We start from the raw sequence: 112,503 nt of genomic DNA, 5'->3' as shown, positions 1-112,503 counted from the left end.
CGCAGATCGACCCGTCCCTCTACCGTGCACGCGATGTCGTGCCCGTCCGCCGCGCGCTCGTCTCGGTGAGCGACAAGACCGGACTCCTCGAGCTCGGTCAGGCGCTCGCCGCCGCCGACGTCGAGATCGTCTCGACGGGCGGTTCGGCGGCGCTCCTGCGCGACGCCGGCATCGCGGTGAAGGACGTGTCCGAGGTCACGGGCTTCCCCGAGTCGCTCGGCGGCCGCGTGAAGACGCTCCACCCCGGCGTGCACGCAGGGCTCCTGGCCGACCTCCGCCTCGAGGACCACGAGACGCAGCTGGGCGAACTCGGCATCCTGCCGTTCGAACTCGTCGTCGTGAACCTGTACCCGTTCGTCGAGACGGCGGCATCCGGCGCCCAGGGCGACGCGGTCGTCGAGCAGATCGACATCGGCGGTCCCGCCATGGTCCGCGCCTCGGCGAAGAACTTCGCCAACGTCGCCATCGCCGTCTCGCCCGAGTCGTACCCGGCGATCGTCGACGCGCTCGGCCAGGGCGGCACGACCCTCGTCCAGCGCCGCGAGCTCGCCGCCCGCGCGTTCGCCCACACGGCTGCGTACGACCGTGCCGTCGCGGCCTGGTTCGCCGAGGAGACGCTCGAGGGCGACGGCGATCTGCCGCAGCACCTGACGATCAAGGCCGAGCGCCTCGCGACGCTCCGCTACGGCGAGAACTCGCACCAGCGCGCAGCGATCTACACGCGCGTCGGAGGTCACGGCATCGCGCAGGCGACGCAGCTGCAGGGCAAGGAGATGTCCTACAACAACTACGTCGACGCGGATGCCGCACTCCGGGCCGCGTTCGACCTCGTCAAGCCGGCTGTCGCCATCATCAAGCACGCCAACCCGTGCGGCATCGCGATCGGTGCGCCCCAGGCGCTCGACGCGATCGCGTCGGCACACCTGCGTGCGCACGAGTGCGACCCCGTGTCGGCCTTCGGCGGCGTCATCGCGGCCAACCGGACCGTGACGCTCAAGATGGCCGAGAACCTCCGCGACATCTTCACCGAGGTGATCGTCGCGCCCGACTTCGAGCCCGAGGCGCTCGAGGTGTTCCGACTCAAGAAGAACCTGCGCGTCCTGCAGCTCCCCGCCGACTGGCGCCAGGAGCCCATGGACGTGCGCCTGGTCTCGGGCGGACTGCTGCTGCAGGATGCCGACCGGTTCCCCAACGAGATCGAATCGCTCGTGGACTCGTGGCAGCTCGTCTCGGGCGAGCGCCCCGCCGACAGCGAGCTCGAGAACCTCTCGTTCGCGTGGAAGAGCTGCCGCGCGGTCAAGTCCAACGCGATCGTCCTCGCGAAGAACTCGGCGACAGTCGGGATCGGCATGGGTCAGGTCAACCGCGTCGACTCGTGCCGTCTCGCGGTCGAGCGCGCCGGTGACCGCGCCGCCGGCTCGGTCGCGGCATCCGATGCGTTCTTCCCGTTCGCCGACGGACCGCAGGTGCTGCTGGATGCCGGGATCACGACGATCATCCAGCCGGGCGGATCCGTGCGCGACCAGGAGGTCATCGACGCCGCGCAGGCCGCGGGTGTGACGATGTACTTCACGGGCGAGCGTCACTTCTTCCACTGAGCCGTCGCGGATCGATCGCATGAGCACCCCCGGCGTCACCGGAGCCGACTGGCTTGCCGGTGGCGCCGGCATCGGTCACGAGAGCATGCTCGCGATCGGCGCCCGGATCGTGACGGCGGCCGAGACGCTGCTGGTTCCTCCCGCAGCGCCGCCCGTAGGCGACGTGCTGTGCGACGGCGTTCCCGTCCTCTCCCGCGGTGAGGCGTGGGTCGTCCCGCTGGCGTGGCGGCGACCGACGCTCGGGCCGGCGGGGGACGAGCACCGCCGCCGTGCCGGCGAGCTGTGGCGCGGCATCCGTGTCGACTGCGAGTTCCGCCACGGCAACGGGCTGTCGGTCGATCTCGAGAGTGCATCGCCGAACGCGTACGTCGCCGCGCTGCTCGCCCAGGGCGCCCGCCGCGCCGACTGGTGGGGCTCGGACCGGAAGGCGCTGGTCCTGGTGACCCAGGGGGAGCCCGTGACGGCGTCGGCGCTGCACGTCGTCCCGCTCGGATGGGTGTCGCAGGTATCGCCGTCGCGGCGGATCCGCGCCGTCGACCTGTCCTGGGAGCCGGCGTCGGGATGACCCAGCAATGGCGGAGAAGACCCCCGCGGTCAAGGGGGAGTTCTCCCTTCAACGCGCATTCCTCCAACCGTTAGTCTCGATGCCGGGGATTCGAGGAGGTTCGATCAGGTGATCTGGGAGATCGAGGATGGTCCGCGCGCCATCGAGGGGCTCGACGAACGCGGTCGCCCGCGTCCCGAGTACGCCGCGGGGCTGGGGCTCGTGCCCGCACCGATCGGACGGCGCATCCTCGCGATGGTCATCGAGGCGATGTTCATCGGGCTGCTGCAGCTGCCAATGCTCCTCGTCGCGCTCCCCGCGATCATCGGCGCCGTGGGAACGACGGACCCCGCCGACGCCGTCTTCGGACGACCGGATGCCGTCTGGGTCGTCGTCTCCTTCGTCGTCCCCTACGCGCTGACGACCGTCTTCCTCCTCGTGCAGCTGATCCTCCTCGGCCGTCGCGGCGTCACCCTCGGCAAGGCCTTCACGGGCCTCCGGGCCGTCAACGTCAAGACGCTCGAACGTCCTCGGTTCTGGCGCGGTGCGGTGGTGCGCTATCTGGTCCAGGTCGCGAGCCTCCTCGTCCCGGTGCTCGGGGCACTGCTGGTCATCGCGCTGTCTCCGCTCTTCGACCCCGACCGACGGCGCCGCGGATGGCCCGACCTCGCGGCGCAGACCTACCTCGTCGACATCCGCAAAGGCCTGAACCCGTACGACGCGAAGCGGATGCGCATCGCTCGGAAGACCCTCGCCACCGACCTCCGGGACGAGAAGGCTTCGCTGCCCTCGCTCGCGACCCCCGTCAGCGGTCCGGCGACCGACGTCTACATCCCCGTCGCACGCAACCGCGGCGGCGTCCTCGGCGCGCCGAAGGAACGGGCTGGGGGCGGCGAGCGGCCCGCCGCCGAGGAGGGACCCTTCGCGCCCATCCAGGAGTCGCCGTTCGCCGTGGACTCCGCCCCCGCAGCGGCCCAGCCGACGCGGGAACCGGTCGCGCTCGCGCGGCAGGCAGCGGAGCCGCCCGCCGCGCCGGCTCCGGCCGCGGCACCGGAGCCCGCCTCGGCGCCGCAGCCCACCCCGCGACCCGAGCCGATCGAGGAATCCGCGACACCCTCGTCGTCGGTAGCTCCCGCAGAGACCCTGCTTCCCGGCGCGACCTCGTCGACGTGGTCCGCCCCGGACCTGATGCCCTCGGCTGATGCCGCACCGACGGCATCCCTCGTCCTCGATTCGGGTGAGCAGCTCGACGTTCCCGCCACAGGCGCGGTCCTCGGCCGCGCGCCGTCCGTCGCCGGAGCGGATGCCGGTGCGGCACCGCTCCCGGTGGCCGACTCGACCAAGTCCGTCTCGAAGACCCACGTCGCGCTCCGGTGGGTCGACGGCGCCCTCGTCGCCGTCGACCTCGGGTCGACGAACGGCAGCGGCGTCATCCGCGACGGAGCCGAGACCGAGCTCGACGCCGGCGTCCCCGCGACACTCCGCTCCGGCGACACCCTGCGATTCGGCGACCGGCACGCGTCGGTCCGCCTCACCTGATCTCCGGCCGATGAGGACCCCCTGATGAGACTGAAACTCACCCTGCAGCGTCGTGACTCCCGGACGATCGACGTCGTGGTCACGGCGGATACGACGGCGACCGTGCAGGACGTCGCTCGCCGGATCATCGAGACCGATCCGGCTCGGGAGAACATCGCCGGTCCCGACGACATCGTCACCCTGACCGTCGCGCCGCCGACGTCGAACGACCACGTCCTCCTCGACCCGGGCACCCTCATCAGCGATGCGGCAGTCGGGTCGGGCTTCATCGCCACCGTCGTCAACCTGGGGCCCGATCACGTCCCGAACCGCGGGGGCGGCGGTCCCGCCGCGGCCATCCTCCACATCGTCGGGGGCCCCCTCGCCGGGCGCGAGATCCCTCTGCCCAAGGGGCATTTCACGATCGGGCGCGCCGCGGGCGCCGACATCGTCCTCGACGAGCCGCTCGTCTCGAAGCGGCACGCCCGCATCGAGGTGGGCTCCGGCGGCGTCGAGCTCGTCGACCTCAACTCCGCCAACGGCATCGTGGTCGACGGCGGGCTCGTCCCGCGCCTGAACGTCATCCCCGGTCAGCGATTCACCCTCGGCGACTCGGACCTCGTCGTCCAGCTCGTGCCCGACTTCGCCCCGGTGGAGAAGGACCCCGTGCTCGAGCGCGGCGGCGCGCTGCTGTTCAACCGGAGCCCGCGCGTCGAGCCGCGCTACGTCGGTGAGGAGCTCCCCGAGCCGCGCATGCCGAAGGAGCCGATGTCGCGGCTGTTCCCCTGGCCCATGCTGGTGGCGCCGATCCTCCTCGGCGTCACGATGTACTTCGTCTTCAACCGTCCGCAGGCCCTGTTCATCGTCGCGATGACGCCGATGATGATGCTCGGCAACTTCATCTCGCAGCGCACGCAGATCGGTCAGCGCACCAAGAAGGAGGGGGAGGTCTTCGAGCGCGGGTTCGAGGAGCTCGAAGAGACCCTTTACCGCGAGCGGCCCCGTGAGCGCGAGGTGCGCAACGCCGAGGTCCCGCCCGTCGCGGTCGTGTTCGAAGAGGCCATGAAGCTCGGCGGGATGCTGTGGACCCGCCGACCCGAGCACTGGAACTTCCTCTCGGTCCGTCTCGGCAGCTGCGTGGCGCCGTCCCGCACCACGATCAAGCGCGCCGACGCACCCGAGGCCCTGCAGGAGTACGTCGAGCGCGTCGATCGCCTGCGCGATCGGTACCGCATGATCGACGACGTCCCCGTCCTCGAATCGCTGCAGAGCGTCGGCGTCATCGGTGTCGCCGGCGCCGATCGCGAAGCAGGAGACGCCCTGCGCGGCATCTGCACGCAGCTGTTCGGGCTGCATTCGCCGAACGAGCTCGTCGCCGTCGCGCTCACCGAGCCCGAGTGGGCGAAGCAGCTCGACTGGCTGACCTGGCTTCCTCACACCTCGAGTGAACGCAGCCCGTTCCGCGACATGCCGCTGTCCGATTCGGCGTCGACCGGCAACGCCCTGCTGTCGGGGCTGGAAGAACTCGTCATGCGTCGCTCCCGCGCCGCGAGCGCACCGCGGTTGCCGTACGACGACGACTGGGATCCGATGCGTTTCGGCACCGACGTCCGTCGTGCCGCCGAAGAGGCGACGTTCCCCGGCCAGACCGCTGTCCTCGTCATCGTCACGGCCGATGCTCCGGTCGACCGCGCGCGGCTCACCCAGGTGCTCGAGCGCGGCGCCGACGTCGGCGTCTACGGGCTCTTCGTCGCCCCGGTCGTCGAAGCACTGCCGGCCGTCTGCCGCAGCTTCGTCGACGTCTCCCGCGGGCTCGACGAGGCACACGTCGGTGTCGTCCGCAGCGGTGAGGACTACACCCCGGCCAAGGTCGAGGGGGTCTCCAACGACTTGATGCGCGTGCTCGCGAAACGTCTCGCACCCGTCGTGGACTCCAGCACCGTCATCGAGGACTCGTCGGACATCCCGAACTCGGTCATGTTCCTGTCCCTGGTCGGGAACGAGACCGCGGCCGACCCCGCGTTCGCGATCGAGCGGTGGCGCGAGAACAACACGATCATCGACCGATCCGGCGCGACGCTGCCCCGGCTGAAGAAGGCGGGCAACCTCCGCGCCATCGTCGGCCAGGGCGCCACGGACGCGATGACGCTCGACCTCCGCACGCAGGGCCCCCACGCCCTCGTGGGTGGGACGACCGGTGCCGGCAAGTCCGAGTTCCTGCAGGCGTGGGTCCTCGGTATGGCGGCGGCGCACAGCCCCGACCGGGTCACATTCCTCTTCGTCGACTACAAGGGCGGGTCGGCGTTCGCCGACTGCGTCGAGCTGCCGCACTGCGTCGGTCTCGTCACCGACCTCAGCCCCCACCTCGTCCGACGCGCGCTCACGAGCCTTCGGGCCGAGCTCCACTACCGCGAGCACCTCTTCAACCGGAAGAAGGCCAAGGACCTCCTCGAACTCGAGAAGCGTCGCGACCCCGACACCCCGCCTGCGCTCGTCCTCGTCATCGACGAGTTCGCCGCGCTCGCGGGCGAGGTTCCGGAGTTCGTCGACGGCGTGGTCGACATCGCCCAGCGCGGTCGCTCCCTCGGCATCCACCTCATCATGGCCACGCAGCGTCCTGCGGGTGTCATCAAAGACAACCTGCGCGCGAACACGAACCTCCGCGTGGCGCTCCGTATGGCCGACGAATCCGACTCGAAGGACGTCGTCGACGATCCGGTGGCGGCGAGCTTCCCGCCCTCGATCCCCGGTCGCGGTATCGCGAAGACGGGACCGGGACGCCTCATCCCGTTCCAGTCGGCGTACGCGGGCGGCTGGACGACCGATGAGGTCGTCGCCGCGGACGTGTCGGTCGCCGAGCTCCGGTTCGGTTCCATCCAGAAGTGGGAGTTGGAGGATGCCGGCGAGAGCGACTCCCACGACGTCGATCCCGGCCCCAACGACCAGAAGCGCATCGTCTCGACCCTCATCGCCGCCTCGAACCAGGCCGGTATCCCGGCGCCGCGCCGACCGTGGCTCGATGACCTGCCGACGAACGTCGACATCCGCGAGCTGGCGGGCGGCAGCCGCGGGGCGATCCTGCTCGGCAAGGCGGACATCCCGGAGCACCAGCTCCAGGAGGCGGTCTACTTCGAGCCCGACCGCGACGGCTCGCTGCTCGTCTACGGCACCAGCGGATCCGGCAAGTCGACCGTGCTCCGCACCATCGCGATCTCGGCGGCCATGGGACGCCGGACGGAGAACGTCGAGGTCTACGGCCTCGACTTCGGTTCCGGTTCGCTGAAGAGCCTGGAAGCCCTCCCGCACGTCGGGTCGATCATCCCGGGCGACGACAGCGAGCGCGTCCAGCGCATCATGCGCTCGCTCGGCGCGGTCCTCGACGATCGCGGCAAGCGGTTCAGCGCCGCCAACGCCTCGAGCATCGCGGAGTACCGCGAGATCACGGGGCGCGACGAGGCGCGCATCGTGCTGCTGCTGGACGGTCTGCCCCAGTTCCGGGCGGAGTGGGAGTCGACGACGGCGCGGATGCCGTTCTACCAGGCGTTCATGCGGATCCTCGGCGAGGGCCGCCCGCTGGGCGTCCACGTCGTGGCCACCGCGGACCGGTCGGGTTCGGTGCCGACAGCCGTCAGCTCGAACGTGTCGCGTCGCGTCATCCTCCGTCTGTCGGATGCCAACGCGTACGCGCTGCTGAACGCCCCCAAGGACGTCCTCGACGAGCGATCCGAACCGGGCCGGGCGATCGTCGACGGCATGGAGACCCAGATCGCCGTCCTCGGCGGGACGCCGAACGTCGCCGAGCAGACCAAGCTCCTCGACCAGCTCGCGCAGGAGCTGCGTGCGCGCGGTGCCCGCGAGGTTCCCGAGATCGGCGCCCTCCCGACGCGACTGGATGCCGCCGACCTCCCGGACCGCATCGGCGAGTTCCCTGCGCTCGGCGTCGCCGAGGACACCCTCGCGGCACGCGAGTTCGACCCGGTGGGCACCTTCATCGTCGCCGGGCCGCCGCAGGCGGGTAAGACGACGGCGCTGAAGTCGCTCATCCTCTCGATGACGCGGCTCGACCCCTCGATCAAGCTGTTCCACTTCGGCGGGCGGCGCGCGCAGCTCAAGGAGTTCTCCCCGTGGATGCGGACCGCGACGACTCCCGACGACGCGAAGGAGCTCGCGACGGAACTGGCGGAACTGGTCCTGGACGAGACGCTCGGCCAGCGGCTCATGATCGTCATCGAGGACGTCCCGCAGTTCGCGGACTCGCCGGCGGAACGCCCGCTGAAGGCGCTCTTCCAGGCGATCAACCGCAGCGACCATCTGCTCATCGGCGATGCCGACGTCAACCAGGTCACGAGCGGGTTCGGCCTCATCGGAGACTTCAAGGGCGGCCGGAAGGGCATCATCCTCAAGCCCGACGCCTTCGACGGCGACGCCGTCTTCAAGGTGCCGTTCCCGAAGATCAAGCGGGCCGACTTCCCGGCCGGGCGCGGCATGTTCGTGCAGGCGGGTCGCGCCGTCGTCGTGCAGATGCCGCTCGTGGAAGCGACGGCTCTTCCGGCGGTCGAACCGGTGAATTCGTGAGGCGGGCGGCGGCGGCCGTCGAGGTCGCCGCCGCCCGCTCCCACCTCAGCGTCGAAGGGCCTGACGCAGCGCTGACGGCTGAGGCGCCGCGAAGAAGGCGGCGGCGACGAACCCGTCGAACAGCGACAGCATGAGGTTCTCGATGTCTCCGAGCGGAGTGGCCAGGCGTACGACGAGAAGCTGCTTCGTCTCGGGCACGGGGATCCAGTAGTCCGCGCTCAGCCGGCGTGTCCCGTGCACGTCTTCGTCCGGCCCCGCGTCCTCGACGCGGTGCGTGCGCAGCGCCGGTATCCCTGGCCCGCTCACCTCGACCGACGAGGCGTGCGCCTCGGGATCGAGGCGGGCCAGCGCCTCTGTCAGGACACCGAGGACGGTCCGAGGTTCGGTGCCGACGGCCGGGCTCATCCGCAGATCGGAAGGCTCGAAGACCAGGAGGGTCACGGGCAGCGGTGTCCCCGGGGTGATCTCGTGAGCGAGCATCAGGGCGCGGATGTCTCCGGCCGCGCCTGCCGCAACGGCCTCGTGGAGCCGCCGGCGCACCATGGCTCGTTCGGTCGCGCGGTCGTCGGTCGGCCCGACGGCGTCGCGGGCGATCGCCGCGATCGACGCCGTCGTCGATGCTTCGGTCGAGAGATCGACCGAGAACCAGCGACCCGGCAGGCGGAAGCGCAGTTCGCTGCCGGTCATTCGGGAGCGGTCCACGCGCCGTACCGCGCCGACATGTCGAACAGGCTCACGCCGCCCTGGCCGGCATTCGTGAAGCCCATCGGTTCGAGGTCCGCCGCCGCGTCTCGCAGGTCCACAGGTTCCGGCTCGCCGTCGCCGGCGACGCCAGCGACGAGCGCGATCGCATTGGGCTCCCAGGGCAGAGCGCGCCAGATGGCCTGCGCTGCGGCATCCAATTCGTCAGCGGTGAACGGTTCCGCCGAGTCGACCATCAGCGTCGCACTGAAGCGTTGGCCGAGGCCATTGCGGGACTGGCTCAGGCCCTCCACGCCGACGATGCGGGGGACCGCCGCCGAGAGTGCGGGGGTCAGGTTTCCGTACTCCGCCACGGGAGCCTCCTCAGTGGTCGTCCCGGGTGCGGGTGGGGATGCCGTGATCGCGCATCCCGTCAGGCTGATGGCCAGAAGCGTCCCCAGCAGGGCCGCCGCTGCTGCGGGGGATCGGCGCCGCATCCGTCTCATCGGTCACTCGTTCCATCGGTAGTAGGACACATCGGTGTAGCCATCTTCGTTGAAGAAGCTTCCCAGCTCGGGGTGGGCGGCCTGGATGTCGGCGAGGTGATCCTGATACGTGGACGAATACTTCTCCGCGTTGTGGGCTCCGACGTCGACACCGAGGATCGGATCGGGATTCGGCGGGTCCACGCGGATGCTGGTCCAGTTCGGTCCGTGCTCGGTGCCGAGATCCCCGGTGACGATGTCGAGGTTCGGCACGGGATCCCCGTTGTGCTGCACCGAGACGACGTCCACCGAATCGGGGATCGGCATGTGATCGATGGGAGCGCCCGATGCAACCACGGCCTGCCAGTTGTAGTCGGTGTTGTAGGCGGCGAGGTGACCGGCCATGATGCCGCCCTGGCTGAAGCCGACGAGCATGACAGGATCGTCCGGGCCGATGCCCTCCTGCGCCATCGCCTCGAGGACCGCGCGCTCGTACTGCGTCTGCAGCGCAGGAGTCAGCATGAGGGCGAGGTTGCTGTCGAGGTCGTTCACGGCGCCCTGGTCGCCGAACCGGGACAGCCATTCCTGCGTGCTCGGGAGGGTCACGGTGTACTGCCAGCCGTCGGGACCCAGGACCTTCGTGATCCGGATGACCGATTCCTCCTCGCCGCCGAGCGTGTCGACCTCGGCCGTCCCGTCGAGGACGGTCTGCATCGTCGGGGGATCGGTCCGGTTCAGGGGGTCATCGGCATAGGGGTCCGTCGGCGTCACCGTCGGAGTGGGCTTGGTGACGTCCGAGAAGATGCTGACCAGCAGGAAGGCGGCCATGAGGCCGACGACCACGGCGGCGATGATGAGCCCGATCGTGCCGAAGATCGACCCGATCGCGAGGATGAGGAGGAAGACGAGCAGGACGCCGAGGATCGCGACGATCGTGGCGAGGATCCGCTTCAGGAGCGCGACGACGTCGGCCAGGAAATCGGTGATCCACTCGCCGATACCGGCGAGCCAATCCCCGATGTCCGCGAACACATCGCCGACCCGGTCCCAGAACCCCTCGTTGGTCGCGTCGATGGCGTCGTCGATGCGACGGATCGCCTCCTCGGCGGCATCCATCATGTCCTGTCGTGCCGCCTCGATCCGCGCTCGTGCACCGTCGACGGCGGACTGCGCCGTCTCCGCCGCTCGGCGAGCCCCGGGAAGCTGATCCGTCAGCGAGGGCGGCGGGTCATCGGCGGCATCGACGCGATCGGACAGGGACCTCACGGCGTTGTCCGCCCGTGTCTGCTCCTCGAGTGCGTCGTCGAGGTCGTCCTGAGCTCGTTCGGCCGCATCGTGAGCCGCCGTCAGGGCGACGGCGTACTCGGTGACCGCCGACGCCGTGCCGGAGTACCGGGGATGGATGCGCTCGAGGTCCGAGGCGATCTGTTCGTTCTGGTCGCGCAACGCCTGTACGGCCTGCCCCTGGTCGTCGTCGACGATGCCGCGCATCTCATGCACGACGGTGAGGATCACCTCGGCCGACGCCGTCAGACGGGCGGCGCGCGTCGTCAGCAGGTCGGGATCGCCGGGAAGCACCGTCACGGCTGACCTCCGTCCTCTGCCATCGTGCGGTCGAGGTCACGGAACGTGTCGACGATCGCCTGCATGAAGTCCGCCTGGGAACGAAGGCCTTCGCGGAGGTCCTCGCGGGCGATGTCCCATTTCCCGCCGAAGTCCTCGATCTTGTCGGCGAGTCCGCCGTGCCCGGTGAGCGAGCCCAAGTCATCCGCGAAGGACTCCGCGTCGTCGAACGTTGTGGCGAGCCCGCGTGCGCTCGCGGCGGCCGACTCGAGTCGGTCGAGGTCCATCCTGACGTCGGTCATGCGTGGCGTCTCCATCCCCTGTGTGAACGCCAGACTATGGGCGCGGTCATTCCCGGGTCCATGGGTCGTTCTCCCCATCGGTCGACATGCATGTGGTGTTTGTCAAGTGGGGACCTCTCCCCATTGGTCTATCGGTTGGTGTTTGGTTGACTCTTGGTGTCGGCCCGGGGTGGGTCGGTTTCTTCGATGTGTGGAGGTGTGGACGATGGCCGATTTCGGTGCGTCTTATGCAGAGATGGAGCAGGTGGCGTCGTCGCTGTCGCAGGCTCGTGATGACATTCAGGGTCAGTTGGACTCGCTGAAGTCGCAGGTCGACACTCTTCTGGGTGAGGACTTCAAGACGCAGCACGCGTCGGGCAAGTTCGGTGAGGGTTACGGGGAGCTGACAACGGGTCTGAAGACTGCGACCGATGGCATCAACGACATGTCCGAGGCTCTGCTGGGCATGATGCGTGCGATCCAGGACCTCGACCAGCAGCTCGCCGGCGGCTGAGTTCAGAGCATCTCGATGGGGCGGGCGCAGATGCTCGCCCCATCGTCTCGCCATCAGATCGACCCATGGAGGGAGCACCGTGAGCGTCAAAGTCAGTTATGCAGAGCTCGGTGAGTTGCAGACGCAGCTCACCAGCATCATCGGCGAGTTCGAGAATGCCGGCGCGCGGCGCCGTGATCTCGAAGGCGCGGTCGGTAGCCCGTATGGGAAGAACGATCTCAAAGATGTCGCCCACGACTTCGAGGGCCGCTGGGATGACCGGCGGAAGCGGCTCATGGAGAGCTGCAAAGCCGTCGCGGACCAGGTCACGGGTCTGGTCGAGGGCTTCCAGGAATTCGATGTCGAAGCCGGCAGCCGTACCGAGGAGCGATGATGAGTGTCCTTCCCTATATGCCCTCAGAGACCCCGAAGGGCAACAACCTGATCGGTGAGCTCGACGGCGACCCCACGGAGGTCAAGACGCGGGGCCAGCAGATCGTCGACCTCGGAAATCAGATGGCGAACGCCTGGGCGCTCATCGAACGTCTCGTCGCAGACGGAGCGGACATGGAGGGCAACGCCGTCGAGAAGCTGCGCGAGGTCAGCGGCGAGGTCAGCAGTGACCTCTCGCAAGCGGCGTCGCTCTACGCCGCCGTGGGACCGCACATTCAGACGTACGGAGGTGCGCTCGAGGACTCGAAGGCGACCATCGACCCCATCGTGAGCCGCCTGCGGAACCTGTGGGACGAGTACTACGAGCTGTCCCGTGACGCCGACACTGCGGCGGGGGCCGTACCTCGCAAGCCCGACGACGACGCGGACGCCGATGAGCAGTCGGCGTACAACGACGCGAACACGCACGCTCAGTCCGTGCAGGGGCAGGCCGACGCGAAGAAGGGCGAGTGGGATGCCGCCGCCGGTGAGTACGACGACGCGTGGGACACCTGGCACGATGCATTCACCACCGCGGCGGCGAACATTCGCGAGGGCGTCAGCGGGAAGATCGAGGATTCGACGTCCGATGACATCAGGGGCGCCCTCGAGTTCCTCTCGAACGTGCTCGCGGTGGCCGGAATCGTCCTCGCCGTCCTGGCGGTCGTCATCGGTGGCCCGATCATCGCAGCCCTCGCGGCCATCGTCGCGGTGGCGACGCTGGTCGTGGCGCTCACCCGGAAGCTGGCGTACAACGACGGAAGCTGGGTCGACGTCGCCTTCGGCGTCATCGGAGTCGTCCCTTTCCTGGGGCCCGCTGCCAAGGGCATCCGCGGCCTTACGCAGGCGGGAGGCGGCCAAGCACTCCTGACCTCGTTCGGCGACGATGCCGTGAGACTCTTCGGTGTCGGCCGGGGCGGTATGAGCAACTACCTCTCCGGTCTGAACGGCCTACGCGGTGCGACCTTCGTGGACCGCGCCGCCGACTTCTCGGCCGGGTTGCTGACAGGGCGGAACATCGCCGGGTGGGGGAGTATGGGCTCCGGTGCGGGTGCCGCCGTGGACACGATGGCGACCGTCTGGTCTGCTCAGCTCTCTCTGGTCGGTCAGATTCGCGATACCGCCAACGGAGCCTTCGCTGGCGCGTTCGACCCCGACCAGAATCCGTTCTCATGACGGAGGTTTCGTTTCATGCCCATGACAGACTGAGCCGATGAGCGATCTTCGCGCGGAATTGGTCGGTGCCGGAGGCGTGGCGATACCCCGTTATCGGATGCTGCTGCCCCCCGGCTGGCAGGGCTACGACGTTGACATGGAGACCGAACGCGAGTTGGTGGCGGCGGCGCGCGAACGGCTCGCAGGGGCGGGGAGACCCGACCTCGCCGGTCGTCTCGGGGCGCAGGTGGGCGACGCGCTTCGGTCGCTGCGGTCGCAGAACGCCTTCGCCTATGCCTTCGCAGGTGAGTCGTCACCGACGTGGGCCCTCGGCGCCGCGAGTCTGGTCGGCATCAAACGCGTCGCGAGCCCCGAGGTGCCCCTGGACGCCATCGTCGAGGATGCCATCCGCAACCGGGGCGCGGCCGCTCTCGGAGAAGACCACCGGATCGTCCGCTGGACGGAAAGTAGTCCCGTCGTCCTCGACGGCGTCCGCGCCGTCTCGTTCCTCGTGCACTATCTGATCGCCATACCCGGGTCGCGGCGCACGCAGGCCGTGCAGTGGACGGCGACCGTCGCCCACGCCGAAGACCTCGCCGAGGACGATCCCGTGCTCCAGGCGTGGACGGCACTGTTCGATCACCACATCGCCACGTTCACCTGGAGTGTGCGCTGACATGGACATCACACTCACGTATCGGGACACCGACTGCATCCCGGTGTCCGACGTCGGGCTGGATCCCGCTACCTGGGCGCGCGAGCGCGCGCGCCGGTTCCGCACCGTTGCCGAGCTGGACGCCGCCGCCGGGGCGCGCGTCGCGGGAGCGCTCGAAGACATCGCCGTTCTCGACAGCACGGACCACCGCGCGTTCCTGTTGGTGAGCCCCGGGGCGCGAGTTCTGGCACCGTTCGTGATCTTCGCGTCCGACGGGCCGTTGCAACGGGCGGAACAGGCGGAGTTCCTCTGGAACGGCCGGGCGCTGCTTCCGGCTACGTCGTCGCTGGTCGAGACGGCCGAACTGGGCGACGGCTTCTCGGTGACCACCGCGGAGCGCCATGAGAACGGGGACTTCGGATTCCGCCGATGGCTCTTCCTCGGGACCACGCGATCGGTAGGAATGGTGCTCGGCCCGGTCGCTCCGTACGGACTCGTGGCGGTGGAGAAGATCGCCGAGGAGATGGTGAGCTCCGTTCGGGTCGCGGGCTACACCTCGGCGGCTGACCGCGAGCGCCTCGACGAGCTCGACGGCGCAGTGAGCCGTCTTGCGGAGAGCTGGCCCGCATGACGCGGCCCTCGGTTCATCAGCTCGTCGACGAGGCCGCGGCATGGGCCCCCGAGGACTGGTGGCGTCTCGAACTGCGATCCTTCCGCGAAGCGGCGGCGACCCAACGCGAACTCGCGCTCCTCGCACCCCGTGAGGTGGCGACCTCCGAGTACCGCTCCATCACCGCGGCGAGCTGTCTCCAGGGGCTCGCCTACATCGTGTCGTTCGCTGCGCCGGTGACGGCCGCTGCGGCGATGATCAGGTGGTCCCTCTCCGGCACGGCCTACGACTTCCCGCTGGGATTCGCCGGCATCCTGACTCTCATCGCCCTTATCGTGACGGTCTGGAGCGAGATCCAGGAGCGACGGCACCCCCGAGCCGCGTCGCGGTCCGCGGTGCGCACCATCGCGTTCCTTCACATCGTCCCAGGGCTCGTGACGATCGCGATCGCACTCGGGGCGGGGGAGAGGCAGATCATCGACGCGGGGTGGTGGTGGCTCGCCGTCGTCGGCGTGGACGTGCTCGTCTACGTCGTCCTCACCTTCCTCGCCTTGCGTCGGACCCGTGGGCCGCAGAATCCGCACGAGAACGTCCAGCAGAGCATCCGGGAGATTCCCGACGCCGTCGTGCTCGACATCCTTTCGGCTCGTGACGCGGCGATCGCCCGGTTGCTGGATCGCTCTCTGATCGACGCGGCTACCGCAGCGCGGGCCACCGCGACACGTGCCGGCGAGCTCGGCCTCACGATGGCGCCGGAGGTCGGTTCGGACTACTACCGACCTGCTGACGAGGAGCGCCACTGAAGGTCGCCGTGCGGAGTCAGGGACGGGTCGATTCGGTGGAACCTGTATGCGCTCGGCCCCGGATCGCGCCGTCGGAGGTCGACTCATGATCGTCCGCGAGGTGCTCCTGGTCGGGGAACGGAGCAGATCACAGCGATTCTCGCGCTTGCGGTACGCCGAGTGCCCGATGTCGACCGCGCAGGGTGGTCGACTCAGGTCTGCGGTGTCGCGAACAAGAGATCCTCGCCCGCGATGCGGCATCCGTCAGCCACATCGTCCAAGCTCAGGCTGAACGTCTCGGCCCATTCGCCTACGTCGCCTGGGCAGCGTACTGCGGGCACGTGGACGCACCAGAGCTTGAGGAGATGATCCGGCGCGGATGACGCAGCGGCGGACTCTCCGAAGACCGCCGTATTTCGGTGCAGGGTGTTCTGGGTTCGAATGGTGTTTGTCAAGTGGGGACCTCTCCCCATTGGTCAATCGGTTGGTGTTTGGTTGACTCTTGGTGTCGGCCCGGGGTGGGTCGGTTTCTTCGATGTGTGGAGGTGTGGACGATGGCCGATTTCGGTGCGTCTTATGCAGAGATGGAGCAGGTGGCGTCGTCGCTGTCGCAGGCTCGTGATGACATTCAGGGTCAGTTGGACTCGCTGAAGTCGCAGGTCGACACTCTTCTGGGTGAGGACTTCAAAACGCAGCACGCGTCGGGCAAGTTCGGTGAGGGTTACGGGGAGCTGACGACGGGTCTGAAGACTGCGACCGATGGCATCAACGACATGTCCGAGGCTCTGCTGGGCATGATGCGCGCGATCCAGGACCTCGACCAGCAGCTCGCCGGCGGCTGAACCGTCTTCATCGCAACGAGTGGGCATCGCTTCGGTGCCCACTCGTTGTCGTTGTCATCGGGGATCGACCGGGGGCGTGACGAGTCGGATGGCTGAGTTTCGCGGTACGTCAGTGTTCGTCGCTCGCTCGCCGCCTTCGCCCCGCCTGGCGCCTGGAGGGACCTCTCGAAGGACGCGGCGCCGGCGTGGGGATGCCTCTAGACCTTGTCGCACATCGCCAGCTTCATCGTCCCGGTGATCGCCTACCTCATGGTCGTCGCGTGGGTCCTCGACCCGGACGGGACCGCTCACCTCGCTGTGCCCGGCATCCTGGCGGCCGTTGCGGCGCTCGTCGGTGGATACGGCCTCGTGACGGAGAACCGCGAATCGCTCGGAACCGACCCCGGCATCCACCGGCTTCTCGGTGTCCTGCACCTTCTTCCCTCCGCCGTCGCGACCTTCGTCGGCACTCTCGCCATCGCCGGGGGTGCCACTTCCGGGGCGTTCGGCCTCGCAGGTTTCATCGCGGACGTGATCGTCGGCATCCTCCATTTCGCTCTCTTCCGGGGCCCCGCGGACAGCGGCACCGATCGCCGGCGTCGCGATCTGGAGAGGTCGCAGAAGGCGGTGGCGGGGATGACGCCTGGTGAGCGGGCGCAGGTCTCCACCGACCTGCAGGCGGCGTCGGTCTGTTGGGCGCTTCGATGGCACCTCGAAACGGCGGATCAACACCGTAGTCCGGTCGTGTTTGTCAAGTGGGGACCTCTCCCCATTGGTCTATCGGTTGGTGTTTGGTTGACTCTTGGTGTCGGCCCGGGGTGGGTCGGTTTCTTCGATGTGTGGAGGTGTGGACGATGGCCGATTTCGGTGCGTCTTATGCAGAGATGGAGCAGGTGGCGTCGTCGCTGTCGCAGGCTCGTGATGACATTCAGGGTCAGTTGGACTCGCTGAAGTCGCAGGTCGACACTCTTCTGGGTGAGGACTTCAAAACGCAGCACGCGTCGGGCAAGTTCGGTGAGGGTTACGGGGAGCTGACGACGGGTCTGAAGACTGCGACCGATGGCATCAACGACATGTCCGAGGCTCTGCTGGGCATGATGCGCGCGATCCAGGACCTCGACCAGCAGCTCGCCGGCGGCTGAACCTGATCTTGTGCGGGGGGCAGCCTTCGGGTCGCCCCCGCACACGATTGCGACGGTTGGGATCTGGCAGTACCTCACGAGAAAGGCGTATCGGATGGACATCATGCTCGACCTTGAGCAACTCAGGCAGGCGAGGCAAGGTCTCTCAGCGTCCATCTCTGAGTTCGACGCGGCGGCCAACGCCAATGACGACCTCGAGGGAGCGATCCAGCGTCCCGACGGGCGCGGCGATCTGCTGAACCAGGTGATCGACTTCGAGGTCGCCTGGCGCGACAAGCGCGGCAAGCTCACGGAGAATCTCACCAACATCAAGGACCAGCTCACGTCGATCATCGACGGCTGGGAAGAGTGGGATACCAGTACCGCGAGCGAGCTCGAAGGGTCGACCACGACGCAGAACGTCAACGCGCCGGGAGCTGCACGATGAGATCCCCCAATACGGGCCACGAGCTCCGCCCGCTCGAGGGAACTCCTGTCGACATCTCCACCCGGGCGACTCATCTGAAGACCCTCGCGACCACCATGGAGACGACAGCCGATCAATTGAAGAACATCGGTGACTCCTCGGTGCATAAGAGCAAGGGCACCGACAAGCTCGCCGAGATGGCGAAGGAGACGCACGGCGATCTGGCGGATGCGGCGGTCCGGTACCGCGGTACCGGTTCGGCGTTGGCTACCTACGCCGATGCCCTGCAGACCGCTCAGTCGTGGTTGCGATCCAACCTCGACGATGTCGAGACCGCGGAACGCGAGTTCCAGTCGGCCGTCTCGGCCAAAGCCGAGGCTGATCAGGCGGAGATGCACGCGACGAACCTCGCATCGGGTTCCGATGACGATTCGCTCTCCCAGGCGCAGACGCAGGCGGAGTCGGAGGCCAACAGCGCCGCGTCGGCGCTGACCGCGGCCACAACGCGTCGCAACGAGATGTGGACGTCTTTCGACGACATGTTCGGAACCTGGTCGGATGCCTACGATGACGCTGTCGACGGCATTGAGAACGCGATCGACACCGCCGGGAACAACGACGGGTTCTGGGAGTTCGTCGACGATCTGCTGGACGTCATCGCCATCGTCCTCGTCGTCCTCAGCATCATTGCTCTCGTCATCGGCGCGCCCCTGACCGGACTCCTGGGCATGGTCATCTTCGCGCTTGCGGCGGCGTCTTTCCTCCTCACTGCTCTGCAGTTCGCCTTCGGGCGGGCAAGCCTCAGCGACCTCGCGTGGAGCGCGGTGGGGCTCCTGCCCTTCGGAGTGGGCAAGCTGCTGGCGCGGGGCGTCCCCACGCTCGGAACCGTCGTCCAGGGTGGGCGCGGAGCCGTGACGACGGCCATCCGCGCCGGTTTGCCCCGCTTCTCCTTGCTGCGTCCCACGACGTGGGCGACGCCCGCTCAGTCGCTCTTCGCTCCGGTGCGCTCGTGGCTGGCTCTGCCGTCGCCGAGCATGTTGACGAATCCGCTCACGGCCATTCGTCTGGGCAGTGCGGAGACCGCCCAGGTGTCGACGTTCCTGAACACGATGCGCAACAGTCCGTGGGCGACGAATCCGGGGGTGCAGCAGTTCATCTCCTCGACGGTCTCCTCCCTGCCCGGGGGGCTCCGTCAGGGCGCGAACATCATCTCCTTCGGAGGTTTCAGTACCGTCGACATCCTCGGACTCGCCGATGCGCAACCGGAGATCCCTGGTCTCCGAGACATCCGCGTAGGCTGACGCCGTGCCACAGCCGACCGCTTCCGCGCGCCACGCGCACTCCGTGACCCGAACGCTCTATGTGGTGATCACCGTGATCCCACCGATCGCGCTGGTGGTCTACCTCATAGGGTCGCTTCTGCTGTCGGGCGGTCAGGTGAGCGCATCGATGGACACCAAGTGGGACCCCGTCATCCCGTACCCGCTCTTCCCCATGCCGACGGCAATCCTGGTCGGCCTCGCCGCGATCTCCGCGGTGCTCGCCCTGATCGTCGCTGTCAGCGCGCGAGCCGGTGACGAGCTCGGGCAACGGGGTCTGCTCGGTCCGACGGCGGCGGCCATGGTCAGTGCCTTCGGTTTCTCACTCCTCGTCCCCGATGGGGGGACCCGGTCGGGTGACACCGTTTTCGGCCAGCAGTGGGTGGCAGCAGTCGTCTACACCGCCGCACTCGTCGTGCTGCTCGTCGGTGTGGCTGCGTCGACAGCGAAGAGTCGTCGTCGCCGAGGCGCAGACGCATGACCCAGTTGTCGGGGTTTCACATCATGCTCCCGCCCGGGTGGTCCCGCTACCGCGTGGATGATGAAGGACGAAAGCAGTTCACGTCGCGACTCGCCGCGCGCATGAAGGAGGTCGCCAACCCCGAGCTCGACGTCAGGATGAGGATGCTGGCCGCCGGACGGTGGAAGGAGCTCGAGCAGTCGGGGACCCACAGCATCTATCTCGCGGATCGGCAGGTCGATGGCCTTGCCCACTTGCCGATCTCGCTTGCCGTCCGTCAGCATGTCGCGCCGGCCGGGGTCATTTTCGCGGACGGCGTCCAGGCGCTGACGCGTGCGCCCGTCGATTCCATCGACTCCGCCATCGGCCCCATCCTTCGCTGGCAAGGCGAGAAGGGCGGCGAAGGGGACACCGCCGGGATCACCACGCGGACAATCGGCTACGGCTTCGCCGTGCCCGATGCGGATGGGCGACGAGGCCTCGTCTTCACCGCCGCCGTGCCCTATCCGGACGGCGCGGATCCCGCGCTCATCGACGGCGCGACCGAACTCGTGGACTCGATCATGGAGACGTTCAGGTGGCGGTGACCTCCGGATACGCGCTGTCGCTGCCGGCGACCTGGATTCCGATTCCGACGGGCTTCCCGTGGCAGTCGTTCGATGACCCGACTGCGTGGGCGACCGAAGTGGCCGACAGCCTTCTCAAAGGGCTCGACGCACCGCAGGAGGTGCGTTCGGGTGTGCGCGAGGCGGCGGAAGCCCTGCAGACCATGCCCTCCCCGCTGCCGGGGGCGCTCGAGAGGTTCTGGCGAGTCGAAGGGATAGGCGGGCCGACAGTCGTGGCCCACCTGTACGTCACGGAATCAGACGTCGACTCGGCCGAGGGCCTGATGGACATGGTGCGAGCGGGCATCGGGGGTCGTGTGCAGACCTGGCGAGTATGGACCGACACCGCCTTCGAACACGCCATCGAAGCAGTGATCGTCGCTGAGATCGACGGCGCCACCGTCGCTTCCGTGCGACAGATCGGCGTGCGGGCCGGGCTGGTCTACCTGCTCGACTTCCTGACGGAGGATCCCCTCCTCCTCGAGGCCGTGCAGTCGGAGCTGCAGGACATCTTCCGCTCGATTCATTTCGCCACCGGAGTCTGACGACGTCGTCTGCCATGTCCGATTCCCGCGAGATCATGTCGGGGGGACGTGCCAGGCTGAGGTCATGACGATCGCGATGACCTTCGACGAGCGGTACCGTGCGATCGACGCGCGCGACGCTCGCTTCGACGGCCAATTCGTCACTGCGGTGCACTCGACCGGCATCTACTGTCGACCGAGCTGCCCGGCGCGGACGCCGAAGGCAGCCAACGTCAGCTTCTTCCCGACGAGTGCCGCCGCGCACGAAGCGGGCTTCCGGGCATGCAAGCGGTGCCTCCCCGAAGCGACGCCCGGCTCTCCGCAGTGGAATCTGCGAGGCGACGTCGCGGGGCGAGCGATGCGCCTCATCGCGGACGGTGTGGTCGACCGCGACGGCGTCCCCGGGTTGGCCGAACGGCTCGGGTACTCGGACCGGCACCTCACCCGTCTGCTGACCGCGGAGCTCGGCGCTGGGCCCCTCGCCCTCGTGCGCGCCCACCGCGCGCACACGGCGCGCACTCTCCTCGTCGACACCGACCTGTCGATGCCCGATGTCGCCTTCGCGGCAGGGTTCGGCAGCATCCGTCAGTTCAACGACACGATGACGGAGGTCTTCACCCTGTCGCCGACCGAGCTGCGCGCGCGTCGCCGCGGCGGCACGTTGGCGACTCCGGGCCGCATCGACCTCGTCCTCCCGGTCCGAGAACCGTTCGACGCAGTGGGGCTCTTCGGGTGGATGCGGGCGCACGCGATCCCGGGCGTCGAGACCGGCGATGCGGCATCCTTCGCGCGCACGATCCGCCTGGACGGCGGTCCCGCCTGGTTCGAGGTGAGACAGGATGCCGCCGGCCGGCTCCGCCTGCGCGCCGAGCTGACCTCGCTCCGCGACCTCGCCCCGCTCATCTCCCGGGTGCGTCGCCTGTTCGATCTCGACGCGGATCCGGCGGCGATCGACGCGGGGCTGTCGCGGCATCCCGAACTGGGGCCCCTCGTCGCCCGCATCCCGGGTGTGAGGCTGCCTGCGGCCATGGACGCCGACGAGATGCTCATCCGGGCGATGATCGGGCAGCAGATCAGCGTCGCATCGGCGCGCACCGTCATGGGCCGGCTGGCCGCCGCGCTCGGGGACCCCGTCGACTCGCCTTCGGGGCCGTCGTTCCTGTTCCCGACGCCCACCGTCATCGCCGAACGCGGCGCCGAGGTGTTGCGCGGCCCCGGGGCTCGCATCCGCGCCATCGTCCACGCGGCGGGGGCGCTCGCCGAGGGGTCGCTCCGGCTGAGTCCGGGGGACGACACCCTCGAACAGCGCGAGCGGCTGCTGGCGCTTCCCGGTATCGGCCCCTGGACGGCCGACTACGTGCGGATGCGGGTCCTCGGCGACCCGGACGTCCTGCTTCCGGGCGACGTGGCCGCCCGGGCGGGAGCGGCGGCGGTCGGTATCCCGTCCGACGCCACCGGACTCACCGCGTGGTCGACCCGGGTCGCACCCTGGCGCAGCTATCTGATGGCGCACCTCTGGTATGCCGCGCCCGTCACGCAGGCATGGCGTGCGGGAACCCCTGAACCCTCACTCCGGAAGGACGACCGATGAGCGCGATCCTGCAGACCCTCGACACCCCCGACGGTGCCTTCACCCTCCTCGAAGAAGACGGTCGCGTCCTCGCCTCGGGGTGGACGGCGGATGCCGACGCGATCCTCGGACGCCTGCGGCCGGATCGCGTGCCCGCCGATGTGAGGACCGGTCGAGTCGGCTCCGCGGACGCCGTCGCCGCCTACTACGACGGCGACCTCGCGGCGATCGACGACGTGCCCGTCAGCCAACACGGCACGGCGATGCAACTCGCGGGATGGAGCGCGCTGCGCGGGATCCCGGCGGGCCGTCCCCTCACTTACGCCGAGTTCGCGGCCCATCTCGGGTCGCCGACCGCCGTCCGGGCCGCGGCATCCATCTGCGCCCGCAACGCCCCTGCGCTGTTCGTCCCCTGCCATCGCGTGCTGCGCACCGGGGGAGCCCTCGGCGGATTCGCCTGGGGCCTCGACGTCAAGATGCGGCTGCTGGAGCGCGAAGCGGCGATCTGACCCGTTTTTTCGAGTAAGCGCTTGCTTACAGCGAAATCACAGGGATATCCTGGAGGGCTCCCGCACGATGCGGGCGCCCTGTCCGGCCCCATCAAGGAGGAAGCCATGTCCCCGGAGATCGTCAACACGAAGTCCGCCGCCTTCCTCGTCGCCGGACGCCCCGTCCGTCAGGGATGACACCGAAGGTCTGACTCGCGCGGAAGCTTCCCGCGCCCCTCTCCGTTCTCCCTCGACGGGTCCCCGCGACCCTGATCGTCCGCGCCTCGCTGCGCTTCTCGCCGCCCGGCATCCGCTCCTCTCCTGTGCAGGATCATGACCTCCTCGACGCATCCCCGTCTGTCCACCGCCCGCTCCCTCGCCCGCCTGATCCCCTTCGCGAAGCCCGTTCTTCCGCGTCTCGGGCTCGGCGCCCTCAGCGCGCTCATCGCGAGCCTGCTGGGCCTGTCCATCCCCCTCGTCCTCGAGCAGATCGTCGGCACGAACGGCCCGATCGCCTCCGGTGACCCGTGGCTGATCGCGCTCGGCGGCGGCGCCGTGCTGCTGCTCGGCCTGCTCGAAGCGCTCATGGTGTGGGCGCGCCGCTGGTTCGTGCTCGCTCCCGCCACCGCCGTCGAGTACGAACTGCGCACCGACTTCTACGGCCGGTTGCAGCGCCTGCCGGTCGCCTTCCACGACCGCTGGCAGTCGGGGCAGCTCCTCAGCCGCATGATGCAGGACATCGGCCTCATCCGCCGGTGGATGGCGTTCGGCGTCGTGCTGCTCGTCGTGAACATGATCACGATCGTCGTCGGCTCGGCGATCCTGTTCAGCTGGCACTGGCTGCTCGGCACGATCTTCGTGGTCGTCTCGGCACCCCTGTGGATCGCGGGCTTCGTGTTCGAGAACCGCTACGGCATGCTGTCGCGGCAGAGCCAGGATCAGGCCGGCGACCTGGCGACGGCCGTCGAGGAGTCGGTGCACGGCATCCGCGTCCTCAAGGCCTTCGGCCGCGGCAGCCACGCGCTGCGCAAGTTCACCCGTCAGGCCGAGACGCTGCGCGAGACCGAGATCAGCAAGGCCAAGGCCGTCGGCTGGATCTGGTTCTGGCTCGTCCTGCTGCCCGACATCGCCTTCGCGCTATGCCTGGGCGCGGGCATCTACCTCGTCTCGGTCGGTGAGATCGACACCGCGGCGCTCATCGCGTTCTTCGCGATGGCGACGATCCTCCGTTGGCCCGTCGAATCGATCGGGTTCCTCTTCTCGTTCCTCGTCGATGCGCGCACCGCGACGGACCGCATCTTCGAGGTGTTCGACGAGCAGAACACGATCGTCGACCCCGAGAACCCCGTCTCGATCGCGGAGCCCCGCGGCGAGCTCGTCTTCGAGGGGGCGCGGTTCCGGTACCAGGATGCCGCTGCCACCGAGCGCGACCTGCTCGACGGCATCGACCTGTCGCTGCGACCGGGCGAGACCATGGCCCTCGTCGGTCTGACGGGCTCGGGCAAGACGACGCTGACGACCCTGCCCGGTCGCCTGTACGACGTCACCGGCGGTCGCGTGCTGCTCGACGGCGTCGACGTCCGCGACCTGCCGCTGACCGAGCTGCGCCGTCACGTCGGCATGGCCTTCGAGGACGCGACGCTGTTCTCGCAGACCGTGCGCGAGAACGTCCTGCTCGGCCGAGAGGACCTCGACCCGCAGAGCGCCGAGGGGGAGCGCGTGCTCCGCGAGGCCCTTCAGGTCGCGCAGGCCGCGTTCGTCGACGATCTGCCGAACGGCGTCGACACCGTCATCGGCGAGGAGGGGCTCAGCCTCTCGGGCGGTCAGCGCCAGCGTCTCGCGCTCGCTCGCGCCGTCGCGGCGCGTCCCGCCGTCCTCGTCCTCGACGACCCGCTGTCGGCGCTCGACGTCGACACCGAGGCGCTCGTCGAAGACGCCCTCCGGGTGGTCCTGGCCGAGACGACGGCACTCGTCGTCGCCCACCGGCCCTCCACCGTCACGCTCGCCGACCGCGTCGCACTCCTCGAAGAGGGCCGCGTCACCGCCGTCGGCACGCACTCCGAGCTCCTGCGCACCAGTGAGCACTACCGGCACGTCATCTCGAGCCTCGAGGACGAGCAGGAACGTCAGCAGAAGAGGGAGGTGTCCCTGTGAGCACCGTCACGGGCACCAGCGGCGAAGACCGCTCCGATTACACCCGCGAGGAGAGCCGGCAGATCCGGCGTCGCTCGCTGCGACTGCTCGGGTCGCTCGTCACGCCGCTCAAGATGCAGCTCGTCCTCGCGGGGATCGTGCTCGTCATCTCGACCGTCCTCCGCGTCGCCGGTCCCGCCCTGGTCGGCTGGGGCATCGCGAACGCGCTCCCGGCGGTGCAGAAGGAAGCCGACTGGATGCCGACGATCGTCGTCGTCATCATCTTCCTGATCACCGCGATCGGCGGCGCCGCGCTCATCGGCTGGTACGCCGTCGTCGTGGCGCGCCTGACCCAGGCGGTCATGCTGGACCTCCGAAAGCGGATCTTCCTGCACACGCAGAAGCTCAGCCTCGAGTTCCACGAGTCGTACACGTCGGGCCGCATCATCTCGCGTCAGACGAGCGACCTCGACACGATCCGCGAGCTGCTCGACGGCGGCCTGAACGAGCTCGTGTCGGGCCTGCTCTACGGCGGTTTCACCCTCGTGGCGCTCATCCTGCTCGACTGGCAATCCGGCCTGGTTCTCGCCGCGATGGGCATCCCGCTGTTCTTCCTCATGCGCTGGTTCTACCTGCGCTCGCAGGTCGTCTACCGCGAGTCCCGCGTCGTGAGCGCCAAGGTGATCGTCAAGTTCGTCGAGTCGATGACCGGCGTCCGCGCCGTCAAGGCGTTCCGCAAGGAGCCCGCGAACGACCGCGAGTTCGGCGGCCTGGCGAGCGATTACCGCGACATCAACATGCGCTCGATCCGCCTGTTCGGCACGTTCGAGCCCGCGATGATGGCCCTGGCATCTTTCGCCCTCGCGGCCGTTCTGCTCTGGGGCGGTCTGCGCGTGGTGAGCGGGGCGCTCGAGCTCGGCTTCCTGCTGTCGGCCGTCCTGTACGTGCGGAACTTCTTCGCTCCCATGCAGGAGGTGGCGTTCTTCCTGAACTCCTACCAGTCCGCCACGGCCGCGCTCGAGAAGGTGTCGGGTGTCCTCGAGGAGTCGCCGACCGTCCCCGACCCCGCGAAGCCCGTCGACCTGCGCGAGGCGACCGGCCACCTGCGCTTCGTTGACGTGACCTTCGGGTATTCCGAGACGAAGACGATCCTGCCCGACTTCCGGCTCGACATCCCGGCCGGTCAGACGATCGCCCTCGTCGGCACGACGGGTGCCGGCAAGTCGACGCTCGCCAAGCTGGTCGCGCGCTTCTACGACCCGACGAAGGGCGCGGTGACCCTCGACGACGTCGACCTGCGGGAGCTGCACCCGAAGGACCTGCGCCGAGCCATCGTCATGGTCACGCAGGAGGCGTACCTGTTCAGCGGGACCGTCGCCGACAACATCGCGCTCGGCAAGCCCGACGCGACGATGGACGAGATCGAGGCGGCGGCGCGCGCCGTCGGTGCGCACGCCTTCATCGAGAGGCTCCCGGACGGGTACGGCACCGACGTCAACAAGCGCGGCGGCCGCGTGTCGGCGGGCCAGCGTCAGCTGATCTCGTTCGCGCGTGCCTTCCTCGCCGACCCCGCCGTGCTGATCCTCGATGAGGCCACGGCGTCGCTCGACATCCCGAGCGAGCGCCAGATCCAGGAGGCTCTCGGCACCCTGCTCGCCGACCGGACCGCGATCATCATCGCCCACCGCCTGTCGACGGTCGCGATCGCCGACCGCGTGCTGGTGATGGAGCACGGGCGCATCATCGAGGACGACACCCCCGACGCGCTCATCGCGGGCACGGGCAAGTTCGCCCAGCTGCACCGCGCCTGGCGCGAATCGCTCGTCTGAGCCGGCGCTGAGCCGCTGACGGATGCCGGGGCCCGAAGTCGGGGCCCCGGCATCCGTCGTTCGTGGTCTGCCGTTCGTGCCGGATGCAGGTTCAGGCGGCCGTCACCGCGCGCAGCCTGCGGTCGGAGTCTTCTGAACCTGCACTCGGCACGCCGGACGCCGGCCGCGGGTCAGATCGCGCCGGCGCGGTGGACGGCCGCACCCAGGGGGTGGGCCGTCGTGATCTCGGCCAGGGCGAGGGCGCCGTCGATCCCGACGCCCTGCGGGGCGACGAGCCGCAGCCCCGCGCCCTCGCCGAGCGCGGCCTCGAAGGCGTCATGCAGCGTCCGCGAGGCGAAGACCCCGCCGATCGCGCAGACGTCGAACACCGGCTCGTCGGTGCGCACGCGGCGGACCGCGGTCCGAGCGGACGAGGCGAGTTCGTGCGCCGCGCGGTGAGAGATATCGATCGCGACCTGGTCCCCGGCATCCGCTGCCGCCGCGACCTCGCGCGCGAGCGAGGCGACGACGCGCACGCGATCGTGGTCGGCCTGCAGCGCCATGTAGGCCTGTGTGAGGTCCGGCCAGCGCGACACTGCCGCGTCGGTGAGCATCGTCGCCGGGCCCCGTCCGTCGTAGGCGCGCATGACGGCATCGAGGGCTGCACGTCCGATCCAGTAGCCGCTACCGGCGTCGCCCATGATCCAGCCCCAGCCGTCGACCCGCGCCGTCTCGGTCTCGCCGACGGCGAGGGTGACGACTCCGGTGCCGGCCGCGACGACGGCGCCGTGCCCGTCGCCGAGCGCGCCGAGGAACGACGTCGTCGAGTCGTGCGCGAGCATCGTCGCCCGCACGCCGTCGGCGTGGATCAGCGCGAGCAGCGCATCGGCGTCGGCATCCCGGTCGGTGAGTCCCGAGATCCCCGCCGTCACCACGTCGAGGTCGGAGCCCGTCCGCGTGAGGGTCTCTCGGACGACGTCGGCGAGCTGCGGCAGAAGGGGGATGCCGGTGTGGATGCCGCGGAACGTCAGGTCCTCGCGACGGCTCCCGTCGTCGACCCGCACCTTGATGTCGCTCTGCCCCGCATCGATGGCGAGCACTCGGCGCGCGTTCATCGTCCTCCTCCGGTGGTGGCGCCCGCCAGCGCCCAATACCGCTCGCGCAGGAACTCTCCCGCCGGCTTGCCATATGGACAGTAGTCGTCGTTCCGGTCGGCGGCGTCGGGCGCGTAGAGCTCGGCAGGCCAGTCCCAGAGGAAGTACCCCGACATCCATTCCCTCTCCGCGCACGCGTCGAACATCGCGCGGTAGTAGTCGAGCTGCGCCTGTCCCGACGGAGCGCCCTCGAGAGCCCAGTCGTTCGGTCGCATCGGGGAGTTCTCGCGCGAGGGGCATCCTGCTTCGAGGAAGACGAACGGCTTGCCGGATGCCGCGACCACCGCCTCGATCCGGTCGAGGTTCTCCTGCCACTGATCGATCGGGTAGTAGCCGCTCGAGGAGATCACGTCGACCGCGTCCCACCAGGCGACCCGGTCCTCCTGGTACTTGTCGCAGTTGTACGTCACGAGTCCGGAGTACACCTCCCGCACCGCGCGGATCAGGTCGCGCCAGTGCGCCTCCTGCCCGTCGGCGCGCACCATCTCGCACCCGATGCAGAGCATCGCGCAGCCCTCGGCCTCGGCGATGCGCGCCGCGTCGAGGATGAAGGCGCGGTACGAGGCGAACCACTCCGTCCAGCTCGGCTCACCGGGCACGTCCCAGTCGAAGAAGCCGATGAAGGCGCGCCACGTCCCGTCGGCGACGTTGACGACCGGTTTCAGGCAGACCTTCAGCCCGCGGTCGTGCGCCGCGCGTATCGCATGGACGATCTCGTCCTCGGTGACGGTCGGCTCGTCTCGGAACGGGATTTCGGTCGAGAACGCCGTCGCCTGCTGCGCGGCGTACGCGAGCGCCGTCCAGGTCACGCCGTGGTCGGCCATCGCGTCGAGGGATGCCGCGGCTGCCGGCGTCGTCCACGTTCCGCGGACGCCCGTCCACCCCCACGTCATCCCGCAGACGGGTCCGCCGGGCAGGCTCATCCGGTCACCAGCTGATTGGCGGAGCGGAGCACGCGCGGGTGCGCGAGGGCATCCGTGTCGAGCGCGACGCCGGCGCCGTGGTGGACGACGATGCGTCCGGTCTCGCCGGGCAGCAGCGTGAGCAGACCGTCGGCCGGCTGGGCGGAGGCGTGCACCTTGTCGGCGAGCAGCGAGACGTCGCGGGCGAAGCGCTCCGCCGTGATGCTCACCTCCGTGCCGCCCTCGACGGTGCGCGTCGAGACGGTCAGGCCGGGGTCGCCGAGCGTCGACTCGCGCGGCTCGGCGAAGTACCAGACCCCGCGCGCCGCGTCGGCGTCGACCACGAGCGCCTCGGAAGCGGCATCCGTCGCCGTCGCGAGGTCGGCGTCGATGTCGGCCACCAGCGTTCCGCGGGCCTCGACCTTCACCTCGACCGTCCGGTCGGCGAGCACGTCGCCGCCGAACGAGACGCGTCGGATGCGCAGGGGAGCGCTCCATGCCTCGTCGGTGTCGTTGCCGAGCACGGCGACGAGCCTGCCGTCGCGCGGCTGAACGGTCGCGACGCGGGGTGCGAAGGCGTTCTTGAGCGCGTGGAACAGCGGCTTGACGCGCTCGGCCCCGTCGATCGCGGCCCACGAGGTGACCGGCCAGCAGTCATTGAGCTGCCAGACGACGGCGCCCATGGTGTGCGGCGCCCACGAGCGGAAGTGATCGAGTGCGGCACCGACGGCCAGCGCCTGGTTGAGCTGCATCGCCCAGTGCCAGGTCTCCATGTCGACCGGCATCCGGAAGTGGGGGAGCAGCCCGTTGGTGAGCTTTGCATTCCCCTCCATCGCCTTCTGATGCACGATCATGCCCGGCGATTCCGGCGTCAGCGGAGCGTCGTCGACGGACTCGACGAGCGTCGTCCACGCCGGCGGCGCCTGCCAGCCGAACTCCGCGACGAACCGCGGAGTGTGCTCGCGGTACGTCGGCCAATCACGGCGGTTCCACTGCTCCCAGAGGTGCATGCTGCCGTGTTTCTCGTCGTTCGGGTGAGGGCCCGTCTGGCGACCGGATGCCGCGTCCCAGCCGGTCTCCGGGCTGAAGGGGCTTCCGGGTGCGTACGGGACGTGCGGGGCGAGTTCGGCGATGAGAGCGGGGAACAGCTCGTAGTAGTACGTCGCGCCCCAGCTCTTGCCGTCGAGGCTCAGCTTCCAGCCCCAGTCCTCGAATCCCCAGAGGTTCTCGTTGTTGCCGACGAGCTGCGCGAGCGATGCATGCGAGGAGAGCCGGACGATGTTCTCGCGCGCCTCGGCCTCGATCTCGGAGCGCAGCGGCTCCTCCTCGGGGTACGCCGCGCAGGCGAAGAGGAAGTCCTGCCAGACGAGCAGGCCGAGTTCGTCGGCGAGGTCGTAGAAGTCGTCGGACTCGTAGAGCCCGCCGCCCCAGACTCGGATGAGGTTCACGTTCGCGTCGATCGCCTGGCGGAACCGGCGCTCGTAGCGGTCACGGTCGACGCGTACGGGGAGGGCGTCGTCGGGGATCCAGTTCACGCCCTTCACGAAGACGGGCCGGTCGTTGACGACGAGCGTGTACGGCGTGCCCGCGGCATCCGGTTCGGTGTCCCAGCGGACGGTCCGGAAACCGACCCGTCGGGTCGTCGCATCGACGGCCTCGCCCTGCGCGTGCAGCGAGACCTCGACCGTGTAGAGCGGCTGGTCGCCGTGTCCGACGGGCCACCAGCGACGCGCCGCAGGGAGCTCGACGTCGACGTGACCGTCCTCGCCCACGACGGCGGCGACCGCGGTCGCGTCGTCGTCCAGACCCGGGCCGCTCACGACCGCGCGGACCTCGAGCGGTGTGCCACCGGCATCCGTCCGGTCGATGCGGACGTCCACCGTCACGCGTCCGCCGTCGCCGTCCGGCGTGGCGACGACGCGCGTCTGTGCCAGGCGGGCGGTCGACCACGACTCGAGGCGCACGGGCTTCCAGATGCCGCTCGTGTAGGTCGCGATGCCCCAGTCCCAGCCGAAGCTGCAAGCGGACTTGCGGATCGCTTCATAGGGCAGCGGATACGGGCGCGGCCGGGCGCCGAGTTCGAGGCTCGCCTGGTTCGCGTACGGGACGGGTGCGCGGAAGGCGACCTCGAGGTCGTTGTCGCCGTCTCGCAGGAGCGCAGCCGCCTCGTACCGGTAGGAGCGGTGCTGGTTGGCGACTTCGCCGATCACCGTGCCGTTGAGGCGGACCGTGGCGACCGTGTCGAGTCCCTCGAACACGAGGTCGTGGCGCTCGTTGCCGTCGGGTGTCCAGGCGAACGTCGTCCGGTACGTCCAGTCGACGAGGCCGATCCACGCCAGCAGCGACTCGTTGTCGCCGTGGAACGGGTCGGGGATGAGACCCTCCGCCAGCAGGTCGACGTGGATGCTGCCGGGCACCGCCGCAGGCACGGTGAGACCTTCGAGGGTCTCCGGTGCGGGGCCGGCGGCGACATGGACGGTCCACCCGTCGTGGAGGGGGCGGCGGGAGAGGTGGGTCACTTGACGGCTCCTGAGGTGAGGCCCTGGTAGATCCATCGTTGCAGCACGAGGAAGGCGACCAGTGTCGGGATGATCACGACGAGCGTCCCGGCTGCGATCACCTCCCACTGCGCGCCGAAGGGTCCTTTGAATCGGAAGAGGGACGTGGAGATCATGCCCTCGGAGGGCAGGTAGAGGAAGGGAGCGTAGAACTCGTTGTAGACCGCGATGCCCTTGATGATGACCACCGTCGCGATCGCGGGGCGCAGGAGCGGGAGCACGACGCGCCAGTAGATCGTCCAGCGGTTGGCGCCGTCGATCATCGCCGCCTCGTCGAGAGAGATCGGGATCGACTGCATGAACTGGATGAACAGGTAGATCGCGATGATGTCGGTGCCCATGAAGAGCAGGATCAGGGCGGCCTTCGTGTCGTAGAGGCCGAGGCCGTTCACGAGCTGGAACGTCGCGACTTGACTGGTCACGCCCGGGATGAGGGTCGCGAGCAGGAACAGACCCATGACGAGCTTCTTGCCGCGGAAGGCGAACCGATCGAGGGCGTACGCGGCCATCGTCCCGAGCGCGATCGTCCCGACCAGGGACACGGCGAGCACGATCGTCGTGTTGATGAAGCCCTCGAGCATCTTGCCGCTCGTGAAGGCGGTGACGAAGTTGTCGAAGTTCAGCCAGTTCGACGGCGGATCGAAGGGACCCGTCGCGGCGTACTCGCTCGAGCTCTTCATCGATGCGAACAGCAGCACCGACAGCGGGAGAAGGGTGACGATCGCGGCGATCACGAGGCTCGTGTACTTGGCCGCGGTGGCGCTCATGCTGCCGAGGCGCTGGAGCGGCGTCCGCCCCGAACGGCGGCGGGGGAGCGGGGTGGGCCGCGTCGGCGGCATCAGGGTGGCGGTCATGTCAGGTCCACCTTCTCGTCGGGGAACACGCGTCGCTGGATCCAGGTCACGACCAGCACGATCGCCAGGAGGACGACGGCCATGGCCGAGGCGAGGCCCACTTGACGGAAGGAGAACGCGGTCTGCAGGGTCTGGATCACGAACGTCGCCGAGCCGTTGGCGCCACCGGTCATGATGAACGGCACCTCGAACACCGACAGGCTGCCGGCGATGGCGAGGATGAACGACAGTCCGATGATGCGACGGATGCCGGGGGCGATGATCGACCAGAACTGCTGCCACTTGTTCGCGCCGTCCAGCTCCGCGGCTTCGTACAGCTCCCGGGGGATCGACTGGATCGCGCCCAGGAAGAGCACGAAATTCAGCCCGGTGTAGCGCCAGACGGACGTTCCTGCGAGCGACCAGTTGACGACGTCCGGGTCGCCCAGCCACTTGGGCGGGTCGGCGAGGCCGAACCACCCGAGCACGGTGTCGAGGGTGCCCCCGGGCTGGAACAGGTACAGGAAGACGAACCCGATCGCGACGCCGTTGATCAGGTACGGGAAGAAGAGGATCCCGCGGAAGAGGTTCGAGAACCGGGTCGAGAAGCTGAGGATCACCGCGAAGTAGAGCGCGATGGCCATCTGGAGGAAGGATGCGGCGAAGTAGTAAAGGCTCACCCAGAAGACGCTGAAGATGCGCGGGTCGGTGAAGACCTGGATGTAGTTGTCGATTCCGACGAGATTCTTCTCGAGGTCGATGCCGTCCCAGTCGGTGACCGAGTAGTAGAAGAGGTTCAGCGCCGGCCAGTAGGTGAACAGCAGGAGGAGGCCGACCGCCCCGGAGAGGAACAGCCACGGCGTGAGCCGTTGAACGATCCCGCGTCCCGCCCGGCGCGTCCCGGCGCCGGGGGCACCGGACGCGCGGCGTGAGCCGCGCATCCGACGCCCCCGGGCGGGTGCGGACAGGACCGCAGGGGCATCCGCGGGTGCGGAGCCGGGTGCTGCGATCGCCATCGGGGAACCGTCCTCAGCCGAGCTTCTTCGCCGATGCGCCCCAGCGCTCGTTGAGTTCGGCGAAGTAGCTGTCCTTGTCGCCGTCGGCCGCGCCGCGGGCGATGTCGACGATCTTCTGGCGGTAGAGCGGGCCGTACAGGTCGATCTGCGAATCGTCGGCGATCGCGTTGATCAGGCCCTCCTTGCCGGCGGGAGCGGGGTTGATCTCCATGAGTTCGACCCCCGAGTCCTCGAACCCGGCGAGGTTGGTGGGGAGCGGCTTGTCGATGACGGGCGAGAGCATGCCCTGCGCCTCGGTGTAGCCGGAGTCGGCGACGACCCACTGGATCCACGCCCACGCGGCGGCCTTCGCCTTCGAGTGCTTGCTCACGGCGAGGTTGTAGTCGCCGCCGATGACGGCGTACTGGGTGCCGTCCACGTTGGCGGGGAACGCCATGTATCCGATGTCGTCGGCAGAGCCGCCGTTTGCTTCGGCGGCCGCCTGCATCTGCGAGATGGCCCAGGAGCCGAGGGGCATCGTGGCGATCTTGCCGGTGCCGAGGTCGACCTTCGACTGCTCCCAGTTGGTGGTGAGCGGGTCCTCTTCGGTGAGGCCCGCCGCGACCGTGTCGTAGAGGAAGGAGTCGACCGCGTAGGTGTCGGTGCCCTCGGTCCACGGTGCGGGGTTCTCGGCCATCGTGATGGGAGCGTCGGGGTCGTGGGTGATCGAGCCGAGGTTCCCGAAGGCCTGCGTCAGCGGCCAGCCGTCCTTGTAGTTCGTGTACATCGGGATCGCGTCGGTGTTGTCCTTGACCTTCTGCAGCGTCTCGAGCCAGCCTGCTTCGTCGGTGGGCAGTTCGGTGATGCCCGCCTCGTCGAAGACCTTCTTGTTGTAGACGATGCCGTTGGCGTTGCCGCCGAAGGCGATGCCGTACTGCGTGCCGTCGAAGCTCGCGGCGGGGAGGAACCGGTACGTGTCCTCGAAGGACGAGGTCTCGCCGAGCGGCTCCAGGAACTGCTCGTACTGGTCGGGCTTGATCGCCGGGATGCCGATGACGTCGCCGTAGTTCGTGGTCGACATGCGGGTGAGCATCTCGCCGGCGTAGTCCGTGATCCCCTCGAAAGTCACGTTGACGTCGGGATACTTCTTCTGGAACTCCTTCGCGTATTCGTCGAAGGTGCCGTCCTCGACCAGGTCGGTGCGCCAGGTGACGACCTTGATGTCGCCGGCCACCTCTCCGTCGATCGTGTTGTCGCCAGCGGATTGCGCTCCGCCGCCGGCGCAGCCGGCGAGGGCGATGCCGGCGACGGTGAACGTCGCGATCGCGACGCCGATCCGTGTACGTGCCATGTGTGCGTCTCCTGTCAGGTTCGTCTTCGAAACCACTCGGGTGCGGGTCGGCAACGGCGCCGACGCGGCTCACGTTAGCTCTCGGAGCTACGGCTCACAAGACATGAATGTCAGCGCTGTCTGAAGCTGTCCTGCTACGGGAATGTGATGTCGATTTGGCTCTGATCCGGTATTTATCAACCCGTATGACGACCCATTCGCGGGTTGATGTCGCAGAAATGTCTATCGTCGTCATCTCAGTCGGACTGGTAGTCTGGCGCGGAGGAGGCACAATGACGGTGCAGCAACGGGCCACGCTGGACGATGTCGCACGTCTGGCCGGCGTCAGTTCGAAGACGGTCTCGCGCGTGTTCGCCCAACGCGAGCTCGTCGCCCCCCAGACGGTCGAACGCGTGCTCGCCTCGGCGAAACGGCTGCGGTTCCGGCCCAACAGCCTCGCGCAGGGGCTCCGTCGAGGCGGGAGCCGTACGGTCGGCTTCATCATCGGCGAGCTGAGCAACCCGTTCTACTACAAGGTCGCCGCGGGCATCGAGAAGGAGCTCTCCGCCCACGGGTTCAGCCTCGTCGTCGCCACCACGGACGACACCGAGGAAGGGGAGGGCCGCGTGGCCGACGCGTTGCTGGCGCAGCGGGTCGGAGCGCTCCTGCTCATCCCGGTCGGCGAGGACCAGTCCTACCTCGAGGGCGAACGCCAACTGGGAACCCCGGTGATCGCGATCGACCGCCCGGCGCGCAACCTCGCGGCCGACTCGATCGTCCTCGACAACCGCGTCGCCGTCCTCGAGGCGACCCGGCGGCTGACGACGCGCGGTCACCGTCGCATCGCCTACGTCTGCAACCCGGCGTCCGTCTGGACGCAGTCCGAGCGGCTCGCGGGCTACCGGCAGGCGATGTCGGAGATCGGCGTCGACTCGGCCCGATGGGAGATGCTGGGCGACGACCTCACGATCCCGCCGGTCGATCTCGTCCAGCGTCTCTGGCGGGAGGATGCGGCGCCCACCGCGATCATCGCCGGGAACAACCGGGTGACGGTCGGCGCACTCCGCGCCCTGCGAGCGCGCGGCGACGAGCAGACGGCACTGATCGGCTTCGACGACTTCGACACGGCCGACGTCCTCGGCGTCTCGGTGATCTCCTACGACCCGCTCGAACTCGGCAGACGCGCGGCGACGCTCGCGATGGAGCGGATCGGGGACCCCTCGGGCTTCGTGCGCCAGATCACGCTACCGACGTGGATCATCGAGCGAGGAACGGGCGAGCGCCCGCCCGCGGACGGCTGATCAGATCCGCGCCGCGAGGAACTCCGCCTGCCGCTGCCACTGGTAGGCCTGACCACCCTCGTGCTCATTGAAGGGGAACACCTCGATCTCCTTGTCCGCTCCCGCCCAGGCGTTGAACGCCGCGAACACGGTCGACGGCGGGCAGATCGGGTCGAGCAGGGCGACGGAGAAGAGGGATGCCGCCTGCGCCCGCGCCGCGAAGCTCACCCCGTCGAAGTACGACAGGGTCTCGAAGACGCGCTCCTCCGCACCGCGGTGGACCGCGAGGTAACGGGCCACCTCCTCATAGGGGTCGCGCCCGGTCATGCCCACGGCTCGCCCGAAGTGGCAGAGGAACGGGACGTCGGGCATCGCCGCGACGAGGTCGTCGCTGAGCGCAGCCGCAGCGATCGCGATGCCGCCGCCCTGGCTGCCGCCGCAGACGGCGACGCGGGAGGCATCCACCTCGGGAAGGGAGCGCACCGCGTCGATCGCCCGCACCGCGTCGGTGAAGACGCGACGGTAGTAGTAGGTCTCCGGGTCGTCGATGCCCCGCGTCATGAACCCCGGGAACGCCGGTCCGGCACCGTGGGGATCGGGGGTCGCGCCGCCCGATCCCCAGGCGCTGCCCTGACCGCGGGTGTCCATGAAGAAGTGCGCGTATCCGGATGCCGCCCACTCGAGGCGTTCGAAGGGGAGGCCGCGGCCCCCGCCGTACCCGTTGAACTCGACGACCGCGGGCAGGGCACCGTCGCGCTGGGCCGGAAGCAGCAGCCATCCCTTCACCGGGTCGCCGGCGAACCCGGGGAAGGTGACGTCGAAGGCGTCGATCCCGCGGAGAGGGGTCTCGATCGGGGTGACGACGGGTGATCCGCCCGCCTCCCGTGCACCGGCGACGGTGCTCGACCAGAAGTCGTCGAAGTCCGCGGGGATGCGGATCTCGGGGCGGTAGTCGCGGAGGTCGGACAGGGGCAGATCGAAGCGCGGCACGGCCTCACCCTAGCGGTCGGCGGTCACGGCTGGAGATATCTCGACATCGAGAGAAACCGGGGCGGTGCGATACGCTGAGGAGCATCCGCGACGCCCTTTTCTTGGAGACGACACGTGCCTGATTCCACCATCATCTACACCTACACCGACGAGGCCCCCGCGCTGGCGACGGCGTCCTTCCTGCCGATCGTCGAGGCCTTCGCAGGCAAGGCGGGCGTCGGCATCGACACGCGCGACATCTCGCTCGCGGGCCGCATCCTCGCCCTGTTCCCCGAGAAGCTCACCGCTGAGCAGCAGGTGGGCGACGCGCTCGCCGAGCTCGGGGCCCTCGCGACCCAGCCCGAGGCCAACATCATCAAGCTGCCGAACATCTCGGCATCCATCCCGCAGTTGAAGGCCGCGATCGCCGAGCTGCAGGCCGCCGGCTACGACGTGCCGAACTACCCGGACGAGCCGAAGGACGACGCCGAGAAGGACGTCCGCGCGCGCTACGACCGCGTCAAGGGGTCGGCGGTCAACCCCGTCCTGCGCGAGGGCAACAGCGACCGTCGCGCGCCCCTCTCGGTGAAGAACTACGCCCGCAAGCACCCGCACCGCAACAAGCCCTTCGCCGACGGCAGCAAGACCCGCGTCGCGACCCTGGGGCACGACGACTTCGCGTCGAACGAGGCCTCCACGGTCCTCGAGGGCGACGACGTCCTGTCGGTCCGTTTCACGGGCGAAGACGGCACCGTGACGGAACTCAAGTCCGGCCTGAAGGTCCTCGCCGGCGAGGTCGTCGATGCGACGTTCCTCTCGGCGACCGCACTCGACGCGTTCCTCGCCGACACCGTCGCGCAGGCGCAGGCGGAGGACGTGCTCTACTCCGTGCACCTCAAGGCCACCATGATGAAGGTCAGCGACCCGATCATCTTCGGTCACGTCGTCCGCGCATTCTTCGCCGACGTGTTCTCGCGCTTCGGCGACACGCTCGCGGCGGCGGGGCTCACTCCCAACGACGGGCTCGGCGCGATCCTCGCCGGTCTCGCCCACGTCGAGGGCGGCGAGGAGATCCGCGCGGCGTTCGATGCGGCGATCGCCGCCGGCCCGCGGCTGTCGTACGTCAACTCCGACAAGGGCATCACGAACCTGCACGTCCCGTCCGACGTGATCGTGGACGCCTCGATGCCGGCGCTCATCCGCAACGGCGGCAAGTTGTGGGGCGCCGACGGCGGCGAGGCCGACACGATCGCCGTGATCCCGGACTCCTCCTACGCCGGGGTCTACCAGGCGACCATCGACGACGTGATCGCGAACGGTCCCCTCGACCCCGCCACGATCGGCTCCGTGCCGAACGTCGGCCTCATGGCGCAGGCCGCCGAGGAGTACGGCTCGCACGACAAGACGTTCGAGATCTCCGCGGCGGGCACCGTCGAGGTCGTCTCGGCCGCCGGCGAGGTCCTCCTCTCGCACGCCGTGCAGCCGGGAGATATCTGGCGCGCGACCCAGACCAAGGACATCGCGATCCGCGACTGGGTGAAGCTCGCCGTCACGCGCGCCCGCGCGACCGGCGATCCGGCCGTGTTCTGGCTCGACGAGAGCCGTGCCCACGACGCGAACCTCATCGCCAAGGTGAAGGCCTACCTCGCCGACCACGACACCGAGGGGCTCACGATCGAGATCCTCGCGCCGGCCGACGCGACCCGGTACTCGCTCGAGCGCATCCGCCGCGGCGAGGACACCATCTCGGTCACCGGCAACGTGCTCCGCGACTACCTGACCGACCTGTTCCCGATCCTCGAGGTCGGCACGAGCGCCAAGATGCTCTCGATCGTCCCGCTGCTCGCCGGCGGCGGACTGTTCGAGACCGGTGCGGGCGGCTCCGCCCCGAAGCACGTGCAGCAGCTCGTGGAGGAGAACTACCTCCGGTGGGACTCCCTGGGTGAGTTCTTCGCGCTGGCGGCATCCTTCGAGCACCTCGCCGATTACACCGGCAACGCGCACGCCAAGGTCCTCGCCGATACGTTGGACGCTGCCACCGGCACCTTCCTCGAGGAGAACAAGTCGCCCGGCCGCGCCCTCGGCACGATCGACAATCGCGGCAGCCACTTCTACCTGGCCACCTACTGGGCGCAGGAGCTCGCCCGTCAGACGGCCGACGCCGAGCTGGCTGCGGCGTTCGCCCCGGTCGCCGAGGCGCTCACCTCGAACGAGGAGACGATCGTCGCCGAGCTGGTCGCCGTCCAGGGTTCGCCCGCCGAGATCGGCGGGTACTACCGTCCCGACACCGCGCTGGTCGAGAAGGTCATGCGCCCGTCGGCGACGCTGAACGGCATCATCGACGGACTCTGATCCGACCGACGGATGCCCCGGCCGCGAAAGCGGGCCGGGGCATCCGTGCGTTGGGGGGAGTGTCAGAGACGGATCTGCGCGACGACCTCGCCGTACTCGGTCTCGTCGACGGGGGTGAAGCCGACGCGGCGGAAGAACGCGTCGGGTCCGCCCTCGCCGGCTTCGTAGATCACGTTCACGTGATCGAAGCCGCGGGCGCGCGCCTCGTCGACGAGCTGGTCGACGGCGTAGCGACCGACGCCGCGGCCCTGATCGTCGGCATCCACGTTGATCCGCCACAGAACCGAGCGGAAGTGCTCGTGCGGGGCGTCCTCGTCGAAGCCGGCGCTCACGAAACCGACGACCTCGTCGCCGTCGAGGATCACTCGCTGCCACGACGTGGCGGGATCGACGACGGTCGCTGCGATCGCATAGCTCTCGGGTGCGATGAAGCGTTCCTGGCCCGGCTTGAGCGAGAGGGTGTTCACGGCGACGATCGTCGACGCCGACAGTTCTTCCACGCGGAGGTCAGCCATGAGCACAGGCTAACCGTGATCGGTGTCCTGCGCACAGGACGGATGCCGAGGATCCGGAATGTGTCAGGCGTGGATCCAGACGTCGCCGCCGTCGGGCATCCAGTCGTACAGCTTCTTCGCGAGGGCGGGCGGCATGTTGACGCAGCCGGCGCTCATCTGGTTACCGAAGTTGTCGTGCCAGTACGCGCCGTGGAAGGCCTGATTGCCGTTGAAGTACATGACCCAGGGGACGTCGGGCTGCGTGTACTTCGAGCCCGTGTCGCGCGACGTGCCCTTCATGTCCTGGAGCGGGGTGCGCCATCCGATCGAGTAGTGACCCTGATAGGTGACGGCGCCGTCCCGGCCGCTCGAGATGAGCCAGGTGTCGACGACCTTGCCGTTCTCCTTGAGGTACAGGCGCTGCTCTCCGAGATCCACTTCGGCCAGGCGGACGGTGCTGACCGTGCTGCGCGCCGTGACATCGGCAGCCAGATCGTACGAGGCATCGCCGGCGGCGAGCTGGTCGGCGAAGTCGCGCGCCACATTCGACGTGTCACCCAGCGCTCGGCCGTCCTGCCCCTCGACCAGCGTCGCGAGAACCGTTCCGGCCTCGTTCGAGAGGACGTTCGCGTCGACCGGGTCCTGGTTGACCTGGTCGGGAAGGGTGTCGACGGCGGTCTGGATCGCTGCGGCATCCACCGTGAAGGAGAACGTGCCGGTCTCGTCGGCTGCCACATCCACCCACGACGCGAGCGTGTCGGCGGTCACGGGGACGGCGCGGTCGTCGCCCACGTAGAAGCCCGCCTCGGCGATCATGTCGTTCAGGCTCGAGGCGCTCGTCTCGGCCGCGGCCGTCGTGACGACCGAGGCGACGGCTTCCGGGGTGGGGTCGACGGTCGCCGTGCCGGCGCCCGTCGACAGGGCCGACTGGAGGGCGCCGCGCACGGCGTCGAGCGAGACGCCCGTCCCGTCGACGGCAGGCGTCACCGCATAAGCGCCGTCCTGGAACGTCACCGCAGCGGGAGTCGGGTCGGTGTAGGCGTCGGGCAGGGCCGCGCGCAGCGCATTCGCCGCCCGGTCGGCGTCGAGGCTCACGTCGGGGGTGCCGTACTCGGCGAACCACGCGGTCACGTTCCACATCGGGCTGCCCGCGAACGCCGCGTCCGCCAGAGCTGAGGCGTCGACGGTCGCACCGAGGTCGGCGGCCGAAACGGTGGGACCGCCTTCACCGAGGGTCACCTCGATGTCGGCCAGGCGGGACGAGATCGACTCCGCCGCTGCACCGGACGTCTGTCCCCCGACAGGAACGCCGGCTGCGGTCGTGCCCGGTGCGATCAGGACGAGCGAGCACACGGTCGCCGCGGCCACGACGGCGGCTGCCGGGACGCCGATCTTCAGCCACAGGCGGCGGGGCTTGCGGGCCGGCTCGGTGGGCGCCCAGCGCACGTCGACGGGGGCGTCGGAGACGACGGTGGCGTCGGCGTCCTGGCGTGTGATGGTCTCGGACATCGATCTCCCCCGAGCTGCTGCCCGGCGTCCCGGACGCCACGGGGATCCGGGGTCTCGTCGCCAGGGCGAATGTCGCTTCACAAAAGGGTACGCGACCAGGGGTGCGTCCGGCTCACCGCGCGCATAGATCGTGATATTCGGAGACGCCGGAACGGATGCGGTCGGTCGCCTCGCCGAGACCCGTGACGCCGTCGAGGTCGCCGTCCGCGGCGGCGGAGGTCGCCGTCGCGAGGACGTCGAACCCCGACCGGAGGTCGGCGACGACGGCGGCCACACGGGCGTTGTGGATCGACGGCGCGAGCTCCTCCAACTGCGCGCGGACGCTCGCGGTGGCGTTCGCGGCGGTGGACGGGTCGGTGGCATCCGCATCGGCGAACGCTGTCATCGCATCGTCGACGGCGGTGGCGACGGCCTCGCATGCGGAGGCGACACTCTGCTTCTCGCCGTGGTGGTCCGCGGGTGAACACGCCGCGCAGACGGCGGCGACGCATCCGGCGGTCAGGAACACGCCGACGGCGCGGGCGGAGCGGGATGCGGACACGTCGGGCCTCCTCGGGGTCGGGACCGTTCGAGCCTGCCACGGCTTCGCTGGAGGAACCGTGGACCCGGGTGTGCACGGCGGGTGGCATCGGCCGTCCTCCGGGCTTATGGTGTGCCCATGCAGCGCACAACGGTGTGGTCGTGGCTCTTCGGCGGGTTCCTGCTCCTCGGGCAGGGCCTCCTCGGGGTGCTCGCCGCCATCGCCACCGGATCGGGGAACGCGGCGGCCGTGCCGTACGAGGTGGGGGCCGCCGTCCTCGCCGCCGGAGCCTGCGTCGTCTACGCCTTCGGGCTCCGGCCCGCGGACAGTGTGGTCGCACGGCGACCCGCCGGGATGGCGATACTGCTCGCTCTCGGAGGGTTCGTCCTCGTCCGCGCCGTCTGGTGGGCGGGGCCGACCGGGTACGCCGCAGGCCCCGCTGCGGAGCCGACGGCCGCGCTCGGTGCGATCGTCTCCTACATCCTCGCGATCGGCGGCGCGATCGCGATCCTGCGCATCGGCGTCATCCCTCGCCCCTGGAGCTGGATCCCGCTCGCGGCGATCACGCTCGGGTTGGGGCTCGCCGTCGTCTTCGCGGCCGTCACCATCGTGGCTCCCGGGATCGGAGGCCCCGTCGGCGTCCTCCCCGCGACCATTCCCGCGGTCGTCGGCATCGTGTCGATGGTGCTCGCCGTCACGACCCAGCCGGCACCGGATCGGGGATCGCGGACGCCGTCGGGCGCGGCCGTGCGTCACGGCTGAGCGGCGAACACCTTCCCGGGGTTGAGGATGCCGGCCGGGTCGAAGACGGTCTTGATCCCCCGCTGCAGGGTCCACTGATCCGCGCCGAGTTCGTCGGCGAGCCAGCGGCTCTTGAGGACGCCGATGCCGTGTTCGCCCGTCAGGGTACCGCCGAGGGCGATGGCCGCGCGGAACAGGGCATCCGCTGCCTGCCACACGCGCTCGGGAACCTCGTCCCCGTTGAAGACGAAGTTGGGATGCAGGTTGCCGTCGCCCGCGTGGCAGACGGTCGGGATAGTCAGGTCGTACTGCGCCTCGATGCGGGCGATCTCGTCGAACATCGCGGGGAGCGCGCTCCGCGGCACGGAGACGTCCTCGATGAGCGCCGTGCCGAGGCTCTCCATCGCCGGATGCATCGCGCGACGCACCGCCCACAGCTGCGCGGCTTCCGCGTCGTCGGCGGCGAGGCGGACCGCGCCGCCGGCTGAGGTCAGGACGGCCGCGATCGCCGCCTGCTCCGCGGCGGCGGCGACGCCGTCGGTCTGCACCGTCAGCTGGGTCGCGCCGGGCGTCGGGGCGGGAAGGCCCAGGAGCGCATGCGCGGCCGCCAGGCTCACGGCATCCATCAGCTCCATGATCGCGGGCTGCGCGCCGGACGCGGTCACCGCCGCGGCGCCGGCGGCGGCCGTCCGGACGTCGGGGAACTGCGAGGTCAAGGTGCGGGTCTCGCCGGGGACGAGACGGCGGAGCTTGAGGGTCGCGCCGACGACGACGCCGAGGGTCCCCTCGGATCCGATCATGAGCGCGGTGAGGTCGTATCCGGTGACCCCCTTCACGCTGCGGTGGCCCGTCGAGATGAGCCGGCCGTCGGCGAGGACGACGTCCAGGGCGAGGACGGCGTCGCGGACGACTCCGTACTTGGCGCACAGGAGCCCGCCCGCGCCCGTCGCGATGTTGCCACCGACGGTCGAGATCTCGCGGCTGGCCGGGTCGGGCGCCCACCATACGCCGTACGGCGCGAGAGCGCGCCCGAGGTCGGCGTTGAGGATGCCGGGCTCCACCACGGCGAGGAGGTCGTCGGGGCGGACCTCGAGGACTCGGTTCATGTCGCGCACCGACAGGGCGATCTCGCCCTCGCCGGTGTTCGCTCCGCCGGCGAGGCCCGTCCCGGCGCCGCGGGTCACGACCGGCGTTCCGGTCTCGGAGGCGATCCGCATCGTGGTCTGCACATCTGAGACGGATGCCGCGTGCACGACCGCGAGCGGCCGTCCGGCCGCGCGGTGACCCGACTTGTCAGCCCGGGCCGCATCGAGAGCCGCCGCCGACGTGTCGACGCGCTCGCCGAGCGCATCGCGGAGGAGGGCGGCGACGTCGGTCACGACAGGCGTCGGCGTCCCGCGAGGACGCCGACCACGACGGCAACCACCGCGAAGCCGAGTCCGATCCAGGCCTGCCCCGCGCTCCACCAGGCGATCGTCGCCGACAGGTAGATGAGCAGTTCGACGAGTCCGCGCACGAAGGGGTGCACGCGGATGACGGCGCGCGGCGAGGCGAACAGGCCCCACACGATGAGCGTCGCGAGGGGCGCGGCGATGCCGAAGACGATGTTCCAGGGGAGCTCCCACGCGGTGAAGCCCCAGATGGCGAGCGACGCGACCGCGAACAGGGTGCACAGGAAGCTGAGGAGATCGAGGGCCGACAGCCTCTCGGCACGGGCGGCCGGTGCGGGCTCCGCGGGTCGTTCGGGCCGGACGTGGGGGAGCTCGGACATGCCTCGATTCTACGGGGGCGGCGGCGGCGACCGGAGTGTAACGAGTTTGTTAAGACTGCTTGCAAATAGGGGTTGGGCACTTGCGTGGTGACTATTGGTAAGGCTTACTAACAAACATGCCGACGCCGACCCGATCCGCCGCCGTAACCCGTTCCAGACGCGCCGCGGGCAAGATCCTTCCGGAGCACGCCCGGGCGCACAACCGCGCGCTCGTGCTGCAGTCGCTCTTCTCCGAGGGTGCGATGAGCCGGGCCGACCTCGCGCGTGAGACCGGGCTGACGAGGGTCACCGTGTCGGACCTCGTCGGGTCGCTCATGGACGACGGGTACGTCGTCGAGCGGGGTCTGCGGGAGGCATCCGGTCCCGGAAAGCCCGCCATCCTCGTGGACATCGCCCGCGACGGTCACCGCATCGTCGGGCTCGATCTGTCGGGCAGCGAGAGCTTTCTCGGCGCGGTGCTCACCCTCGACGGCGAGATCGTCGCGCGACACAGCGTCCCCGTCCCCGCACGCCCGTCCGACGTCCTCGAGGCGATCATCGGCCTCGCTCGCACGGTCGTGGCCGACGCACATGCGCCCGTCCTGGGGCTCGGCGTCGGGACTCCCGGCGTCGTGGACGACCGCGGCGTCGTCCTCGCCGCACCCGGGTTCGGCTGGTCGGATCTGGACCTCGCCGCAGCCCTCGAGGCGGAGGTCGGACTCCCCGTACTCGTCGCCAACGACGCGAACGCCGCGGTCCTCGCCGAGCACACGTTCGGCGGCGCCGGCGACGACGTGATCCTCGTGCGCGTCGGCCGCGGTGTCGGTGCGGGCCTGCTGACCGGGGGAGAGCCGCTCGCCGGCGCCCGCTTCGCCGCCGGCGAGATCGGTCACGTCACCGTCGGCACAGACGGCGGTCCCGCCTGCGCCTGCGGCAAGATCGGATGCCTCGAAGCGTGGCTCGCGGTCCCCGCCCTCACCGCGCGTCTGGCCGCGACCGACGACCCCGACAGCGTCCTCCGCGACGCCGGGGAGCGACTCGGCATCGCCCTGGCGCCGATCGTCGGAGCGCTCGACCTTTCGGAGATCGCGCTCTCGGGGCCTGCCGACCTCCTCGGAGGGGCTCTCGCCGACGCCGCGGCGAAGACGGTCCGCACCCGCACCCTCGCCACGTTCCACGACGGGCTCCAGGTCCGCATGTCGACCCACAGCGAGGATATCGTCCTCCGCGGCGCGGCCGTCATGGTCCTGTCCGGCCGTCTCGGAGTCTCCTGATCCGCACCACCCGCACCACCCGCATCCGCGACGGCTCGACCGGGCCGCCGCATCCCACACAGTGAAGGAACCGCTATGAAGAAGACCCTCGGAGCACTGTCGCTCCTCGGCGCGTCAGCCCTCGTCCTGTCCGGCTGCGCCGGCGGCGGCACACCCGCGAGCGGGAGCGCCGAAACCGGCGACCTGACCGTGTGGCTCGTCGGCACGGACACCCCGCAGGACGCGCGCGACTACCTGAAGAAGACGTTCGAAGACCAGAACGACGGCTGGACTCTCACGATCGAGGAGAAGACGTGGGCGGACACCGGTGAGGCGTACGTCGCGGCGCTCTCGTCCAACGACGCCCCCGACATCGTCGAGGTCGGCAACACGCAGGCGCCCGGGTTCATCTCGCAGGGCCTGTTCGCCGACCTCTCCGGCATCCAGGACGACCTCGGCGGCGACGACATGCTGAAGAGCTTCGTCGACCTCGGGTCCGAGGAGGGCACGCTCTACGCAGCGCCGTACTACGCCGGATCGCGCGTCGTGTTCTATTCGCCCTCGACCTACTCGGGGGAGGTGCCCACGACGCTCGCCGATTACGTGAAGGCCGGCATCGATGGGACGACCGCGACGAAGTCGGGTATCTACGCCCCGGGCAAGGACTGGTACAACGCGCTGCCCTACATCTGGGCGAACGGCGGAGAGATCGCCACCCTCGACGGCGACCAGTGGGTCGGCGGCTTCTCGAGCGAAGGCGGGATCGCCGGCCTCGAGATGCTGCAGGACGTGTACACCAACGCGACGATCGCCCCCGCCGACTCCGACGAGGCCGACCCGCAGGTGCCGTTCTGCGCCGGTGAGGTCGGCTTCCTCTCCGCGCCCGCATGGGTCAAGTGGTCGATCCTCGCGGCGGCGGACGCCGAGGCTCCGGGATGCCCCGACGAGGCCGGCAAGGACCTCGCGGCATTCGCGCTTCCCGGCATGACGGCCGGCGAGGTCGCACCGGTGTTCGCGGGCGGCTCGAACATCGCGGTCGCCGCGAAGTCCGACGCCCAGGAGAAGGCGCAGGCGGCGCTGCAGGTCATCCTCTCTGAGGGCTACCAGAAGATCCTCGCCGAGAACGGATTGATCCCCGCGCGCACCTCGTTCGCGGAGTACCTGCCCGACGACGCCATCACCGCCGAGGCGGCGAAGGCCGCGGCATCCTCCAAGGCCGTCCCGGCCAGCCCCAAGTGGGCCGAGGTCGAGTCGGCCGGTGTCATCAAGGACGCCCTCGTGAAGATCGCGCAGGGGGGCGACGTCACCGAGATCGCCACCGCCCTCGACGGCCAGATCGAAGCGATCCTCAACTCCTGACCGGGCCGCCGACCGACCTCTCACGGAGACGACGATGTCCGGAACACTCACCCGTCCGCGGCCGGGGACCTCGCCGCGCGACCGCCTCGCGTCGACGGACCGCGCGCGCGGGCGTCGACGCAAGGACGGCGCGGCGGCGCTCACGCTGCTCGGCCCGTCGCTCGTGATCCTCGCGGTGATGGTGGGCTACCCCGCGGTCCTCATGGTCGTCCAGTCGTTCACCGACTACTCGATCCGCGACAAGGTGCAGGGGACCCTCCCCGACATCGTCGGCTTCGAGAACTACCTCGAGGTGTTCACCGCGTCGGACTTCCCGGCGGTGCTCGTCCGCAGCCTCGGACTCATGCTCGTCATGACGGTGTTGATCGTCGGGCTCGGCGCGCTCGTCGCGGTGCTGATGACCCGCCTGAGCCGAGGCTGGCGGTTGCTCGTCTCGATCGGCTTGCTCCTCGCCTGGGCGATGCCGCCGCTGGCGGCGACCACCGTCTGGGGGTGGATCTTCGACGCGCAGTACGGACTCGTGAACTGGCTGTTCAACACCGTGACCGGCACGACCGGCTTCACGAACCACTCCTGGCTGCTCGACCCGTGGTCGTTCTTCGTCGTCCTCACGATCATCGTCGTATGGCAGGGCGTTCCGTTCGCGGCGTTCACGCTCTACGCCGCGCTCGGCCAGGTCCCCGGCGAGGTGCTCGAGGCCGCTTCGCTCGACGGTGCGACGGGCCTCCAGCGGTTCCGACTGGTCGTCTACCCCTACCTCCGTAACGTCGTCACGGTCGTCGTCGTCCTGCAGGTGATCTGGAATCTCCGCATCTTCACGCAGGTCTACACGCTGCAACAGCGCGGCGGCCTCGTCTCCGAGACGAACGTCCTCGGCACCTACATCTTCCGGCAGGGGGTGGGGGAGTTCGGCGTCACGAGCGCGATCGGCGTGCTGACCGTCATCCTGCTGCTCGCCCTCTCGTGGGGTTACGTCCGCACGACCCTCAAGGAGGAGGAGCTGTGAGCACGCAGATCACCCCTGCCGCGCAGTTGTCCACGGTCGGCGTCGACGAGATCGCCGGCCCCGTCGGCGACGCCCGGACGCCCCTCCCCGGCTCGCTCGCCGCGCGGCGGCGGCGCCGCTCGCCCGTCGGCCGCATCCTGCTCAACCTGGCTGCGCTGGTCGTGTTCGCCTGCTCCGTGTTCCCGGTGTACTGGATGCTGAACATGTCGTTCACGAGCGGCGAGTCGATCATCAGCCGCACGCCGAGCTTCCTGCCGCTGGACTTCACGCTCCGCAACTACGAGACGGCGTGGACACGGCCGGCAGCCCCCGGTCAAACCGACTTCGTGCACGGGCTCCTCAGCTCGAGCCTCGTCACCGTCGGCGTCCTCGTCGTCACCCTGCTCGTCGCGTTCCTCGCCTCGATCGCCGTGGCCCGCATCCGCTTCCGCGGACGGCGCTCCTTCATCGTCTCGGTACTCATCGTCCAGATGATCCCCGGTGAGGCCATGATGTTCACGATCTACGGGATGATCGACGACTGGCGCCTCATGAACACCCTCCTGGGCCTCGGGATCGTCTACGTCGCCGCGGTGGTCCCGTTCACCATCTGGACCCTGCGCGGCTTCGTTGCAGGAGTCCCCGTCGACCTCGAGGAGGCGGCCATGATCGACGGCTGCACGCGGTCGCAGGCGTTCTGGAAGGTCACGTTCCCGCTCCTCGCCCCGGGGCTGGTCGCGACCGGCGTCTTCGCCTTCATCCAGTCCTGGAACGAGTTCACGATGGCCCTCCTCCTGCTGCGCGGCCAGAACCTGATGTTGCCGCCGTGGCTGCTGTCGTTCCAGTCCGCGACCGAGGCGACCAACTGGGGTGCCGTGATGGCGGCATCCACCCTCATCTCGATCCCCGTGGTCGTGTTCTTCCTCATCGTGCAGGGACGGATGTCCGGTGGGCTCGTCTCCGGCGCAGTGAAGGGCTGAGATGCGCGTCGGAGTGGATGTCGGCGGGACGAAGACGCTCGCCGTCGCGGTGGACGAGGCCGGTCGCGTCCTCGGGGTCGAACGCCGTCCGACCGGCCGCGGTGCCGCCGCGGTCGTCGAGGGGATCGCGGCGGTCGTCGAGGTGCTCGCCGGCGGCCGAGAGCTCGACGCCCTCGGCGTCGGCGTCCCCGGCCAGATCGCGGGGGACGGCGTCGTCCGTCACGCCCTCAACCTCGGTATCGCGGAGTTCGATCTGGCCGCGGCGCTCGCCGCACGGCTCGGACTCCGGCCCACGGTGGACAACGACGTGCGAGCCGCTGCCGTCGGGGCCCGAGCGCTCCTTCCGGGTGTCGATTCGCTCGCCTACCTCAACCTCGGGACGGGCGTCGCCGCGGGGATCGTCCGGGACGGGATGCCGTGGCGCGGCGCGCGGGGCGCGGCCGGGGAAATCGGGCATCTCAGCGTGGACCCCGCCGGTCCCGTCTGCCCCTGCGGGCAACGGGGCTGCATCGAGGCGCTCGCCGGAGGTGCTTCGGTCGCGGCGCGATGGGGGAGGCCCTCCGCGTTCCCGGTGGCCGACGTGTTCGACGCGGCCGCCGCCGGCGATCCGTTCGCCGAGTCGCTGCAGGCGGACGTCGTGCGCGGCGTGGCCGCCGCGGCGCAGCTTCTCGTCCTCACAGCAGACGTCGACGTCGTCGTGCTCGGCGGCGGGGTCTCGCACCTGGGGGAGCGGCTGCTCGGGCCGGTTCGCACGGCCCTGCGGGCCGCGGCATCCGGGTCGGCCTTCCTCGCCTCGCTCGATCTGGCGGACCGCGTCGCGCCGGTTCCGTCCGGCGCGCCAGTCGGCGCGGTCGGCGCGGCGCTCCTGGCGGAAGCCCCTGCCGGGGTCGTGCCGGGCTGAGCGTGGCGCGGACGCCGCGGCTCAGACCATCCCGCTGAAGACCCGCCGCACGCGGAGCCCGGCGTCCAGGATCACCGCGTCGGCGACGGACCCGACGGCGAGCGAGCCGAGTTCGGGCCGGCCGATCGCGCGCGCAGGAGTCGTCGTGAGGGCCGTGACGGCGTCGGGCAGCGCCACTCCCGCGGCGACAGCGGTGCGGAGCGCGGCATCCTGTGTCAGCGTGGAACCCGCGATCGTGCCGTCGGCCAGGCGTGCGACGCGCGCCTCGACCGTCACCGAGAGCGACCCGAGCAGGTAGGTCCCGTCAGCCGCGCCGGCGGCGGCCATGGCGTCGGTGACGAGCGCGATGCGTCCGGGAGCTGCCGCGAACAGCATCCGGATGACGTCGGGGTGCACGTGTACTCCGTCGGCGATGACCTCGATCGTCACACGCGGGTCGCCGGTCGCGGCGCCGACGGGGCCGGGGGCGCGGTGATGGAGTCCCGGCATCGCGTTGAACGCGTGGGTGAGGACGGTGGCGCCCGCATCGAATGCACGGCGGGTGGCCTCGACGTCGGCGTCCGTGTGACCGACCGCGACGACGACGCCGGCCGCGGCGAACTGCGCGATCGCCTCGCGTCCGCCCGGTAGCTCGGGCGCGAGTGTCACCTGTACGAGCGATCCGCGGGCCGCCTCGATCAGTGCCGCAACGGTCTCGGCTGAGGGGTCGAGCAACAGCGCCGGATCGTGTGCGCCGTGGTGGGCCGGGTCGAGGAAGGGGCCCTCGAGGTGCGCGCCGAGGACCGAGGCATCCGCTTCGGCGAGGTCCGCGATCGCACCGAGGCGGGCCGCGAGGTCGGCAGGTGAGCCCGCGACCAGCGAGATGACGGCGCGCGTCGTGCCGTGCGCGAGGTGCGTCGCCCGGGCGACGCGGATCGCCTCGACGCCCTCCTCGTGCGCGCGGCCGCCCCCACCGTGCCCGTGCAGGTCGACGAAGCCGGGCGTCAGCACGGCGTCCGCACCAGCGACCGCGCCCGCGTCGACGACCTCGTCGGCGTCGAGCGCTCGCCACGATCCACCGGTGCCGGATGCCGCGACCCGGCCCGCCTCGATGTGGATCCACGCGTCGGGGGTCTCCGTGCCCGCATCGATCAGCCGGGCGGAGTGGATGAGGCGGGTCACGTCGTCCACGTGACCTCCGCGAGTGCGGGGAAGCGGATGCCGAGCGAGGTCCACAGCGGCCCCAGCCCGCCGACCCGCGCCCGGAACGAACCCCATGTGCGCTCCGATCCGGCTGGTGCGGACCAGGCGATCTCCGCCGCCGCTGCGACGCGCGGGAACGCGACCGCGTCGATGTCGGCGAGGCTCGCGACCGTCTCGGTCCACAGGGGTGCCTCGATCCCGAGGATCGCGTCCTCGGGGAGGCCGTCGACGACCTCGGTCGGCTCCCACGAGTACGCGCGCTCGAGGCTCGTGGGTCCGTTCGCCCAGGTGAGTCCGAGGGGCGCGTCGTCGGTCGGCTTCATGTCGAGGTAGATCGCGTCGGCGGGGGAGAGGATGACACGACCGCCGCGCTCGGCGAAAGCGCGGGCGTGCTCCGGTGCGGCATCCGTCGGCATGACGAAGCCCCAGTACTGGCCGATCGTGCCGGGCACGAGGCCCGCGGCGGCGCCGGCCTCGTGCCAGGCGATCGGCGTCTTGCCGAGGTCGGCGATCACGGTGCTCGCGCGGGCGACGAAGTGCGCGAAGTCCTCGGGCGTCGTCCCGTGGGACTCGTCGCCGCCGAAGTGCAGCCACGGTCCCGGGGTGAGCTCGGCGAGCTCGGCGAAGACGTCGCGCACGAACGCGTAGGTGGCGTCGTCGTGCACGCGGAGCGACGAGAAGCCGACCGCGGTGCCGGTGTAGGGCTCGCCGGCAACCGGGATCGCGCCCTCGGTGATGACGTCGGTGACCGGTGCCTCGGCGATCTCGGGGTACGCGAGGGCGACGGCGTGCGTGTGTCCCGGCATGTCGAACTCGGGCACGACGGTCATGTGACGGGATGCCGCGTACGCGACGATCGCGCGGTAGTCGTCGCGCGTGTAGAAGCCTCCGGGAGCCCCGTCGACCGCGGTCGCCGATGCCCTCTCGGTGAGCTCGGGACGCGATCGCAGTTCGAGCCGCCAGCCCTGGTCGTCCGACAGGTGCAGGTGCAGGACGTTGAACTTCAGCGATGCGGCCCGGTCGATGTACGCCGTCACCGTGTCGACCGCGTGGAAGTGCCGGGCCACGTCCAGCATGACCCCGCGGTAACCGAAGCGTGGGGCGTCCGCGATGCGGACAGCCGGCACCACCCATCGCTCGCCGTCACGACGAACGAGCTGCCCGAGCGTCTGCACGCCGTAGAACAGGCCCGCGGCATCCGCTCCCGTGATCCGGATGCCGGTGGCCTCGACCTCGAGGGTGTACGACTCCGCAGGGCCCCCGTCCTGCACGGCGAGCGAGATGGCGTCGCCGTCCGGCAGGTCGATGCCCGTGCGCGCGGCGACGATCGACCGGAGGGCGGTCGCGGCATCCGGATCGCCCCAGAGACCGGCGCGCGACAGGTCGAAGGCGGGTGCGTCCGCGACGTCGACGTCCGCGGGGAAGGGCACGAGGGGGAGGGGGAGCATGTCCGCCGCCGATCTGTAAGGTGTCCTAACAAAACCGATCGCGCCAGCCTATCAGCGGCCTCATCCGTTATGCTCGCAGTGTCGCGACTGGCGTTGAGGTGGGCTACCACCGGGGAGCGATTGACACGGCATTCGACCGCGCGCCTGGGCCGATGCGAGATTCCTCATCCCGAAAGCCGTCGTCAGGAGATCGTCATGACCGATTCGCTGTTCAACGCCCCCCTCTCCGAGGTCGATCCCGAGATCGCCGATGTGCTCGAGCGGGAGCTCGACCGTCAGCGCGGGTTCCTCGAGATGATCGCCTCCGAGAACTTCGTTCCCGTCTCGGTGCTGCAGTCGCAGGGCTCCGTCCTCACCAACAAGTACGCCGAGGGCTACCCCGGCCGCCGCTACTACGGCGGCTGCGAGGTCGTCGACGTCGCCGAGGAGCTGGCGATCGAACGCGCCAAGGCGTTGTTCGGTGCCGGGTTCGCCAACGTCCAGCCCCACTCGGGTGCGTCGGCCAACGCCGCCGTCCTCCACGCGATCGCCCGTCCCGGCGACACGCTGCTCGGCCTCTCGCTCGACCACGGCGGTCACCTCACGCACGGCATGAAGATCAACTTCTCGGGCCGCCTGTACGACATCGTCGCGTACGGCGTCGACGCCGAGACCTCGCTCGTCGACATGGACGAGGTCCGCCGTCTCGCGATCGAGCACAAGCCGAAGGTCATCATCGCCGGTTGGTCCGCTTACCCGCGCCAGCTCGACTTCGCCGCCTTCCGCGCGATCGCCGACGAGGTCGGCGCGCTCCTCTGGGTCGACATGGCGCACTTCGCCGGTCTCGTCGCCGCGGGCTTGCACCCGTCACCCATCCCGCACGCGCACGTCGTCTCGACCACCGTGCACAAGACGATCGGCGGCCCGCGCTCGGGCCTCATCCTCACGAACGACGCCGACATCGCGAAGAAGATCAACACCGCCGTCTTCCCCGGCCAGCAGGGCGGCCCCCTCATGCACGTGATCGCCGCCAAGGCCACCGCGTTCAAGCTCGCGATGACCCCCGAGTTCAAGGAGCGTCAGGAGCGCACGCTCCGCGGAGCGGCGATCCTCGCCGACCGCCTCACGCAGGACGACGTGAAGGCAGCCGGTGTCGCGGTGCGCTCCGGCGGCACCGACGTGCACCTCGTGCTCGTCGACCTGCGCGACGCGGCGATCGACGGCAAGCAGGCCGAGGACCTGCTGCACGACATCCGGATCACCGTCAACCGCAACGCGGTGCCGAACGACCCGCGCCCGCCGATGGTCACCTCGGGGCTCCGCATCGGCACGCCCGCGCTCGCGACCCGCGGTTTCGGCGACGCCGAGTTCACCGAAGTCGCCGACGTCATCGCGCTCGCGCTGCTGCCGGGCGCCGACCACGAGGCGCTCCGCGCGCGCGTCGCCAAGCTCGCCGATGCGTTCCCGCTCTACCCGAGCCTCCAGCAGTGACCGCCGGCATCCGGCCCCTCCTCCGCCCGCGAGACTGCACGCACGCCGCGAGACAGTGGTCCCGGACCGCAGTCTCGAGCTCTCGGTGCAGTCTCGCGGTCGAGGGGCGACGAGAGGAGACACCATGACCGCGCAGATCCTCGATGGGAAGGCGGCCTCGGCCGCGATCAAGACCGAGCTCGCCGAGCGCGTCGCCGTGCTGAAGGAGCACGGCGTGACGCCCGGTATCGCGACCGTGCTCGTGGGTGCGGACCCGGCATCCCAGCTCTACGTCGGAATGAAGCACCGGCAGTCCGAGGCGATCGGGATGAACTCGATCCAGCGCGAGCTTCCGGCGGACGCGACGCAGGAGCAGGTCGAGGCGCTGATCGACGAGCTCAACGCCGACCCCGCCTGCCACGGCTACATCGTGCAGTTGCCGTTGCCGAAGCACCTCGACACCGACCGCATCCTCGAGCGGATCGATCCCGAGAAGGATGCCGACGGCCTCCACCCGACGAACCTCGGTCGCCTGGTGCTCAACGTCAACACGCCGATCGCGTCGCCGCTGCCCTGCACGCCCCGCGGCGTCATCGAGCTGCTGGTGCGGAACGGCTACGACCTGGCGGGCAAGCACGTCGTCGTCGTCGGCCGCGGAGTCACGATCGGCCGGTCGATCGGTCTGCTGCTCACGCGCCGCGAGTACAACGCGACCGTCACGCTCACCCACACCGGGACGACCGACCTCGGCGCGCACCTGCGCGAAGCCGACGTCATCGTCGCCGCGGCGGGCGTCAAGCACATCGTCACCGCTGAGCACGTGAAGCCGGGCGCTGCCGTCCTCGACGTCGGCGTCACCCGCGAGGACGACCCCGAGACCGGCAAGAGCCGCGTCTACGGCGACGTCCACCCGGATGTCGCCGAGGTCGCGGGCTGGGTCTCGCCGAACCCCGGGGGTGTCGGACCGATGACCGTCGCGCTGCTCATGACCAACGTGGTCGAGGTTGCCGAGCGCGCGGCGGGGCTGCGGGTCTGAGGCTTCTCACGACCTCAGCCGTTCGCGGACGGGCCGTTCGCGGATGCAATAGATCGCGCACGACACGCCGGTGAGGTGACGAGGGATGCCGGGTGTCGCCCGGCATCCCTTGCATCCGTCGACGCCCCGGCGGCTGCGCGCGCCGCTCAGGCGGTGACGCGTGCGAGGAAGGCGCGGGTACGGGCCTCCTGCGGGTTCCGCAGCACCGATGCGGAGGGGCCCTGCTCGACGATCGTGCCGGCGTCGAGGAACACGACGCGATCGGCGACGTCGCGCGCGAACGCCATCTCGTGCGTCGCCATGAGGATCGTCGCGCCTTCCGACGCGAGATCGCGAACGAGCTCGAGGACCTCGCCGACGAGCTCCGGATCGAGCGCCGAGGTGATCTCGTCGAGCAGGAGCACCTCGGGGTCGGTCGCGATCGCGCGCGCGATGGCGACGCGCTGCTGCTGACCGCCCGACAACCGATCGGGGTGATCCTTCGCCTTGTCGGCGAGCCCCACCCGGGCTAGCAGCTCGGCCGCGCGGGTTTCGGCCTCGCGGCGCGGCATCCGGTGCACGACGCGGGACGCGAGCGTGACGTTGTCGAGCACGGACAGATGCGGGAACAGGTTGAAACTCTGGAACACCGCGCCCAGGCGCGCCCGCACGCGGTTGCCGTCGACGCGGGGATCGGAGATGTCCTCGTCGCCGAGGAAGATCTGCCCGTCGTCGATGGGTTCGAGAAGCCCGAGGCAGCGCAGCAGCGTCGATTTTCCCGACCCGCTCGCGCCGATGAGCGCGACGACCTCGTGCGCACCGAGCGTCACGTCGACGCCCTTCAGGACCTCACGGTCTCCGAACGACTTGTGGATGCCCGTGGCTCGAAGGACATCCGCCCGCAAGACGTCGCTCACAGGACCGATCCCGACTGCTCGCGCTCGCGGAGTCTCGCCGTGTACCAGTCGGTCAGACGGATCGTGGGGATCGCGAGCAGGATGAAGAGGATGCCGGCCACGACGTACGGCGTGAAGTTGTAGGTCGTCGCCACGACGCCCTTCGCGCGCGCGATCGCGTCGAGACCCGCGATGATCGAGATGAGTCCCACATCCTTCTGCATCGAGATGAAGTCGTTCATGAGCGCCGGCGTCATCTTGCGGAGCGCCTGCGGCAGGACGACCCGTCGGAGCGTCTGCACGTGGTTCAGGCCGAGCGCGCGCGCCGCGAGACGCTGCGACGGGTGCACCGATTCGATGCCCGCCCGGATCACCTCGGCGACGTACGCCGAGTATGTGAGGGTGACCGCGAGGATGCCGAGGAACAGCTCATCGATGCGTTCTCCGACGATCGTGGGCAGGCCGAATCCGACGAGGTACAGCACGATGATGAAGGGCAGCCCGCGGAACAGGTCGGTGTAGCCGGCCGCGACCGCGCGGACGGGGAAGAAGACGGGCCCGCGGAGCGTCCGGAGCAGAGCGATGAGGAGTGCGACGGCGCCCACGGTGAAGATCGAGATGCCGAGCACCGTGAGGTTGATGAGGAAGCCGTCCCACACCTTGGGAAGAGCCTCGAGCGCGGTCGCAGGATCGAAGAAGCCCTGCTGGACCTTCGCCCAGCCTTCCGTGTTGATGACGGTCGCCCAGACGATCACCGCGAACGCGGCGGTCGAGAGGATCGCGATCAGCACGGACCGCCGCTCTCGGCTCCGCCGATAGGCGCGGCGGTCGAGCTCGAGCGCGCTCGGGGTAGGGGTACTCACGGATCGACGCTAGCGCGTCCTCACTTGAGTTCCGTCACACCCTCGGTGAGCCCCGACAGCCACTCCTTCTCGAGCCCCGCCAGGGTGCCGTCTTCGCGCAGCTCGTCGACGGCGGCGCTCACGGCGGGCGTCAGCGGCGAGTCCTTTGCGAGCAGGAGTCCCCACTGGTCTTCGATGCCGGCCTTCGGGAGCTCACCGACGAAGAACGAGTTCTCGATGTAGAAGTTGACCGCGACGTAGGCGGTGGGGGTGTCGAGGACGACGGCATCCACCTGTCCGGCGCCGAGGGCCGCGGTCGCGTCCTCGTTCGAGTTGTAGAGCTTCGGCGTCACGCCGAGGTCGAGGGCATCGAGGGTGAGCGCGCTGGTCGAGTTCGCCATGGCGCCGATCGTCAGGGACTTGAGCCCCGCGAGGTCGGTCACGCCGTCGGCCTTGCCGCCCTTCAGGGCGATGATCGACTGGCTCGCGGCGTAGTACGGCGACGAGAAGTCGACGCCCTTCTTGCGGTCGTCGGTGATCGTGTACTGCTGGATGTTGACGTCGAAGCTCTTGGGGCCGGGGGCGATCGCGGCTTCGAAGCTCGTGCGCACCCACTCGACGTCGTCCTTCGCGAACCCGAGCTTGTCGGCTACGGCGTACGCCACGGCGGCCTCGAAGCCCTTGCCGGTCTCAGGCTTGTCGTCGATGACGTAGGGCTCGTACGCGGTCTCGCCGGTCGCGACTGTGAACTTGCCGGCCGTGACGTAGTCGTCGGGGGAGGGTGCGGCATCCGAGGACGGCGCGGACCCGGGTGCGGCGCTCGTCGCGCAGCCTCCGAGGAGCAGAGCGAGGGCCGCGGCGGAGGCGGCGAGTGCGGTGCGCAGGGCGGGACGTCGGGACATGAGGGCCTCCGGGGGCGCCGAGGGTGCTCGGACGAGGGGGTCGGGTGGGCATCGCCGCGTTTCGCGGGGAGCCGGAGTTCATTCTCGCGCGCAGACGGATGCCGCGGGTGCGGCGGCGTCGCTTTGTTACACGGCCGTCATCCCGCGCCGCTGAGAGGATGGGGGCATGGTCCTTCCACGCACTCTCCTGGTCGGTTCTGGACGCATCGGATCGCGGGTGGCGGAGGAACTGCGCCGCGCGGGCGGCGAGGTCGTCACGCTGCGGCGGTCGGCGGCATCCGGTGCGGACGGCTGGCGGCACATCGCCGCGGACTTGTCCCGGCCGCTCACGGAGTCGCTGCCGGCGGTCGACGCGGTCGTCGTGACGCTGCCGCCGGGGGATGAGCCGGACTTCCTCGCCGGTGCGATCAGTCGTGTCGCCGAGGCGCTGCCGGCGCGGCCGGCGCGCACGATCTGGGTGTCGTCCACCCGGGTGCTCGAGGGGTACGGCGACGAGAGGCCGCTGACCGAGAGCGACGAGCCTCGGCCCCGCGGGGAGCGCGCGCAACAGCTCGTCGATGGCGAGGTGCGCGCGGTCGCGCTGCTGGGGGCGACGATCCTGCGACCCGCGGGCATCTACGGACCGGGACGTGACCGGCTCATCCGTCAGGTGCTGGCGGGCGCCGACGTGGACCACGACCGCCGCACCAACCGCATCCACGAGACCGACGTCGTCCGCACGATCCTGACGCTGCTGCAGGCGGACCAGGTGCCTGCTGTGCTGCACGCCGTCGACAGGCGCCCGGCGACCCTGGGCGAGGTGGTCGCGTTCCTCGCCGACCGGCTGGGCGTGCCGGTGCCGCCGCGCGGCGAACCCGCCGAACGGCGCGGCACCGTGCTCGACGGTACGCGCTTGGGTGAGGTCGTCGACGGCCTCGCGTACCCGACGTTCGAGGACGGCTACGGCGAGATGCTCGCTCAGCGGGGCTGAGCCCTGGCGGATGTCGGCGGCCCGCGCGAGGATGCGGACATGACCCTCACGCAGGCGACGCTGGACTGGCTGCTGGACTCGGACCCTTCGCTCCGCTGGCAGGTAGAGCGCGACCTGCTCGGCGCGCCGCCCGCGCAGTGGGAGGCCACGCGTGCGCGCGTCGCGACCGAGGGGAACGGAGCGACGCTCCTCGCGCATCAGGGGGACGACGGGCAGTGGGAGGGCGGTGCGTACTTCCCGGCCGGGTTCTTCGGCAGCCCCGAGTCCGAGATGCCGGGCCAGCCGTGGACGGCGACGACCTGGACGCTCAAAGACCTGCGCGAGTGGGGAGTGCCGGCATCCGCTCTCGGGGACACCGCGGCGAAGCTCGACTGCAACAGCCGCTGGGAGTACGACGACCTCCCGCACTGGGGTGGAGAGGTGGACGTCTGCATCAACGCGTTCACGCTCGGGACGGGCGCCTGGCTCGGCGCGGACGTCTCGACGCTGGTGCGCTGGTTCCCCGCGCATCAGCTCGCCGACGGCGGCTGGAACTGCGAGGCGGAGGAGGGTGACTCGGTGCGTGGGTCGTTCCACTCCACGCTGAATGCCCTGCGCGGCATGCTCGCCTACGAGACGTCCACTAGCGACACGGCACTGCGCGACAGCCGCCACCGCGGCGAGGAGTACCTCCTCGAACGGCGGCTCGCGTACCGGCTGTCGACAGGGGACCTCGTCGGACCGTTCGTGACCGATTTCGTCTACCCCAACCGGCATCGGTACAGCACGCTCGCCGCGCTCGATCACTTCCGGGATGCCGCTCTGCAGGACGGCACCCCGCCGGACCCGCGGCTCGCCGAGGCGATCGAGATGGTCCGCGCCGCACGTGACGCCGACGGCACGTGGCACCAGGGGCGGACGCTCGAGGGCAGGCGATGGTTCGACATCGACGCACCCGAGGGTCAGCCGTCGCGGTGGCTCACGTTCCTCTCGCTCCGCGTCCTGCAGTGGTGGGATGCCTCCCGCTGACGCTCAGCGCGGAACTGACCATCGAGCGGCCAGCGCCTCGGATCCGCGGGCGAGGAGGGCGACGTCGGCGCCGACCAGCACGAACGACGCCCCCTCGTCGAGGTAGCGCTGCGCGGCATCCGGATCGAAGGCGTTCACGCCGACCGGCTTGCCTGCACCGCGCACGGCCATGAACGCCTCGAGGACGGCGGCGACGACGTCGGGATGCGTCTGCGCGCCGAGCAGGCCCATCGAGGCCGCGAGATCGCTCGGACCGACGAACACGCCGTCCACACCGTCGACCGCCGCGATCTCGGCGGCGTTCCGGACGCCCTCGACCGTCTCGACCTGCACGAACAGCGACACGTGGCGGTCAGCGCCGGCGAGGTACTCCTCGACGCGGTTCCAGCGGGCGGAGCGAGCGAGGGCGGACCCGACCCCGCGGCGCCCGCGCGGGGGGTACCGCACGGCGTCCACGAGCTCCGCCGCCTGCGCGGCCGTATCGACCATCGGCACGAGGATGTTCTGTGCGCCGAGGTCGAGCACCTGCTTGATCGTCACGACGTCACCGATCGGCACGCGGACGACCGCCGTCACGGGGGCGGCGGCGACGGCCTGCAGCTGCGCGAGCACCGACTCGAGCCCGTTCGGAGAGTGCTCCATGTCGATGAGCAGCCAGTCCAAGCCCGAGCCTGCGCAGATCTCTGCGACCAGCGGCGACCCGGAGCACACCCACATGCCCGCGAGGGGACGGTCGGCATCCGTCAGCGCTTCGCGGAACGTCGGGTTCAGATGAAACGGCATTCGATCACTCCCATCGGCCCATAGTCGCAGCGCACCTCGTCGCCCCGCGACACCCACACCGGCCGCGTGAACGAGCCGGCGAGGATGATCTCGCCCGCCTCGAGACGTGCGCCGTGCTGGTGGATCTTGTTGGCGAGCCACGCGACGCCCGTCGCGGGGTGGCCGAGGACCCCCTGCGCGACACCGGTCTCCTCGATCTCGCCGTTGCGTGAGAGCACCCCCGGCACCCAGCGCAGGTCGATCTCGTCGGGGCGGCGGTGTTCGATGCCGAGAACCATTGCACCGTAGGCGGCGTTGTCGCTGATCGTGTCGACGATCGTGCGGCCCTCGAGTTCGATGTGCGAGTTCAGCACTTCGAGCGCGGGTACGGCGTAGTCGATCGCCGCGAGGGCGTCCTCGAGCGTGCAGTCGGGGCCTTCGAGCGGGCTCGCAAGGACGAAGGCGAGTTCGACCTCGATCCGGACGTTCGAGAAGTGGTCGACGGGGATGCTGTCGCCCGAGCGGTAGACGGTGTCGTCGAACATGACCCCGTAGTCGGGCTCGGTGATCCCGGTCGCCTGCTGCATCGCCTTGGAGGTCAGCCCGATCTTGCGACCGACGAGGCGCCGGCCCGACGCGACCATCCGGTCGCGCCAGACGCCTTGGATCGCGTAGGAGTCCTCGACCGTGGCCTCGGGGTGGCGTGCGGTGATCCGTGGGATGACGCCGTGCGTACGATCGGCCTCGGCGAGCTCGTCCGCGATGCGCGAGACGTCCTCGGTGGACAGCATCAGAGCTGGTTCCCGAGCTTGTACTCGCCCTGCTTCCACGAGGGCATCGCCTCGTCATCGCCCTCACGGGTGTACGAGAAGCCGTCGGCGCCGATCGTGACCGCCATCTCGCTGCGGTCCTCCCGGGTGCGGACGGGCTGCGGGTTGCCGTCGAGGTCGAGCACGAGGGATGCCTCGGTGTACCAGGACGGGACGACGGGGTTGCCCCAGAAGTCGCGTCGCTGGTTGTCGTGCACGTCCCACGTGATGACCGGGTTGTCGGGGTCACCGGTGTAGTAATCCTGCGTGTAGATCTCCACCCGGTGGCCGTCGGGGTCGCGCAGGTACAGGTAGAAGGCGTTCGAGACGCCGTGCCGGCCCGGTCCCCGCTCGATCGCGTCGGAGCGTCGCAGCGCGCCGAGCTTGTCGCAGATCGCGAGGATGTTGTGCTTCTCGTGCGTCGCGAAGGCGACGTGGTGCATGCGAGGCCCGTCGCCGCCGGTCGCGGCGGTGTCGTGCACGGTGGGCTTCCGCCGCATCCACGCCGCGTAGACCGTGCCGTCCTCGTCCTGGATGTCCTCGGTCACCCGGAACCCCAGGTCCTGGTAGTGGCGCACCGCGCGCGGGACGTCGGGCGTCACCTGGTTGAAGTGGTCGAGGCGGACGAGTTCGCCCGGGATCTGCAGGTCGTAGCGCCACGACAGCCGCTCGACGTGCTCGCTCTGGTGGAAGAACTCGTAAGGGAAGCCGAGCGGGTCCTCGACGCGCACCGAGTCGCCGATGCCCTTCGTGAACCCCTCGGTGCGGCGCTCGACGCGGCATCCGATCTCCTCGTAGAACGCGACCGCCCGGTCGAGGTCTTCGGGAGTGCGGACGCGGTACGAGAACGCGGCGACGGCGGCGACGGGACCCTTCCGCAGTACGAGGTTGTGGTGGATGAACTCCTCGGTCGAGCGCAGGTAGATGACCTCGTCGTCCTCCTCGGTGACGTGGAGTCCCAGGATGTCGACGTAGAACTGGCGGGATGCCGCGAGGTCGGTGACGACCAGGTCCATGTACGCGCAGCGCAGGATGTCGGGGGCGGGGGAGGTGGGGGTCTGCACCGGGTCGTCGGTGCGGATGGGGGCTTCTTGCGAGACGAAGAACCCGGAGGAGGTCTTGGTCATGCCGTCGCGGTGGCTCATGTCAGCGTCCTTGCGTGATCGAGGCGGGTTCAGCGCGTGCCGAAGGTGGGATTGTGAACCTTGCCGAGCGTGATGTGCACGGCCTGCTGGTCGGTGTAGAAGTCGATCGAGCGGTAGCCGCCCTCGTGACCGAGTCCGGAGGCCTTCACGCCGCCGAAGGGCGTACGCAGGTCGCGGACGTTGTTCGAGTTCAGCCACACCATGCCGGCCTCGACGGCCTGCGAGAAGTTGTGGGCCCGCTTCAGGTCGTTCGTCCACACGTAGGCGGCGAGGCCGTATTTCGTGTCGTTGGCGAGGGCGAGAGCGTCCTCATCGGTGTCGAAGGGCGTGATCGCGACGACGGGTCCGAAGATCTCCTCCTGGAAGATGCGCGCCGTCGGGGGCACGTCGGCGAACACCGTGGGCGCGACGAAGTTGCCGTCGGCGAACCCCTCGGGGCGACCGCCGCCGGCGACGAGGCGACCCTCCCCCTTGCCGATCTCGACGTACGACATGACCTTGTCGTAGTGCTCGGGGTGCACGAGGGCACCGACCTCGGTGGCAGGATCGTGCGGGAATCCGACCTTCACGCGCTGCGCCTGGGCGGCGTAGCGCTCGACGAACTCGTCGTACACGTCGCGATGCACGAGGATGCGGCTGCCCGCCGTGCAGCGCTCGCCGTTGAGGGAGAAGACCCCGAAGATCGTCGCGTCGATGGCGGCGTCGAGGTCGGCGTCGGCGAAGACGATCGCGGGGCTCTTGCCGCCGAGCTCCATCGACAGGCCCTTCAACCAGGGAGCGGCGTTGGCGAAGATGAGCTTGCCGGTCGAGCTCTCGCCGGTGAAGGAGATGAGCGGCACGTCGGGGTGCTTCACCAGCGCGTCGCCGGCGTCCTCGCCGAGGCCGTTGACGAGGTTGAAGACGCCCTGCGGGAGGCCGGCCTCTTCGAAGATCCCGGCCCAGAGCGATGCCGAGAGGGGAGTGAACTCGGCGGGCTTCAGCACGACCGTGTTGCCCGTGGCGAGGGCGGGACCGAGCTTCCAGGACTCGAGCATGAACGGCGTGTTCCACGGGGTGATGAGCCCCGCGACGCCGATCGGCTTGCGGTTGACGTAGTTGATCTGGCGACCCGGCACCTTGAACGTGTCGTCGGACTGGGCGACGATCAGGTCGGCGAAGAACCGGAAGTTCTCGGCGGCGCGACGGGCCTGGCCGAGCGCCTGCGTGATCGGCAGACCCGAGTCGAACGACTCGAGCTCCGCGAGCCGGGCGTCGCGCGACTCGACGATGTCGGCGATGCGGTGCAGCACGCGCGAGCGCTCGCGCGGCAGCATCCGCGGCCACGGGCCGTCGGTGAACGCGCGGCGCGCGGCGGCGACGGCGGCATCCACATCGGCCCTCTTGCCGGCCGCGGCCTGCAGGTAGACACGGTTCGTCACGGGATCGAGGACGTCGAACGTGTCGCCGTCCGCCGAGTCGACGAAGGCACCGTCGATGTAGTGCTGGATGCGGGTGGGCAGGTCGGCGGGCGTGTGCGGCGCCGCCAGCGTGGGATCCGTCATGTCGTGCGTCCTTGCTCGAGGGGTCAGAAGTTCGGCAGGCCGAGGGCCTGGTCGGGGTGCTCGTGGGTCATGTAGGCGTCGAGGGTCGCCGAGCGGTGTCGACGCGCGGCGTACTCGATCTCGCTGAGGGGAGCGCTCCGCTCGATGAGCACGAGGATCTGCTCGTGCTCGCGGACCGACTCCTGCGCGCGCCCCGGCACGAAGCTGAACGTGGAATCGCGGAGGTGCCCGAGCCGCGCCCACTCGACCTGGACGAGCTCCAGCATCCGCGGGTTCGCGCAGCGCTCGAAGAGGGTCGCGTGGAACTCCTGGTTCAACCGGGTGAAGGCGCGTGGGTCGAAGTGGTCGAGCGTCTCGATCATGAGCTCGTTGATGTCGCGCGCTCGCCGGACGTCGGACTCGGTGAGGGCGCGGGCGGACAGCGCGGTGGCGGTGCCCTCGAGGATCGACAGCGCCTGCATGCTGAAGCGGTACTGCGAGTCGTCGACCATCGCGACGCGCGCGCCGACGTTGCGCTCGAAGGTGACGAGACCCTCGGCCTCGAGCTGGCGGATCGCCTCGCGCACCGGGACGACGCTCATGTCGAGTTCGCCCGCGATGCTGCCGAGGACGAGGCGGTAGCCGGGGGTGAACGCCTCGCTGACGATGCGCTCCTTTATCCACGCGTACGCCTGCTGCGACTTGCTCGGGGCCGCGACCTCGCTCATCGGGCGCCCCGCTCCGCCTCGTAGCGCCCCCGCCACGCGGCGTTCATCGGGAAGAGCCCGTCGACCGATTCGCCTTCCGCGACGCGGTCGGCGATCCAGGCGTCCTCGTCCTCCTGCGCGAGGGCCGCGTCGGCGACCTCCTCGGCGAGCGCGGGCGGCAGCACGATCACGCCGTCGCGGTCGCCCACGATGATGTCGCCCGGCTGCACGGTCGTGCCGCCGCAGGCGATCGTGCCCCCGGCATCCCACGGCACGTGCTTGCGACCGAGGACCGCCGGGTGCGCGCCCGCGGTGTAGACCGGGATGCCGACCGCGGCCACCGCGGCGATGTCGCGCACGCCGCCGTCGGTCACGATGCCGGCCGCCCCCTGCGCGTGCGCACGGATGGCGAGGATGTCGCCGAGCGTGCCGGAACCGGCCTCGCCACGCGCCTCGATCACGATGACCTCGCCTTCGCGGACCGTGTCGAACGTGCGCTTCTGTGCGTTGTAACCGCCGCCGTGGCTCTGGAACAGGTCCTCGCGGTTCGGTACGAAGCGGAGCGTCGCGGCGACGCCGACGAGCTTCGCATCGGGGTGGAGCGGGGCGACGCCGTCGATGGTGACGTTGTCGAGACCGCGCTTGCGCAGCTGCTGCGACAGCCCCGCGACGGGGACGCGCTCGAGCTTCGCGCGGAGATCGGGGGAGAGAGCGGATGCCGCAGCGAGCCCGGCGGCCTCGCGGGAGCCCCAGGCTTCTTCACGCTGCGTGTCGTCGACGTGGGGAAGCGAGCCGAGCGCCGGGTCGAACGCGATGTCGGGGCCGTCGACGACGGTCGTCGTGAGTCGGCCGGTGGATGCGCCGGTATAGGGGGCGTCGACCTCGACCTCGACCACGTCGCCGGGGACGATGACCGACGAGCCCGCGGGCGTGCCGGTGAGGATGACGTCGCCGGGTTCGAGTGTGAAGTGCTGCGACAGGTCTGCGACGATCTGCGGGAGGGGGAAGAGAAGGTCGTCGGTGGAGCCCTCCTGGGCGACCTCGCCGTTGACCCAGGTTCGTACGCGCAACGCGGCCGGGTCGAGCAGGCGGGCGTCGAGGACGACGGGGCCGAGCGGGGTGAAGCCGTCGCCGCTCTTGGAGCGGACGTTCGACCCCTTGTCGTTCGCCCGCAGGTCGTAGAGGCCGAGGTCGTTGGATGCCGTGACGCCGGCGACGTGCTCCCACGCCCGGTCAGCGCTGACGCGGCGGGCCGCCGTACCGATGACGAGCGCGATCTCGCCCTCGAAGGCGAGGAGCTCGGTTCCGACGGGCCGCTCTACCGTTCCGCCGGACGCCGAGACGGAGCCCGTGGACTTGAAGAAGTAGGACGGCGCCGCGGGGGTGCGTCCGCGCTGCGCGGCGCGTGACCGGTAGTTCAGGTGGACGGCGACGATCTTGCCCGGCCGGCCGGGGAGGGCGGCGTAGCGAGGATCGCGGGATGCGGCATCCGTCACCGTGTCGTCGTTCTGCATACTCATGAGCTCCCTCGCCCTTGCGTCGTATCTCAAATCGTATATGATCGGGCTGCACCGGACAACCGGTAATCGACGAAGACGTCGGATGACACAGGAGTCAGCATGAGTACTTCCCCCACCCCTCGCGGGTTCACCCCCACCGGGACCATCGCGACCGCCGCGGACCGCCGCCGCGTCGTGTTCGCCACCGTCGTCGGCACCACCGTGGAGTGGTACGACTTCTTCATCTACGCGACCGCCGTCGGGCTCGTGTTCGGACAGCTCTTCTTCGCCCCGCTCGGCAAGGACAGCGTCCTCATCGGATTCGCGACCGTCGGCGTGAGCTTCTTGTTCCGGCCCCTCGGCGCGTTCCTCGCCGGCCACCTCGGTGACAAGTACGGCCGCAAGGTCGTGCTCATGTGGACGCTCATCCTCATGGGGATCGCCACCGCGCTCATCGGTGTGCTCCCGAGCTACGAGTCGATCGGGCTCGCCGCGCCCATCATCCTCGTGCTCCTGCGCATCCTGCAGGGCATCTCCGCCGGCGGCGAATGGGGCGGCGCCGTGCTCATGGCCGTCGAGCACGCCCCCAAGACCCGCCGCGGCGCGTTCGGAGCGTCGCCGCAGATCGGCGTACCGCTCGGTCTGCTGCTCGCCTCGGGCGTCATGGCGCTCATGTCGGCGATCGCACCGGGGGAGCAGTTCCTCGAGTGGGGCTGGCGCGTGCCGTTCCTGCTCAGCGTCGTCCTCATCCTCGTCGGCTGGTACGTCCGTCGCCGCGTGGAGGAGAGCCCCGTCTTCCTCGAGCTCGCCGAGCGCAAGGAGCACAGTCGGATGCCGATCGTCGAGCTGTTCCGCAAGCACGCGGTGCTCGTGATCATCGCCGCCTTCGTCTTCGCCGGGAACAACGCCGTCGGCTACATGACCACCGGCGGGTACATCCAGGGCTACGCGACCAACCCCGAAGGCCCCCTCGGCCTCGACCGCGGCCCGGTGCTCTGGGCGGTGACCGGGTCCGCGGTCACGTGGCTGCTCTCGACGCTCGTCGCGGGATTCGTCTCCGACCGGATCGGGCGCCGCACGACCTACATCGCGGGCTGGATCATGCAGCTCGTGGGTGTGTTCACGCTCTTCCCACTGGTCAATACGGGGAACGTCTTCGTCCTCTTCCTGGGGCTCGCGATCCTCACGATCGGCCTCGGCTTCACGTACGGACCCCAGGCCGCGCTCTACGCCGAGCTGTTCCCCGCGTCGATCCGCTTCTCGGGCGTCTCGATCTCGTACGCGATCGGAGCGATCCTCGGCGGCGCCTTCGCACCGACGATCGCGACGGCGCTCGTCGCCGCCTTCGGCTCGACCACCCCGGTCACCTGGTACCTGGCAGGCATGACCGTGCTGGGCCTGGTGGCGACGCTGCTGCTGCGCGATCGCAGCGGCATCCCGCTCGACCCCGATCACGAGGCGGAGCAGGCGGTCAGCCCGGTCCGCGGCCTCACCCGCGCCTGACCGTTCGAGGAGAACCATGCAGTTCCACCACCACGGCTACGTCTCGGGCGACCCGCGGATCCTTCCCGCCGCCGGCACCGGCGTCGACCGCCCCGAGGAGCTCCCCGACGAGACCGACGTGCTCATCGTCGGCTCGGGTCCGGCGGGGATGCTGTTGGCCGCCCAGATGTCGCAGTTCCCGCAGGTCTCGACACGTCTCATCGAGCGGCGCACCGGTCGGCTCGAACTGGGTCAGGCCGACGGCATCCAGCCGCGATCGGTGGAGACGTTCCATGCGTTCGGGTTCGCCGAGCGGATCATCGCCGAGGCGTACAACATCGGCTACATGAACTTCTGGGGCCCCGACCCGGCCGACCCGAGCCGCATCCGCCGCACATCGCGGACCGATGACTACGGGCTGAAGATCAGCGAGTTCCCGCACCTGATCGTCAACCAGGCGCGCGTGCTCGACTACTTCGCCGAGGCCGCCGCGCACGGTCCCGGACGGATCGTGCCCGACTACGGCGTCGAGTTCGTCGGGCTGGAGGTGCCCGAGGATGCTGGTGCTCCCGTCGCCGTCACAGTCCGCCACGTCGGCGGCCCGCGTGCGGGGGAGGAGCGCGTGATCCGGGCGCGATACGTCGTCGGTAGCGACGGCGCCCGGAGCGGTGTGCGCCAGGCGATCGGTCGCGTGCACGTCGGCGACGCGTCGAAGCATGCCTGGGGCGTCATGGACGTGCTGGTCGACACCGACTTCCCCGACTGGCGCATCAAGTGCGCCATCAACAGCTCGGCGGGGAACATCCTCCACATCCCTCGCGAGGGCGGGTACCTCAGCCGCATGTACATCGACCTCGGCGCGGTCGCGGCGGACGACAACCACCGCGTCCGCGAGACGCCCATCGAGGAGGTCGTCCGTCGGGCGAACGAGATCCTCCACCCGTACACGATCGACGTGAAGCAGGTCGCCTGGCACAGCGTCTACGAGGTCGGGCACCGCGTCACCGACGGGTTCGACGATGTCCCCGAGGGCGCCGATCGCGATCCGCGGGTCTTCCTCACCGGCGACGCCTGCCACACCCACAGCGCCAAGGCCGGGCAGGGCATGAACGTCTCGATGCAGGACGGGTTCAACCTGGGGTGGAAGCTCGGTCACGTGCTGACGGGGCTGGCCCCGGCATCCCTCCTCGCCACCTACGGCGCCGAACGGCGGCCCGTCGCGCAGCAGCTGATCGACTTCGACAAGGAGTGGTCGTCGCTGATGGCGCGCAAGCCCGAGGAGATCACCGATCCCGAGGACCTCGCGACCTACTACCTCGCGACCGCCGAGTTCCCCTCGGGGTTCATGACGCAGTACGGGGCCTCGGCGATCGTCGCAGGGGCCGAGCACCAGGACCTCGCGACGGGGTTCCCCCTCGGCAAGCGACTGAAGTCGGCCGAGGTCGTCCGGGTCGCGGACGGCAACGTCGTGCACCTCGGCCACCATGCCAAGGCCGACGGGCGGTGGCGCGTGTACGCCTTCGCCGACGCCTCGGGCGAAGACCTCTCGACCTGGGCGGAGTGGTTCGCCTCGGCATCCGGTCCGATCTCCCGGCACACGCCGGCGGGCGCCGACCCCGACGCCGTCTTCGACGCGAAGGTGATCTACCCGCGGCGGTACGAGGAGGTCGAGATGGCGGCGGTGCCCGCCGTGTTCCGACCGCACTCGGGGCCGCTCGGGCTCATGGACTGGGAGAAGGTCTATGCGACCGGACCCTCGACCTGGACGGACGTCGACATCTTCGCCGAGCGCGGGATCTCGGCGAGCGGCGCGGTCGTCGTCGTCCGCCCCGACCAGTACGTCGCCGCCGTCCTGCCGCTGGCCGCGACCGCCGAGCTCGGCGAGTTCCTCGCCGGTGCCTTCCGTCCCGCCGACTGAGACGCGACGCGTCGAGCCGTCGCAGATGGCCGCTTTCGCGGCATCCCGCCGACCATCTGCGACGGCTCGATCTGATAGAAACGCGGCATGCGCCTTCCTGACCTGCCCTTCGAGCTCCACGCCTCCGACGAGTCCGGGTGGACGCTGAGGGGGACGGTCCTCGAGGGGGTCGCCCCTGCCGGTACGGATCTGTTCGTCGATCCCAGCGGGACGACCGGGGTCGCCGCGGAGACACTGCTCAACGCGAACACGCTCCTCGGCGCGCCCCCGGAAGGCGACTTCACCCTCGTCGCTCGGGTGCGTCCCGAGCATCACGCGACGTTCGACGCCGGGGTGCTCCTCGCGTGGGTCGACGACACGAACTGGGCCAAGCTCTGCGTCGAGCGGTCCCCGGCGGGCGAGTCGATGGTCGTCTCGGTCGTGACCAAGGGGACCTCCGACGATGCCAACGCGTTCCTCCTCGACTCGTCCGAGGCTCGGCTGCGGATCGCGCGGGTGGGGAACGTCCTGGCGTTCCACGCCCACGACAGGGGCGTCTGGACCTTCGTGCGCGCGTTCACGCTGCCGGGTGTCTCGGACCGACTGAGAGTGGGTTTCGAAGTGCAGAGCCCGACCGGCGAGGGATGCCGCGCCGCGTTCGACGAGGTCGGCTTCGAGCGCCGCACCGTCGCGGACCTGCGCAGCGGCGACTGAGCACCGCCCCGACGTCTCGGCGCGCCGAGCCGACGCGAACTGCACCCACCCGGCGGGAATGAGCGCCGTTCGTGTCGGGTCGAGCGCCGCTAGGGTCGGGGTGTGGACACCGTGAACCCCCTGCTCCCGGCCGGATACGACATCGTCTGGTCGGTCGTCGCTCTGGTGGCGGCCGTGCTGGCGATCGTCGCCCTCGTTTCGCTCACGCGGTCGGCGCGGCGGCTGACGTCGACGCAGGCGCTGGTGTGGGTGCTCGTGGTGCTGCTGGTCCCGGTTGCGGGTCCCGTCGCGTGGCTCGCAGTCGGCCGACGAGCAGGGATGCCGCGCCGCGAGGCGTGAGCGGGACGCTCGCCGTCGACCCGACGCAAAGTGCGGCCAAACCGGCGCGTTGACGACAGTTCGCGTCGGCTCGACGCCTGGCCGGCGCCTCAGCGCCGCAGGTTCACCTGCAGGATCTCCTCCTGGTAGGGGGCGCGGACGGCGCCGGAGACCCTCAGGTCGAGCAGCAGGAACGGCCGCTCGTCGGCGGGGAGCTCGCGCCAGCGCGCGAGCGCCTGCAGGTCGTCGAGCGTCCGCACGATGACCCCCTCCGCCCCGACGGCGCGCGCGAGGCCGGCGAAGTCGACCTCGGGGATCTCCATCGGCCCGCGGGCGAGGCCCATGACGCCGTAGAGGTGGACCTCCGCGCCGTACGCACCGTCGTTCCACACCACCGCGAGCCCGCGGCCGCGCGCCACGCGCACGGCCGACTCGAGGTCGGCGATCGCCATCAGCCCGCCGCCGTCGCCGGTGGTCAGGACGATGGTCGACTCCGGCCGCGCGCGAGCGGCACCCGGCACCGACGGGAAGCCGAGGCCGATCGACTGATACGCCGTGCCGATCATCATCATGCGGTCGGGCGAGGCCACCGGCCAGAACATGTTCGCCCAGCCGATGAAGTGCCCGCCGTCCGAGACGACGACCCGATCCTCGGGCAGCAGCTCCGCGATCGTCGCGGCGGCGCTCCGGGGGTCGAGCCGTCCGTCGGGCGCGAGCCCGTCGCCGGCGTCGTACGTCCGGAGCCCCGCGACGTCCACCGCCTCGCGCCACACCGACGGGGTCGCCTCGAGCCGTTCGAGCTCGTCGGCGAGCGCGCGCGCCGCGAGGGCGGCATCCGCCCGCAGGTACCGGCCGACCTGCGGATGCGTCGCCGCGGCCGCGACATCGACCTGCACGATCGTCGCGTCGGGAGAGAGCAGCTCGCCGAAGCGCATCGTGAACTGGTTGAGCGACGCCCCGAACACCACGACGACGTCGGCCTCGCGGATCGTCGCCATCGCGCCTTCCGCCCCGAATCCGCCGGTGACACCCAGATCGTACTCGGCGCGCGGGAACACCCCACGGCCGAGGGCGGTGGATGCCGTGAGTGCCCCGACCGCGTCGGCGAGGCGCCCGAGCTGCTCGCCGGCGCCCGCCGTCCACGCGCCGCGGCCGGCGAGGAGCAGGGGTCGCTCGGACGCCGCGAGCGCGCGGGCGATCGCGGCGACCGTCGCGAGAGCGTGAGGTCCGGTCGGGGCGAGGGGCGCGGGGAGGACGGGATCGGGCGTCGCCGGGATCTCGCCCGCGTCGCGCCCCCCGACGTCGTAGGGGATCGCCAGGACGACGGGGATGCGGAACGACAGCGCGTGCTCGATCGCGATGACCGTCGTGGCCGCGGCATCCGTCCGTCCGACGGTGTACGTGCGTACTCCGACGGCCGACGCGAGCGAGAGCTGGTCGACGTCCCACGGCCGCGGGCCGGAGGTCGGTTCGTCTCCGACGACGAGCACGAGCGGCACGCGCGCCTGCGCGGCCTCGGCGAGCGCGGTGAGCGTGTTCGTGAAGCCCGCCCCATACGTGGATGTGGCTGCGGCGAGGCCGCCGCCGGCGCGGAAGTGCGCATCGGCGGCGACGACCCCGCCGGCCTCGTGGCGGACTGCGGTGAACGCCACGTCGTCGCGGCGCTCGAGCGCATCGAGGACGAGGGCGTTGCCGTTGCCCATCACGCCGAAAACGTGCTCGACGTGGGCGGCGAGGGCGGCGGCGACGTGGGCGGCGACGGTGGGCATGACAGCTCCTGGAGACGATGACGACGGATGCCGTATATGTCTCGCGCTCCGCGACGATGCGGGTGGCTGCGTGCCCCTTTTCCGAGCACCAGGACCTCGAGCGGTCCCGGACGCCACAAGTATAGGCACGCGGAAGGGCGCGCCGTGGCACACTGCGATCATGCTGCAGACGATGGAGATCAGCCTCACGCCGTTCGACGCTGCCCGGATCGTCCTCGACCACGTGCAGTCGTCGGGGATGACGGTCGAGTGCGTGGGACAGCACGCGACGGCGACGGATGCCGGGCATCAGAGCGCGCTGCTGATCTTCGAGAAGTACTACATGCGCACGAGCAGTCGGGCCTCGCTGACGGTGCTCCTCGAGAACCTCGCGGGTCCGTCGAAGGTCGTGTTCCGCGGCTCGGGCGGCGGGGAGGGCGCTCTGTTCCGCTTCGACTGGGGCGCGAGCGCCGATTTCGCCGCCACCGTCGTCGATGCGCTCCAGCCGTACGCGACGGCCTGACGCGGGCCGACGAATGGATGCCGCAGAGGTCCGCAGCCGGCGACTCCGGTCGCACCTGCTCGCCGAGTCGGCGGCGACCGTCACCGACGTCGCGGGCCGCCTTTTCGCGGTGCAGGCGCAGGATTTCGCTGCGGGCCGGTGGGCCCTCGGCATCCGTACCTCCGGCGAGGTCACCGTCGGCGAGGTCGACCGCGCGTTCGACGACGGACGCCTCGTGCGCGCCTGGACGCAGCGCGGGACCCTGCACATCGTCGAGCCGGCCGCCGTCGGCGCCATCCTCGCCGTCACGGGCGAACGGCAGGCGCGCGCGTACGGGATCGACGCGGAGGTCCTCGATCGCGGCGAACGCGTCTTCCGGACCGTGCTCGCCGCGGCAGGGCCCCTGACGAGAGCGGCGTTCGTCGACGCGCTCCAGCGAGACGGCATCGCCGGGTCGGTCACGGCGGGCAGCCGCATCCTCACCGCGCTGTCGATCCGCGGCGTCCTCGCCCTCGGCCCCGTCGTCCCGCGCGAGGAGGGCGTCGCGCGGGAGCAGTACCTCGTCGCCCTTCCTCCCCCCGGCGCCGCCTCGGAAGATCCGACGGCGGACCTCCTGATCGCCTACCTCCGCGGGCACGGGCCTGCGTCGAGCAGCGACTTCGCGTGGTGGGCCGGCCTGCCTGCGGGTGCAGCCCGCGCCGCCGCCGATCGGGCCGAGGAACGGTTGATCTCGTTCGGCGACGGGCTGCTCGCCCTGCCCGACACGGGAGGGGCAACCCTCGTCGGGACCGTGGCCCTCCCCGCCTTCGACGAGTACGTCCTCTCCTACGCCGACCGGTCGGTCGGGATGGGCGCCGGCGACCGGCTCACGGTCGGACCCACCGCCAACGGAATGGTGCGTCCCGTTCTCCTGCGCGGCGGTGTCGCCGTCGGGACGTGGGCTCTGTCGCTCGCTGCCGGCAGCCGCGGCATCCCGGAAGCGACACTCTTCCCCGCCGAATCGGATGCCGGAGTCAGCGAGGCGCTCGCCCGGGTTCGCGGCTTCTTCGGATTCGCTTAGCGATCCTCGCGTCGTTGCGCAACAAGTTCTTGCTCTCTTCCGGCCGGATTACCGTGCTCTCATGCGCGCCGATCCCGGCGGGCCCGTCGAAGGGAGAGCATGATGCCCTCTCGTCCGCGCGATGTTCCCGACCGGATCCTCGTCGAGCGGGCCATCGACGGCGACGCGGTCGCGTTCGGTGAGTTGCTCCGGCGTCACTCCTCGCTGGTCCGCGCCTACGTCTACCGCATCGTCGGCTCGATGGCCGACACGGACGACGTCGTGCAGGATGCGTTCGTCACGGCCTGGAAGCAGTTGCCGACCGTCCGGGACCCGGCGGCCTTCCGGTCGTGGCTCATGCGCATCGCCGGCCGCGAGGCACTCGCCGTCGCCACGCGCAGGTCGAAGGAGGATCCGCTCGATGAGGCGATCCTCCCGGCGTCGTTGCAGGCGCAGCCGGAGCGGACGGCCATCCAGAACGACCGCTTGGCAGCCCTGTCGAGAGCGCTCGATCGACTGAAGGAGGATCAACGCCGATGCTGGTTGCTGCGGGAAGTCGCAGAACTGAGCTACGCCGAGATCGCAGAAGAGATGACCATGACCGAGAGCACCGTCCGAGGAGTGCTCGCCCGCGCGCGGGCGAGCATCGCGATCGAGATGGAGGGATGGCGATGACCGACGACGACTCCGCGCTCGACTGCGGCCGCACCATCGAGCACCTCAGCAGGTACGTCGAGGCCGGTCGCACGCCGCGCGACCCCCACATCGAGTCGTGCCCCGACTGCCTGAACGCGATCGAAGCGCTCGAGCGCGTCGGCCAGTTGTCCCGCGACCTGCTGGCGGATGACGCAGAGCGGATGCCGCGCCCTCCCGAGAGCTGGTTCGAAGGGATCCTCTCCGTCATCCATTCCGAGCTCCGCGCCGGTCGCAGCTTCCCCATCCATCACCCCGACCCCCGCGTCACGATCACGGTCACCGAGGGCGCCGTCCGCTCCCTGGTGCGATCGAGCGCCGACGAACTCGACGGCATCTACCTCGGCCGAACCGAGATCGTCGGCGACGCCGAGACCCCGGGTGCTCCGGTGCGCATCGAGCTCACGGCATCCGTCGCCTGGGGGAAGTCCATCCCGGAACTCACGAGTTCCCTGCGCACCCTCGTCTACCGGGTGCTCGCCGAGCACACCGAACTGAATGTCACCGCCGTCAACGTCGCCGTGGATGAGCTCCACGGAACAGAAGGGAAGGCGTGAGCACATGACCGGACCGCTCTCCACCGACCACCCCGCGGACAACCCCGACGGACAGGCCGACCAGCTCGACCTCGTCGCGCGCGTCCGCGCCGTCGACGGTGTGACCGACGTCTACTCGCCCCGATCCGCCATCAGCCGCGTCCCCGGGCTGATCGCGGCGGCCGCCGGAGCCGCCGACGACCGCATGGCGGAGATCGCGGTGACAGTCCGGGACGGGATGCCGCTCGTCGCCGCACGGATCGCGACAGCCTCGCACGACAACACGCCCGCTGCTGCCCGCCGCGTCGCCGATGCACTCCTGACGAACACCCCGGAGGACGCGCAGATCAGCATCCAGATCGCCCGGATCCACTAGGCCGAACCTCTCCTCGAAGATTCTCCGAACTTTTTTGTGACGAATCGGGACGCCGGTCCCTCTTATGTACGAGGCCGAAAGCAACGGCCCGAGACGCGGAACCCGCGTCGACAAGATCGTTCGAGAAAAAGGAGACATCATGGCCACCGAGACCCCGAAGACCACCACCCCCGCCGTGACCGGAACCGGCCGCGTCGACCGCACCTTCCCCACTGCGGAGGAGACCTCGTCCGCGACGAGCGGCACGACCGTCATCGCCGATGGCGTGGTCGCCAAGGTCGCCGGTATCGCCGCCCGTGAGATCCCCGGTGTGCACGCCCTGGGCGGCGGCGGAGCCCGCGCTCTCGGCGCCATCCGCAACGCGATCAACGCGACGGACCTGGGTCAGGGCGTGAAGGTCGAGGTCGGCGAGACGCAGGCTGCCGTCGATCTCACGATCGTCGTCGAGTACCCGACGCCCGTCCACCAGGTCGCGTCGCAGGTCCGGGACGCCGTCGCCGGCGCCATCACCCGCCTCGTCGGACTCGAGGTCGTCGAGGTCAACGTGACCGTCGACGACGTGCACATCCCGGGTGACGAGGACGAGGAGCACGAGGAGTCGCGCGTCTCATGAGCACCACTGTCATCGGCGCCCTGACCGGCGCCATCCTGGCCGTCGTCGGTCTCGTGTTCGGGTTCTGGGGATTCCTCCTCACCGCCCTGTTCATGGCCATCGGCGCCGTGATCGGGCGAATCGCGTCGGGCAAGCTCGACGTCCGAGCCGTCACCGACGCCTTCACGGGACGGCGCACCTCCTGATGCGTACCGACACCGACGGAACGGCGGGCGGCGGGTCCGTGCGACCCGCCGCCGCGGCCCCCGGCGTCGCCGGCCGTACCGATGTCGCCGAGCGTGTGCTCGTCGGCGTCGCGCGGGCGGTGTCCGCCGATGTCATCGGCGTCCCGCGGGGCGAGGTCTCCGTGGGTGTCGCCGATCGGCGGGACGGCATGGCTCTCAAGGTTTCGAGCCCCCTGCCCGTCCCCGACCTCGATGACCCGGACGCGGTGCGCAGCACCGTCCCCGTCCTCGAGCGCGCTGCGCAGATGCAGGAGCAGCTGCGCGAGCGACTGACCCATCTCCTCGGGCGCGATGTCGCCCGTGTCGACATCACCATCACCGGTGCCCGGATGCCGGAAAGGAAGCGTGTGCGATGACCACCCCCGTGCTGCGTCGCGTCGTCCGCCGCGAGACCCACTCGCCGCGCAGCGTCGCGTTCGCCGTCGTCGTCCTCGTGGGGATCGTGCTGGCCCTGTACGTCGCGGTCGAGCTGATCCTCGCCCTCGCGTCCCAGACTCCGCTGCTCATGCGGCCGATGACCGCCCTGGAGTGGCTGGCGGGGCTCCCGGGCAACGCGCCTGTGGCGGCCGGTGTCGCCGGAGGTGTGATCGTGGCGGCTGTGGGCCTCTGGCTCGTCGTCCTGGCCATCTCTCCGGGGCGCCTGTCCAAGCACGAAGTGGATGCCGGCGGCCGCGTCGCCGTCATCGACAACGGTGTGCTCGCTTCGGCGCTGGCGCAGCGGGTGAGCGACGAGACGGGGATCGCCCGCGACCGCGTGACCGTCGGAGTCGCCCACCGCAGCGTGGATGTCTCCGTCCGGCCGGGAGCAGGCATCCCGATCGAGAAGTCCCAGGTCGCGTCGTTCGCGGAGGCGGAGGTCGCCTCGCTGAAGCTCGCGCGCCCCGTCCGCACCCGCGTCCGCATCGACCGCACCGATGACGAGGAGAAGGTGGCATGAACGGCACGAACCGAGCGCTGAACCGCACCGTGGTCCTGATCGTCGGACTCGTCCTGCTGATCGGCGGGGGAGCGGCGGCGACGGCAGCAGCCGTCCCGGCCGTGGCCGACGTGTGGACCACGACGGGTAAGACCGTCGTCGACGGGCTCCGCGCCGCCGGCGACGCCACGACGATCGCGGGCACCACGCTCAGCTGGGCCGTGATCGGTGCGACAGCCGTCGCGATCGTCATCGCAGGCGTGCTGTTCGCGAGCCTCACCACCCTCGTCAGCCGTCGCACCCGTACGGTCCTGCGCTCGAGCGGATCGCAGACACCGCTCGGCCGGGTCACCGTCACCGAGGGATTCGCCGCCGACGCGGTCAAGAACTCCCTCGCCCGTCAGGACGGCGTGCTCTCTGCCTCCGTCACGGCTCATGCGGTCAAGCAGGAGCCTGTCCTCCACGTGAGCGTGACGGCTCGTCAGGGGGCCGACCCCCGGAGCCTCGTCGACGACGTCGACCGCGTCATGGACGGGCTGGCGGCTGTGACCGGCACGGAAACCGCTGCGTACATCTCCGTCCACGGGGGGCTGCGAAGCAGACTCGCCACCGACGCACCGCGGGTCAGCTGACCCGCCCCGAGCCCCGGTCCAGGCACCGGTTAACCACCCACCACACAGAAGGGAGACCCTCATGGGACTCGACGACAAGATCAAGAACGCCGCCCAGGACATCACCGGCAAGGCGAAGGAAGCGATCGGCAAGGCCACCGACAACGACAAGCTCGTTGCCGAGGGCAAGGCTGACCAGACCAAGGCCGACGCGAAGAAGGCCGGCGAGAACGTGAAGGACGCCTTCAAGAAGGACTGATCTTCACCACTCGCGCCATCGGGCAACTGGGGGTGGCGCGAGAAGAGCGGGGAGCACGAGGGGACCGTGCTCCCCGCTTTCGCGCGCCGGCGGGGTGCGCACGTCGACCCGAGGTCGTCCTCAGGCGAACAACCCCGCTCCCACGAACGATCCGCTCTTCGCGCCGGGCGGGATCACCCAGATCCCGGACGCGATGTGCCGGACGTACTCGTTCATGAGGTCGGTCGAGAGGGCGCGCTGGAGCGTGACGAACTGGTCGGGGCTCCGCTGGTAGGACAGGAAGAACAGCCCGGCGTCGAGGCGACCGAGACCGGTGTTGCCGTCGACGTAGTTGTACCCGCGCCGGAGGATGCGGATGCCGTCGTTGAGGTCCGGGTGGGCGAGGCGCACATGCGAGGCGTGGTCGATGGCGGGGGAGCCGGCGGCATCCTTCGTGCGGAAGTCGGGCGCCGTCGTCTCCTTCCCGCCCGACAGCGGCGCGCCCTCTGATTTGTCGCGGCCGATGATGCGCTGCTGCTCCGAGAGCCGCACGCGGTCCCAGGTCTCGATGAGCATCGCGACCTTCCGCGCGACGAGGTACGAGCCGCCGGCGAGCCAGGCGGGATCGTCCGTCCCGCCGACCCACACGTGGTCGGCGAGCGCGGCGGTGTCGTCGGCCAGGATGTTCGCGGTGCCATCCTTGAACCCGAAGAGGTTGCGGGGTGTCGCCTGCGCGGCCGTCGTCTTCGAGGTCTTGCCGAAGCCCAGCTGCGACCACCGCAGGCGCGCACGCCCGAACGCGATCCGGCTCAGGTTGCGGACCGCGTGCACGGCGACCTGCGGATCGTCGGCGCACGCCTGGATGCAGAGGTCGCCGTTCGACGCGTCGGGCGCGAGGTCGTCGCCGAGGAAGGCGGGGAGCTTCGCCAGACCGCGCGGCCGCTGCGACGCGATCCCGAAGCGATCCTTTCCGTCCTCCGTCTCGAAGAGGGTCGGACCGAAGCCGATCGTGATGGTGAGGCCGGATGCCGGCAGCCCGAGGGCCTCACCGGTGTCGTCCGGCGGCGCTTCGGGTGATCCGCCGACGGCGCCGGTCGCGCTCACCTGGAGCCCCTGCGTGATCCGGGCCGCGGCGTAGCTCCAGTCGGTCAGGAGCGACCGCAGGTCATCCCGGCTGGTGCCCTCCATCATGTCGAAGGAGGCGAAGTGCAGATGGTCCTGCATGGGCGTCGTGATGCCCGCCTGATGCGTGCCGAAGAACGGGTGGACGGATGCCGCCCCCTCCTGCTCCGCACGCTCGCGCCCGACCGCGACGCCGACCGCCGAGCCCGCACCCGCGCCGAGCGCGAGGCCCGCGGCGCCGACCCCGGCGGCCAGACCGAACAGGCCGCGCCGGCTGAGCGACGGTCGAGCGGCCTCCTCGGGTGACGATTCCTCGGTGCTCATTGCAGCACGGTCGAGGTGAGACGGGACAGGGGCTCGGCGAGAGCGTTGATCAGGTCGGTGAATTCGCGCTTGTCGTCCTCGGTGAGGGTCTTGTAGGCGACGAAGCCCTCATCGAGGGAGCCGTGGGCGGCGAGTGCGGCGTCCAGGTCGTCGTAGCGACGAGCGATCTCGGTCGAGAGCTTCTTGCCGTCCGAGCCTGCGGCCGCGGCGAAATCCTGCACGAGGGAGAACGCCATCTTGGAGCCTTCGACATTCGCCGCGAAGTCGGACAGGTCGGTGCCCGACCACCAGTCCTCCTCGCCGCTGATCTTCCCGGTGGCCACCTCGTCGAGCAGCGCGATCGCGCCATTGGAGATGCCGGCGACGCCCTGGGCGTCCAGTGCCTTCTGGAACTCCTCGGAGTGCACGTAGTCGTTGAGTTCGCCGACGTCCGCGATCAGCTTGTCGCCGTACGTCGCACGTTCCTCGGTCGTCGACGGAGCCCAGTCCTGCCATGCCGGCGTCTCGCCGTCCGCGTTCAGCGCATCCTTCTTCGGGACCCACAGGTCCTTCTCGATCCTGTGGAAGCCCGTCCAGTCGAGGCCTTCCGCGACGGCATCCACCTCGCGGTAGTCGATGCGCGGGTCGAGGTCGCCGAGGGACTCGGCCACCGGCTCGATGCGCTCGTAGAATGCGCGCACCTTCGGGAACTGCGCGCGGGCCTCGTCATCCTCCCCCGACTCGTACGCCGTCGTGAACGCGTCGACGGCGGGCACGAGCTGTTCGACTTGGTCCTTGACGAACGCCGCGTACAGGTCGACGGCTTTCTGCTTCTGCTCGGCGTCGTCGCCGGTGGCGGCGACGGTCCCGCCTGTCACGCTGAAGTCGGCTCGTCCCACTCCCTCGCCGACCATGCCCGGCTTGCAGAGCGTCTTGTACTGCCCCGGCTGCGCGACGACGGTGAGCGTGCGCTCGGCACCGGGGGCGATGTTCTCGACCTCGCCGATGATGCGCAGCCCGTCTTCGGCGAGGAGGTAGAACTCGCTGATCTGCGAGCCGGTGTTGGACACCGCGAACGTCAGCGTCCCGCTCGTGGCCGACGCGGCCGAGACGTCGCACGTCGAGTCGGTGGAGGTGACGGTGAGTGCATCCGCGTTCGCGACCTCGGACTTCGCGACGCATCCCGAGAGGACGAGTGCGCCGAGCGCGGCGAGGGCGAGGGCGGCGTGCACCTTCGTGAGACGGGGGCGGGTCATGATGCTCCTAGGGATGCGTGACGGGATGCGACGGTGTCGGTGGAGGCAGCGGGAGCCCGGCGCGGGCGCCCGATCAGGCCGCGGACGAAGAAGGTGCCGACGACGGCGAGGTAGAGGGCCCAGGCGATCACCTGGAGCCAGGTCATCTCGGGCATGAAGCCGACGGTCGCCTGCAGGATCGCGGCGAGCGCGCTGCCGGGAGGGATCTGCCCGCTGACATCGAACGCCCATCCGAAGGGGAACCCGGCCCAGCCCACGCCGACGGCCCCCGTCGCTGCGTCGATCGTCGCCGCGTCGGAGAACGGCCCGGGGAGGACGCCGGCTTCCTGCAGATCGTGGAATGCGTACGCCAGGACGCCGGCCGCGACGATGACGAGGAACCCGCCGGTCCAGGCGAAGAACCGTCGGAGGTCGAGCCGCACGGCCCCGCGGGCCAGCAGCCACCCGAGGACGACGGCGACGGCGAGTCCGAGCACGGCGCCGAACCATCCCGGTCCCTCCTGGCCGGCGGTCTGCACCATCGACCAGAGGAACAGTGTCGTCTCGATGCCTTCGCGCGCCACGGACACGAAGCCGATGAGCACGATCCCCCAGAAGCCGCCCATCGCGAGCGCGCGGTCGACGCCGCTCTCGAGATGGGAGCGCATCGTCCGTGCAGTCCGCTGCATCCAGAAGATCATCCACGTGACCATCCCGACCGCCAGCAGGGACAGCAGCCCGCCGAGGAGCTCCTGGGCCTGGAAGGTGAGCGCGTAGGCGCCGAAGGTGAGGACCGCGCCGATGACGAGCACGAGTGCCGCAGCGAGACCCACCCCGGCCCAGAGCTTCGGCAGGACGTCGCGGCGTCCGATCCGGACGAGGTAGGCGACGAGGATGCCGACGACGAGAGCGGCCTCGAGGCCTTCGCGGAGGCCGATGAGGAAGGGAGGGAGGAGCGACGCGAGCACGGGTATCTCTTCGGGTGTTCGGGAGTGAGGCCGGTGCCCGCTGCCCCGTCGCAGCCCGTCCGCGGACCTGCTGCACGAGACGGCAGATTAGGTTAGGCGAACCTCACTCGCGTGAGCGTACACCCGCTGCGCGGTGGCGCTCAACACGACGCTCAGGCGTGTCGATCCAGGAACGCGTAGACCTCGCCGTCGTCGACACCGGGGAACATCCCGCTCGGAAGCGGGGAGAACATCTGCATGTGCACGCGGGCGCTCGGCCAGGCCTTGCCCTGCCATCGCTCGGTCAGCGACGTGTCGGGTCGTCGGCAGCACGCTTCATCCGGGCAGGTCGAGGTGGCCCGCTTCTGCGTCTCCCTCCCGCGGAACCACCGTGCGTCGTCGAACGGCACCCCGACCGTGATCGAGAACTCGCCGTCTGCGGTCGTGCCGGTCTGGCTGGAGCACCAGAACGTTCCGCTGGGAGTGTCGGTGTACTGGTAGTGCTCGGTCGTGCGGTTCTGCTCGGCGAAGGCGGACCGCGCTGCGAACTTCCGGCACACCATCTGGCCCTCGACCGATCCGGTCACATCCATCGGCAGGGGGAGGCCGTCGTTCTCGTACACGCGGTTGATCGCGCCTGCGCCGTCGACGCGCAAGAAGTGCAGCGAGATGTCGAGATGCCGCGTCAGGAGGTTGGTCATCCGCATCGCCGCGGCTTCGTGCGTGACCCCGAACGCATCGCGGAAGTCCTCGACGGCGAGGTTCCGATCCTTCTTCGCCTGCGCCAGGAAGGCGACCGACGCGGTCTCGGGCATGAGGCAGCAGGCCGCGTAGTAGTTGATCTCCAGGCGCTGCTGCAGGAAGTCCGCGTAGTCGGTCGGAGGCGTGTGTCCGAGCAGGCGGTGCGCCATCGCCTGGAGGGCCATCGAGCGCAGGCCGTGACCGCCGGGAATGGATGCCGGGGGCAGATAGATCCGCCCGTTCTCGAGGTCGGTGACCGATCGCGCCGAGTGCGGCAGGTCGCTCGCGTAGATCAGCTCGAACCCGAGCTGCTCCGCCATGATGCTCACCGTCCGGTGGGTGAGGGCGCCGGTGGTGTGGCCGGCGGCCTTCAGCTTCTTCTCGGCGAGCTTCTCGATCTCGGGCAGGTAGTTGTCCTGCTCCCGCATGCGCAGGCGCAGCTCGGTGTTGGCACGGCGAGCCTCTTCGGGCGTCGCGATCGACTCCCGCTCGCGTCGTTCGAGCTCGCGGTGGAGGGCGAGGATCCCCTCGATCGTCTCGTCCGACATCGTCTTGGTGACCCGTACGGGCGGCACGCCGAGGCGGCGGAAGACGGGGCTCCGCTGCGCGCGCTCGAGATCGAGCTCCAACGCGGCACGGCGGTTCGGCGGCTCGGTGGAGAGGAGGTCGGCGACATCGGTCCCCGTTGCGGCGGCGATCGCCTGGAGGACGGAGAGCTTCGGCTCCCGCTTGCCGTTCTCGATGAGGCTGAGCTGGCTCCCGGCGATGCCGACGATCGCCCCCAGTTCGTCGAGCGTGTACCCGTGGGCGGTCCGCTGGTGGCGGATGCGGTGACCGAGGGTCGAGAGCTGGAGGGGCGTGGCCATGAACTTGATGTTAGCGAAAGAAAGCCGATTCTTGACGCCGCGAAGTCGCGAAAAACTGGTCGAACGGCGCGCACAGTGGAAACACGTCCACCCCGACCGAGGAGCGCCGAATGGCCATCGCAGACCTGTTCACCCGCCCCACCCGCACCGGCTCGACGCCGATCGTCTCCCACCCGACGACGGCGCCCACCGGCATCCGTCCCCGCGCCACCGGCGATGCCATGGCCGCCCTCCACGCCTGGGTCGACGAGATCGCGGAGCTCACGCAGCCCGCCCGCATCCACTGGGTCGACGGCTCGGCCGCCGAGAACGACGCCCTGCTGCGCCAGCAGGTCGACGAGGGCAAACTCATCAAGCTCAACCCCGAGTGGCGTCCCGGTTCCTACCTGGCGCGCTCGCACCCGAGCGACGTCGCCCGCACCGAGGGTCGTACGTTCATCGCCTCGGAGCGTGAAGAGGATGCCGGTCCCACGAACAACTGGATCGCGCCCGAAGAGATCCGCGCGACCATCACCCCGCTGTTCGAAGGCAGCATGCGCGGTCGCACGATGTACGTCGTGCCGTTCTCGATGGGCGCCGTCGGCGGCCCGCTCTCGCACATCGGCGTCCAGGTGACCGACAGCGCCTACGCCGTCACCTCCATCGGCATCATGACGCGCGTCGGCGCCGACGTGCTGCAGCAGATCGCCGACGGCAAGCCCTGGGTCAAGACCGTGCACTCGGTGGGCGCGCCCCTCGCCCCCGGGCAGCAGGACGAGGCCTGGCCCTGCAACGACGAGAAGTACATCGTCCACTTCCCCGAGACGCTCGAGGTCTGGTCGTTCGGCTCCGGCTACGGCGGCAACGCGATCCTCGCCAAGAAGTGCTTCGCGCTGCGCATCGCCTCGGTCATCGGCCGCGACGAGGGCTGGCTCGCCGAGCACATGCTGCTCATCCGCGTCATCGACCCGGCCGGCAAGACGTACCACGTCGCCGCCGCCTTCCCCTCGGCCTGCGGCAAGACGAACCTCGCCATGCTGCGCCCGACCATCCCCGGCTGGCGGGTCGAGACGCTCGGCGACGACATCGCCTGGCTCCGCCCGGGCGAGGACGGTCGCCTCTGGGCCATCAACCCGGAGGCCGGTTTCTTCGGCGTCGCGCCGGGGACGGGCGAATCGACGAACGTGACGGCGGTCGACACCCTCTGGGGCAACACGATCTTCACGAACGTCGCGCTCCGCCCCGACGGCGACGTGTGGTGGGAGGGCCTCACCGACGAGGCGCCCGCCGAGCTCACCGACTGGGAGGGCAAGCCCTGGACCCCGGCATCCGGTCGTCCCGCCGCCCACCCCAACTCGCGCTTCACCGTCAGCGCGGGGCAGTGCCCGCAGATCGCCGACGACTGGGATGCGCCCGAGGGCGTGCCGCTCGACGCGATCCTGTTCGGCGGACGCCGCGCCACCAACGTCCCGCTGGTCGTCGAAGCCACGGACTGGACCCACGGCGTCTTCATGGGCTCGAACATCTCCTCCGAGCGCACCGCTGCAGCCGAGGGCCTCGTCGGCGAGCTGCGCCGCGACCCGTTCGCCATGCTGCCGTTCTGTGGCTACAACATGGCGGACTACTTCGGCCACTGGCTGAAGGTCGGTCAGAAGCTGCGCTTCGACCGGGCTCCGCGCATCTTCCAGGTCAACTGGTTCCGCAAGGGCTCGGACGGGCGCTTCCTGTGGCCGGGCTTCGGCGACAACGCCCGCGTCATCGACTGGATCATCCGCCGCATCGACGGGTCCGTCGGCGCCGTGGACAGCCCCGTCGGGCGCCTGCCGAAGACCGACGACCTCAACCTCGCGGGGATCGAGGTGCCGCAGACGGACCTCGTCGAGCTGTTCGCGGTGGACCCGGCATCCTGGCTCGCCGAGGCCGACCTCACCGAGGAGTTCTACCGGACGTTCGGCGGCAAGGTCCCGCCCGCCCTCTACGCCGAGCTCGCCGCCCTGCGCTACCGCCTGCAGCGCGCGCAGCAGGAGGCCTGACCCTCCGCACGCCGAGACGTCGCAGATGGTCGCCTTTCCTCGCGGGAGGCGACCATCCGCGACGTTTCGCGTCAGACGAGCAGCTGACGGGCGGCGAGGTCGCGGTACAGCGGGACGTCGCGGATCAGCTCGTCGTGCGTGCCCTGACCGACGACGCGGCCGTGGTCGAGCACGACGATGAGGTCGCTGTCGACGACGGTCGACAGTCGGTGGGCGATGACGACGAGCGTGCGCCCGGCGGCGACGGCGTCGATCGCCTCGCGCATGCGCTGCTCGTTGAGGCCGTCGAGCGACGACGTCGACTCGTCGAGCAGGAGGATCGGGGGAGCGGCCAGCAGCGCGCGCGCGATCGCGAGACGCTGACGTTCACCGCCCGAGAGCATGACCCCCGCCTCGCCGACGGGAGCCTGCAGGCGCAGCGGCGACCGTTCGAGCACCTCGGTGAGGTTCACGGCCTCGAGCACGCGCTCGCAGTCCGCGTCGGACGCGTTCGGCGAGGCGAGGCGCAGATTGTCGGCGATCGTTCCGGCCAGGGTCGGGGCGTCCTGCTCGACGTATCCCAGACGCGCGCGCAGCGAGAGCCGGTCGAGCGCACGCGCGTCGACGCCGTCGACGAGGACGGCGCCCGAGGTCGGGTCGTAAAAGCGCTCGATGAGCGCGAGAGTCGTCGACTTCCCCGCGCCCGACGGACCGACGAGCGCGACGCGCGAACCGCGCGGTACCCGGAACGAGACGCCGCGGAGGACGGTCGACTCGGGTTCCGGCTCGGCGTCCTCGGGGAGCGGTGCCCGAGCGTCGGCGAGCGTCTTGAGCGCCTCGTCCTGCGCATTCCGGCGGGCGCGGACGACCGCGTCGGGGTACGAGAAGTGCACGTCGCGGAACTCGATCGCGGCCGGGGAGCCGGCCTCGGGCGCCGCCGCTGACGCGGCGATCGCGGCATCCTCGGCCGTCTCGTCGGGCAGGTCGAGGACCTCCTGGATGCGGCCCAGCGCGCCGAGTGCTTGGTTCACCGAGGTGATGGCGCCGAAGAACGACGCCAGCGGCTGCACGAGGAAGAACAGGAACATCACGAAGACGACGAGCTGAGCGATCTCGATCGCGCCGGATGCCACGCGGAACCCGCCGACGCCGAGCACGACGAGCAGCGAGACCTGGAGCGCGATGCCGGCCACCGGCACGACGATCGCGGAGGCCTTCGCGACCTTCACGCCGGCGTCGTACGCCTCGCTCGCCGTCGCCGAGATCGTGTCTTGCTCGCGCGACTCCGCGCCGGACGCGCGGATGGTGCGGATCGAGCCGATCGCCCGTTCGACGCCCGAGGCGAGCGCCCCCACCTTCTCCTGCTGCACCGACGTGGCTCGACGGATCCGACCGCTCAGGATGCCGACGACCGCCGCGGACGCACCGATCACCACGACGATCAGCAGGAGCAGGACGGGGTCGATCACGAGCATCGCGATGATCGCGCCGACGAAGATCAGGGCGTTGCCGATCGAGTCGGCGAAGCCCTGCGTGAGGACGGCGTAGAGGAGCGTCGTGTCTGTGCCCACTCGTGAGACGAGATCGCCGGTGCGGCGAGCGTCGTACTCCTGCACCGGCAGGCGCAGGAGCTTCGCGATGAGGCGGCGACGGCTCGAGTAAACGACGGCGGTGCCGGTGCGCTGCAGCAGGTAGTGCTGGAACCCGCCGACGAGGGACGACACCACGACGAGTCCGACCAGGACCCAGACGAGGATGCCGAGGGCCTGGCCCGCCTGCACGCGGCCGATGACGTCGCCCACCAGGAGCGGCTGCACGAGGGTCGCGGCCGCTTCGAGCACACTGAGGACACCGACCACGACGAGGACGCGCTTGTGCTCGAGGAGGAAGGGCAGGAGCTGGCGGAGGCTGGCCCGGGGGCCGTCGTCCTTCGAGGGGCGGCGCAGACCGCGGCGGGGCGTGGACATCCCTCTATCTTCCCCCGTACTTCTTATGAGCAGCTTGCTTGCTGACGCCCAGCGCGCTGGCGACCGCCTGCCAGGAGTAGCCCTGGACGCGTGCGCGTCGCACCTGCGCCTCCTCGGCACGCGCGAGTTCGCGCCTGATCTCGGCGAGACGATGCAGCTCGGCGATCGGTTCGCCGTCGGGCGGCGAACCGATCAGGGTCCGGATGTCGGTGGTCATGTCATCGCCTTCCTTTCGCGTCAACGTTAATTGACGCATGCGCGGGTGTCAATATCGGTTGACGGTCACCTTGTCGTGTCCCAGCCCGTCGATAGTGTGGTCCGGTGCCAGAACCCGTGATCCGCGCCGAAAGCCTCGTCAAGGCCTACAAGAGCAAGGGCAAGCCCGACTTCGTCGCCGTCGACGGACTGTCGTTCGAGGTCGCCCCGGGGGAGTCCTTCGGCCTCCTCGGTCCCAACGGCGCCGGCAAATCGACGACCATGAAGATGATCGGCGCCGTCTCGACGCGCACGAGCGGCGACCTCGCGATCCTGGGGCTGGACCCGGACCGGTACGGCCCGGAGATCCGTTCGCGCCTGGGCGTCGTCCCGCAACAGGACAACCTCGACGGTGAGCTCAACGCCCGCGAGAACCTGTACATCTACGGCCGGTACTTCGGCCTCCCGGGCAGGGTCTGCGCCGAGAAGGCCGACGAACTGCTGGCGTTCGCCCAGCTCGAGGACAAGGCGAAGAACAAGGTCGACCAGCTGTCCGGCGGCATGAAGCGCCGGCTCACGATCGCGCGCGGGCTCATCAACGATCCGCGCATCCTGCTCCTGGACGAGCCCACGACGGGCCTCGACCCGCAGGCGCGTCACGTGCTGTGGGACCGGCTGTTCCGCCTGAAGGAGCGGGGCACGACGCTCGTCCTCACGACCCACTACATGGATGAGGCGGAGCAGCTCTGCGACCGGCTCATCGTCGTCGACAAGGGCCGCATCATGGCCGAGGGAAGTCCGTCGTCCCTCATCCGCGAGCACTCCAGCCGCGAGGTGCTCGAGGTGCGCTTCGGCTCGGATCGCAACGAGCAGGTCGCCGCGCAGCTGCAGGGCATCGGCGACCGCGTCGAGGTGCTGCCCGACCGCATCCTCGTCTACGCCCACGATGGCGAAGCCGCCCTCGAACGCGTGACCGCCTCGGGTCTGCAGCCGATGACGAGCCTCGTCCGGCGTTCGAGCCTGGAGGACGTCTTCCTCCGCTTGACCGGACGGTCGCTGATCGAATGAGCGACGCGACCGTGGCGGCGCAGCCGACGCTCGACGAGCTGCGCGCCGAGGCGATGCAGTGGGGTCGCAAGCCCCGGCGTCGCGGCAGCTGGTACGTCACCGAGCACATGGTCCGTGCGATGCGCGCGTACGGATGGACGATCGTGGTCGGCGCGCTGGGCCAGCCCGTGCTCTACCTCCTGGGGCTCGCGGCCGGACTCGCCGCCCTCATTCAAGCCCCCATCGACGACCGGGGCGTGCAGGTCGACTACCTCGTCTTCGTCGCCCCCGCCCTGCTCGTCACGGCGGCGATCTCGGTGGCCTCGGAGGAGATGACCTATCCGGTCATGGCGGGGTTCAAGTGGCGTCGATACTTCTTCGGGTTCAACGCGTCGGCGCTGTCGAGTCCTCAGATCGCGAACGGCGTCATCATCGGGGCGGCCGCGCGGATGGCGTTCGCGGTCGCGGCGTACTACCTGTTCATCTGGCTGCTCGGCGCCCTCGGCATCGGCTGGACCACCGTGCCGAACCCCGAGACCGGCTGGCTCGCGATCCCGGCGGGTCTGCTCGCGGGTCTCGCCTTCGGCATCCCGATCATGGCGTATGCCGGCTCGATCGAGGACGACAAGGGGCAGTTCGCCCTCGTCCAGCGCTTCATCTTCATGCCGATGTTCCTGTTCTCGGGCACCTTCTACCCGCTCGAGACCCTGCCCGTCTGGCTCCAGTGGATCGGGTGGGTCTCGCCCCTGTGGCACGGTGCCGAGTTGGGGCGCCTCGCCACCTACGAGGCCGCGGTGCCGCCGGCGATGGTCGTCGTCCATCTCTCCTACCTGCTCGTCCTGTCGGGGGTCGGCTACCTCTGGGCGCGGAAGGTCTTCATCGAGAGGCTCGCGAAGTGAGCGTCGCGACGGTCGAGGCCGCCGCCCGCCGCGGTGGCGTGCGCGCCCTGTGGGCGGGCAATCCCGGCGCCGTCGTGCAGCGCGGGTTCCTCGCCGCCCGATCCTCGAGCTGGGCCGTCGTCCTGTCCGGCTTCTTCGAGCCGGTCTTCTACCTCGCCTCGATGGGACTCGGGCTCGGGTCGCTCATCGGCGACGTCCAGACGTCTCAGGGCGTCGAGGTCAGCTACGCCGCCTTCATCGCACCGGCGCTCCTCGCCGTCTCGGCGATGAACGGCGCGATCTACGACTCCACCTGGAACGTCTTCTTCAAGCTGAACTACGGGAAGCTCTACGAGGGCATGCTGGCGACCTCGCTCGGACCGCTCGACGTCGCCCTGGGCGAGATCCTCTACGCGCTGCTGCGCGGCCTGCTGTACGCGACGGGATTCATGATCGTCATGCAGGTCCTGGGGCTGAACCTCGCGTGGACGGCGATCCTCGCCATCCCCGCCGTCCTGCTGATCGCCTTCGGTTTCGCGAGCCTCGGCATGGGTATCACGAGCTACATGAAGACCTTCCAGCACATGGACTGGATCAACTTCGTGCTCCTGCCGATGTTCCTGTTCTCGGCGACGTTCTACCCGATCACCGTCTACCCCGGGTGGGTGCAGTCGATCGTCATGGCGCTCCCGCTCTGGCACGGCGTCGAACTCATCCGCGGGCTGACGACCGGCATCCTGTCCGTCGGGATGCTGTGGCACGTCCTCTACTACGTCGTGATGATCGCCGTCGGGCTCGTCTTCACGACGAAGCGCCTGCGCGCCCTGTTCCTCGACTGAGGATGCCGCTCAGCGGCCGGATTCCATGACGTCGCGCGCCTTGCGGATGCGACGGGGGTTCACCGGGTGGGTCGCGAGCACGACCTTGCCCCGGGAGTGCAGCTTCATCAGGTCGTCGTACGCCTCGGCGACATCGGCGAGCGGGTAGAAGCCCGACACGAGGACGTTCACCACCCGCTTCTCGGCGAGGTCCACGACCTTGCGGAGCTGGTCGGTGCCGTGCGCGACGGCGTCCGGTTCGTCCGACAGTAGGGCGACCTCCCGGTCGCGCCGGTCGGCGCTGGAGCGGAACTTCCCCGCCGGGACGCCGAGAGCCTCGGCGATGTCCTGACCGTCCTGGCCGAAGTTGTCGATGTAGGCGCTGACCCCGTCGGGCGCGAGCGCCCGGATGCGGTCGACGATGCCTTCGCCATAACGCACGGGCTTCACCCCGAGCTGACGCAGGTAGTCGAAGTTGCGGTCGCCGCACGTCCCGATGACGCGGGCGCCTCGGTGCATCGCGATCTGCGCCTCGATGCTTCCGACGCCGCCGGCCGCCGCCGAGATGACGACGGTGTCGCCCGCACCGACTTTGAGCTCGTCGAGGATGTCGAGCGCCGTCGTCCCGGCGAGGTAGAGGCCGCCCGCGGTCTCGAATGTCACGTTCTTGGGCTTTCGGGCCAGACGGCCCACGGGCACTGTGAGGTGGCTCGCCTGTGCTCCGGAGCGGACGTGACCGACGACGTCGCTGCCGACGGGGAAGCCGGCGGTGTCGGGGCCGACGGCGATGACGGTTCCCGCGAAGCAACTGCCCGAGCGGCGGGGGAATTCGTCGTCCCATTCCTTCTCGGCGCCGGAGCGGACGAAACCGTCGATGTGGTTGAGGCCCATCGTCATCACCTCGACGGTGACCTCGCCCGGACCGGGTTCGGGCAGGTCGCGGGTGACGAGGTGCAGGACCTCGGGTCCGCCGGTCTGGTCGTACTCGACGACCGATGCCTGGGTCACCTTCTTGATCGCCATCGCTTGCTCCTCGTGTGCCTGTGGGGCCGACGATAAACCCGGACCCACGTCCAGGGGAGCTCTTGACAGAACGGATGCCGCGGCCCTCCCGGTGGGGTGGGCCGCGGCATCCGACGGTTCAGGTGAAGGTCAGCGCGTGCGCAGCTCCGCGTGTCCGATGTTGGTCTCGTACTCGACGTCCTTCGTCTCCTTCGAGAGCCACAGGGCGATGAAGGTGAGGACGGCCGAGCCCGTCAGGTAGACGCCGACGAGCCACGGCGAACCGCCGGCGGCGGCCCACAGCGCGGTCGCGACGATGGGCGCCAGGGCTGCACCGAGGATCGACGACACGTTGTACGAGATCGCCGAGCCGGTGTACCGGACGTTCGTCGGGAACAGTTCGGGCAGGAGGGCTCCCATGGGGCCGAAGGTCGCACCCATGAGCATGAACCCGAGGATGAGGAAGCCCTGCACGAGGGCGCCGGTGAACTTCGGGTCGAGCTGCGGCAGGAGGAACACGTTGAACAGCAGACCGAAGACGCCGATCAGGCCCGTGATCCAGAGCAGCAGCCGGCGGCGGCCGATGGTGTCGGCGACGGGGCCCGACAGCAGCGTGAAGATGCCGAAGAAGATGACGCCGACGATCTGCATGATGACGAAGTCCGTGTACCCGAAGCCGAGGCCGGGCACGTACGTCGCGGCGTCGAATGCCGTTCCGGTCGCCTCTGCGGCCGCGGCGGCGCCCTCGGTCGTCGCCTTCGTGCCGTAGGCGAGGGTGAATGCGGTCATCAGGTAGAAGAGCACGTAGGTCGCCAGCATGATGAACGTGCCGAGGATCAGCTGCTTCCAGTGGCGGCGGATCACTTCACCCAGCGGGAACTTGCGGATCGCGCCGGTCTTCTCGGCCTTCGCGAACGTCGACGACTCGACGAGCTTCAAGCGCACATAGAGACCGACGATGACCATGACCGCCGAGAACAGGAAGGGCACGCGCCAGCCCCACGCGAGGAACGCCTCGGAACGCTGTGCCGGGCCGTCGGGGTGGGGGAGGGCGAAGTAGATCGCGAGGAAGACCGAGTTCGCGATGATGAAGCCGATCGGAGCGCCCAGCTGGGGGAAGGTGCCGTACCAGGCGCGCTTGCCCTTGGGCGCGTTCTCGGTCGCGACCAGTGCCGCACCGGACCACTCGCCGCCGAGCGCGAAGCCCTGCGCGAGACGGAGAACGAGCAACAGGATCGGGGCGACGATGCCGACCTGATCGAAGGTTGGCAGGAAGCCGATGAGGAACGTCGCGACGCCCATCGTGAGGAGCGAGCCCACGAGGGTGGCCTTGCGGCCGAACTTGTCGCCGAAGTGACCGAAGATGACGGCGCCGACGGGGCGCGCGACCATGGCCGCGCCGAAGATGCTGAACGAGAGCAGCAGGTTGGTGGTGTCGTTCCCGGCGGGGAAGAACAGGATGGGGAAGACGAGGACGGCGGCGGTCGCGTAGACGTAGAAGTCGTAGAACTCGATCGTCGTGCCGACCAGGCTCGCGGTGATGACGCGGGAGCGCGGATTGGCGGGTGCGGCGGATGCCGCGGGTGCTGCGGATGACATGCGGGGGACCTTCGGAATGAAGCGGTGGGTCCTCATGGGACGCGTCGGCGGCGGATGCGCTCGCAGGGGTGTCGCGAGGGCATCACAGCACTGGGATCACCGAGGCGCCGACGGAGTGGTCGACGCGCAAACCTCCACCCTACTCCCGCGCAGAACCGCGGGAAGCCCCGGTCAGCGCCAGATGACGGCGAGACCCGCGTTGACGAGCGTCAGGATGCCGATGGGCCAGAAGATCCCGGCGGGGACCGAGCCCGTCTTCCGCAGCCGTCCGGCGCCGGCGCCGAGGAGCCCGCCGATGAGCACGAGGATGACGAGTTTGATGCCGATCTTCGCGTAGTTGAGGTCGTGGTCGAGTCCCCACGGAGCCGACAGTGCGAGACCGGCGATGAGAGCGATGCCCAGGCCCCAGTGCATGATGCGCGTCACGCGCCGCTGGCCGACGAGTTCGACCACCCACGCGCCGAAGAGCGTCGCGAAGCCGATGAGGTGGACGAGAACGACGATGCTGCGCAGGGTCTCCATGCCCTCAGGCTACCTGAAGGTGGTGACCCTGCGCAGCAGGACGGTGAGGTCAGCCTCGGAGGTCTCGGAGCACCAGGGCGGTGCGGATCGCGGCATCCGCAGCTTCCGCGCCCTTGTCCTCCTTCGAGCCCTCCAGCCCGGCACGGTCGATGCCCTGCTGCTCGTCGTCGAGGGTCAGAACGCCGAAGCCGACCGGCTTGCCGGTGTCGAGCGCGACACGGGTCAGTCCGTCGGTCGCGGCGGACGATACGAAGTCGAAGTGCGGGGTGCCGCCTCTGATGATCACGCCGAGGGCGACGGCCGCGTCGGCGCCGGCATCCAGCGCAGCCTTCGCGACGACCGGGAGCTCGAACGAGCCGGGCACCCGCACGAGGCGCCAGGAGGCGCCTGACGCATCGAGGATGCGCGTTGCGCCGGCGATCAGCCCGTCGGTGATGACGTCGTGCCACTGGCCGGCGACGACGACGACCGACAGTCCCTTCGCGTCGACGGCTTCGGCCTTGGGGGCTCCGTGTCCGCTCATGCGGTGTGCTCCTCACTGTGCGCGAGGGCCTCGCGCAGCTCGTCGGCGTCGATGATGTGACCCATGCGGTCGGCCTTCGTCGCCAGGTACTGGTGGTTGTTCGCACCGACACCGACGAGCAGGGGCACCTGGTCGACGATCGTGAGACCGAGCGCACGCAGCTGCGCCACCTTGTCGGTGTTGTTGGTCAGCAGACGGATCTGCTTCACGCCGAGGTCGGTCAGGATGCCGGCGGCCGCCGCATAGTCGCGGGCATCGGCCGGCAGGCCGAGCGCGAGGTTCGCGTCGACGGTGTCGAGGCCCCGCTCCTGCAGGCTGTACGCGCGCAGCTTGTTGATGAGGCCGATGCCGCGGCCCTCGTGACCGCGCATGTAGATCACGACGCCGCCGTCCTGCTCGATGGCGTCGAGCGCCGCCTCGAGCTGGGGGCCGCACTCGCACTTGAGCGACCCGAACGCCTCGCCGGTCAGGCACTCGGAGTGCACGCGCACGAGGGGGGCGTCCTCGGTGAGGTCGCCCGAGACGACGGCGATGTGGTCCGTGCCGGTGATGCGGTCCTTGTACGCGAGGAAGCGGAACTCGCCGTGCGAGGTGGGGACCTTCGCCTCCGCGCGCAGGCTCACCCGGCGCTTGGCCGGGTGGTCCGTGTGGGCCGAGGTGCTGTCGCCGTCGGCCGCATTGAGGTGCGCGATGAGCTGCTCGATCGTGATGACGGGGATGCCTTCGCGCTCGCCCATCTCCATGAGCCCCGGCATCCGCATCATGCTGCCGTCGTCGGCGACGACCTCGCCGATGACGCCGACGGGCTGCAGGCCCGCGAGCTGCATGAGCTCGACCGCGGCCTCGGTGTGTCCGGCGCGCTCGCGGACGCCGCCGTCCACGGCGCGCAGCGGCAGAACGTGTCCGGGGCGGATGAGCGAGGAGGGAACGGAGCTCGGGTCCGCCAGGACGTTGACCGTCCGGGCGCGGTCCGAGGCGCTGATGCCGGTCGTGACGCCTTCGGCAGCGTCGACGCTCACGGTGTAGGCCGTGCTCCGGGCATCCTGGTTGACCTCCACCATCGGGGGGAGGTCGAGCCGGTCGGCCCAGTCCGCGGGCATCGGCGCGCAGAGGAAGCCGCTGGACCAGCGGATGGTCCAGGCGAGCCACTCCGGCGAGGCGAGCTCGGCGGACAGGATGATGTCGCCCTCGTTCTCGCGGCTCTCATCGTCGGCGACCAGGATCGGTCGCCCTTCCTTGAGCGCTGCCAGGGCGTCGGGGATCGTGGAAAGGCTCATCGGGAGCCTCCTTCTTCTGCGGACGGGATGCCGTCGGGTGAGGCGAATCGGAGCAGGCGTTGCACGTGCCGCGCCAGGATGTCGGTTTCGAGGTTGACGCGGTCGCCGGGCGCCAGTGCGCCGAGAGTGGTCACCTCGAGGGTTTCGGGGATGAGGGAGATCTCGAACCAGTGCGACGACGCGTCGGCGTCCGACACGTCGGAGACGGTGAGCGAGACCCCCTGGACCGTGATCGATCCCTTGTCGACGACGAGGGGGGCGAGGTCTGCGGGGAGTGAGACGCGGAGGACGCGCCACTGCTCGCCGGGGCGCACCTCGAGCACCTCGCCGGTGCCGTCGACGTGCCCCTGCACGATGTGCCCGCCGAGCCGGGTGTGCGCGGCGAGGGCGCGCTCGACGTTGACCGGGGAGCCGACGGAGAGCGTGCCGAGAGTCGACATGTCGAGCGTCTGCTTCATGACGTCGGCGGTGAACCCCTCGGGTGTCTGATCGGTGACCGTGAGGCAGACACCGCTGATGGAGATGGAGTCGCCGCGCTGCGCGTCCGAGACCGCGAGCGGTGCGCGGACCGCGAGGCGCACTCCGTCGCCGGACGGGTCGATGGCGGTGATGACGCCCTGTTCTTCGATGATGCCCGTGAACATCAGCCCTCCTTGGGGGTCAAGGTGACGAGGATGTCGTCACCGAGTCTGTCGAGGCCGACGATGTCGAGTCGGCGCTGCTCGGCGATCGTCGAGACGCCGATGTCGTCCACGGCCACTCGATCGCCCCCGATGAGTGTCGGGGCGATGTAGACGAGGAGCTCGTCGACGAGTCCTTGCCGCAGGAAGGATGCCGCCAGTGTCGGACCACCCTCGAGGAACACGCGGTGCGCGCCGAGCTCGCGGAGCCGATCGAGCAGATCGCGGAGGTCCTCGCCCTCGTCCTGCATGAAGGGTCGCGGGTGACGGCGCAGCGCCGCCGCCTGCGGCACGGCCCGGGTGCCGACGATGACCGGCCGCGGCTGGTCATCGTAGAGAGCCCCGTCGGGGGTGCGGGCGGTGAGTGCGGGGTCGTCCGCGAGGACGGTTCCGGTGCCGACGACGATCGCGTCGGCCTGTGCGCGGCGGCGGTGCACGTCCGCGCGCGCGTCCGGTCCCGTGATCCATTGGCTGGTGCCGTCGGATGCCGCGGCCCGCCCGTCGAGCGACTGCGCCCATTTGACGGTGACGTGGGGTCGCCCGAGGCGCTGCACGGTCAGCCACGACGAGATGAGCTCCTCGCCTTCGCCCCGGAGCGCGCCGCCCTCGACGTCGACACCGGCGGCGCGAAGCCGCTCGGCGCCTCCGGATGAGACGGCGCCGGGGTCTTCGGCCGAGTACACGACGCGCGCGACCCCGGCCTCGATGAGGGCGACGGCGCACGGACCGGTGCGGCCGGTGTGATTACACGGCTCGAGCGTCACGACGGCGGTGGCGCCGCGCGCGGCATCCGGCGTCAGCTTCGACAGCGCGTCGATCTCGGCGTGAGGCGTGCCGGCTCCGTGGTGCCAGCCTTCGGCCAGCACGGTGCCGTCGGGGGAGAGGATGACCGCGCCGACCTGCGGGTTCAGCCCGCGCGGGCCGTTCGCCGCGAGCGTGAACGCGTGACGGAGCGCGCTGCGCTCTGCGTCGGTGACACTCATCCGGATCCTCACGATGGGGTTCTCCGGGGTGCGGGCGCGCCAGGCGGTGCGGCGTCGCCGCATCCACCGTGCTGCCTCCCATCCGGACTAGCGACTCTCGTCGCATCACCGTCGGTTCCGGAATTCCACCGGATCAGCAGGACCTGGGTCCCGCTCGCGGACTGTCACCGCCGGTTCGGATTCCCACCGACCCCGGAGCACGTTTCTTGCTCTTGCAGTGTAATCAACCGCTCTTCGCGCGATTCATTCCCGCGTCATCTCTTGACTTCGGGGTCATTCGGTGAGGGCACGGGCGGTCGCCTCGTCGACGACGAGCTCGGTGACGAGACGGGCGGCGAGAGCGCCGCGCAGGCTGTCGCGCTTGTCGACGCCGGACACGATGCACACTCGGCTCGCGACGCGGCGGAGCACATCGAACCGGGGGCCGGTGGCCCGGTCGTTGAGCTCGATCCCGCGGGTCGATCCGTCGAGCCGATAGAAGACCGTCGCGACGTCGGCCACGACGCCCTCGCGATCGAGGGCGGCGAGCTCCTCGGGCTCGAGGTAGCCGCCGGAGTACACGTGGCTGGGTACGCGCGAGTCGGCGGCGCCCACGCTGAAGAGGACGAGGTCCATCGCCGCCTGGATGGCGAGGATGCGGGTGGTGCTGCGCTCCCGCCACATCGCGTGCTTCGTGCGCGGGTCGTCGAAGAACGCCGGCACGGGGAACTGCTGCGCGCTCCCGCCGTAGGCCTCGGCGAATCGGCTGAGGATGTCGCTCGCGTAGAGCAGGCCCGTCGTCCGGGTGTTCCCCGAACCGTTGAGCTGCACGAACGTCGTCCCGTGCACGGACTTCGGGACGAGGCGCCGGCTGACCGCCGCCGTCGTCGACCCCCAGGCGATCCCCACGGTGGTGTCCGCGACGATGAGGTCGCCGAGCAGGTGGGCAGCGGCCGTCGCGACGCGCTCGAGTCGCTCCACGTCGCTGGCGTCGTCGGGGACCGGCACCACGTGCGCCGTGATCCCGTAGCGGTCGGCGAGATCCTGCTCCAACAACTGAGGTGCGGCGAACGGGGAGCGGATGCGGATGTCCACGATGCCGGTCGCGCGGGCACGCGACAGCAGACGCGACACCGTCGACCGGGAGGTGCCGAGCTCGCGCGCGATGGCCTCCATCGTGCGGTCCTGGACGTAGTAAAGGTGCGCCGCCGTGAGGGCACGACGGACGTCGTCGGGATCGAGCGTCTCTTCCACGAGAGACAGTGTGCACGTATGTGCACAGCGACTGCAATCCCGTCCACGAATGTCATCATTGGTCCCATCAGCCACTGCGGTGGCGGTCTGAGGCGACCGGGTCGACACCCGGCAGAAGTGGGAGTGTGTGACGTGGACACCGGAATCCGATCGACGACGGCGGGACTGCGGGAGCGGCCCCACGCGGATGTGCTCATCATCGGCGGCGGCATCAACGGCGTGGCGACCTTCCGCGACCTGGCACTCCAGGGCATCGACGTCGCGCTGGTCGAGAAGAGCGATTTCCTCTCCGGCGCCTCGGCTGCGTCGAGCCACATGATCCACGGCGGCATCCGCTACCTCGAGAACGGCGAGCTCCGACTCGTCCACGAGGCCGTCACCGAGCGCAACGACCTGCTCACCACGGCCGCGCACTACGTTCGTCCGCTTCGCACGACCGTCCCGATCTTCTCGACTTTCTCGGGTCTGCTGTCCGCGCCGCTGCGTATGGTGCTGCACCGCAAGACGGCCTCGACCGAGCGCGGCGCCCTCCTCATCAAGGTCGGCCTCATCATCTACGACTCGTTCTCGCGCGGCGGCGGCAAGGTTCCCCGTCACACGTTCAACGGTCGTCGTCGGTCGCTCCGCGCCCTGCCCGACCTGAACCCCGACGTGAAGTACACCGCCACGTACTGGGACGCCTCGCTCCGCGACCCCGAGCGTCTCGGCCTCGATCTGGTCCGCGACGGCATCGCCGTCGGCGGCAGCCGCGCCCGCGCCGCCAACTACGTCTCGGCAGCCGGGGTCCAGGACGGGAAGGTCGTCCTCCGCGACGAGGAGACGGGCGAGGAGTTCCCCTTCGCAGCATCCGTCGTCCTCAACGCGGCCGGCCCCTGGACCGACCTCGCCAACCGCGCGCTCGGCGATGCCACGCGCTACATGGGCGGCACGAAGGGCTCGCACATCGTGCTCGACCACCCCGAGCTCATGCAGGCCACCGGTGGCCGTGAGCTGTTCTTCGAGCACTCCGACGGTCGCATCGTTCTCATCTACCCGCTCAACGGCCGCGTCCTCGTCGGCACGAGCGACCTCGAGCACGACATGTCCGAGCCGGCCGTCTGCACCGAGGAGGAGGTCGACTACTTCCTCGACCTCATCGGTCACGTCTTCCCGACGATCCCCGTCGACCGCTCGCAGATCGTGCACCGGTACTCGGGCGTGCGTCCGCTGCCCGGGCACGGCGACATGGCGGCGGGCTTCGTCTCGCGTGATTACCGCGTCGAAGAGGCGATTCTCCCGGGATCCGACCGCGTGCCGGTGCTCAGCCTCGTCGGCGGCAAGTGGACCACCTTCCGCGCCGTCGCCGCCCGCCTGAGCGACGAGCTGATGACCCGGATCGGCCGCGAGCGCGTCCGCTCCACGAAGGGTCTGCCGATCGGCGGCGCCGTCGGCTTCCCCCGCACCGACGCCGACCGCGACGAGTGGGTCCACCAGCACCTCGCCGACTTCGGACTCGAGCGCGGGACGCGTCTGCTGCACCGCTACGGCACGCACGCCCTGGCCGTCGCCACCTCGATCCGTCAGGACGACGAGGACGCACCCCTCGCATCGCTTCCCCGGTTCTCGTCCGGTGAGTTCCGGCACATCGCCCGCACCGAGTCGATCGTCCACCTCGACGACATCCTGCTCCGCCGCACCAACATCGGGTTCCGCGGTGAGGCGACGCACGAGGTCGTCGAAGAGGTGGCCGACGCGATCGCTGATGTGATGGGCTGGGATGCCGCAGCACGGCGCTCCGAGATCGACCGGGCGCTCGCCGCGGTGCACGCCGCCGATCCCGTCGCTGTCTGACGCCCGGCATCCCGTCGCCATCGGCGCCGAGCACTCGAAGAGGAGACGAGACGTGGCTGAACACGTGATCGCCATCGACCAGGGGACCACCTCGACACGCGCGATCGTGTTCGACGGGGAGGGGGCGCTCGTCGCCACCGCCCAACGGGAGCACGAGCAGATCTTCCCGCGGGCCGGGCGGGTCGAGCACGACCCGGTGGAGATCTGGACGAACACGGAATGGGTGCTCGCCCGCGTCCTCAACCAGGTGGGGCTGGCGCCGTCCGACGTCGCCGCCATCGGCGTGACCAATCAGCGCGAGACCGCGATCGTCTGGGATCGCCGCACCGGCCGGCCGATCCACAACGCCATCGTCTGGCAGGACACCCGCACCCAGCCCGCGATCGACCGGCTGATCGACGCGCACGGCGTCGACGCGTTCGCCGATGTGACCGGGCTGCCGCTCGCGTCGTACTTCTCGGCATCGAAGATCGCGTGGATCCTCGACAACGTCGACGGCGCCCGCGACGCGGCGCGGAACGGCGACCTGATGTTCGGCACCCCCGACACGTGGATCGTCTGGAACCTCACGGGCGGCAGCGACGGCGGCATCCACATCACCGACGTCACCAACGCCAGCCGCACGCTCCTGATGGATCTGAAGACGCTCGACTGGTCTGACGAGATGCTCGACGCCTGGGACATCCCGCGCGAGATGCTGCCCGAGATTCGCTCCTCCTCCGAGGTGTACGGCGAGGTCGTGCAGCCCCGTGTGGCCCGGGGGATCCGGATCGCCGGCATCCTCGGAGATCAGCAGGCGGCGACCTTCGGGCAGGCCGCCTTCGACGCCGGCCAGTCCAAGAACACCTACGGCACCGGCAACTTCTTGCTCGTCGGCACCGGGACCGAGCTCGTCCGGTCCGAGGCGGGGCTCATCACGACGGTCGCCTACCGCCTGGGCGACGAGCCCGCGCACTACGCGCTCGAGGGCTCGATCGCCGTCACCGGATCGCTCGTGCAGTGGCTGCGCGACAACCTCGGGATCATCTCCGACTCGGGCGAGGTCGAGCGTCTCGCCCGGAGTGTCGAGGACAATGGCGGAGCGTATTTCGTGCCCGCCTTCTCGGGCTTGTTCGCCCCGTACTGGCGACCCGACGCGCGCGGCGCCCTCGTCGGCCTCACCCGCTACGTCACCAAGGCCCACATCGCCCGCGCCGCCCTCGAGGCGACCGCGTTCCAGACTCGCGACGTGATCACGGCCGTCGTCTCCGACACGGGCCGCGACCTCGAGGAGCTCCGCGTCGACGGTGGGATGACCCGCAACGACACGCTCATGCAGTTCCAGGCGGACATCCTCGGCATCCCCGTGATCCGTCCGAAGGTGGTCGAGACGACCGCGCTCGGCGCCGCATACGCGGCCGGGCTCGCCGTCGGCGTCTGGACGGACAAGGACGCGCTCCGCGGGTACTGGCAGGAGGACCGCCGGTTCGAGCCGCAGATGGACCCCGACGAGCGCGACCGCCGCTGCCGCCTCTGGGAGAAGGCCGTCTCGAAGTCGATGGACTGGGTCGACGACGACGCCCGGGTCCTCGCCGGGACCGTCTGACCTACTTCAGGAGCCTCGACAGGCGGCGATCCGCGAGGATCTTGCCGCCCGTCTGACACGTCGGGCAGTACTCCAGGCTGTTGTCGGCGAAGAACACCGACCGCACCTCGTCGCCGCACACCGGGCACGCCTCACCGCGACGACCGTGGACGGCCATGCCGCGACGTTTGGCGTCCTTGAGGTCGGCCGGAGGCTTGCCGGATGCCGCGGCCACCGCTTCGGCCAGCGTCTGCCGCAACGCGGCATAGAGCCTGTCGATCTCGGCATCCGTCAGTCCCGCCGCGAGAGCGTACGGCGACATCTTCGCGGCGTGGAGGATCTCGTCGGAGTACGCGTTGCCGATCCCCGCGACGATCGACTGGTCCCGGAGGACGCCCTTGATCTGGGTGCGACGACCCTCGAGCAGCCCGGCGAGCGTGTCCCGTGTGAAGGACTCGTCGAGCGGGTCCGGGCCGAGGCGTGCGATGCCGGGGACGTCAGCGGGGGAGCGGGCGGCGTAGTAGGCGAGGGACTTCTTCGTGCCGGCCTCGGTCAGGTCGAAGCCGGAGCCGTCGTCGAAGCCCACCCGCAGGGCGATCGGGGTCTTGCCCGGGCGGATCACCGTCGCCGGCAGCTGGTCGTACCAGCGGAGCCAGCCCGCCTTTGCGAGGTGGAAGACGAGGTGGGCACCGGCATCCGTCTGCAGGTCGACGAACTTGCCGTGGCGCTCCGCACCGGTCACGGTCGCGCCGGTGATGGCGTCGATCGGCGGGTCGTACGTCTTCAGGGCGGCGATGTTCGCGACCGACACCTTCGTGACGGTCAATCCCGTCGCGCGCTCGCGGAGGAAGTCGACCAGTCCCTGCACCTCGGGCATCTCAGGCATGGGGTCATCCTGCCAGTCGGGTGCGGGTGCGGGGGCGGTCAGGGGGTTGTCAGAGGATCGGCCAGGACTGCGGCGAGCGGTCGTCCGTTCGCAGGAGTGCCGCGATCCAGCCGTCGTGGCGGCCGCGCGGGTCGCTGAGCCCCTGGCGGAGAAGCCCTTCGTACCGGAAGCCGAGCTTCTGGGCGACTCTCGCCGACGCGTGGTTGCCGACCACGGCGCGCCACTGGATCCGGGCGAGCGCGACAGGCTCCGCGAACCCGAACTCCACGACGGCGGACGCCGCTTCGGTGAGGTAGCCGTGGCCACGGGCCGCGACATCCATCCAGAACCCGATCTCGGCAGAACCCCGCTTCTCGACGCGGTGCAGGCCGATCATGCCGATCCAGCGGCCCCCGCGGCGGACGCCCCAGGTGAGCTCGCTCTCGTCCTCCCACCACCCGGCGGCCTTGTCGACGAACGCCTCGGCGTGCGCGCGGTCGTACGGCGACGGCAGTGTCGTCCACCGCGGTACCTCGGGATCCTGCGCCGCCGCCGTGATCGCATCGATGTCGGCCGCCGTCGGGACGGACAGCTCGAGCCGATCAGTCCGCAGGGTCACCGGTTCCATGCCCCGACCCTAACGGCGGCCGCGTGTGCCGAGTGCAGGTTCAGGTACGTCTCGGACGCTCCACCCCCACGAATCCGACGATTCTCCCTGCAGTCGGCACGAGGATTCCTCCCCGAGGCCACCTCGGAGCCTGTCCGCCACATCTCTCGCGGAGCCGCCCTGCACATCGGCGCCATCGGCGAGCGTCGTCCCATGACCTCGACACGTGATCGGCGCGTCTTCGCCGACAGAGCCGCCTCCCTCCTTTCCATCCGCTCCAGAACCGCCCGTGAGCTCCGGTCTTCCGGGATGTCGAAACGGGCGATCGCGCAGGCCGCAGCGGATGATGCGATCGTGGCGGTCCGTCGAGGCCGATACCTCGCCTCGGACGTCCCGGCCGATGTCGTCCGGGCAGCCCGCGTCGGCGGCCGGCTCACCTGCGTGAGCGCTCTTCGCCTCCTGGGGGTCTTCATCCTCACCTCGGAGGAGCTTCACGTGCACATCCCTCCGCATGCGGCTCGACTCCGCGTGCCGTCGGAAGGAGCCTCGCGTCATTGGTCGCCACCGATCGGGGAGCGACCCTCCGGGGCGGGCATCTCGCACCCGTGGGACCTGCTCGCCCACGCGATCGTCTGCCAGTCGCCCGCGGCGGCTGTCGCGAGCCTCGACAGCGCACTGCACTGGGGCCTCATCCTGCCGTCGGAGCTCGACCTCGTCTTCGCCGCTGTGCCCCGGAAGTATCGCGTGATCCGGAAGATGCTCGACGGACGGGCCGAGTCCGGGCCGGAGTCGTTGATGCGACTCATCCTGCGCCGCCTCGGATTGAAGGTGGAGGTGCAGGTGAGGATCGACGGAGTCGGGAGGGTCGATCTTCTCGTCGACGGGTGGCTCGTCATCGAGTGCGACAGCGATGCTCACCATTCCGGTCCGCTCGCCCACAGGGTCGACCGTCGTCGTGATCTTACGCTCGCCGCACTCGGCTACACGACGCTCCGACCGATGGCGGCCGACATCATGTGGCATCCGGATCGGGTGGTTGCAGCGGTGAGAGGGCTGTTGCGCGCGCGACGACGCTGACACTGCGCCGAGTGCAGGCTCAGCGGTGCCGATGCGGGCCGAATCGTCCCGAACGGGCGTCTGAACCTGCATCCGGCACGCGACCGGCCGCTTCCAGCCGGCGGCGGGATCAGCCCTCGGGGTGCTGCTGGATCAGACGGCCATCGCGGCGAGGTTGGCCAGCGGGGCCATCGCGCCGGTCACGGGCGCGTCGAACACCATCGATTGGACGCCCGCCTCAGCGTAGGAGGCGACCCAGCCCGCGGCATCCGGCATCGGAACCGCGAGGAGCCGATCGGTCTCTTCGGGCGGGATGCCGAAACCCGCCGCCGCCTCGGTGGCACGCTCGGGCGTCGAGAAGGCGAAGATCGCCGGGCCCTGCTCCGTCGTGGCGGCGAACGGGGTGGGCTGCTCGTCGGTTCCGCGCGCGATGAAGATCCACCGCTCGAGGGCGAACACCGCGCGCCATAGGCGCTCCTGCGCGGCGCGGTCGTCGGGGGCTGCCATCGACGCCGCGGCGGCCGCATCGATCGCGGCGACCGCCTCGGGAGCGGGCTGAAGTCCGGGTCGATCAGGCACGACGCAGCAGCCCCAGCTTGTCGTACACGTCGCCCAGGGTGCGGTCGGCGACCTCGTCGGCGCGGGCGGCGTTCGCCGACAGCACCCGGTCGAGCTCGGCGGGGTCGTCGAGCAGCTCGAGAGCGCGTTCGCGCACGGGGCCGAACTCCGACACGATGACCTCGGCGAGTCCCTTCTTGAAGTCGCCGTATCCGCGACCCGCGTACTCGTCCTCGATCGCGGAGATCTCGCGGCCGGTGAGGGCGGCGTAGATCACGAGCAGGTTAGAGACGCCGGGCTTCGCCTCCCGGTCGTACCGGACGACCCCCTCGGAGTCGGTGACGGCCCGCATGACCTTCTTCGCCGACTTCGCCGGATCGTCCAGGAGCCAGAGCACTCCGGCATCCGACTCGGCGGACTTCGACATCTTCGACGTCGGGTTCTGGAGGTCGTAGATGCGCGCCGTCTCCTTCTGGATGACGGGCTTCGGCACGCGGAATGCCTCGCCGTAGCGACCGTTGAAGCGCTCGGCGAGGTCGCGAGTCAGCTCGACGTGCTGCTTCTGGTCGTCCCCGACCGGCACGATGTCGGTCTGGTAGAGCAGGATGTCGGCGGCCATGAGGACGGGATAGGTGAAGAGGCCGACGTTGGTGGCGTCGGTGCCGTAGCGCGCGGACTTGTCCTTGAACTGCGTCATGCGACCGGCCTCACCGAAACCGGTGATCGTGGACAGCACCCAGGCGAGCTCGGCGTGCGCACGGACGTGCGACTGCACGTACAGCGTCGACTTCGCCGGCTCGATGCCGGCGGCGATGTACTGCGCAGCCGTGCGGCGGGTCTTCTCGCGGAGCTCCGCCGGGTCGTTCGGCTGGGTCAGCGCGTGCAGATCGACGACCGAGAAGAACGCGTCGTAGGACTCCTGCAGGTCTCGCCACTGCATGAGCGCCCCGATGTAGTTGCCGATCTGGAGGGAGTCGGCGGAGGGCTGCATTCCGGAGTAGAGGCGGGGTTTGCTCACCCTACGATCCTAGGCGCGAACGGATGCCGCGCCCCCGCGCCCGAGCCTCAGCTGCCGAGCGTGTAGTCCGCCACGACGGGCGCGTGGTCGCTCCACCGCGTGTCCCAGGACGGTGCCCGGACGACCCGGTAGTCCGTCGCGCGCGTCGCGAGCTCCGGAGTCGCGAGGTGGTAGTCGATCCGCCAGCCGGTGTCGTTGTCGAACGCCTTTCCGCGGTTCGACCACCACGTGTACGGCCCGTCGACCTCGCCGGCGAAGCTGCGCCCGATATCGACCCAGCCGAGTCCGGTGCCGTTCTCGCCGTCGACGGTGGCGACGGTCTCGCCCGCGGCGCCGGTGAATCGGTCGAAATACGCGCGCTCACGGGGGAGGAAGCCGGCCTTCTTAACGTTCCCCCTCCAGTTGCGGATGTCGAACTCGCGATGCCCGACGTTGAGGTCGCCCGTGATGAGGGCGAGGTCGCCGAGGTGCGGCATCCGCTCCTCCATCGCGTCGAGGAAGGCGTACTTCGCGACCTGCTTCTCGGTGCCGGCTTCGCCGGTGAAGACGTAGGCGCTGACGACGGTGAGCAGTTCGCCGTCGACCTCGATGTCGGCTTCGACCCACCGGCCCTTCGAGTCGAGCGTGTCCTCGCCGAGGTCGACCCGCCAGACATCGAGCGGCTCGCGCGCCGCGATCGCGACACCTGCGCGCCCCTTGGCGAGGGCTTCGTCGTTGACCAGATGCCATCCGGGAAGGGCGGCGGCGAGATCGGATGCCTCGGCCCGCACCTCCTGGAGGGTCAGGACGTCGACGCCGGCGGTCTCGAGCCAGGCGTGCATGCCCTTCCGGGCGGCGGCGCGGATGCCGTTGACGTTGACGGAGGCGATGCGGAGTGTTCGTGGCACGCGTTCCAGCGTATCGAGGGCGACGGACACGCCTCACCGACGCGTGCGGTCGAGGAGCTCCTCGGCGTGCCGGAGGTCTCGCCGTGCGCCCGGCTTCTGCCACCACGAGGCGTCCGCGACCGCCTGCCGCGCCTCGCGGACGCCGGCTTCAGCCACGACCCGGAGCGCGCGCCGCTCCTGCTCGCGGCGCTGCTGCGCCGTCACCTCCACCAGCGGGATGTCGGCGTCCTCGGCGGCCACGGAGATCCAGGATGCCGCGACGAGGATGACGATCCCGGCCAGGCGAAGCCACAGCAGGAGGCCGATGACGACGGAGAAGGTGGCCAGGAGCGGGTTGGTCGGGGAGTAGACCGCGAGGAATCCGGCGCCGAGCTGCAGCAGGGCGAGAGCGCTGCCGCCCGCGGCGGCCCCGGGGATGATGGCGCGCCAGGGAAGCGTGGTCCCCGTCAGGAAGCGGATGAGGCCGGTCAGGGCGGCGGTGTTCAGGATGATGCTGACGAGCACCGAGGCGATCCGGCTCGTCACGTCGACGAGGGCCGACTCGTACGGCACCTCGGCCCACGCGAGGACGCGGGCGACGACACCGCCGGCGACCAGGCCCGAGGCGGCGCCGAGGACCAGGGCGAGTCCGAACAGCACGGCGGCGAGGAGGTCGCCGAGCTTCAGGAGCACGAAGCTGCGCGCGTCGAAGGGCAGGCCGAAGATGTCGCGCACGGCGCGACGGGTGAAGGTGACGAACCCGATCGCGGTCCAGATCGCGACGGCCACGGCGATCGCACCGGTGACGGCCAGCAGGCTGCTGCTGTCGCGGGCGATCTGGGCGACGTCGGCGGGTTCCACCGTGCTGCCGGCGGCGATGAATCCCGGCAGGTAGGAGTTCACGACGGCGATGAGTCCGTCGATCGCGGCCTGCGAGCCGCCGAGCCACAGCCCGACCGCGGCGAAGGCCGTGTAGAGCGTCGCGAAGATCGCGAACAGGGACTGGTAGCTGATGGATGCCGCGAGCAGGAACCCGTTCCGCCGGAGGAACCGGCGCCACACCCGGACGGGGAACGAGCCGATCGTCCGCTGCGTGAGCTCGGTGGCCCGCTCGATCGGCTGATCGAGGCGCTCGCGCAGACGAGACGCCTCCCACCGCTCGCGCAGGGGAGGCGTCGTGTCGTCCGAGGTCACGCCTCGAGGCTATCCGGCTGGATCAGCCGCGGAGGACCGCCTGCTTGACCTCGGCGATGGCCTTCGTGATCTCGATGCCGCGGGGGCAGGCCTCGGTGCAGTTGAAGGTGGTGCGGCAGCGCCACACGCCTTCCTTGTCGTTGAGGATGTCGAGGCGCACGTCGCCCGCGTCATCGCGCGAGTCGAAGATGAAGCGGTGCGCGTTGACGATGGCGGCGGGGCCGAAGTACTGGCCGTCGGTCCAGAACACGGGGCAGGACGACGTGCACGCGGCGCAGAGGATGCACTTCGTGGTGTCGTCGTAGACGGCGCGGTCCTTGATGGACTGGATGCGCTCCTTGCCGGGCTCCGGTGCGCTGTTGGCCTGCAGGAAGGGCTGCACGTCGCGGAAGGACTCGAAGAACGGGTCCATGTCGACGATGAGGTCCTTCTCCAGCGGCAGGCCCTTGATCGCCTCGACGTAGATCGGCTTCGAGATGTCGAGGTCTTTGATCAGCGTCTTGCAGGCGAGGCGGTTGCGGCCGTTGATGCGCATGGCGTCCGAGCCGCAGATGCCGTGGGCGCATGAGCGGCGGAAGCTCAGCGTGCCGTCGACGTCCCACTTGATGCGGTGCAGCGCGTCGAGCACGCGGTCCGTCGGGTACATCTCCACGTCGTAGTCGACCCAGCGCGGCTCAGCGTCCACCTCGGGGTCGAAGCGTCGGATGATGAAGGTGACCAGATACGACTGGATGCCGGAGTCGTTCGTCTCCTGCGTCTGCGCAGGGGCGCCGCTGTCGACGATCGTCATCAGTACTTCCTCTCCATCGGCGGGTAGTTGTACTCGCCCTGCTCGTTCTTGGTGAACACGACCGGCTTCCAATCCAGGCGGATGTGGTCCTCGGGGTTCGCGGAGTGCGGGTCGCCCGTGAGGTAGGCCATCGTGTGCTGCATGTACTTGTCGTCGTTGCGGTCGGGGTAGTCCTCGCGCATGTGGCCGCCGCGGCTCTCCTTGCGGTTGCGTGCGGCGTAGGCGACGATCTCGGCGATGTCGAGGAGGAAGCCCAGCTCGACGGCCTCGAGGAGGTCGGTGTTGTAGCGCTTGCCCTTGTCGTCGACGTGGACGTTCTTGTACCGCTCGCGCAGGTCGTTGATCGTCCCCATGACGTTGGTCAGGGTCTCCTCTGTGCGGAAGACCTGGGCGTTGGCGTCCATCTCCTCCTGCAGCTTCTTGCGGAGGGTGGAGATGCGCTCGGTCCCGGCGTTGCTGCGCAGGCCCTCGATCAGCTCGCGGACCTCCTTCGCGGGGTCCTCGGGGAGCGGCATGAACTCGGCCGTCTGGACGTACTCGACGGCGTTCTGGCCCGAGCGCTTGCCGAACACGTTGATGTCGAGCAGCGAGTTCGTGCCGAGGCGGTTGGCGCCGTGCACCGACACGCACGCGCACTCGCCCGCGGCGTAGAGGCCGGGGACGATGGTGTCGTTGTCGGCGAGGACCTCGCCCTTGATGTTGGTCGGGATGCCGCCCATCGCGTAGTGCGCGGTCGGCATGACCGGCACCGGCTCGACGACCGGGTCGACGCCCAGGTAGGTGCGGGCGAACTCGGTGATGTCGGGGAGCTTGGTCTCGAGGACCTCGGCACCCAGGTGGGTGCAGTCGAGGTAGACGTAGTCCTTGTTCGGACCGGCGCCGCGGCCCTCGAGGACCTCTTTGACCATGCAGCGCGCGACGATGTCGCGGGGGGCCAGGTCCTTGATGGTGGGGGCGTACCGCTCCATGAACCGCTCGCCCGAGGCGTTGCGGAGGATCGCGCCTTCACCGCGGGCACCCTCGGTGAGGAGGATGCCGAGGCCCGCCAGGCCTGTCGGGTGGAACTGGAAGAACTCGATGTCCTCGAGCGGCAGGCCCTTGCGCCAGACGATGCCGACGCCGTCACCCGTGAGGGTGTGCGCGTTCGAGGTCGTCTTGAAGATCTTGCCGAAGCCGCCGGTCGCGAAGATCACGGCCTTGGAGTGGAAGACGTGCAGGTCACCGGTGGCGAGCTCGTAGGCGACGACGCCGGCGATGCCGGTGCGACCCAGGGCATCCTTCACCGTGATGAGGTCGAGCGCGTAGAACTCGTTGAAGAAGTTGATGCCGAGCTTGACGCAGTTCTGGAACAGCGTCTGGAGGATCATGTGGCCGGTCCGGTCGGCGGCGTAGCACGCGCGACGGACGGGGTTCTTTCCGTGCTCTGCGGTGTGCCCGCCGAAACGGCGCTGGTCGATCTTGCCGTCGGGCGTGCGGTTGAAGGGCAGGCCCATGTTCTCGAGGTCGATGACCGCGTCGATGGCTTCCTTCGCGAGGATCTCGGCCGCGTCCTGGTCGACGAGGTAGTCGCCGCCTTTGACGGTGTCGAAGGTGTGCCACTCCCAGGAGTCCTCTTCGACGTTGGCGAGCGCCGCCGCCATGCCGCCCTGTGCCGCACCGGTGTGGCTGCGGGTGGGGTAGAGCTTGGTGATGACAGCGGTCTTCGCGCCGGGACCGGCTTCGATCGCGGCGCGCATGCCGGCGCCGCCGGCGCCGACGATGACGACATCGAACTGGTGGTAGTGGACGCCGTCCTTGACGACGGAGTCCGCGGTCTGAGTGCTCACGTGACGAATGCCTCTGTTCTCTGCGTTTGCGTGCCGGGCGAGCCGGCTCAGCCCTGTGCCTTGCAGACCTCGGCCAGAACGCTGCCGTCGAGGTTGGGGATGCAGGGGTCGAAGGTGAAGACGACGAGGGTGCCGAGGAGGATCATGAAGCCGGCCACCACCCACAGGCTGGTGACGAGGACCCGGCGGACCTTCGCGTTGGTGACGTAGTCGTTGACGATCGTGCGCATGCCGTTCGTGCCGTGGATGAACGCCAGCCACAGCATGAGGACGTCCCACCACTGCCAGAACGGTGTGGCGAACTTGCCTGCGACGAAGGCGAAGTCCAGGCCCGAGATGCCCTCATCGAGCATGAGGTTCACGAAGAGGTGGCCGAAGATGAGGACGAGCAAGAGCACGCCCGAGACGCGCATGAAGACCCAACCCCACTTCTCGAGGTTGGGGCCCTTCTTGCGGACGGCGGCCTTGCCCTGCGGGGTGCGCGGAGCGGCGAGGGTGTCGGCGGTCATCAGTGCTCGCCTCCCAAGTGCGAGAAGACGTTCGGAAGGTGGCGCGCCGCGAAGCCGACGAGGGTGACGGCCCAGACGGCCAGCACACCCCACCACAGCTGACGCTGGTGGCGTGTGGCCCACGGCCAGAGGTCCACCGCGATGATGCGGAGGCCGTTGAAGGCGTGGTAGACGATGGCGCCGACCAGGGCGACTTCGCCGATGCCCATGATCGGGTTCTTGTACGTGCCGATGACCGCGTTGTACGCATCGGGCGAGACCCGGATGAGCGCCGTGTCGAGGACGTGCACGAGCAGGAAGAAGAAGATGGCGATGCCGGTGATGCGGTGAAGGACCCACGACCACATGCCCTCGTTACCGCGGTACAGCGTGCCGCGCGGGGTCTTGGACGTGGTCTCAGCGATCGACGGCGTGACGCGTGCTGGTGCAGACACGGTCGTCCTCCCTTGAGTGAGATGGATCGCGCGCGTGCGGCGAGATCGCGGCATCCCGGGGAATGTCGCCCATCGTCGCAAGCGGGCGCACCGACCATCCTAAGCGGCGTCGAAGGAGGCGGGCGAGGAAGGCGAGCCTTAGATCGCACGGTGCTCGGGGCGACAGGGCCGACTGCGACCGTCATCGGAGCGGAATGAGGGCGTCACGGTCGGCCGGTAGGGTTCGGGGCATGGTCGAACACATCGAGGATTTCTATGCCGTCATCCCCGCCGGCGGTGTCGGATCGCGCCTCTGGCCGCTCTCCCGCGCCGATGCGCCGAAGTTCCTCCACGACTTGACGGGTTCCGGCCACTCGCTGCTTCGCGACACCTGGAACCGACTCGAGCCGCTGACGGGGCCCGATCGGATCGCCGTGGTCACCGGCCGCGCACACCGGGCGGCCGTCGAGGGGCAGCTTCCCGGCATCCCGGACAAGAACGTCATCCTCGAATCGGAGCCGCGCGACTCGGCCGCCGCGATCGGTCTCGCCGCGGCGATCCTGCACCGTCGGCATCCGGATGTCGTCATCGGTTCCTTCGCGGCGGACCACGTCATCCGCGGCTCGCGCGTCTTCGAGTTCGCGGTGCGCGACGCGGTCGCGGTGGCCCGCGAGGGATACATCTGCACGATCGGCATCGCACCGTCGGAGCCCGCGATCGGGTTCGGCTACATCAAGCGCGGCGGCGAGCTGATCGTCGAGGGCGCGCGGGATGCCTCCCTCGTGGAGCGGTTCGTCGAGAAGCCCGACCTCGAGACGGCCAAGTCCTACGTCGCGGATCGCTCCTATCTCTGGAACGCGGGCATGTTCATCTCGCGGGCGGACGTGCTGCTCGCCGAGATCGAAGCCAACAACCCGACCCTGCATGCGGGGCTCATGGAGCTCGCCGAGGCATGGGACGACCGGGACCGCCGGGGTCCTGCCGTCGACCGCATCTGGCCGACCCTCGAGAAGATCGCCATCGACTACGTCGTCGCCGAGCCCGCCGCGGAGAAGGGCAAGCTCGCCGTCGTGCCCGGGCACTTCGACTGGGACGACGTCGGAGACTTCGCGAGCCTCGCCAAGCTCAACTCCGCCGGTCGCAGCGACCTCGCGATCCTCGGTCAGAACGCCCGCGTGCTCTCCGATGCGGCGAGCGGGATCGTGGTCTCGCAGACCAGCCGGGTGATCAGCATCATCGGCGTGCGCGACATCGTCGTGGTCGACACCGACGACGCGCTGCTCGTCACGACGGCGGAACATGCACAGCGCGTGAAGAGCGTGGTCGACGCCTTGAAGGTGACCGGCCGCGGCGACGTCCTCTGACCGCCCTCGGGTGGGTTTCTTGGGCAGGATGCCGCTCCTGTGACAGGTTCATTGCGGCTTTGTAACCATTCGGCCTCACGCGCTCATCAGGGTGCCCGGTCGTCGTCACAGTAGGTAACTTCGGTTGCGCACACCCGCGAAGTCCGCGGGTTCTCTTCCGTGGAGGCACTCTTGACCATCTCGAACCCGAAGAAGCTCGCCGGCATCGCCGGTGCCGCGCTTCTCATCGCCGCGCTGGCCGGTTGCGGTACCGCCCCCGAGGCCAACCCGTCGTCGTCCGCCGGCGCCGGTGCCGGCGACGTCGTCGACGGCTTCAAGCCCTGCCTGATCTCCGACGCCGGTGGCTGGAACGACAAGTCGTTCAACGAGTCGGCCAAGAACGGCATGGACAAGGCCGCCGACGAGCTCGGCGTGGACCCCATCGAGTTCGAGTCGACCAACGACAACGACTACGAGCCCAACATGACGACGGCGATCTCCGAGGGCTGCACCCTCATCGTCTCGGTCGGGTTCAAGCTCGCCGCCGCGACGGTCGAGGCG

The 112,503-nt window shown here is 69.8% G+C and carries 110 protein-coding genes and 2 riboswitches (2 of these 112 only partly in view); of the genes, 58 read left to right on the top strand and 52 right to left on the bottom strand.

The window, feature by feature from the left end:
* The 4 genes from purH to BLP38_RS09170 form a co-directional block, all read left to right on the top strand.
* On the top strand, positions 1 to 1,598 hold the 3' portion of the coding sequence (purH, locus tag BLP38_RS09185) for a bifunctional phosphoribosylaminoimidazolecarboxamide formyltransferase/IMP cyclohydrolase (RefSeq protein WP_091356367.1). The gene continues 10 nt to the left of window position 1, outside the view; 1,598 of the gene's 1,608 nt are visible here — the last part of the coding sequence; its start codon lies off the left edge, out of view; the stop codon is at positions 1,596 to 1,598.
* Positions 1,599 to 1,617: 19 nt separating this feature from the next.
* Positions 1,618 to 2,163 (top strand): hypothetical protein, encoded by a 546-nt coding sequence (locus BLP38_RS09180; protein WP_091356366.1) that lies wholly within the window; start codon positions 1,618 to 1,620, stop codon positions 2,161 to 2,163.
* A gap of 108 nt (positions 2,164 to 2,271) precedes the next feature.
* Positions 2,272 to 3,681, top strand: a complete 1,410-nt coding sequence (locus BLP38_RS09175) for an RDD family protein (protein WP_091356365.1) — start codon at positions 2,272 to 2,274, stop codon at positions 3,679 to 3,681.
* Between the two features lie 24 nt (positions 3,682 to 3,705).
* Positions 3,706 to 8,235 (top strand): FtsK/SpoIIIE domain-containing protein, encoded by a 4,530-nt coding sequence (locus BLP38_RS09170; protein ID WP_091356364.1) that lies wholly within the window; start codon positions 3,706 to 3,708, stop codon positions 8,233 to 8,235.
* A gap of 45 nt (positions 8,236 to 8,280) precedes the next feature.
* Here the strand turns inward: BLP38_RS09170 and BLP38_RS09165 are convergent, their stop codons facing one another.
* The 4 genes from BLP38_RS09165 to BLP38_RS09150 are packed head-to-tail and all read right to left on the bottom strand — an operon-like array spanning position 8,281 to position 11,266.
* Positions 8,281 to 8,937, bottom strand: a complete 657-nt coding sequence (locus BLP38_RS09165) for a hypothetical protein (protein WP_133400311.1) — start codon at positions 8,935 to 8,937, stop codon at positions 8,281 to 8,283.
* Entirely contained in the window at positions 8,919 to 9,413 is a 495-nt protein-coding gene (locus tag BLP38_RS09160) for a hypothetical protein (RefSeq protein WP_133400310.1), read from the bottom strand. Before BLP38_RS09160 ends, BLP38_RS09165 begins: the two co-directional genes overlap by 19 nt.
* A gap of 12 nt (positions 9,414 to 9,425) precedes the next feature.
* Positions 9,426 to 10,985 (bottom strand): hypothetical protein, encoded by a 1,560-nt coding sequence (locus BLP38_RS09155; RefSeq protein ID WP_091356357.1) that lies wholly within the window; start codon positions 10,983 to 10,985, stop codon positions 9,426 to 9,428.
* The gene (locus tag BLP38_RS09150; RefSeq protein WP_091356354.1) at positions 10,982 to 11,266 is read right to left on the bottom strand and encodes a hypothetical protein; all 285 of its coding nucleotides are present in this window, start codon (positions 11,264 to 11,266) and stop codon (positions 10,982 to 10,984) included. The genes BLP38_RS09155 and BLP38_RS09150 overlap by 4 nt, the downstream gene beginning before the upstream one ends.
* A 205-nt stretch (positions 11,267 to 11,471) precedes the next feature.
* Between BLP38_RS09150 and BLP38_RS09145 the strand changes: the two genes are divergently transcribed.
* The 18 genes from BLP38_RS09145 (at position 11,472) to BLP38_RS09060 (ending at position 26,669) form a co-directional block, all read left to right on the top strand.
* Positions 11,472 to 11,759 carry a WXG100 family type VII secretion target gene (locus tag BLP38_RS09145; RefSeq protein ID WP_083199385.1) on the top strand — a complete coding sequence of 96 codons (288 nt, stop codon included), beginning with the start codon at positions 11,472 to 11,474 and terminating at the stop codon, positions 11,757 to 11,759.
* A 79-nt stretch (positions 11,760 to 11,838) separates the two neighbouring features.
* Positions 11,839 to 12,132, top strand: a complete 294-nt coding sequence (locus BLP38_RS09140; protein ID WP_091356350.1) for a hypothetical protein — start codon at positions 11,839 to 11,841, stop codon at positions 12,130 to 12,132.
* A gap of 17 nt (positions 12,133 to 12,149) precedes the next feature.
* Positions 12,150 to 13,346, top strand: a complete 1,197-nt coding sequence (locus BLP38_RS09135; protein ID WP_091356347.1) for a hypothetical protein — start codon at positions 12,150 to 12,152, stop codon at positions 13,344 to 13,346.
* Positions 13,347 to 13,383: 37 nt separating this feature from the next.
* Complete coding sequence (locus BLP38_RS09130) at positions 13,384 to 14,001, top strand: hypothetical protein (protein ID WP_133400308.1); 618 nt, start codon at positions 13,384 to 13,386, stop codon at positions 13,999 to 14,001.
* 1 nt (position 14,002) lies between these two features.
* Positions 14,003 to 14,611, top strand: coding sequence for a hypothetical protein (locus BLP38_RS09125; protein ID WP_091356343.1), 609 nt, complete (start codon positions 14,003 to 14,005; stop codon positions 14,609 to 14,611).
* Positions 14,608 to 15,393, top strand: a complete 786-nt coding sequence (locus BLP38_RS09120) for a hypothetical protein (RefSeq protein ID WP_091356340.1) — start codon at positions 14,608 to 14,610, stop codon at positions 15,391 to 15,393. Before BLP38_RS09125 ends, BLP38_RS09120 begins: the two co-directional genes overlap by 4 nt.
* A 533-nt stretch (positions 15,394 to 15,926) precedes the next feature.
* Positions 15,927 to 16,214 (top strand): WXG100 family type VII secretion target, encoded by a 288-nt coding sequence (locus BLP38_RS09115; protein ID WP_083199385.1) that lies wholly within the window; start codon positions 15,927 to 15,929, stop codon positions 16,212 to 16,214.
* Between the two features lie 204 nt (positions 16,215 to 16,418).
* The gene (locus BLP38_RS14225) at positions 16,419 to 17,144 is read left to right on the top strand and encodes a hypothetical protein (protein WP_157681089.1); all 726 of its coding nucleotides are present in this window, start codon (positions 16,419 to 16,421) and stop codon (positions 17,142 to 17,144) included.
* Complete coding sequence (locus BLP38_RS09105) at positions 17,048 to 17,335, top strand: WXG100 family type VII secretion target (protein WP_083199385.1); 288 nt, start codon at positions 17,048 to 17,050, stop codon at positions 17,333 to 17,335. The genes BLP38_RS14225 and BLP38_RS09105 overlap by 97 nt, the downstream gene beginning before the upstream one ends.
* 94 nt (positions 17,336 to 17,429) lie before the next feature.
* The gene (locus BLP38_RS09100; protein ID WP_091356334.1) at positions 17,430 to 17,762 is read left to right on the top strand and encodes a hypothetical protein; all 333 of its coding nucleotides are present in this window, start codon (positions 17,430 to 17,432) and stop codon (positions 17,760 to 17,762) included.
* A complete protein-coding gene (locus BLP38_RS09095; protein WP_091356331.1) occupies positions 17,759 to 19,042 on the top strand; it encodes a putative T7SS-secreted protein in 1,284 nt (427 codons plus the stop codon). The genes BLP38_RS09100 and BLP38_RS09095 overlap by 4 nt, the downstream gene beginning before the upstream one ends.
* A 4-nt stretch (positions 19,043 to 19,046) precedes the next feature.
* Positions 19,047 to 19,541, top strand: coding sequence for a hypothetical protein (locus BLP38_RS09090; RefSeq protein WP_157681088.1), 495 nt, complete (start codon positions 19,047 to 19,049; stop codon positions 19,539 to 19,541).
* Positions 19,538 to 20,107: a hypothetical protein gene (locus BLP38_RS09085; RefSeq protein WP_157681087.1), complete on the top strand. Its 570-nt coding sequence runs from the start codon at positions 19,538 to 19,540 to the stop codon at positions 20,105 to 20,107. Before BLP38_RS09090 ends, BLP38_RS09085 begins: the two co-directional genes overlap by 4 nt.
* Positions 20,098 to 20,670, top strand: a complete 573-nt coding sequence (locus tag BLP38_RS09080; protein WP_091356320.1) for a hypothetical protein — start codon at positions 20,098 to 20,100, stop codon at positions 20,668 to 20,670. The genes BLP38_RS09085 and BLP38_RS09080 overlap by 10 nt, the downstream gene beginning before the upstream one ends.
* Before the next feature lie 64 nt (positions 20,671 to 20,734).
* Complete coding sequence (locus BLP38_RS09075) at positions 20,735 to 22,240, top strand: DNA-3-methyladenine glycosylase 2 family protein (RefSeq protein ID WP_091356318.1); 1,506 nt, start codon at positions 20,735 to 20,737, stop codon at positions 22,238 to 22,240.
* Entirely contained in the window at positions 22,237 to 22,728 is a 492-nt protein-coding gene (locus BLP38_RS09070; RefSeq protein WP_091356315.1) for a methylated-DNA--[protein]-cysteine S-methyltransferase, read from the top strand. Before BLP38_RS09075 ends, BLP38_RS09070 begins: the two co-directional genes overlap by 4 nt.
* Before the next feature lie 312 nt (positions 22,729 to 23,040).
* Positions 23,041 to 24,861 carry an ABC transporter ATP-binding protein gene (locus tag BLP38_RS09065; RefSeq protein WP_091356311.1) on the top strand — a complete coding sequence of 607 codons (1,821 nt, stop codon included), beginning with the start codon at positions 23,041 to 23,043 and terminating at the stop codon, positions 24,859 to 24,861.
* Positions 24,858 to 26,669, top strand: a complete 1,812-nt coding sequence (locus tag BLP38_RS09060; protein WP_091356308.1) for an ABC transporter ATP-binding protein — start codon at positions 24,858 to 24,860, stop codon at positions 26,667 to 26,669. Before BLP38_RS09065 ends, BLP38_RS09060 begins: the two co-directional genes overlap by 4 nt.
* A 170-nt stretch (positions 26,670 to 26,839) precedes the next feature.
* Here the strand turns inward: BLP38_RS09060 and BLP38_RS09055 are convergent, their stop codons facing one another.
* Genes BLP38_RS09055 through BLP38_RS09030 form a run of 6 tightly spaced genes read right to left on the bottom strand, consistent with a single transcriptional unit; the run spans position 26,840 to position 34,441 of the window.
* Complete coding sequence (locus BLP38_RS09055; protein WP_091356305.1) at positions 26,840 to 27,763, bottom strand: N-acetylglucosamine kinase; 924 nt, start codon at positions 27,761 to 27,763, stop codon at positions 26,840 to 26,842.
* Positions 27,760 to 28,725 carry a glycoside hydrolase family 113 gene (locus BLP38_RS09050; protein WP_442922925.1) on the bottom strand — a complete coding sequence of 322 codons (966 nt, stop codon included), beginning with the start codon at positions 28,723 to 28,725 and terminating at the stop codon, positions 27,760 to 27,762. Before BLP38_RS09050 ends, BLP38_RS09055 begins: the two co-directional genes overlap by 4 nt.
* Positions 28,722 to 31,223, bottom strand: coding sequence for a glycoside hydrolase family 2 protein (locus tag BLP38_RS09045; RefSeq protein ID WP_091356297.1), 2,502 nt, complete (start codon positions 31,221 to 31,223; stop codon positions 28,722 to 28,724). Before BLP38_RS09045 ends, BLP38_RS09050 begins: the two co-directional genes overlap by 4 nt.
* Complete coding sequence (locus BLP38_RS09040; protein ID WP_091356293.1) at positions 31,220 to 32,116, bottom strand: carbohydrate ABC transporter permease; 897 nt, start codon at positions 32,114 to 32,116, stop codon at positions 31,220 to 31,222. The genes BLP38_RS09045 and BLP38_RS09040 overlap by 4 nt, the downstream gene beginning before the upstream one ends.
* Positions 32,113 to 33,111: a carbohydrate ABC transporter permease gene (locus tag BLP38_RS09035; protein ID WP_091356290.1), complete on the bottom strand. Its 999-nt coding sequence runs from the start codon at positions 33,109 to 33,111 to the stop codon at positions 32,113 to 32,115. The genes BLP38_RS09040 and BLP38_RS09035 overlap by 4 nt, the downstream gene beginning before the upstream one ends.
* A 13-nt stretch (positions 33,112 to 33,124) precedes the next feature.
* Positions 33,125 to 34,441: an ABC transporter substrate-binding protein gene (locus BLP38_RS09030; RefSeq protein ID WP_091356287.1), complete on the bottom strand. Its 1,317-nt coding sequence runs from the start codon at positions 34,439 to 34,441 to the stop codon at positions 33,125 to 33,127.
* Positions 34,442 to 34,713: 272 nt separating this feature from the next.
* Between BLP38_RS09030 and BLP38_RS09025 the strand changes: the two genes are divergently transcribed.
* On the top strand, positions 34,714 to 35,721 hold the full coding sequence (locus BLP38_RS09025; protein WP_091356284.1) for a LacI family DNA-binding transcriptional regulator: 1,008 nt from the start codon (positions 34,714 to 34,716) through the stop codon (positions 35,719 to 35,721).
* Here BLP38_RS09025 and BLP38_RS09020 read toward each other — a convergent pair whose 3' ends face one another.
* The gene (locus BLP38_RS09020) at positions 35,722 to 36,690 is read right to left on the bottom strand and encodes an acetylxylan esterase (protein WP_091356281.1); all 969 of its coding nucleotides are present in this window, start codon (positions 36,688 to 36,690) and stop codon (positions 35,722 to 35,724) included. It abuts the gene before it with no gap.
* A 114-nt stretch (positions 36,691 to 36,804) separates the two neighbouring features.
* On the opposite strand from BLP38_RS09020, the gene BLP38_RS09015 reads away from it, so the two are divergent.
* Positions 36,805 to 39,021, top strand: a complete 2,217-nt coding sequence (locus BLP38_RS09015; protein WP_091356279.1) for an NADP-dependent isocitrate dehydrogenase — start codon at positions 36,805 to 36,807, stop codon at positions 39,019 to 39,021.
* Between the two features lie 62 nt (positions 39,022 to 39,083).
* On the opposite strand, the gene BLP38_RS09010 is transcribed toward BLP38_RS09015, so the two are convergent.
* The 3 genes from BLP38_RS09010 to BLP38_RS09000 all read right to left on the bottom strand — a co-directional run bounded on the left by BLP38_RS09010 (position 39,084) and on the right by BLP38_RS09000 (position 41,565).
* Positions 39,084 to 39,536 (bottom strand): GNAT family N-acetyltransferase, encoded by a 453-nt coding sequence (locus BLP38_RS09010; protein WP_091356275.1) that lies wholly within the window; start codon positions 39,534 to 39,536, stop codon positions 39,084 to 39,086.
* A gap of 63 nt (positions 39,537 to 39,599) precedes the next feature.
* Positions 39,600 to 41,024, bottom strand: a complete 1,425-nt coding sequence (locus BLP38_RS09005) for a L,D-transpeptidase family protein (RefSeq protein WP_091356273.1) — start codon at positions 41,022 to 41,024, stop codon at positions 39,600 to 39,602.
* Positions 41,025 to 41,136: 112 nt separating this feature from the next.
* A complete protein-coding gene (locus tag BLP38_RS09000) occupies positions 41,137 to 41,565 on the bottom strand; it encodes a hypothetical protein (protein ID WP_091356271.1) in 429 nt (142 codons plus the stop codon).
* 117 nt (positions 41,566 to 41,682) lie between these two features.
* Between BLP38_RS09000 and BLP38_RS08995 the strand changes: the two genes are divergently transcribed.
* Positions 41,683 to 42,306, top strand: a complete 624-nt coding sequence (locus BLP38_RS08995) for a hypothetical protein (RefSeq protein WP_091359713.1) — start codon at positions 41,683 to 41,685, stop codon at positions 42,304 to 42,306.
* Here BLP38_RS08995 and BLP38_RS08990 read toward each other — a convergent pair.
* Together BLP38_RS08990 and BLP38_RS08985 are read right to left on the bottom strand one after the other, a co-directional pair.
* On the bottom strand, positions 42,297 to 43,664 hold the full coding sequence (locus tag BLP38_RS08990; protein WP_091356268.1) for an FAD-binding oxidoreductase: 1,368 nt from the start codon (positions 43,662 to 43,664) through the stop codon (positions 42,297 to 42,299). The two genes, BLP38_RS08995 and BLP38_RS08990, sit on opposite strands and share 10 nt — an antisense overlap.
* On the bottom strand, positions 43,661 to 44,056 hold the full coding sequence (locus BLP38_RS08985) for a YrdB family protein (protein WP_091356265.1): 396 nt from the start codon (positions 44,054 to 44,056) through the stop codon (positions 43,661 to 43,663). Before BLP38_RS08985 ends, BLP38_RS08990 begins: the two co-directional genes overlap by 4 nt.
* Positions 44,057 to 44,172: 116 nt before the next feature.
* Here BLP38_RS08985 and BLP38_RS08980 point away from each other — a divergent pair, with 116 nt between their 5' ends.
* From BLP38_RS08980 to BLP38_RS08960, 5 genes are all read left to right on the top strand, one after another.
* Positions 44,173 to 45,309, top strand: a complete 1,137-nt coding sequence (locus BLP38_RS08980; protein WP_091356260.1) for an ROK family transcriptional regulator — start codon at positions 44,173 to 44,175, stop codon at positions 45,307 to 45,309.
* Between the two features lie 75 nt (positions 45,310 to 45,384).
* On the top strand, positions 45,385 to 46,647 hold the full coding sequence (locus BLP38_RS08975; RefSeq protein ID WP_091356256.1) for a sugar ABC transporter substrate-binding protein: 1,263 nt from the start codon (positions 45,385 to 45,387) through the stop codon (positions 46,645 to 46,647).
* Between the two features lie 34 nt (positions 46,648 to 46,681).
* A complete protein-coding gene (locus tag BLP38_RS08970) occupies positions 46,682 to 47,653 on the top strand; it encodes a carbohydrate ABC transporter permease (RefSeq protein WP_091356253.1) in 972 nt (323 codons plus the stop codon).
* On the top strand, positions 47,650 to 48,612 hold the full coding sequence (locus tag BLP38_RS08965) for a carbohydrate ABC transporter permease (RefSeq protein ID WP_091356250.1): 963 nt from the start codon (positions 47,650 to 47,652) through the stop codon (positions 48,610 to 48,612). Before BLP38_RS08970 ends, BLP38_RS08965 begins: the two co-directional genes overlap by 4 nt.
* Before the next feature lies 1 nt (position 48,613).
* A complete protein-coding gene (locus tag BLP38_RS08960; protein ID WP_091356247.1) occupies positions 48,614 to 49,513 on the top strand; it encodes an ROK family protein in 900 nt (299 codons plus the stop codon).
* A gap of 21 nt (positions 49,514 to 49,534) precedes the next feature.
* Here BLP38_RS08960 and nagA read toward each other — a convergent pair whose 3' ends face one another.
* Positions 49,535 to 50,683 carry an N-acetylglucosamine-6-phosphate deacetylase gene (gene nagA, locus BLP38_RS08955; protein WP_091356244.1) on the bottom strand — a complete coding sequence of 383 codons (1,149 nt, stop codon included), beginning with the start codon at positions 50,681 to 50,683 and terminating at the stop codon, positions 49,535 to 49,537.
* A complete protein-coding gene (locus tag BLP38_RS08950) occupies positions 50,671 to 52,143 on the bottom strand; it encodes a family 20 glycosylhydrolase (RefSeq protein ID WP_091356240.1) in 1,473 nt (490 codons plus the stop codon). The genes nagA and BLP38_RS08950 overlap by 13 nt, the downstream gene beginning before the upstream one ends.
* A gap of 73 nt (positions 52,144 to 52,216) precedes the next feature.
* A riboswitch (ZMP/ZTP riboswitch) is annotated at positions 52,217 to 52,300 on the top strand.
* 38 nt (positions 52,301 to 52,338) lie between these two features.
* On the opposite strand from BLP38_RS08950, the gene glyA reads away from it, so the two are divergent.
* Together glyA and BLP38_RS08940 are read left to right on the top strand one after the other, a co-directional pair.
* A complete protein-coding gene (gene glyA / locus BLP38_RS08945) occupies positions 52,339 to 53,613 on the top strand; it encodes a serine hydroxymethyltransferase (protein WP_091356237.1) in 1,275 nt (424 codons plus the stop codon).
* A 124-nt stretch (positions 53,614 to 53,737) separates the two neighbouring features.
* Entirely contained in the window at positions 53,738 to 54,628 is an 891-nt protein-coding gene (locus tag BLP38_RS08940; RefSeq protein ID WP_091356233.1) for a bifunctional methylenetetrahydrofolate dehydrogenase/methenyltetrahydrofolate cyclohydrolase, read from the top strand.
* A gap of 146 nt (positions 54,629 to 54,774) precedes the next feature.
* Here BLP38_RS08940 and BLP38_RS08935 read toward each other — a convergent pair whose 3' ends face one another.
* From BLP38_RS08935 to BLP38_RS08925, 3 genes are read right to left on the bottom strand one after another with little or no spacing between them, the layout of a single operon-like run.
* Complete coding sequence (locus tag BLP38_RS08935) at positions 54,775 to 55,524, bottom strand: amino acid ABC transporter ATP-binding protein (protein WP_269457013.1); 750 nt, start codon at positions 55,522 to 55,524, stop codon at positions 54,775 to 54,777.
* A complete protein-coding gene (locus BLP38_RS08930) occupies positions 55,521 to 56,366 on the bottom strand; it encodes an amino acid ABC transporter permease (protein ID WP_091356230.1) in 846 nt (281 codons plus the stop codon). Before BLP38_RS08930 ends, BLP38_RS08935 begins: the two co-directional genes overlap by 4 nt.
* Positions 56,367 to 56,386: 20 nt before the next feature.
* Positions 56,387 to 57,247: an ABC transporter substrate-binding protein gene (locus BLP38_RS08925; protein WP_091356227.1), complete on the bottom strand. Its 861-nt coding sequence runs from the start codon at positions 57,245 to 57,247 to the stop codon at positions 56,387 to 56,389.
* Between the two features lie 166 nt (positions 57,248 to 57,413).
* Between BLP38_RS08925 and BLP38_RS08920 the strand changes: the two genes are divergently transcribed.
* Together BLP38_RS08920 and BLP38_RS08915 are read left to right on the top strand one after the other, a co-directional pair.
* Positions 57,414 to 58,217: an NAD(P)H-binding protein gene (locus tag BLP38_RS08920; RefSeq protein WP_091356225.1), complete on the top strand. Its 804-nt coding sequence runs from the start codon at positions 57,414 to 57,416 to the stop codon at positions 58,215 to 58,217.
* A gap of 39 nt (positions 58,218 to 58,256) precedes the next feature.
* On the top strand, positions 58,257 to 59,225 hold the full coding sequence (locus BLP38_RS08915) for a squalene cyclase (protein WP_091356222.1): 969 nt from the start codon (positions 58,257 to 58,259) through the stop codon (positions 59,223 to 59,225).
* A gap of 3 nt (positions 59,226 to 59,228) precedes the next feature.
* Here BLP38_RS08915 and BLP38_RS08910 read toward each other — a convergent pair whose 3' ends face one another.
* Genes BLP38_RS08910 through BLP38_RS08885 form a run of 6 tightly spaced genes read right to left on the bottom strand, consistent with a single transcriptional unit; the run spans position 59,229 to position 65,682 of the window.
* On the bottom strand, positions 59,229 to 60,008 hold the full coding sequence (locus BLP38_RS08910; protein ID WP_091356219.1) for an HpcH/HpaI aldolase family protein: 780 nt from the start codon (positions 60,006 to 60,008) through the stop codon (positions 59,229 to 59,231).
* The gene (locus BLP38_RS08905; protein WP_020096684.1) at positions 59,993 to 60,778 is read right to left on the bottom strand and encodes a 2-keto-4-pentenoate hydratase; all 786 of its coding nucleotides are present in this window, start codon (positions 60,776 to 60,778) and stop codon (positions 59,993 to 59,995) included. The genes BLP38_RS08910 and BLP38_RS08905 overlap by 16 nt, the downstream gene beginning before the upstream one ends.
* Entirely contained in the window at positions 60,778 to 61,941 is a 1,164-nt protein-coding gene (gene hpaD, locus BLP38_RS08900; RefSeq protein ID WP_091356216.1) for a 3,4-dihydroxyphenylacetate 2,3-dioxygenase, read from the bottom strand. The genes BLP38_RS08905 and hpaD overlap by 1 nt, the downstream gene beginning before the upstream one ends.
* Before the next feature lie 29 nt (positions 61,942 to 61,970).
* The gene (gene hpaE, locus BLP38_RS08895) at positions 61,971 to 63,482 is read right to left on the bottom strand and encodes a 5-carboxymethyl-2-hydroxymuconate semialdehyde dehydrogenase (protein ID WP_091356213.1); all 1,512 of its coding nucleotides are present in this window, start codon (positions 63,480 to 63,482) and stop codon (positions 61,971 to 61,973) included.
* 23 nt (positions 63,483 to 63,505) lie between these two features.
* Positions 63,506 to 64,189 carry a GntR family transcriptional regulator gene (locus tag BLP38_RS08890; protein WP_091356210.1) on the bottom strand — a complete coding sequence of 228 codons (684 nt, stop codon included), beginning with the start codon at positions 64,187 to 64,189 and terminating at the stop codon, positions 63,506 to 63,508.
* Positions 64,186 to 65,682, bottom strand: a complete 1,497-nt coding sequence (locus tag BLP38_RS08885; RefSeq protein WP_091356207.1) for a fumarylacetoacetate hydrolase family protein — start codon at positions 65,680 to 65,682, stop codon at positions 64,186 to 64,188. Before BLP38_RS08885 ends, BLP38_RS08890 begins: the two co-directional genes overlap by 4 nt.
* Positions 65,683 to 65,787: 105 nt before the next feature.
* On the opposite strand from BLP38_RS08885, the gene BLP38_RS08880 reads away from it, so the two are divergent.
* The 4 genes from BLP38_RS08880 to BLP38_RS08865 all read left to right on the top strand — a co-directional run bounded on the left by BLP38_RS08880 (position 65,788) and on the right by BLP38_RS08865 (position 70,099).
* A complete protein-coding gene (locus tag BLP38_RS08880) occupies positions 65,788 to 67,170 on the top strand; it encodes an MFS transporter (RefSeq protein WP_091356205.1) in 1,383 nt (460 codons plus the stop codon).
* A 16-nt stretch (positions 67,171 to 67,186) separates the two neighbouring features.
* On the top strand, positions 67,187 to 69,067 hold the full coding sequence (locus BLP38_RS08875) for an FAD-dependent monooxygenase (protein WP_091356202.1): 1,881 nt from the start codon (positions 67,187 to 67,189) through the stop codon (positions 69,065 to 69,067).
* 87 nt (positions 69,068 to 69,154) lie between these two features.
* A complete protein-coding gene (locus BLP38_RS08870; protein ID WP_065569810.1) occupies positions 69,155 to 69,760 on the top strand; it encodes a DUF1349 domain-containing protein in 606 nt (201 codons plus the stop codon).
* A gap of 102 nt (positions 69,761 to 69,862) precedes the next feature.
* A complete protein-coding gene (locus BLP38_RS08865) occupies positions 69,863 to 70,099 on the top strand; it encodes a PLDc N-terminal domain-containing protein (RefSeq protein WP_091356199.1) in 237 nt (78 codons plus the stop codon).
* 89 nt (positions 70,100 to 70,188) lie between these two features.
* Here BLP38_RS08865 and BLP38_RS08860 read toward each other — a convergent pair whose 3' ends face one another.
* The gene (locus tag BLP38_RS08860; RefSeq protein ID WP_091356196.1) at positions 70,189 to 71,847 is read right to left on the bottom strand and encodes a thiamine pyrophosphate-binding protein; all 1,659 of its coding nucleotides are present in this window, start codon (positions 71,845 to 71,847) and stop codon (positions 70,189 to 70,191) included.
* A gap of 160 nt (positions 71,848 to 72,007) precedes the next feature.
* Between BLP38_RS08860 and BLP38_RS08855 the strand changes: the two genes are divergently transcribed.
* The 11 genes from BLP38_RS08855 (at position 72,008) to BLP38_RS08805 (ending at position 77,595) form a co-directional block, all read left to right on the top strand.
* Positions 72,008 to 72,349: a DUF6054 family protein gene (locus tag BLP38_RS08855; RefSeq protein WP_091356191.1), complete on the top strand. Its 342-nt coding sequence runs from the start codon at positions 72,008 to 72,010 to the stop codon at positions 72,347 to 72,349.
* Positions 72,350 to 72,362: 13 nt separating this feature from the next.
* Positions 72,363 to 73,388 (top strand): winged helix DNA-binding domain-containing protein, encoded by a 1,026-nt coding sequence (locus tag BLP38_RS08850; protein WP_157681086.1) that lies wholly within the window; start codon positions 72,363 to 72,365, stop codon positions 73,386 to 73,388.
* A 102-nt stretch (positions 73,389 to 73,490) separates the two neighbouring features.
* Entirely contained in the window at positions 73,491 to 74,042 is a 552-nt protein-coding gene (locus tag BLP38_RS08845; RefSeq protein ID WP_091359707.1) for an RNA polymerase sigma factor, read from the top strand.
* A complete protein-coding gene (locus tag BLP38_RS08840) occupies positions 74,039 to 74,617 on the top strand; it encodes an Asp23/Gls24 family envelope stress response protein (RefSeq protein ID WP_231916468.1) in 579 nt (192 codons plus the stop codon). The genes BLP38_RS08845 and BLP38_RS08840 overlap by 4 nt, the downstream gene beginning before the upstream one ends.
* A gap of 4 nt (positions 74,618 to 74,621) precedes the next feature.
* Positions 74,622 to 74,972, top strand: coding sequence for a hypothetical protein (locus BLP38_RS08835; protein ID WP_231916467.1), 351 nt, complete (start codon positions 74,622 to 74,624; stop codon positions 74,970 to 74,972).
* 139 nt (positions 74,973 to 75,111) lie between these two features.
* Positions 75,112 to 75,585: an Asp23/Gls24 family envelope stress response protein gene (locus BLP38_RS08830; RefSeq protein ID WP_091359704.1), complete on the top strand. Its 474-nt coding sequence runs from the start codon at positions 75,112 to 75,114 to the stop codon at positions 75,583 to 75,585.
* Entirely contained in the window at positions 75,582 to 75,770 is a 189-nt protein-coding gene (locus BLP38_RS08825; RefSeq protein WP_091356180.1) for a DUF2273 domain-containing protein, read from the top strand. Before BLP38_RS08830 ends, BLP38_RS08825 begins: the two co-directional genes overlap by 4 nt.
* Entirely contained in the window at positions 75,770 to 76,165 is a 396-nt protein-coding gene (locus BLP38_RS08820) for a hypothetical protein (RefSeq protein ID WP_091356174.1), read from the top strand. Before BLP38_RS08825 ends, BLP38_RS08820 begins: the two co-directional genes overlap by 1 nt.
* Positions 76,162 to 76,746 (top strand): DUF6286 domain-containing protein, encoded by a 585-nt coding sequence (locus BLP38_RS08815; protein WP_091356170.1) that lies wholly within the window; start codon positions 76,162 to 76,164, stop codon positions 76,744 to 76,746. Before BLP38_RS08820 ends, BLP38_RS08815 begins: the two co-directional genes overlap by 4 nt.
* A complete protein-coding gene (locus BLP38_RS08810) occupies positions 76,743 to 77,357 on the top strand; it encodes a hypothetical protein (protein WP_091356167.1) in 615 nt (204 codons plus the stop codon). Before BLP38_RS08815 ends, BLP38_RS08810 begins: the two co-directional genes overlap by 4 nt.
* A 61-nt stretch (positions 77,358 to 77,418) precedes the next feature.
* Positions 77,419 to 77,595 carry a CsbD family protein gene (locus BLP38_RS08805; protein ID WP_091356164.1) on the top strand — a complete coding sequence of 59 codons (177 nt, stop codon included), beginning with the start codon at positions 77,419 to 77,421 and terminating at the stop codon, positions 77,593 to 77,595.
* Positions 77,596 to 77,715: 120 nt separating this feature from the next.
* On the opposite strand, the gene efeB is transcribed toward BLP38_RS08805, so the two are convergent.
* The 4 genes from efeB to BLP38_RS08785 form a co-directional block, all read right to left on the bottom strand.
* Positions 77,716 to 79,020 (bottom strand): iron uptake transporter deferrochelatase/peroxidase subunit, encoded by a 1,305-nt coding sequence (gene efeB, locus BLP38_RS08800; RefSeq protein WP_091356160.1) that lies wholly within the window; start codon positions 79,018 to 79,020, stop codon positions 77,716 to 77,718.
* Positions 79,017 to 80,255 carry an iron uptake system protein EfeO gene (efeO, locus tag BLP38_RS08795; protein WP_091356154.1) on the bottom strand — a complete coding sequence of 413 codons (1,239 nt, stop codon included), beginning with the start codon at positions 80,253 to 80,255 and terminating at the stop codon, positions 79,017 to 79,019. The genes efeB and efeO overlap by 4 nt, the downstream gene beginning before the upstream one ends.
* Positions 80,252 to 81,202, bottom strand: a complete 951-nt coding sequence (gene efeU / locus BLP38_RS08790) for an iron uptake transporter permease EfeU (protein WP_091356151.1) — start codon at positions 81,200 to 81,202, stop codon at positions 80,252 to 80,254. The genes efeO and efeU overlap by 4 nt, the downstream gene beginning before the upstream one ends.
* A 152-nt stretch (positions 81,203 to 81,354) precedes the next feature.
* Positions 81,355 to 82,788, bottom strand: coding sequence for a helix-turn-helix transcriptional regulator (locus BLP38_RS08785; RefSeq protein WP_091356147.1), 1,434 nt, complete (start codon positions 82,786 to 82,788; stop codon positions 81,355 to 81,357).
* Between the two features lie 110 nt (positions 82,789 to 82,898).
* Between BLP38_RS08785 and BLP38_RS08780 the strand changes: the two genes are divergently transcribed.
* Complete coding sequence (locus tag BLP38_RS08780) at positions 82,899 to 84,800, top strand: phosphoenolpyruvate carboxykinase (GTP) (RefSeq protein WP_091356143.1); 1,902 nt, start codon at positions 82,899 to 82,901, stop codon at positions 84,798 to 84,800.
* A gap of 71 nt (positions 84,801 to 84,871) precedes the next feature.
* On the opposite strand, the gene BLP38_RS08775 is transcribed toward BLP38_RS08780, so the two are convergent.
* A complete protein-coding gene (locus BLP38_RS08775; RefSeq protein WP_091356139.1) occupies positions 84,872 to 86,746 on the bottom strand; it encodes an ABC transporter ATP-binding protein in 1,875 nt (624 codons plus the stop codon).
* Positions 86,747 to 86,750: 4 nt separating this feature from the next.
* Entirely contained in the window at positions 86,751 to 86,963 is a 213-nt protein-coding gene (locus BLP38_RS08770; RefSeq protein ID WP_091356135.1) for a transcriptional regulator, read from the bottom strand.
* A 104-nt stretch (positions 86,964 to 87,067) separates the two neighbouring features.
* On the opposite strand from BLP38_RS08770, the gene BLP38_RS08765 reads away from it, so the two are divergent.
* From BLP38_RS08765 to BLP38_RS08755, 3 genes are read left to right on the top strand one after another with little or no spacing between them, the layout of a single operon-like run.
* The gene (locus BLP38_RS08765) at positions 87,068 to 88,009 is read left to right on the top strand and encodes an ABC transporter ATP-binding protein (RefSeq protein WP_091356133.1); all 942 of its coding nucleotides are present in this window, start codon (positions 87,068 to 87,070) and stop codon (positions 88,007 to 88,009) included.
* Entirely contained in the window at positions 88,006 to 88,887 is an 882-nt protein-coding gene (locus BLP38_RS08760; RefSeq protein WP_091356130.1) for an ABC transporter permease, read from the top strand. The genes BLP38_RS08765 and BLP38_RS08760 overlap by 4 nt, the downstream gene beginning before the upstream one ends.
* Positions 88,884 to 89,705 carry an ABC transporter permease gene (locus tag BLP38_RS08755; protein WP_091356127.1) on the top strand — a complete coding sequence of 274 codons (822 nt, stop codon included), beginning with the start codon at positions 88,884 to 88,886 and terminating at the stop codon, positions 89,703 to 89,705. Before BLP38_RS08760 ends, BLP38_RS08755 begins: the two co-directional genes overlap by 4 nt.
* A gap of 9 nt (positions 89,706 to 89,714) precedes the next feature.
* On the opposite strand, the gene BLP38_RS08750 is transcribed toward BLP38_RS08755, so the two are convergent.
* The 8 genes from BLP38_RS08750 to BLP38_RS08715 all read right to left on the bottom strand — a co-directional run bounded on the left by BLP38_RS08750 (position 89,715) and on the right by BLP38_RS08715 (position 97,503).
* On the bottom strand, positions 89,715 to 90,707 hold the full coding sequence (locus tag BLP38_RS08750) for an NADP-dependent oxidoreductase (RefSeq protein ID WP_091356124.1): 993 nt from the start codon (positions 90,705 to 90,707) through the stop codon (positions 89,715 to 89,717).
* A gap of 129 nt (positions 90,708 to 90,836) precedes the next feature.
* Positions 90,837 to 92,285 carry an MFS transporter gene (locus BLP38_RS08745; protein WP_091356121.1) on the bottom strand — a complete coding sequence of 483 codons (1,449 nt, stop codon included), beginning with the start codon at positions 92,283 to 92,285 and terminating at the stop codon, positions 90,837 to 90,839.
* A gap of 171 nt (positions 92,286 to 92,456) precedes the next feature.
* Positions 92,457 to 92,807 (bottom strand): Fe-S protein, encoded by a 351-nt coding sequence (locus tag BLP38_RS08740; protein WP_091356118.1) that lies wholly within the window; start codon positions 92,805 to 92,807, stop codon positions 92,457 to 92,459.
* Between the two features lie 49 nt (positions 92,808 to 92,856).
* The gene (gene ribH / locus BLP38_RS08735) at positions 92,857 to 93,330 is read right to left on the bottom strand and encodes a 6,7-dimethyl-8-ribityllumazine synthase (RefSeq protein WP_091356115.1); all 474 of its coding nucleotides are present in this window, start codon (positions 93,328 to 93,330) and stop codon (positions 92,857 to 92,859) included.
* A complete protein-coding gene (gene ribA, locus BLP38_RS08730; RefSeq protein WP_091356111.1) occupies positions 93,327 to 94,607 on the bottom strand; it encodes a GTP cyclohydrolase II in 1,281 nt (426 codons plus the stop codon). The genes ribH and ribA overlap by 4 nt, the downstream gene beginning before the upstream one ends.
* Positions 94,604 to 95,251 carry a riboflavin synthase gene (locus tag BLP38_RS08725; protein WP_091356108.1) on the bottom strand — a complete coding sequence of 216 codons (648 nt, stop codon included), beginning with the start codon at positions 95,249 to 95,251 and terminating at the stop codon, positions 94,604 to 94,606. The genes ribA and BLP38_RS08725 overlap by 4 nt, the downstream gene beginning before the upstream one ends.
* Positions 95,251 to 96,270 (bottom strand): bifunctional diaminohydroxyphosphoribosylaminopyrimidine deaminase/5-amino-6-(5-phosphoribosylamino)uracil reductase RibD, encoded by a 1,020-nt coding sequence (gene ribD / locus BLP38_RS08720; RefSeq protein WP_091356105.1) that lies wholly within the window; start codon positions 96,268 to 96,270, stop codon positions 95,251 to 95,253. Before ribD ends, BLP38_RS08725 begins: the two co-directional genes overlap by 1 nt.
* Before the next feature lie 64 nt (positions 96,271 to 96,334).
* Positions 96,335 to 96,475: riboswitch (FMN riboswitch) on the bottom strand.
* Positions 96,476 to 96,543: 68 nt separating this feature from the next.
* Positions 96,544 to 97,503 (bottom strand): sugar-binding transcriptional regulator, encoded by a 960-nt coding sequence (locus BLP38_RS08715; protein WP_091356101.1) that lies wholly within the window; start codon positions 97,501 to 97,503, stop codon positions 96,544 to 96,546.
* 132 nt (positions 97,504 to 97,635) lie between these two features.
* Between BLP38_RS08715 and BLP38_RS08710 the strand changes: the two genes are divergently transcribed.
* Positions 97,636 to 99,333 (top strand): glycerol-3-phosphate dehydrogenase/oxidase, encoded by a 1,698-nt coding sequence (locus BLP38_RS08710; protein WP_091356097.1) that lies wholly within the window; start codon positions 97,636 to 97,638, stop codon positions 99,331 to 99,333.
* 52 nt (positions 99,334 to 99,385) lie between these two features.
* On the top strand, positions 99,386 to 100,918 hold the full coding sequence (glpK, locus tag BLP38_RS08705; protein ID WP_172824686.1) for a glycerol kinase GlpK: 1,533 nt from the start codon (positions 99,386 to 99,388) through the stop codon (positions 100,916 to 100,918).
* A gap of 1 nt (position 100,919) precedes the next feature.
* Here glpK and BLP38_RS08700 read toward each other — a convergent pair whose 3' ends face one another.
* Positions 100,920 to 101,783, bottom strand: coding sequence for an Fpg/Nei family DNA glycosylase (locus tag BLP38_RS08700; protein WP_091356090.1), 864 nt, complete (start codon positions 101,781 to 101,783; stop codon positions 100,920 to 100,922).
* A gap of 49 nt (positions 101,784 to 101,832) precedes the next feature.
* Positions 101,833 to 102,390 (bottom strand): GNAT family N-acetyltransferase, encoded by a 558-nt coding sequence (locus tag BLP38_RS08695; RefSeq protein WP_091356088.1) that lies wholly within the window; start codon positions 102,388 to 102,390, stop codon positions 101,833 to 101,835.
* A 333-nt stretch (positions 102,391 to 102,723) separates the two neighbouring features.
* Here BLP38_RS08695 and BLP38_RS08690 point away from each other — a divergent pair, with 333 nt between their 5' ends.
* Positions 102,724 to 103,446 (top strand): endonuclease domain-containing protein, encoded by a 723-nt coding sequence (locus BLP38_RS08690; RefSeq protein WP_231916466.1) that lies wholly within the window; start codon positions 102,724 to 102,726, stop codon positions 103,444 to 103,446.
* Positions 103,447 to 103,578: 132 nt separating this feature from the next.
* On the opposite strand, the gene BLP38_RS08685 is transcribed toward BLP38_RS08690, so the two are convergent.
* The 8 genes from BLP38_RS08685 to sdhC are packed head-to-tail and all read right to left on the bottom strand — an operon-like array spanning position 103,579 to position 110,620.
* Positions 103,579 to 104,004: a hypothetical protein gene (locus BLP38_RS08685; protein ID WP_231916465.1), complete on the bottom strand. Its 426-nt coding sequence runs from the start codon at positions 104,002 to 104,004 to the stop codon at positions 103,579 to 103,581.
* Complete coding sequence (trpS, locus tag BLP38_RS08680) at positions 103,997 to 105,001, bottom strand: tryptophan--tRNA ligase (RefSeq protein ID WP_091356082.1); 1,005 nt, start codon at positions 104,999 to 105,001, stop codon at positions 103,997 to 103,999. The genes BLP38_RS08685 and trpS overlap by 8 nt, the downstream gene beginning before the upstream one ends.
* Positions 105,002 to 105,048: 47 nt before the next feature.
* Positions 105,049 to 105,888: an exodeoxyribonuclease III gene (locus BLP38_RS08675; protein ID WP_172824685.1), complete on the bottom strand. Its 840-nt coding sequence runs from the start codon at positions 105,886 to 105,888 to the stop codon at positions 105,049 to 105,051.
* 33 nt (positions 105,889 to 105,921) lie between these two features.
* Positions 105,922 to 107,061 carry a YihY/virulence factor BrkB family protein gene (locus BLP38_RS08670; RefSeq protein WP_091356075.1) on the bottom strand — a complete coding sequence of 380 codons (1,140 nt, stop codon included), beginning with the start codon at positions 107,059 to 107,061 and terminating at the stop codon, positions 105,922 to 105,924.
* Between the two features lie 22 nt (positions 107,062 to 107,083).
* A complete protein-coding gene (locus BLP38_RS08665) occupies positions 107,084 to 107,851 on the bottom strand; it encodes a succinate dehydrogenase iron-sulfur subunit (RefSeq protein ID WP_091356072.1) in 768 nt (255 codons plus the stop codon).
* Positions 107,851 to 109,677 (bottom strand): succinate dehydrogenase flavoprotein subunit, encoded by a 1,827-nt coding sequence (gene sdhA / locus BLP38_RS08660; protein ID WP_091356068.1) that lies wholly within the window; start codon positions 109,675 to 109,677, stop codon positions 107,851 to 107,853. The genes BLP38_RS08665 and sdhA overlap by 1 nt, the downstream gene beginning before the upstream one ends.
* A gap of 47 nt (positions 109,678 to 109,724) precedes the next feature.
* The gene (locus tag BLP38_RS08655) at positions 109,725 to 110,186 is read right to left on the bottom strand and encodes a succinate dehydrogenase hydrophobic membrane anchor subunit (RefSeq protein WP_091356064.1); all 462 of its coding nucleotides are present in this window, start codon (positions 110,184 to 110,186) and stop codon (positions 109,725 to 109,727) included.
* A complete protein-coding gene (sdhC, locus tag BLP38_RS08650; protein WP_091356060.1) occupies positions 110,186 to 110,620 on the bottom strand; it encodes a succinate dehydrogenase, cytochrome b556 subunit in 435 nt (144 codons plus the stop codon). Before sdhC ends, BLP38_RS08655 begins: the two co-directional genes overlap by 1 nt.
* A 230-nt stretch (positions 110,621 to 110,850) precedes the next feature.
* Between sdhC and BLP38_RS08645 the strand changes: the two genes are divergently transcribed.
* The gene (locus BLP38_RS08645) at positions 110,851 to 111,963 is read left to right on the top strand and encodes a mannose-1-phosphate guanylyltransferase (RefSeq protein WP_091356056.1); all 1,113 of its coding nucleotides are present in this window, start codon (positions 110,851 to 110,853) and stop codon (positions 111,961 to 111,963) included.
* A 171-nt stretch (positions 111,964 to 112,134) separates the two neighbouring features.
* Positions 112,135 to 112,503, top strand: the start of a protein-coding gene (locus BLP38_RS08640) for a BMP family lipoprotein (protein WP_091356052.1). The gene runs 756 nt beyond the window's last position; the window shows 369 of its 1,125 coding nt (coding positions 1–369); the start codon lies at positions 112,135 to 112,137; its stop codon lies off the right edge, out of view.

Source organism: Microbacterium sp. LKL04 (assembly GCF_900102005.1).
In the GTDB taxonomy this organism is placed as follows: domain Bacteria; phylum Actinomycetota; class Actinomycetes; order Actinomycetales; family Microbacteriaceae; genus Microbacterium.
The sequence above is the reverse complement of the archived record's forward strand: the minus strand, read 5'-3'. Positions and strand labels throughout refer to the sequence as shown.

Excerpts from the sequence above, each read along its gene's own strand:
- BLP38_RS09180 (WP_091356366.1), top strand. The coding sequence starts at position 1,618 with ATGAGCACCCCCGGCGTCACCGGAGCCGACTGGCTTGCCGGTGGCGCC.
- BLP38_RS09170 (WP_091356364.1), top strand. The coding sequence starts at position 3,706 with ATGAGACTGAAACTCACCCTGCAGCGTCGTGACTCCCGGACGATCGAC.
- BLP38_RS09160 (WP_133400310.1), bottom strand. The coding sequence starts at position 9,413 with ATGCGGCGCCGATCCCCCGCAGCAGCGGCGGCCCTGCTGGGGACGCTT.
- BLP38_RS09150 (WP_091356354.1), bottom strand. The coding sequence starts at position 11,266 with ATGACCGACGTCAGGATGGACCTCGACCGACTCGAGTCGGCCGCCGCG.
- BLP38_RS09145 (WP_083199385.1), top strand. The coding sequence starts at position 11,472 with ATGGCCGATTTCGGTGCGTCTTATGCAGAGATGGAGCAGGTGGCGTCG.
- BLP38_RS09135 (WP_091356347.1), top strand. The coding sequence starts at position 12,150 with ATGCCCTCAGAGACCCCGAAGGGCAACAACCTGATCGGTGAGCTCGAC.
- BLP38_RS09130 (WP_133400308.1), top strand. The coding sequence starts at position 13,384 with ATGAGCGATCTTCGCGCGGAATTGGTCGGTGCCGGAGGCGTGGCGATA.
- BLP38_RS09125 (WP_091356343.1), top strand. The coding sequence starts at position 14,003 with ATGGACATCACACTCACGTATCGGGACACCGACTGCATCCCGGTGTCC.
- BLP38_RS09120 (WP_091356340.1), top strand. The coding sequence starts at position 14,608 with ATGACGCGGCCCTCGGTTCATCAGCTCGTCGACGAGGCCGCGGCATGG.
- BLP38_RS09115 (WP_083199385.1), top strand. The coding sequence starts at position 15,927 with ATGGCCGATTTCGGTGCGTCTTATGCAGAGATGGAGCAGGTGGCGTCG.
- BLP38_RS09105 (WP_083199385.1), top strand. The coding sequence starts at position 17,048 with ATGGCCGATTTCGGTGCGTCTTATGCAGAGATGGAGCAGGTGGCGTCG.
- BLP38_RS09100 (WP_091356334.1), top strand. The coding sequence starts at position 17,430 with ATGGACATCATGCTCGACCTTGAGCAACTCAGGCAGGCGAGGCAAGGT.
- BLP38_RS09095 (WP_091356331.1), top strand. The coding sequence starts at position 17,759 with ATGAGATCCCCCAATACGGGCCACGAGCTCCGCCCGCTCGAGGGAACT.
- BLP38_RS09085 (WP_157681087.1), top strand. The coding sequence starts at position 19,538 with ATGACCCAGTTGTCGGGGTTTCACATCATGCTCCCGCCCGGGTGGTCC.
- BLP38_RS09075 (WP_091356318.1), top strand. The coding sequence starts at position 20,735 with ATGACGATCGCGATGACCTTCGACGAGCGGTACCGTGCGATCGACGCG.
- BLP38_RS09070 (WP_091356315.1), top strand. The coding sequence starts at position 22,237 with ATGAGCGCGATCCTGCAGACCCTCGACACCCCCGACGGTGCCTTCACC.
- BLP38_RS09065 (WP_091356311.1), top strand. The coding sequence starts at position 23,041 with ATGACCTCCTCGACGCATCCCCGTCTGTCCACCGCCCGCTCCCTCGCC.
- BLP38_RS09055 (WP_091356305.1), bottom strand. The coding sequence starts at position 27,763 with ATGAACGCGCGCCGAGTGCTCGCCATCGATGCGGGGCAGAGCGACATC.
- BLP38_RS09050 (WP_442922925.1), bottom strand. The coding sequence starts at position 28,725 with ATGAGCCTGCCCGGCGGACCCGTCTGCGGGATGACGTGGGGGTGGACG.
- BLP38_RS09040 (WP_091356293.1), bottom strand. The coding sequence starts at position 32,116 with ATGACCGCCACCCTGATGCCGCCGACGCGGCCCACCCCGCTCCCCCGC.
- BLP38_RS09035 (WP_091356290.1), bottom strand. The coding sequence starts at position 33,111 with ATGGCGATCGCAGCACCCGGCTCCGCACCCGCGGATGCCCCTGCGGTC.
- BLP38_RS09030 (WP_091356287.1), bottom strand. The coding sequence starts at position 34,441 with ATGGCACGTACACGGATCGGCGTCGCGATCGCGACGTTCACCGTCGCC.
- BLP38_RS09025 (WP_091356284.1), top strand. The coding sequence starts at position 34,714 with ATGACGGTGCAGCAACGGGCCACGCTGGACGATGTCGCACGTCTGGCC.
- BLP38_RS09010 (WP_091356275.1), bottom strand. The coding sequence starts at position 39,536 with ATGGCTGACCTCCGCGTGGAAGAACTGTCGGCGTCGACGATCGTCGCC.
- BLP38_RS09005 (WP_091356273.1), bottom strand. The coding sequence starts at position 41,024 with ATGTCCGAGACCATCACACGCCAGGACGCCGACGCCACCGTCGTCTCC.
- BLP38_RS08995 (WP_091359713.1), top strand. The coding sequence starts at position 41,683 with ATGCAGCGCACAACGGTGTGGTCGTGGCTCTTCGGCGGGTTCCTGCTC.
- BLP38_RS08985 (WP_091356265.1), bottom strand. The coding sequence starts at position 44,056 with ATGTCCGAGCTCCCCCACGTCCGGCCCGAACGACCCGCGGAGCCCGCA.
- BLP38_RS08980 (WP_091356260.1), top strand. The coding sequence starts at position 44,173 with ATGCCGACGCCGACCCGATCCGCCGCCGTAACCCGTTCCAGACGCGCC.
- BLP38_RS08975 (WP_091356256.1), top strand. The coding sequence starts at position 45,385 with ATGAAGAAGACCCTCGGAGCACTGTCGCTCCTCGGCGCGTCAGCCCTC.
- BLP38_RS08970 (WP_091356253.1), top strand. The coding sequence starts at position 46,682 with ATGTCCGGAACACTCACCCGTCCGCGGCCGGGGACCTCGCCGCGCGAC.
- BLP38_RS08960 (WP_091356247.1), top strand. The coding sequence starts at position 48,614 with ATGCGCGTCGGAGTGGATGTCGGCGGGACGAAGACGCTCGCCGTCGCG.
- BLP38_RS08950 (WP_091356240.1), bottom strand. The coding sequence starts at position 52,143 with ATGCTCCCCCTCCCCCTCGTGCCCTTCCCCGCGGACGTCGACGTCGCG.
- glyA (WP_091356237.1), top strand. The coding sequence starts at position 52,339 with ATGACCGATTCGCTGTTCAACGCCCCCCTCTCCGAGGTCGATCCCGAG.
- BLP38_RS08940 (WP_091356233.1), top strand. The coding sequence starts at position 53,738 with ATGACCGCGCAGATCCTCGATGGGAAGGCGGCCTCGGCCGCGATCAAG.
- BLP38_RS08925 (WP_091356227.1), bottom strand. The coding sequence starts at position 57,247 with ATGTCCCGACGTCCCGCCCTGCGCACCGCACTCGCCGCCTCCGCCGCG.
- BLP38_RS08920 (WP_091356225.1), top strand. The coding sequence starts at position 57,414 with ATGGTCCTTCCACGCACTCTCCTGGTCGGTTCTGGACGCATCGGATCG.
- BLP38_RS08915 (WP_091356222.1), top strand. The coding sequence starts at position 58,257 with ATGACCCTCACGCAGGCGACGCTGGACTGGCTGCTGGACTCGGACCCT.
- BLP38_RS08910 (WP_091356219.1), bottom strand. The coding sequence starts at position 60,008 with ATGCCGTTTCATCTGAACCCGACGTTCCGCGAAGCGCTGACGGATGCC.
- BLP38_RS08905 (WP_020096684.1), bottom strand. The coding sequence starts at position 60,778 with ATGCTGTCCACCGAGGACGTCTCGCGCATCGCGGACGAGCTCGCCGAG.
- hpaD (WP_091356216.1), bottom strand. The coding sequence starts at position 61,941 with ATGAGCCACCGCGACGGCATGACCAAGACCTCCTCCGGGTTCTTCGTC.
- hpaE (WP_091356213.1), bottom strand. The coding sequence starts at position 63,482 with ATGACGGATCCCACGCTGGCGGCGCCGCACACGCCCGCCGACCTGCCC.
- BLP38_RS08890 (WP_091356210.1), bottom strand. The coding sequence starts at position 64,189 with ATGAGCGAGGTCGCGGCCCCGAGCAAGTCGCAGCAGGCGTACGCGTGG.
- BLP38_RS08885 (WP_091356207.1), bottom strand. The coding sequence starts at position 65,682 with ATGCAGAACGACGACACGGTGACGGATGCCGCATCCCGCGATCCTCGC.
- BLP38_RS08880 (WP_091356205.1), top strand. The coding sequence starts at position 65,788 with ATGAGTACTTCCCCCACCCCTCGCGGGTTCACCCCCACCGGGACCATC.
- BLP38_RS08875 (WP_091356202.1), top strand. The coding sequence starts at position 67,187 with ATGCAGTTCCACCACCACGGCTACGTCTCGGGCGACCCGCGGATCCTT.
- BLP38_RS08870 (WP_065569810.1), top strand. The coding sequence starts at position 69,155 with ATGCGCCTTCCTGACCTGCCCTTCGAGCTCCACGCCTCCGACGAGTCC.
- BLP38_RS08860 (WP_091356196.1), bottom strand. The coding sequence starts at position 71,847 with ATGCCCACCGTCGCCGCCCACGTCGCCGCCGCCCTCGCCGCCCACGTC.
- BLP38_RS08855 (WP_091356191.1), top strand. The coding sequence starts at position 72,008 with ATGCTGCAGACGATGGAGATCAGCCTCACGCCGTTCGACGCTGCCCGG.
- BLP38_RS08850 (WP_157681086.1), top strand. The coding sequence starts at position 72,363 with ATGGATGCCGCAGAGGTCCGCAGCCGGCGACTCCGGTCGCACCTGCTC.
- BLP38_RS08845 (WP_091359707.1), top strand. The coding sequence starts at position 73,491 with ATGCCCTCTCGTCCGCGCGATGTTCCCGACCGGATCCTCGTCGAGCGG.
- BLP38_RS08840 (WP_231916468.1), top strand. The coding sequence starts at position 74,039 with ATGACCGACGACGACTCCGCGCTCGACTGCGGCCGCACCATCGAGCAC.
- BLP38_RS08835 (WP_231916467.1), top strand. The coding sequence starts at position 74,622 with ATGACCGGACCGCTCTCCACCGACCACCCCGCGGACAACCCCGACGGA.
- BLP38_RS08830 (WP_091359704.1), top strand. The coding sequence starts at position 75,112 with ATGGCCACCGAGACCCCGAAGACCACCACCCCCGCCGTGACCGGAACC.
- BLP38_RS08825 (WP_091356180.1), top strand. The coding sequence starts at position 75,582 with ATGAGCACCACTGTCATCGGCGCCCTGACCGGCGCCATCCTGGCCGTC.
- BLP38_RS08820 (WP_091356174.1), top strand. The coding sequence starts at position 75,770 with ATGCGTACCGACACCGACGGAACGGCGGGCGGCGGGTCCGTGCGACCC.
- BLP38_RS08815 (WP_091356170.1), top strand. The coding sequence starts at position 76,162 with ATGACCACCCCCGTGCTGCGTCGCGTCGTCCGCCGCGAGACCCACTCG.
- BLP38_RS08810 (WP_091356167.1), top strand. The coding sequence starts at position 76,743 with ATGAACGGCACGAACCGAGCGCTGAACCGCACCGTGGTCCTGATCGTC.
- BLP38_RS08805 (WP_091356164.1), top strand. The coding sequence starts at position 77,419 with ATGGGACTCGACGACAAGATCAAGAACGCCGCCCAGGACATCACCGGC.
- efeB (WP_091356160.1), bottom strand. The coding sequence starts at position 79,020 with ATGAGCACCGAGGAATCGTCACCCGAGGAGGCCGCTCGACCGTCGCTC.
- efeO (WP_091356154.1), bottom strand. The coding sequence starts at position 80,255 with ATGACCCGCCCCCGTCTCACGAAGGTGCACGCCGCCCTCGCCCTCGCC.
- BLP38_RS08785 (WP_091356147.1), bottom strand. The coding sequence starts at position 82,788 with ATGGCCACGCCCCTCCAGCTCTCGACCCTCGGTCACCGCATCCGCCAC.
- BLP38_RS08780 (WP_091356143.1), top strand. The coding sequence starts at position 82,899 with ATGGCCATCGCAGACCTGTTCACCCGCCCCACCCGCACCGGCTCGACG.
- BLP38_RS08775 (WP_091356139.1), bottom strand. The coding sequence starts at position 86,746 with ATGTCCACGCCCCGCCGCGGTCTGCGCCGCCCCTCGAAGGACGACGGC.
- BLP38_RS08770 (WP_091356135.1), bottom strand. The coding sequence starts at position 86,963 with ATGACCACCGACATCCGGACCCTGATCGGTTCGCCGCCCGACGGCGAA.
- BLP38_RS08760 (WP_091356130.1), top strand. The coding sequence starts at position 88,006 with ATGAGCGACGCGACCGTGGCGGCGCAGCCGACGCTCGACGAGCTGCGC.
- BLP38_RS08750 (WP_091356124.1), bottom strand. The coding sequence starts at position 90,707 with ATGGCGATCAAGAAGGTGACCCAGGCATCGGTCGTCGAGTACGACCAG.
- BLP38_RS08745 (WP_091356121.1), bottom strand. The coding sequence starts at position 92,285 with ATGTCATCCGCAGCACCCGCGGCATCCGCCGCACCCGCCAATCCGCGC.
- BLP38_RS08740 (WP_091356118.1), bottom strand. The coding sequence starts at position 92,807 with ATGGAGACCCTGCGCAGCATCGTCGTTCTCGTCCACCTCATCGGCTTC.
- ribH (WP_091356115.1), bottom strand. The coding sequence starts at position 93,330 with ATGAGCGGACACGGAGCCCCCAAGGCCGAAGCCGTCGACGCGAAGGGA.
- ribA (WP_091356111.1), bottom strand. The coding sequence starts at position 94,607 with ATGAGCCTTTCCACGATCCCCGACGCCCTGGCAGCGCTCAAGGAAGGG.
- BLP38_RS08725 (WP_091356108.1), bottom strand. The coding sequence starts at position 95,251 with ATGTTCACGGGCATCATCGAAGAACAGGGCGTCATCACCGCCATCGAC.
- ribD (WP_091356105.1), bottom strand. The coding sequence starts at position 96,270 with ATGAGTGTCACCGACGCAGAGCGCAGCGCGCTCCGTCACGCGTTCACG.
- BLP38_RS08700 (WP_091356090.1), bottom strand. The coding sequence starts at position 101,783 with ATGCCTGAGATGCCCGAGGTGCAGGGACTGGTCGACTTCCTCCGCGAG.
- BLP38_RS08695 (WP_091356088.1), bottom strand. The coding sequence starts at position 102,390 with ATGGAACCGGTGACCCTGCGGACTGATCGGCTCGAGCTGTCCGTCCCG.
- BLP38_RS08665 (WP_091356072.1), bottom strand. The coding sequence starts at position 107,851 with ATGACGATCGTCGACAGCGGCGCCCCTGCGCAGACGCAGGAGACGAAC.
- BLP38_RS08655 (WP_091356064.1), bottom strand. The coding sequence starts at position 110,186 with ATGACCGCCGACACCCTCGCCGCTCCGCGCACCCCGCAGGGCAAGGCC.
- BLP38_RS08645 (WP_091356056.1), top strand. The coding sequence starts at position 110,851 with ATGGTCGAACACATCGAGGATTTCTATGCCGTCATCCCCGCCGGCGGT.